This is a genomic window from Pectobacterium sp. HCp5_1 (assembly GCF_032905925.1).
GTDB lineage: Bacteria > Pseudomonadota > Gammaproteobacteria > Enterobacterales > Enterobacteriaceae > Pectobacterium > Pectobacterium brasiliense_A.
This window is the reverse complement of the sequence record NZ_JAUMIO010000017.1, coordinates 1-100573: the sequence shown is the minus strand read 5'-3', so window position 1 is coordinate 100573 and position 100573 is coordinate 1. Positions and strand designations below refer to the sequence as shown.

General features: G+C 52.9%; 101 protein-coding genes and 2 pseudogenes. 28 read left to right on the top strand and 75 right to left on the bottom strand.

The window, feature by feature from the left end:
- On the top strand, positions 1–197 hold a 197-nt coding region (locus tag Q3A88_RS13365), incomplete at its 5' end, for an IS1 family transposase (RefSeq protein ID WP_317178072.1).
- A gap of 6 nt (positions 198–203) precedes the next feature.
- Here the strand turns inward: Q3A88_RS13365 and Q3A88_RS13360 are convergent.
- The 9 genes from Q3A88_RS13360 to ibpA form a co-directional block, all read right to left on the bottom strand.
- Complete coding sequence (locus Q3A88_RS13360) at positions 204–455, bottom strand: hypothetical protein (RefSeq protein WP_317178071.1); 252 nt, start codon at positions 453–455, stop codon at positions 204–206.
- Positions 456–571: 116 nt separating this feature from the next.
- Entirely contained in the window at positions 572–838 is a 267-nt protein-coding gene (locus Q3A88_RS13355; RefSeq protein ID WP_317178070.1) for a hypothetical protein, read from the bottom strand.
- Entirely contained in the window at positions 822–1727 is a 906-nt protein-coding gene (locus Q3A88_RS13350) for a hypothetical protein (protein ID WP_317178069.1), read from the bottom strand. Before Q3A88_RS13350 ends, Q3A88_RS13355 begins: the two co-directional genes overlap by 17 nt.
- Before the next feature lie 123 nt (positions 1728–1850).
- Complete coding sequence (dcuR, locus tag Q3A88_RS13345) at positions 1851–2573, bottom strand: two-component system response regulator DcuR (RefSeq protein WP_010281107.1); 723 nt, start codon at positions 2571–2573, stop codon at positions 1851–1853.
- Positions 2566–4194, bottom strand: coding sequence for a sensor histidine kinase (locus Q3A88_RS13340; RefSeq protein ID WP_317178068.1), 1629 nt, complete (start codon positions 4192–4194; stop codon positions 2566–2568). The genes dcuR and Q3A88_RS13340 overlap by 8 nt, the downstream gene beginning before the upstream one ends.
- 189 nt (positions 4195–4383) lie before the next feature.
- Entirely contained in the window at positions 4384–5796 is a 1413-nt protein-coding gene (locus Q3A88_RS13335; RefSeq protein ID WP_014917093.1) for an anion permease, read from the bottom strand.
- 708 nt (positions 5797–6504) lie between these two features.
- Positions 6505–8163, bottom strand: a complete 1659-nt coding sequence (locus Q3A88_RS13330) for a putative transporter (protein WP_014917095.1) — start codon at positions 8161–8163, stop codon at positions 6505–6507.
- A gap of 158 nt (positions 8164–8321) precedes the next feature.
- A complete protein-coding gene (gene ibpB / locus Q3A88_RS13325) occupies positions 8322–8774 on the bottom strand; it encodes a small heat shock chaperone IbpB (RefSeq protein WP_110164068.1) in 453 nt (150 codons plus the stop codon).
- Between the two features lie 166 nt (positions 8775–8940).
- Positions 8941–9354, bottom strand: a complete 414-nt coding sequence (gene ibpA / locus Q3A88_RS13320; protein WP_014917097.1) for a small heat shock chaperone IbpA — start codon at positions 9352–9354, stop codon at positions 8941–8943.
- 267 nt (positions 9355–9621) lie between these two features.
- Here ibpA and Q3A88_RS13315 point away from each other — a divergent pair, with 267 nt between their 5' ends.
- On the top strand, positions 9622–9978 hold the full coding sequence (locus tag Q3A88_RS13315) for a YceK/YidQ family lipoprotein (RefSeq protein ID WP_014917098.1): 357 nt from the start codon (positions 9622–9624) through the stop codon (positions 9976–9978).
- Positions 9979–10013: 35 nt separating this feature from the next.
- Here the strand turns inward: Q3A88_RS13315 and Q3A88_RS13310 are convergent, their stop codons facing one another.
- The gene (locus Q3A88_RS13310) at positions 10014–11294 is read right to left on the bottom strand and encodes a DUF3748 domain-containing protein (protein WP_317178067.1); all 1281 of its coding nucleotides are present in this window, start codon (positions 11292–11294) and stop codon (positions 10014–10016) included.
- A gap of 236 nt (positions 11295–11530) precedes the next feature.
- Here Q3A88_RS13310 and bhsA (Q3A88_RS13305) point away from each other — a divergent pair, with 236 nt between their 5' ends.
- Positions 11531–11788: a multiple stress resistance protein BhsA gene (bhsA, locus tag Q3A88_RS13305; protein WP_010281124.1), complete on the top strand. Its 258-nt coding sequence runs from the start codon at positions 11531–11533 to the stop codon at positions 11786–11788.
- A gap of 183 nt (positions 11789–11971) precedes the next feature.
- On the opposite strand, the gene Q3A88_RS13300 is transcribed toward bhsA (Q3A88_RS13305), so the two are convergent.
- Genes Q3A88_RS13300 through Q3A88_RS13285 form a run of 4 tightly spaced genes read right to left on the bottom strand, consistent with a single transcriptional unit; the run spans position 11972 to position 15170 of the window.
- The gene (locus Q3A88_RS13300) at positions 11972–13384 is read right to left on the bottom strand and encodes a glycoside hydrolase family 1 protein (RefSeq protein ID WP_180774053.1); all 1413 of its coding nucleotides are present in this window, start codon (positions 13382–13384) and stop codon (positions 11972–11974) included.
- Between the two features lie 25 nt (positions 13385–13409).
- The gene (locus Q3A88_RS13295; protein WP_110164065.1) at positions 13410–14732 is read right to left on the bottom strand and encodes a PTS sugar transporter subunit IIC; all 1323 of its coding nucleotides are present in this window, start codon (positions 14730–14732) and stop codon (positions 13410–13412) included.
- On the bottom strand, positions 14729–15052 hold the full coding sequence (locus Q3A88_RS13290; RefSeq protein WP_039320155.1) for a PTS sugar transporter subunit IIB: 324 nt from the start codon (positions 15050–15052) through the stop codon (positions 14729–14731). The genes Q3A88_RS13295 and Q3A88_RS13290 overlap by 4 nt, the downstream gene beginning before the upstream one ends.
- Positions 14967–15170 (bottom strand): hypothetical protein, encoded by a 204-nt coding sequence (locus tag Q3A88_RS13285; RefSeq protein WP_039502470.1) that lies wholly within the window; start codon positions 15168–15170, stop codon positions 14967–14969. The genes Q3A88_RS13290 and Q3A88_RS13285 overlap by 86 nt, the downstream gene beginning before the upstream one ends.
- A 285-nt stretch (positions 15171–15455) precedes the next feature.
- On the opposite strand from Q3A88_RS13285, the gene Q3A88_RS13280 reads away from it, so the two are divergent.
- The 5 genes from Q3A88_RS13280 to bhsA (Q3A88_RS13260) all read left to right on the top strand — a co-directional run bounded on the left by Q3A88_RS13280 (position 15456) and on the right by bhsA (Q3A88_RS13260) (position 19712).
- Positions 15456–16478 (top strand): sulfonate ABC transporter substrate-binding protein, encoded by a 1023-nt coding sequence (locus Q3A88_RS13280; RefSeq protein ID WP_317178066.1) that lies wholly within the window; start codon positions 15456–15458, stop codon positions 16476–16478.
- A gap of 59 nt (positions 16479–16537) precedes the next feature.
- Positions 16538–17680 carry an FMNH2-dependent alkanesulfonate monooxygenase gene (gene ssuD / locus Q3A88_RS13275; RefSeq protein ID WP_039281463.1) on the top strand — a complete coding sequence of 381 codons (1143 nt, stop codon included), beginning with the start codon at positions 16538–16540 and terminating at the stop codon, positions 17678–17680.
- Between the two features lie 10 nt (positions 17681–17690).
- Entirely contained in the window at positions 17691–18485 is a 795-nt protein-coding gene (gene ssuC, locus Q3A88_RS13270; protein WP_039502474.1) for an aliphatic sulfonate ABC transporter permease SsuC, read from the top strand.
- A complete protein-coding gene (ssuB, locus tag Q3A88_RS13265) occupies positions 18482–19282 on the top strand; it encodes an aliphatic sulfonates ABC transporter ATP-binding protein (protein ID WP_039465564.1) in 801 nt (266 codons plus the stop codon). The genes ssuC and ssuB overlap by 4 nt, the downstream gene beginning before the upstream one ends.
- 172 nt (positions 19283–19454) lie before the next feature.
- The gene (gene bhsA, locus Q3A88_RS13260) at positions 19455–19712 is read left to right on the top strand and encodes a multiple stress resistance protein BhsA (RefSeq protein WP_010281146.1); all 258 of its coding nucleotides are present in this window, start codon (positions 19455–19457) and stop codon (positions 19710–19712) included.
- A 106-nt stretch (positions 19713–19818) separates the two neighbouring features.
- Here the strand turns inward: bhsA (Q3A88_RS13260) and Q3A88_RS13255 are convergent, their stop codons facing one another.
- From Q3A88_RS13255 to dgoR, 5 genes are all read right to left on the bottom strand, one after another.
- Positions 19819–21108, bottom strand: a complete 1290-nt coding sequence (locus Q3A88_RS13255; RefSeq protein ID WP_205559168.1) for an MFS transporter — start codon at positions 21106–21108, stop codon at positions 19819–19821.
- Between the two features lie 394 nt (positions 21109–21502).
- On the bottom strand, positions 21503–22651 hold the full coding sequence (gene dgoD / locus Q3A88_RS13250) for a galactonate dehydratase (protein ID WP_010281150.1): 1149 nt from the start codon (positions 22649–22651) through the stop codon (positions 21503–21505).
- Positions 22648–23265, bottom strand: a complete 618-nt coding sequence (locus tag Q3A88_RS13245) for a 2-dehydro-3-deoxy-6-phosphogalactonate aldolase (RefSeq protein ID WP_010281152.1) — start codon at positions 23263–23265, stop codon at positions 22648–22650. Before Q3A88_RS13245 ends, dgoD begins: the two co-directional genes overlap by 4 nt.
- The gene (locus Q3A88_RS13240) at positions 23249–24145 is read right to left on the bottom strand and encodes a 2-dehydro-3-deoxygalactonokinase (RefSeq protein WP_110164061.1); all 897 of its coding nucleotides are present in this window, start codon (positions 24143–24145) and stop codon (positions 23249–23251) included. The genes Q3A88_RS13245 and Q3A88_RS13240 overlap by 17 nt, the downstream gene beginning before the upstream one ends.
- Positions 24142–24840 (bottom strand): D-galactonate utilization transcriptional regulator DgoR, encoded by a 699-nt coding sequence (gene dgoR / locus Q3A88_RS13235; RefSeq protein WP_005976717.1) that lies wholly within the window; start codon positions 24838–24840, stop codon positions 24142–24144. Before dgoR ends, Q3A88_RS13240 begins: the two co-directional genes overlap by 4 nt.
- A gap of 321 nt (positions 24841–25161) precedes the next feature.
- On the opposite strand from dgoR, the gene Q3A88_RS13230 reads away from it, so the two are divergent.
- A complete protein-coding gene (locus Q3A88_RS13230) occupies positions 25162–25548 on the top strand; it encodes a type II toxin-antitoxin system RelE/ParE family toxin (RefSeq protein ID WP_110164060.1) in 387 nt (128 codons plus the stop codon).
- Positions 25535–25834 carry a helix-turn-helix domain-containing protein gene (locus Q3A88_RS13225; RefSeq protein WP_010281167.1) on the top strand — a complete coding sequence of 100 codons (300 nt, stop codon included), beginning with the start codon at positions 25535–25537 and terminating at the stop codon, positions 25832–25834. The genes Q3A88_RS13230 and Q3A88_RS13225 overlap by 14 nt, the downstream gene beginning before the upstream one ends.
- Positions 25835–25870: 36 nt before the next feature.
- Here Q3A88_RS13225 and Q3A88_RS13220 read toward each other — a convergent pair whose 3' ends face one another.
- The 7 genes from Q3A88_RS13220 to Q3A88_RS13190 form a co-directional block, all read right to left on the bottom strand.
- Positions 25871–27670, bottom strand: a complete 1800-nt coding sequence (locus Q3A88_RS13220; protein ID WP_317178065.1) for an ABC transporter ATP-binding protein — start codon at positions 27668–27670, stop codon at positions 25871–25873.
- 39 nt (positions 27671–27709) lie between these two features.
- Positions 27710–28618: an ABC transporter permease gene (locus Q3A88_RS13215; protein WP_010281171.1), complete on the bottom strand. Its 909-nt coding sequence runs from the start codon at positions 28616–28618 to the stop codon at positions 27710–27712.
- Positions 28615–29592 carry an ABC transporter permease gene (locus tag Q3A88_RS13210; RefSeq protein ID WP_010296900.1) on the bottom strand — a complete coding sequence of 326 codons (978 nt, stop codon included), beginning with the start codon at positions 29590–29592 and terminating at the stop codon, positions 28615–28617. The genes Q3A88_RS13215 and Q3A88_RS13210 overlap by 4 nt, the downstream gene beginning before the upstream one ends.
- Entirely contained in the window at positions 29592–30569 is a 978-nt protein-coding gene (locus Q3A88_RS13205; RefSeq protein WP_317178064.1) for a nucleoside hydrolase, read from the bottom strand. The genes Q3A88_RS13210 and Q3A88_RS13205 overlap by 1 nt, the downstream gene beginning before the upstream one ends.
- A 1-nt stretch (position 30570) precedes the next feature.
- Positions 30571–31524, bottom strand: coding sequence for a nucleoside hydrolase (locus tag Q3A88_RS13200; RefSeq protein ID WP_317178063.1), 954 nt, complete (start codon positions 31522–31524; stop codon positions 30571–30573).
- A gap of 103 nt (positions 31525–31627) precedes the next feature.
- Positions 31628–32512: a dihydrodipicolinate synthase family protein gene (locus Q3A88_RS13195; protein WP_317178062.1), complete on the bottom strand. Its 885-nt coding sequence runs from the start codon at positions 32510–32512 to the stop codon at positions 31628–31630.
- A 71-nt stretch (positions 32513–32583) separates the two neighbouring features.
- Complete coding sequence (locus Q3A88_RS13190; RefSeq protein ID WP_014917115.1) at positions 32584–34134, bottom strand: ABC transporter substrate-binding protein; 1551 nt, start codon at positions 34132–34134, stop codon at positions 32584–32586.
- Positions 34135–34276: 142 nt separating this feature from the next.
- On the opposite strand from Q3A88_RS13190, the gene Q3A88_RS13185 reads away from it, so the two are divergent.
- Positions 34277–35173, top strand: coding sequence for a LysR family transcriptional regulator (locus Q3A88_RS13185; protein WP_317178061.1), 897 nt, complete (start codon positions 34277–34279; stop codon positions 35171–35173).
- 145 nt (positions 35174–35318) lie between these two features.
- Here Q3A88_RS13185 and yidA read toward each other — a convergent pair whose 3' ends face one another.
- The 5 genes from yidA to Q3A88_RS13160 form a co-directional block, all read right to left on the bottom strand.
- The gene (yidA, locus tag Q3A88_RS13180) at positions 35319–36134 is read right to left on the bottom strand and encodes a sugar-phosphatase (RefSeq protein ID WP_317178060.1); all 816 of its coding nucleotides are present in this window, start codon (positions 36132–36134) and stop codon (positions 35319–35321) included.
- 280 nt (positions 36135–36414) lie between these two features.
- On the bottom strand, positions 36415–37857 hold the full coding sequence (locus Q3A88_RS13175; RefSeq protein ID WP_317178059.1) for a 6-phospho-beta-glucosidase: 1443 nt from the start codon (positions 37855–37857) through the stop codon (positions 36415–36417).
- Positions 37858–37890: 33 nt separating this feature from the next.
- Complete coding sequence (locus Q3A88_RS13170) at positions 37891–38232, bottom strand: PTS lactose/cellobiose transporter subunit IIA (protein WP_104213074.1); 342 nt, start codon at positions 38230–38232, stop codon at positions 37891–37893.
- Positions 38222–39535: a PTS cellobiose transporter subunit IIC gene (locus Q3A88_RS13165; protein ID WP_014917119.1), complete on the bottom strand. Its 1314-nt coding sequence runs from the start codon at positions 39533–39535 to the stop codon at positions 38222–38224. The genes Q3A88_RS13170 and Q3A88_RS13165 overlap by 11 nt, the downstream gene beginning before the upstream one ends.
- Before the next feature lie 16 nt (positions 39536–39551).
- Positions 39552–39857 carry a PTS sugar transporter subunit IIB gene (locus Q3A88_RS13160; RefSeq protein WP_039317538.1) on the bottom strand — a complete coding sequence of 102 codons (306 nt, stop codon included), beginning with the start codon at positions 39855–39857 and terminating at the stop codon, positions 39552–39554.
- A 211-nt stretch (positions 39858–40068) separates the two neighbouring features.
- On the opposite strand from Q3A88_RS13160, the gene Q3A88_RS13155 reads away from it, so the two are divergent.
- The 3 genes and pseudogenes from Q3A88_RS13155 to Q3A88_RS13145 all read left to right on the top strand — a co-directional run bounded on the left by Q3A88_RS13155 (position 40069) and on the right by Q3A88_RS13145 (position 42828).
- Positions 40069–41082: a LacI family DNA-binding transcriptional regulator gene (locus tag Q3A88_RS13155; RefSeq protein WP_039281401.1), complete on the top strand. Its 1014-nt coding sequence runs from the start codon at positions 40069–40071 to the stop codon at positions 41080–41082.
- Between the two features lie 54 nt (positions 41083–41136).
- Positions 41137–41352, top strand: a pseudogene (locus Q3A88_RS13150) (methyl-accepting chemotaxis protein); the annotation flags it as partial.
- A gap of 285 nt (positions 41353–41637) precedes the next feature.
- A complete protein-coding gene (locus tag Q3A88_RS13145; RefSeq protein WP_014917124.1) occupies positions 41638–42828 on the top strand; it encodes an MFS transporter in 1191 nt (396 codons plus the stop codon).
- 83 nt (positions 42829–42911) lie between these two features.
- Here Q3A88_RS13145 and gyrB read toward each other — a convergent pair whose 3' ends face one another.
- Genes gyrB through dnaA form a run of 4 tightly spaced genes read right to left on the bottom strand, consistent with a single transcriptional unit; the run spans position 42912 to position 48985 of the window.
- Positions 42912–45329, bottom strand: a complete 2418-nt coding sequence (gyrB, locus tag Q3A88_RS13140) for a DNA topoisomerase (ATP-hydrolyzing) subunit B (RefSeq protein WP_317178058.1) — start codon at positions 45327–45329, stop codon at positions 42912–42914.
- Between the two features lie 18 nt (positions 45330–45347).
- Positions 45348–46433: a DNA replication/repair protein RecF gene (gene recF, locus Q3A88_RS13135; protein WP_014917126.1), complete on the bottom strand. Its 1086-nt coding sequence runs from the start codon at positions 46431–46433 to the stop codon at positions 45348–45350.
- A 49-nt stretch (positions 46434–46482) separates the two neighbouring features.
- Positions 46483–47583: a DNA polymerase III subunit beta gene (gene dnaN / locus Q3A88_RS13130; RefSeq protein WP_110164051.1), complete on the bottom strand. Its 1101-nt coding sequence runs from the start codon at positions 47581–47583 to the stop codon at positions 46483–46485.
- Positions 47584–47587: 4 nt separating this feature from the next.
- Positions 47588–48985 (bottom strand): chromosomal replication initiator protein DnaA, encoded by a 1398-nt coding sequence (dnaA, locus tag Q3A88_RS13125; protein WP_010281224.1) that lies wholly within the window; start codon positions 48983–48985, stop codon positions 47588–47590.
- Between the two features lie 675 nt (positions 48986–49660).
- Between dnaA and rpmH the strand changes: the two genes are divergently transcribed.
- The 6 genes from rpmH to Q3A88_RS13095 all read left to right on the top strand — a co-directional run bounded on the left by rpmH (position 49661) and on the right by Q3A88_RS13095 (position 54385).
- Positions 49661–49801 carry a 50S ribosomal protein L34 gene (gene rpmH, locus Q3A88_RS13120; RefSeq protein ID WP_005976668.1) on the top strand — a complete coding sequence of 47 codons (141 nt, stop codon included), beginning with the start codon at positions 49661–49663 and terminating at the stop codon, positions 49799–49801.
- Positions 49802–49819: 18 nt separating this feature from the next.
- The gene (gene rnpA, locus Q3A88_RS13115) at positions 49820–50179 is read left to right on the top strand and encodes a ribonuclease P protein component (protein WP_010281235.1); all 360 of its coding nucleotides are present in this window, start codon (positions 49820–49822) and stop codon (positions 50177–50179) included.
- Entirely contained in the window at positions 50143–50400 is a 258-nt protein-coding gene (gene yidD, locus Q3A88_RS13110) for a membrane protein insertion efficiency factor YidD (protein ID WP_010281237.1), read from the top strand. The genes rnpA and yidD overlap by 37 nt, the downstream gene beginning before the upstream one ends.
- A 2-nt stretch (positions 50401–50402) precedes the next feature.
- Positions 50403–52037, top strand: coding sequence for a membrane protein insertase YidC (yidC, locus tag Q3A88_RS13105; RefSeq protein WP_317178057.1), 1635 nt, complete (start codon positions 50403–50405; stop codon positions 52035–52037).
- Between the two features lie 129 nt (positions 52038–52166).
- Positions 52167–53531, top strand: a complete 1365-nt coding sequence (gene mnmE, locus Q3A88_RS13100; RefSeq protein ID WP_277518829.1) for a tRNA uridine-5-carboxymethylaminomethyl(34) synthesis GTPase MnmE — start codon at positions 52167–52169, stop codon at positions 53529–53531.
- A gap of 650 nt (positions 53532–54181) precedes the next feature.
- Positions 54182–54385 carry an EexN family lipoprotein gene (locus tag Q3A88_RS13095; protein WP_051910617.1) on the top strand — a complete coding sequence of 68 codons (204 nt, stop codon included), beginning with the start codon at positions 54182–54184 and terminating at the stop codon, positions 54383–54385.
- Positions 54386–54553: 168 nt separating this feature from the next.
- Here Q3A88_RS13095 and Q3A88_RS13090 read toward each other — a convergent pair whose 3' ends face one another.
- The 3 genes and pseudogenes from Q3A88_RS13090 to Q3A88_RS13080 all read right to left on the bottom strand — a co-directional run bounded on the left by Q3A88_RS13090 (position 54554) and on the right by Q3A88_RS13080 (position 56263).
- Positions 54554–54820 carry a helix-turn-helix domain-containing protein gene (locus tag Q3A88_RS13090; protein ID WP_014917131.1) on the bottom strand — a complete coding sequence of 89 codons (267 nt, stop codon included), beginning with the start codon at positions 54818–54820 and terminating at the stop codon, positions 54554–54556.
- A gap of 196 nt (positions 54821–55016) precedes the next feature.
- Positions 55017–55232 (bottom strand): annotated as a pseudogene (locus Q3A88_RS13085) (alpha/beta hydrolase); the annotation flags it as partial.
- A 179-nt stretch (positions 55233–55411) separates the two neighbouring features.
- Positions 55412–56263 carry an SDR family oxidoreductase gene (locus Q3A88_RS13080; protein ID WP_317178056.1) on the bottom strand — a complete coding sequence of 284 codons (852 nt, stop codon included), beginning with the start codon at positions 56261–56263 and terminating at the stop codon, positions 55412–55414.
- 113 nt (positions 56264–56376) lie between these two features.
- Here Q3A88_RS13080 and Q3A88_RS13075 point away from each other — a divergent pair, with 113 nt between their 5' ends.
- A complete protein-coding gene (locus Q3A88_RS13075; protein WP_205537734.1) occupies positions 56377–56787 on the top strand; it encodes a winged helix-turn-helix transcriptional regulator in 411 nt (136 codons plus the stop codon).
- Positions 56788–56817: 30 nt separating this feature from the next.
- Here Q3A88_RS13075 and Q3A88_RS13070 read toward each other — a convergent pair whose 3' ends face one another.
- Positions 56818–57369, bottom strand: a complete 552-nt coding sequence (locus tag Q3A88_RS13070) for a TetR/AcrR family transcriptional regulator (protein ID WP_039551752.1) — start codon at positions 57367–57369, stop codon at positions 56818–56820.
- A 103-nt stretch (positions 57370–57472) separates the two neighbouring features.
- Here Q3A88_RS13070 and Q3A88_RS13065 point away from each other — a divergent pair, with 103 nt between their 5' ends.
- Positions 57473–58975, top strand: a complete 1503-nt coding sequence (locus tag Q3A88_RS13065; RefSeq protein ID WP_317178055.1) for an MFS transporter — start codon at positions 57473–57475, stop codon at positions 58973–58975.
- Between the two features lie 122 nt (positions 58976–59097).
- Here the strand turns inward: Q3A88_RS13065 and Q3A88_RS13060 are convergent, their stop codons facing one another.
- From Q3A88_RS13060 to Q3A88_RS13050, 3 genes are read right to left on the bottom strand one after another with little or no spacing between them, the layout of a single operon-like run.
- Positions 59098–59757 (bottom strand): DUF799 domain-containing protein, encoded by a 660-nt coding sequence (locus Q3A88_RS13060; RefSeq protein ID WP_014917137.1) that lies wholly within the window; start codon positions 59755–59757, stop codon positions 59098–59100.
- Positions 59754–60113, bottom strand: coding sequence for a DUF4810 domain-containing protein (locus Q3A88_RS13055; RefSeq protein ID WP_010281265.1), 360 nt, complete (start codon positions 60111–60113; stop codon positions 59754–59756). The genes Q3A88_RS13060 and Q3A88_RS13055 overlap by 4 nt, the downstream gene beginning before the upstream one ends.
- A gap of 18 nt (positions 60114–60131) precedes the next feature.
- On the bottom strand, positions 60132–60803 hold the full coding sequence (locus Q3A88_RS13050; RefSeq protein ID WP_014917138.1) for a CsgG/HfaB family protein: 672 nt from the start codon (positions 60801–60803) through the stop codon (positions 60132–60134).
- 441 nt (positions 60804–61244) lie between these two features.
- On the opposite strand from Q3A88_RS13050, the gene aegA reads away from it, so the two are divergent.
- The 3 genes from aegA to Q3A88_RS13035 all read left to right on the top strand — a co-directional run bounded on the left by aegA (position 61245) and on the right by Q3A88_RS13035 (position 64720).
- On the top strand, positions 61245–63269 hold the full coding sequence (gene aegA / locus Q3A88_RS13045) for a formate-dependent uric acid utilization protein AegA (RefSeq protein WP_233990914.1): 2025 nt from the start codon (positions 61245–61247) through the stop codon (positions 63267–63269).
- Complete coding sequence (locus Q3A88_RS13040; protein ID WP_014917140.1) at positions 63266–63787, top strand: 4Fe-4S dicluster domain-containing protein; 522 nt, start codon at positions 63266–63268, stop codon at positions 63785–63787. Before aegA ends, Q3A88_RS13040 begins: the two co-directional genes overlap by 4 nt.
- A 189-nt stretch (positions 63788–63976) precedes the next feature.
- Positions 63977–64720, top strand: a complete 744-nt coding sequence (locus Q3A88_RS13035; protein ID WP_010681426.1) for a 4'-phosphopantetheinyl transferase family protein — start codon at positions 63977–63979, stop codon at positions 64718–64720.
- Positions 64721–64775: 55 nt separating this feature from the next.
- Here the strand turns inward: Q3A88_RS13035 and Q3A88_RS13030 are convergent, their stop codons facing one another.
- Positions 64776–66113 (bottom strand): NCS2 family permease, encoded by a 1338-nt coding sequence (locus tag Q3A88_RS13030; RefSeq protein ID WP_317178054.1) that lies wholly within the window; start codon positions 66111–66113, stop codon positions 64776–64778.
- Positions 66114–66456: 343 nt separating this feature from the next.
- Here Q3A88_RS13030 and yieH point away from each other — a divergent pair, with 343 nt between their 5' ends.
- Positions 66457–67122: a 6-phosphogluconate phosphatase gene (yieH, locus tag Q3A88_RS13025; protein ID WP_010681428.1), complete on the top strand. Its 666-nt coding sequence runs from the start codon at positions 66457–66459 to the stop codon at positions 67120–67122.
- A gap of 10 nt (positions 67123–67132) precedes the next feature.
- Here the strand turns inward: yieH and Q3A88_RS13020 are convergent, their stop codons facing one another.
- The 5 genes from Q3A88_RS13020 to Q3A88_RS13000 form a co-directional block, all read right to left on the bottom strand.
- A complete protein-coding gene (locus tag Q3A88_RS13020) occupies positions 67133–67861 on the bottom strand; it encodes an amino acid ABC transporter permease (RefSeq protein ID WP_407725601.1) in 729 nt (242 codons plus the stop codon).
- A gap of 1 nt (position 67862) precedes the next feature.
- A complete protein-coding gene (locus Q3A88_RS13015; protein WP_193401371.1) occupies positions 67863–68606 on the bottom strand; it encodes an amino acid ABC transporter permease in 744 nt (247 codons plus the stop codon).
- A 98-nt stretch (positions 68607–68704) separates the two neighbouring features.
- Entirely contained in the window at positions 68705–69541 is an 837-nt protein-coding gene (locus Q3A88_RS13010; RefSeq protein ID WP_317178053.1) for an ABC transporter substrate-binding protein, read from the bottom strand.
- A gap of 879 nt (positions 69542–70420) precedes the next feature.
- A complete protein-coding gene (locus tag Q3A88_RS13005) occupies positions 70421–70540 on the bottom strand; it encodes a hypothetical protein (protein WP_373367551.1) in 120 nt (39 codons plus the stop codon).
- 13 nt (positions 70541–70553) lie between these two features.
- On the bottom strand, positions 70554–71732 hold the full coding sequence (locus tag Q3A88_RS13000; protein WP_040033409.1) for a benzoate/H(+) symporter BenE family transporter: 1179 nt from the start codon (positions 71730–71732) through the stop codon (positions 70554–70556).
- Between the two features lie 91 nt (positions 71733–71823).
- On the opposite strand from Q3A88_RS13000, the gene Q3A88_RS12995 reads away from it, so the two are divergent.
- Positions 71824–72390: a helix-turn-helix domain-containing protein gene (locus tag Q3A88_RS12995; protein WP_110164265.1), complete on the top strand. Its 567-nt coding sequence runs from the start codon at positions 71824–71826 to the stop codon at positions 72388–72390.
- A gap of 44 nt (positions 72391–72434) precedes the next feature.
- Here Q3A88_RS12995 and phoU read toward each other — a convergent pair whose 3' ends face one another.
- The 26 genes from phoU to glmU form a co-directional block, all read right to left on the bottom strand.
- Positions 72435–73166 carry a phosphate signaling complex protein PhoU gene (gene phoU, locus Q3A88_RS12990; protein ID WP_039275953.1) on the bottom strand — a complete coding sequence of 244 codons (732 nt, stop codon included), beginning with the start codon at positions 73164–73166 and terminating at the stop codon, positions 72435–72437.
- A gap of 12 nt (positions 73167–73178) precedes the next feature.
- Positions 73179–73952: a phosphate ABC transporter ATP-binding protein PstB gene (gene pstB, locus Q3A88_RS12985; RefSeq protein ID WP_317178052.1), complete on the bottom strand. Its 774-nt coding sequence runs from the start codon at positions 73950–73952 to the stop codon at positions 73179–73181.
- A gap of 86 nt (positions 73953–74038) precedes the next feature.
- Positions 74039–74926, bottom strand: a complete 888-nt coding sequence (gene pstA, locus Q3A88_RS12980) for a phosphate ABC transporter permease PstA (protein ID WP_039275952.1) — start codon at positions 74924–74926, stop codon at positions 74039–74041.
- Complete coding sequence (gene pstC, locus Q3A88_RS12975) at positions 74926–75885, bottom strand: phosphate ABC transporter permease PstC (RefSeq protein ID WP_010300064.1); 960 nt, start codon at positions 75883–75885, stop codon at positions 74926–74928. The genes pstA and pstC overlap by 1 nt, the downstream gene beginning before the upstream one ends.
- Positions 75886–76045: 160 nt before the next feature.
- Positions 76046–77086, bottom strand: coding sequence for a phosphate ABC transporter substrate-binding protein PstS (pstS, locus tag Q3A88_RS12970; protein WP_110164266.1), 1041 nt, complete (start codon positions 77084–77086; stop codon positions 76046–76048).
- A gap of 212 nt (positions 77087–77298) precedes the next feature.
- Entirely contained in the window at positions 77299–78726 is a 1428-nt protein-coding gene (locus Q3A88_RS12965) for a DUF4026 domain-containing protein (RefSeq protein WP_317178074.1), read from the bottom strand.
- 27 nt (positions 78727–78753) lie between these two features.
- A complete protein-coding gene (locus Q3A88_RS12960) occupies positions 78754–79980 on the bottom strand; it encodes a beta-ketoacyl-ACP synthase (protein ID WP_094370737.1) in 1227 nt (408 codons plus the stop codon).
- Positions 79980–80711 (bottom strand): 3-ketoacyl-ACP reductase FabG2, encoded by a 732-nt coding sequence (locus Q3A88_RS12955; protein ID WP_317178073.1) that lies wholly within the window; start codon positions 80709–80711, stop codon positions 79980–79982. The genes Q3A88_RS12960 and Q3A88_RS12955 overlap by 1 nt, the downstream gene beginning before the upstream one ends.
- Positions 80712–80749: 38 nt before the next feature.
- Positions 80750–81232, bottom strand: coding sequence for a hotdog family protein (locus Q3A88_RS12950; RefSeq protein WP_317178051.1), 483 nt, complete (start codon positions 81230–81232; stop codon positions 80750–80752).
- Positions 81225–82382, bottom strand: coding sequence for a beta-ketoacyl-[acyl-carrier-protein] synthase family protein (locus tag Q3A88_RS12945; RefSeq protein ID WP_317178050.1), 1158 nt, complete (start codon positions 82380–82382; stop codon positions 81225–81227). Before Q3A88_RS12945 ends, Q3A88_RS12950 begins: the two co-directional genes overlap by 8 nt.
- Position 82383: 1 nt before the next feature.
- Complete coding sequence (locus Q3A88_RS12940; RefSeq protein WP_010681446.1) at positions 82384–82959, bottom strand: DUF3261 domain-containing protein; 576 nt, start codon at positions 82957–82959, stop codon at positions 82384–82386.
- Positions 82956–85277, bottom strand: coding sequence for an MMPL family transporter (locus Q3A88_RS12935; protein WP_317178049.1), 2322 nt, complete (start codon positions 85275–85277; stop codon positions 82956–82958). The genes Q3A88_RS12940 and Q3A88_RS12935 overlap by 4 nt, the downstream gene beginning before the upstream one ends.
- Positions 85249–85854 carry a LolA family protein gene (locus tag Q3A88_RS12930; RefSeq protein WP_094370733.1) on the bottom strand — a complete coding sequence of 202 codons (606 nt, stop codon included), beginning with the start codon at positions 85852–85854 and terminating at the stop codon, positions 85249–85251. Before Q3A88_RS12930 ends, Q3A88_RS12935 begins: the two co-directional genes overlap by 29 nt.
- Positions 85851–86273, bottom strand: a complete 423-nt coding sequence (locus Q3A88_RS12925) for an acyl-CoA thioesterase (protein ID WP_010681449.1) — start codon at positions 86271–86273, stop codon at positions 85851–85853. The genes Q3A88_RS12930 and Q3A88_RS12925 overlap by 4 nt, the downstream gene beginning before the upstream one ends.
- A 2-nt stretch (positions 86274–86275) precedes the next feature.
- Positions 86276–87988 (bottom strand): glycosyltransferase family 2 protein, encoded by a 1713-nt coding sequence (locus Q3A88_RS12920; RefSeq protein ID WP_317178048.1) that lies wholly within the window; start codon positions 87986–87988, stop codon positions 86276–86278.
- Entirely contained in the window at positions 87979–88368 is a 390-nt protein-coding gene (locus Q3A88_RS12915) for a hydroxymyristoyl-ACP dehydratase (RefSeq protein WP_317178047.1), read from the bottom strand. Before Q3A88_RS12915 ends, Q3A88_RS12920 begins: the two co-directional genes overlap by 10 nt.
- Positions 88355–89710 carry an AMP-binding protein gene (locus tag Q3A88_RS12910; protein WP_317178046.1) on the bottom strand — a complete coding sequence of 452 codons (1356 nt, stop codon included), beginning with the start codon at positions 89708–89710 and terminating at the stop codon, positions 88355–88357. Before Q3A88_RS12910 ends, Q3A88_RS12915 begins: the two co-directional genes overlap by 14 nt.
- On the bottom strand, positions 89707–90267 hold the full coding sequence (locus Q3A88_RS12905) for a hypothetical protein (protein WP_010681453.1): 561 nt from the start codon (positions 90265–90267) through the stop codon (positions 89707–89709). The genes Q3A88_RS12910 and Q3A88_RS12905 overlap by 4 nt, the downstream gene beginning before the upstream one ends.
- 15 nt (positions 90268–90282) lie before the next feature.
- Positions 90283–90531 (bottom strand): acyl carrier protein, encoded by a 249-nt coding sequence (locus tag Q3A88_RS12900; RefSeq protein WP_010681454.1) that lies wholly within the window; start codon positions 90529–90531, stop codon positions 90283–90285.
- Positions 90532–90554: 23 nt separating this feature from the next.
- On the bottom strand, positions 90555–90821 hold the full coding sequence (locus Q3A88_RS12895; protein WP_010681455.1) for a phosphopantetheine-binding protein: 267 nt from the start codon (positions 90819–90821) through the stop codon (positions 90555–90557).
- A 19-nt stretch (positions 90822–90840) separates the two neighbouring features.
- Positions 90841–91629 (bottom strand): lysophospholipid acyltransferase family protein, encoded by a 789-nt coding sequence (locus Q3A88_RS12890; protein WP_205534263.1) that lies wholly within the window; start codon positions 91627–91629, stop codon positions 90841–90843.
- Positions 91622–92350, bottom strand: a complete 729-nt coding sequence (locus Q3A88_RS12885; RefSeq protein WP_180789455.1) for a beta-ketoacyl synthase chain length factor — start codon at positions 92348–92350, stop codon at positions 91622–91624. The genes Q3A88_RS12890 and Q3A88_RS12885 overlap by 8 nt, the downstream gene beginning before the upstream one ends.
- Positions 92351–92418: 68 nt before the next feature.
- Positions 92419–93486 (bottom strand): SAM-dependent methyltransferase, encoded by a 1068-nt coding sequence (locus Q3A88_RS12880; protein WP_039281287.1) that lies wholly within the window; start codon positions 93484–93486, stop codon positions 92419–92421.
- An 89-nt stretch (positions 93487–93575) separates the two neighbouring features.
- Positions 93576–93965 carry a hypothetical protein gene (locus Q3A88_RS12875; RefSeq protein ID WP_317178045.1) on the bottom strand — a complete coding sequence of 130 codons (390 nt, stop codon included), beginning with the start codon at positions 93963–93965 and terminating at the stop codon, positions 93576–93578.
- A 263-nt stretch (positions 93966–94228) separates the two neighbouring features.
- Positions 94229–96061 carry a glutamine--fructose-6-phosphate transaminase (isomerizing) gene (glmS, locus tag Q3A88_RS12870; RefSeq protein WP_317178044.1) on the bottom strand — a complete coding sequence of 611 codons (1833 nt, stop codon included), beginning with the start codon at positions 96059–96061 and terminating at the stop codon, positions 94229–94231.
- Positions 96062–96249: 188 nt separating this feature from the next.
- Positions 96250–97620: a bifunctional UDP-N-acetylglucosamine diphosphorylase/glucosamine-1-phosphate N-acetyltransferase GlmU gene (glmU, locus tag Q3A88_RS12865; RefSeq protein WP_233990920.1), complete on the bottom strand. Its 1371-nt coding sequence runs from the start codon at positions 97618–97620 to the stop codon at positions 96250–96252.
- Between the two features lie 324 nt (positions 97621–97944).
- On the opposite strand from glmU, the gene pelX reads away from it, so the two are divergent.
- Positions 97945–100179: a pectate disaccharide-lyase PelX gene (gene pelX / locus Q3A88_RS12860; protein WP_317178043.1), complete on the top strand. Its 2235-nt coding sequence runs from the start codon at positions 97945–97947 to the stop codon at positions 100177–100179.
- A 307-nt stretch (positions 100180–100486) separates the two neighbouring features.
- Here the strand turns inward: pelX and Q3A88_RS12855 are convergent.
- Positions 100487–100573: hypothetical protein (locus tag Q3A88_RS12855; protein ID WP_317177746.1), on the bottom strand; the 87-nt coding region annotated here is incomplete at its 5' end.

Below are 100573 nucleotides of genomic sequence, written 5' to 3'. Positions count from 1 at the left end.
TCAGTGCTTATGAGATGTTGCCGGATAAAAAGCACATAACTGGCAAGCTTTACACGCAGCGGATTGAACGTGAAAATCTGAATCTTCGCAACCGGTTAAAACGACTGAATCGTAAAACTATCGAGTACTCAAAATCAGTGGAAATGCATGACAAGATAATCGGCACATTCATCGAACGTGAACATTATCTGCAATGACCTGATCTACATATTGAATACGTGACCGACAAAGGCGTGACCTGTCCCCTTAGTTTCTGTCCAGATAAATACACCGTTCTCTAATGGGTTATTTTCTTTTTGGCATTCTTGGCTCTGATTAATCCATTCCCCTTTTGAGGGCGTGAGATAAATCGGGTCATCCCTGAAGTAATTTATTGGGTCAGGCTTAATATTTTCCCGTGGGTTACGCCACAGCCCTAACCCGCGGCCGTACTGCATAAATTTATCGTGTTCCACTAAACCAACTCCATTTGGTTTCATCGTCACTGAACTGTGATAGCACAAGGCGGGATCGCTCCCGCCTCATTTATCTCATTCCACATATGACATTCAGTTCCATTTGCTGATCACAACTATCTAACCTTCTTGAAAATGATCAGAATCAGAGTCATACACACAGGAAAACCAATTAAAGCAACCTCAAGGACATTATCTGTGGCCTTATAAATATTTTCTATAACGGCCTCATGATAATCGATAGTAACCACCTTACCCAGTGGCATGTCCCCTTTATTATCTAACGGAAAAATAGCAAGAAAGAGCCACAGATAATATACAAAGGTTACTAATGCTATTCCTCCCCAGCGCATAACCGTCTTACATTCACTTGTTAACATCATGCATCCCTTCTAATAATCCCCCGACAGTACCACCAGAATAAGGCGACACCTTGCCAACACCAGAAGCTATCTCAGCGGCAGCTCGAAAAGCTTTCATTCTTATTGTTGATTCATCTAGAGGGTTAAACCCATTAATATTGGGGTACTGTTTTCTAAACTCACTCGTCATATCAACAACAAGCATCGATGACTCAGCGTTTTTTCTTTCTAAATACCGCTGTAGCGATACCGGCACGGCAAAATCTTCTTCGTAATCAATTCGCATCTGAGAGTGAGTGGTATATCCTCCCTCAAATATCTGTGATCCCGCTATCTTCACGCCTTTTGTTGTATGGGTTGTACAGTTAACCCCTGTCACATCATATTGATCAATTGTGTGGCCATCTCGTTTGGTATCATCCCCCATGTCTGGCGTCTCTTTAGCTTTGCTTCCTGAATGCCACAGCCTTTCAAAGTACATTCTTGCAATCGTAGGATCTGCATCTGTAATGATGAATGCCTTCGCCTCCATCTTGTACAGCTCTTCTCGGTAATATGTTCTGGCATCTTCAAACCGCAAAAAGTTTAAGATGCCATCACCGACAGTCCCGCCAGCACCAGACCGTCTACCGAATCGACCATAAGTGAAAACAGAAGCACTATTACCCTCATGAACAGAGACAAAGGCGTGACCTGTCGCCTTAGTTTCTGTCCAGATAAACACACCGTTCTCTAATGGGTTATTTTCTTTCTTGCACTCTTGGATTTGATTAACCCATTCTCCTTTTGAGGGTGTGAGATAAATCGGGTCATCTCTGAAGTAATTTATTGGGTCAGGCTTAATATTTTCCCGTGGGTTACGCCACAGCCCTAACCCGCGGCCATACTGCATAAATTTATCGTGTTCCACTAAACCAACTCCATTTGGTTTCATCGTCACTGAATTGTGATAGCACAAGGCGGGATCGCTCCCGCCTTGTCTCTGTTTACCTTATTCAGCGCGATTTATTTACCGCTTTTTATTCACAGCCTTTTATTCACAGTATTGGCGCAGCGAGTCCTGTTTTTCCGGCAACAGGCGATACAAATAAACCGGTCGGCCGGTTGAGCCGTACAGGATATTGGTGGTCAGGATGCCAGTATCAGACAGATAGATCAGATACTTACGGCAGGAGACGCGGGAGATACCAATCGCATTCGCTAGCATCTCGGTAGAGAACTCGATGCCCTGATTACCTTCAATCCACTCGCAGACGGTACGCAGCGTCAGGCTGGTCAGTCCTTTCGGCAATTTCTTACGTTCGCTAACCGTGCTACTGCTGGTACGACGAATCAGGTTATCAATATCCGACTGCCCAACAAAATCGCGGTGTTTGAACAAGTTCGCCTCTTCGCGATAGGCGGTCAGCGCCTGTTCGAAACGCGAGAACTGGAAAGGCTTAATCAGATAGTCCACCACACCGTAATGCAGCGCTTTCTTGATGGTGTACACATCGCTGGCAGACGAGATGATGATGACGTCCGTCTTTTCGCTGAATTCACGGATAGTCGGCAGCAGGTCCAGTCCATTATCCTGCTGCATATAAATATCCAGCAATACCAAATCGATTTCCGAGTCAGGTTGCATCAGCAGGTTGCGCGCCTGCTGCAATGTGGGGACGGTCGCATAGCAGCTAAATCCAGAAACCTGGTTCAGATAAGATTTGTTAAGCTCTGCAACCATGGCATCGTCATCAACAATCAGTACATTAATCATGGTCAAACAGCCTTGCTTGATAAGGAATAGTAACGAAAAACTGGGTGTACACCTCAGGTTCTGATTCAAACTCGATAGTGCCGCCAATCTTCTCCAGACTCTGCTTGGTCAGGTACAGGCCGATACCGCGCCCGCTACCTTTGGTAGAGAATCCCTGTTCATAAATGCGCGCCTGACTCTCCGGCGAAATGCCGGGGCCGTCATCCCCCACGGTACAGTGAAGGCGGCCATTCTGATGATGGAAACTCACGCTGATTTCGCAGTTTTCCTGCCGATCAATCGCGTCCATCGCATTCTCGATCAGATTACCCAATACGGTAATCAATTCATTGGTGGCATCGACATCATCGGTATCTGGCAGCAGACTCTCCTCGCTGATGGAGAGCGTAATGCCAAGATCGCGCGCGCGGTTGATTTTACCCAACAGGAAGCCGGCAATCACTGGCGATTTCACTTTACGAATAATCGAACCAATTTCCGCCTGATAATTATTGGCGGTCTTCAGGATATAATCTTCCAACTGCGAGTAATATTTTAAGTGCAGCATCCCCAGGATAACGTGCAGCTTGTTCATAAACTCGTGCGACTGCGCACGCAGCGCATCCGCATAGTAGGACATCCCACTCAACCGTTGCAGCAGCTGGCTGATCTCCGTTTTATCACGGAATGTCGCAATCGCGCCGATAATGTCGCCCTTCACAAAAACCGGAACGGTGTTAGTCAGCAGCAGGTGGCCGTTAAAGTTAATCTCTTCATCACGCCGCGGCGTACCGCTCTCCAGCACTTGTTTCAGGTGCAGATGTTCAAGCCACTGGTCGCTGACGCGTTCAGCAGGCTTCGGAGCCGGCGTTTCACTGCCCTGCAGCTTATTCTGCCGGAAAAGCCGTCGCGCCTCATCATTGATGACCGTAATCCGGCCATGCTGATCGACCGCGATAACGCCTTCTTTGATGTGTTTGAGCATCGCGTTACGCTGTTCAAACAGGTTTGAGATCTCAAACGGCTCGAATCCCAGCATAATGCGCTTGAGCACCTTCACCAAAATCAGCGTGCCCAGCCAGCCGACCAGCGCCCCCGCCAATAGCGTCCAGGGAATCATCCAGCGGTTATCGCTGATCACCTTCTGCACGCTGGTTAAGGCAATCCCCAACGCGACAACGCCAACCTGCTTATGGTTGCTGTCGAAAACCGGTGTAAAGACCCGCAGCGCGGGATCGAGCGTTCCCCGGTTGATGGCGGTATTTTCCATACCCAACAGCGCCGGGTAGATATCCCGACCAGCAAAATGCTCACCGATTCTTTCCGGTTCAGGGTGGCTATGGCGCACCGTGTCCATATCTGTGACCGTGACAAAGAGCAGTTGATTGCGCAGTCGGATCGTCTCCGCAGCCGCCTGCACTTCCTCAGGCCGACCAATCCCTTTAAGTTCATCAATCACCACGGGAGAGGCGGCAAATGTGCGAGCAATGGCAAAGGCTTTTTCTCGCAGATGATCTTCTGAAAGCTGATTAATGCGAAAAAACAGCAAGGAATAGACCACCAGCAACACCGCACCAAGCACAACCGACACCATCAGAAACACCGATGTTCCCAGCTTTAGCGGTGCCTTTTTCTTGCCCATGTCACTCTCCGAAACCACCATCATCACACCGTTATCTTATACTGTTTCGTCGCGTTTCGCGTGCCGTGATGCATACGCCCCGTCACAAGGACAGGGCGTAGGCTTGAAGAAAGGAAATCAGGCTTAACGTTGCGGTACATTTTTTGTGTCAGGAATGTTTCGCATCTGGAAAGCCAGCAGTACCCGCGTTTACCAGAAACCGAGCATTTTCCACCACATTCCGCCAACACCCAGCCAGATAGGGATGATGACCAGACTGACCAGGAAACCGATCTTCCACCAGGTTCCCAGCGGCACGTAGCCAGTGCCGAACAAAATCGGTGCCGGACCACTGGAGTAGTGGGTCGTGGACATAAACAGGTTACTGAAGATACCGAATACCAGTACGGTCAGCATCGGCGGCGCACCGGCTGCCAGCGCGATAGAGACAAAAATCGCATACATGGCGCTGATGTGGGCAATCGCGCTCGCCATCAGGTAGTGGCTGTAGTAGTACACCAGCAGCAGCAGACCCAGCATCGGCAACCAGTGCATCCCACTCACCGCATTACCGGCCAATCCACCCAGCCAGGCAATCAGACCCATCTTGTTGAGCTGGCCAGCCAGCGTCATCAGTACGGCAAACCACACCACGGTGTGCCAGGCTTCTTTCTCGCTGACGACATCGTCCCAGGTCAGCGCACGGCTGAGCAACAGCACGCTCAGGCCCGCCAGCGCGGTCAGGGTTGCATCGATATTCAGCGTAGAACCCAGTACCCAGAAGGTCACCAGACCCAGGAACACACCCAGCACCACCCATTCGTCGCGGGTCATTTTGCCCATTTCACGCAGTCTTTCGACGGCGATTGCACGCATTTCTGAGGTTTTCTTCAGTTCAGGCGGATAGAAACGGTAGATCAGGTAAGGAATCAGCGCCAAAGACAGGAATCCCGGCAGCAGTGTCGCCAACGCCCAATCCGTCCAACTGATGTGAATACCAAACTGAGAAGCCAGCTTCGCCACCATCGGGTTACCCGCCATGGAGGTCATGAACATCGCGGAAGTCACGGCGTTACACTGGAAAATGGACTGCACCAGAAACGCACCAATACGACGCTGCGTGCCTTTTTCCGGCGTGGAGTCATAGGCTTCGGCAATTGACCGGAACAGCGGAGTGATGATCCCGCCGCAGCGTGCAGACGTGGAAGGCATGGCCGGAGCGAACATCAGGTCGGTAAACACCAGACCATACGCCAGACCGAGTGAGCTATTCCCCAGCTTGCTGATGAACAGCAGACCAATGCGTCGGCCAAAGCCAGTTTTGATAAAGCCGCGAGAGATAAAGAAGGCGCAGGCGATCATCCAAATGGTGGGATCGCTGAAGCCCGTCAGCACATCTTTAATGGGTAATAGCCCTAATATGGCGACCGAGGTCAGGCTGAACATCGCCATCGCGCCAAGCGGGTAAGGAGAAAGAATCAGACCGACAACGGTGGCAATGAAAATCGCCATCAGATGCCAGGCATCGGGTTTAACCCCGTCAGGAACCGGCAATAACCATAAGCCACCGGCAATACAAAGGATAACTAGAAGCTTTATCAACCTGCTGTTATTCGCAGACATAAGAACACCACTCTTCATTAAAACGGATTCTGTATTTCCCGTCATACTTCGAGCCGCATATACGTTGGCTTCCCTTACTCACCCCAGTCACTTACTGATGTAAGCTCCTGGGGATTCGTGCGGTTGCCGCCTTCCTGCGACTCGAATTATTTAGGGCATATCCCCGTCATTTTTGAGCTGCGAGCGTAGTGCACTCAAATTATTCAGGAGATATTCACGACGGATGTCCCGTGCGGAGGAGTGGGTATTTCGTTATTCTTCCTTCGTCACCCTGCTGAAAACAACGCAACAGGAATCATCTGCGGAAAAAAAAAGACGAGAAAACAAGGGTTCAGGGTGCTTCTCTCGTCTTATCAAATCAAGTGATTAATGAAGAGATAGTATTATAATGCGCCTATAAAATAGCGTAACTTTAGTTACTAAAGTGGTTCATTAATTTATTTAAGAAACCATCGTGGTTTTAATTTCCTGATAAAAAACCCTTAAAATTCAATAATAATTGACATTTAAAGAACATAAAATTAACGAAGTTAACGACAACGCAATGATAAAAAAACCTTATATCTAACAGTGGTAATATAATTCTTTTCCAGACAGTAAGTTATCCATTCCTTATTTATTCACTCAGGTATTCCTCTATTAAAAAATAAAGAAATAAATCGCCATTATTCGGCGAGAAAATATTATTTTTTATCCAGCTGATAACATTTAGAGGGTAAGAAAAAGTACGGCTAACAGCTGCGGCGACATAATGCGCAGAAACATCGCCAGCGGATAAACCGTCGCATAAGACAGCGCCGCCGCACCGCTGGTCGGGTGTAGCCCATTGGCAAACGCCAGCGCAGGCGGATCGGTCATGGAGCCCGCCAACATGCCGCACAGCGTCAGGTAGTTCATCTTACCCAACGTCCGCGCCAGTACGCCGACAAGCAGCAGCGGCACAATCGTAATCAACGCGCCATAGCCAATCCACCACACCCCATCGCCGTTCAATAACGTATCGACGAAGTCGCCGCCAGATTTCAGCCCTACGACCGATAAGAACAGCACAATGCCGAGTTCGCGCAGCGCCAGGTTTGCACTGGGCGGCATAAACCAGTGAAGTTTACCGATCCCGCCGATGCGCCCTAGCACCAGCGCCACCACCAGCGGACCGCCTGCCAGCCCGAGCCGTAGCGCGACGGGAAAGCCGGGAATCATTAGCGGTACCGAGCCCAGCAGTACACCCAGCCCAATACCGATAAAGACGGGCAGCATCTGCACCTGCTGGAGTTTTTGCTGCGCGTTTCCCACGATATCCGCGACGGCATCGATCGCCGCTTTTCGCCCGACCAGATTCAGAATATCGCCAAATTGCAGGCTGGCCTGATTGCTGGCAACCAGCTCGACGCCCGCACGGTTCAGGCGCGAAATCACAACATCGTAGTTTTGCTTCAGATTGAGTTCGCGAATCTTGCGTCCCAGCACCTTCTCATTCGTCACCACCACGCGCTCAACGTGCAGATCCGTGCCACGCGTTGAGAGCGATGCCTCCACTTCATTACCGATGACCAGACGCGCCTGCTCCAGATCGTTTTTCGCCCCAACCAGATGCAGATAATCGCCCAGTTGGATAAGCGTCTGCGGCGACGGCACCATCAGTTCATCACCGCGTTTCAGGCGGGAGCAGACGATGGTGTCGCGGTTCAGAATCGGCACAGCCTGAATTGCCAGCCCTTGCAGATTGCTATTCGTCACCGACACATTCATCGTGTGCAGTTGCTCGTGATGCAGACCGTTGCTGACTTCAAACTGCTTAGCCTCGTTCTCCACCGCGACACGGAACAGAACGCGCATCAGCCACATCACCAGCAAAATGCCGCAGATCCCCAGCGGATAGGCCATTGCGTAGCCCGTCCCCATCTGGTTCACCAATGCGGAACTCGACCCGAGATCGGTCAGAATCTGCTGACCCGCACCCAGCGACGGCGTGTTGGTCACCGCACCGGAGAAAATACCGAGGATAATCGGCAAAGGAATATTAAGCAGTTTGTGCAGCAGGACGGTCACCACGCAGCCGAGGAACACCGTCAGCAAAGCAAACGCATTGAGGCGCAGGCCAGATACCCGCAGAGAGGAAAAGAAACCCGGCCCGACCTGAATGCCAATGGTATAGACAAACAAGATCAGTCCGAACTCCTGAATGACGTGCAACATGTCATCATTCAGTTGAATCTGGTACTGATGGGCAACATGCCCGACGATGATCCCACCGAACAGGACCCCGCCAATCCCTAAACCGACGCCATAAATCCGCCAGTTGCCGATCCATAACCCCAGAACCGCGACCAGCGCCAGCATACTCACGGTAAGTGCGATATCACTCATACCCGTATCCTTTGCGGACGTTTTTATTGGGAAATACCACTGCTGCAAATTGTGATTCTGGCAGAATGCCGGGGAGGGAAACGTGGCGGGCAACACAAAACCGCGCCCGTAATGATACGAGCGCGGGAAATCATCAAACAAATAATGCGGATATCGCGTTATGAGGCATCTTCAGCAGGCTGCTGGTTCAATGCCGGACGGTCACTATTGATGGCGATACGCTGAGGCTGCAAGGCTTCCGGCACGTCACGTACCAGATCGATATGCAGCAGGCCATTTTCAAAGTGAGCCTCGGACACATGCAGATGCTCGGCCAGCGTAAAGCTCAGCGTGAAAGGCTTAAACACCAGCCCCTGATGCAGATATTCCACGGCTTTCTGGGACGGTGCCGGGCTGCCTTTCACGGTCAGGCGCGGGCCTTCTACTTCAATGTCCAGATCGCTCTGCCGGAACCCTGCCAGCGCGAGCGTGATGCGATAGTGGTTGTCGTCTTTCTTCTCGATATTATACGGAGGAAAATCAATCGGTTCCTGACCGCCCTGCATTGAGCTGGCTAATTTGTCAAAACCGATCCACTGACGCAGTAAAGGTGATAAATCGTAGTTACGCATAATATGACTCCTTCTAAGAAGCGAGATTAATGGTGCCCATACGGGCATACCCTATGCCAGCCACAGTTCTACAGCTGGCGTCGTCCCCATTCGGCAGACGAAGCATTCATTCACCGCACTGCCGTTTCAGGCAATGCGCGATTCGTGCAAATAACGTGATGTTGGTTTACTTGATTTCAATCCGACGCGGCTTCATCGCTTCCGGCACGATACGTTCAAGATCGACGTACAGCAGCCCGTTTTCCAGATTGGCACCTTTTACCTGAATATGTTCGGCCAGCTGGAATTTACGCTCGAAGTTGCGCTCGGCAATCCCCTGATACAGGTAGTTACGAGCCACCTGTTCACCGGCGTGGGCACCTTTTACAATCAATACGTTGTCGTGCGCGGTGATGTCCAGTTCCTGCTCCGCGAAGCCAGCTACGGCAATCGCAATGCGGTATTGGTTCTCGTCAACCAGTTCGACGTTGTAGGGAGGGTAGCCGCCGTTACTCTGGGTCTGCCCGGTTTCTAAGAGATTAAACAGGCGATCAAAACCAATAGCGGAACGGTACAGTGGGGAAAAATCGGGGTTACGCATAAAACAGCCTCCTAAACATGCAGCGAGGATTTATTTTTTACCTTCCCTAGGGACAGGCTCACAGCCGGGACAGATACCCTGACGGCGTATCGTTTTCTTCCGGCTTATTATCAATATGGTGACCCCCCTCAGACTTTCAAGAGGCAAAAAGGAAAAATCGCTGGGTTTCATGCAATATTCACTCACACTGCGAGCGTTATCACATACACTCAAGATAGGCAGGCTCTGGAACCCACTCTGGCAGCAGGTTCTTAATGGACAGATAATATGACCTTACTGAAAAGTGCGTTGTTCTCTTTCATCATCACCGGCAGCGGCGCTGTGGCAACCAGCGGTTGCTCCAGCGTGATGACGCATACCGGAGGCGATCAGGGATACTATTCCGGCACGCGCGCCGGTGTGGATATGCTGCGCGACGACGACACCAGTTGGGCGATGATGCCGCTGGTCGCTATCGACCTGCCGTTCTCGGCAGTAGCCGACACCCTACTGCTGCCCTACGACTACTATCGTGCAGGCAGCGATAAGAACAAACTGTCGACGCGCGAACGCATTTCACACAGCGAAGAGCAAAACCAGACCGCCAGCTCACAGCTCGCCACCATGCCTCATAATCAGCTTTGATAGCCCTGCATTCACCTTGAATCAGCGCGTGCAGGTTATGCCGTCGCCACAACAAAAAGCTGATTAAAGCCGTCAATTTCTCGCATATACGCAACGTGTTTCCCATCAGGGGAAAAGACCACGGCATCTGCACTCGGTGCGCTGTCTGTCCGCGCCGTTAACCGAACAAGCTCACCGCTTTTCGCCTCACACAGCATGATGCTGTTGTCAGACACAAACGCCAGAGAACGTCCATCCGGGTGCCAGTTAAAGGCCGACTGTACGCCGTGTTCCGTGCACGTTACCTGTCTTGGCTCACCGCCGTTCGGGGAAAGCGTCCACAGCTGCACCACGCCTGCCTCATCCCGCATCAGGAAAGCAATCTCACTGCCGTCGGGCGAGGCTCGCAGCCAGTGGCGCGGCTGGTTCACCAGACCAGGATAACGACGCGAGTGCGTAAACGTTAAACGCCGCTGCTGCACCCCCGCTGGCGGCGCAGGCATTGAGATTGCCGTCCCAGTCAGTGGCGCATCGCCCGCTTTGGCGTACTCTTCCAGCGCATCCGGCAAGTCGACGATAAAAATCTCAGGCACCGTTGCCCCGTCCGCCGCACGCGTATCACCGATAAACGCCAGCGCCCAGCGCTGCCGCGAACCATCCTGTCTGATATAGCCCGCCGCTCCTACCCAACCTTCTTCATAGGCGCGATTGATCTCATCGCTGCCGGGCTGCGGCTGCGGCGTCGTTCTGCTAACCAACACACAATAGTGGCTACCGTCATATTCACGCGGATGATGTTTTTCAACGGTGACGGCCTGTAGCGGCACGGCTACGCCCACATTGCGCAAGTTCAATGCCGGATCGCGCTCATGCAGCACATGGTCGTTATAGGTAAAGCTCAGGCGGCTGGCATCCGGGCTGAAGACATGGACATGCGTACCGCCGCGCAGCGCACCGGCCTGATAAGGCGGCGTAATGGAGAAAGCATCGAGCGTGATGGCCTCATCGCGCTGGCGATCCGCCACTATCGTTCCACGCCGATGGTGAAAATCATACTGCCACTCGCCATCTGGGTTTTCTGGCCCGTGGATAAAGACATAGCGCAGCGGTTCCTGCGGGCTACAGGTCACCACGCCCACGTGCGCCCCCGCCGTCGCCCGATAAATCACCTCGGTTTCCCGGCTTTTCAGGTGTATGCGCTCAATGGTCAGCCCTGTGAATGAAGATCCATAGGGTCTTATGTCATAAACCAGCCAATTCCCATCACATGACCAGCAATTAATATTGGTAAGTTGATGACTAGCAGCATTAAACGTTAGTTGAACCTCAACAGACAAGACATCACCCCACTTATTCAATATCAGTCAATTTTTTGTAAATAAATTTCAGTTTTATGTATAACTTATTGTTTTTAATTTAAAAAAAACAAACAACATCTATAAATGTCATTCAAAAAAATAGAAAGACTACCTCAATAACATCCGTTTTTTAATTTATTAGCATCGGCGTAACATTCTTCATATCGAAAGGGCAGCCCCCTTTCACCTATCAAATCAGAAAAGGATAAGACACCATGAAAAACGTAAAAACCATCGCCGCTGCTGTTGTTCTCGCTACCATGACTTTCGGTGCTTCTGCTGCTGAATACGTATCTCCTGCACAGGCCCAAAATCTGGAAAAAGCGGGCGTCGTTACCGCTACCGCTCAAGACCTCAGCTCACTACAGGCTCAGCTCGCGGCGAAAGCAGAAAAAGCAGGCGCTAAAGCTTATACCATCACGTCTGCGACCGGTAACGATCAGCTGCGTGGCTCTGCGGTAATCTTCAACTAATCGTTGTTTACCCTGAGTTTTTATCCCAGTTAGCCATCCTGTAAGCATCACGTATTACCCTCTTTCCGGCTTGCCTCCTCATCAGGGCAAGCCGGTTTTTTTATTTATGCGAAAGGGGTTCGTGGGAAAGCAAGAAGGGCGGTGAATGTGGTGTGGCAGAGTGCCACACCGACGTGGATAGACTTACAACGTTGAACCTTGAAAACCATTCTCGGCCGCTGTCGCCGCAAACCATTCTCCGCTTTTCTTCACCGTGCGTTTTTGCGTCGCCAAATCCAGCTGCACAAAGCCATAGCGATTTTTGTAGGCATTCGACCACGACCAGTTATCGATAAACGTCCACATATGGTAGCCGAGACAGTTGCTGCCTTCCGCGATGCCTTTGTGTACATACTTCAGGTGTTCGCGGACAAAATCGATGCGGTAATCATCCTGAATCTGGCCGTTGGCGTCGAAACGCTGTTCGTTCTCAACGCCCATACCGTTTTCCGAAATGAAGCAGCGCGGATTGCCGTAATTCACTCGCAGGTTGGTCAGAATGTCATAGATGCCCGGTTCGTAAATTTCCCAGCCGCGATAGGGATTCATTTTTCGCCCTGGCATTTCATAGCTGGAGAAGAACCACTCAGGCATAAACGGACTATCAGGGTTAACCAGACTGTCGCGGCACTGAATACGGCGCGGCTGGTAATAGTTAATCCCCAGCAGATCGACAATCCCATCGGCCAGCAGCGCACGATCGTCAGGCTGGCAATGCGGCAGTTGGCCGTATCGATGCAGCAGATCGACCAGTTCCTGCGGGTATTCGCCCCTCAATGCGGGATCGAGGAAGCTGCGGTTAAACATCAGATCGGCGATGTTGGCGGCTTTAACATCGGCCGGATGCTGGGAACGCGGGTAGGAAGGCGTCAGATTGAGGATAATGCCAATTTCCCCGCCCTGAGACTGCTCGCGATATGCCCTCACCGCCAGCGAATGCGCCAGCATCGTGTGGTATGCCACCGTCGCAGCACGCTTGAAATCCACCACGTTCGGGTAGTGGAAATCATACAGATACCCGCCTTCCACTGGCACCACCGGCTCATTAAACGTAAACCAGTGTTTTACCCTGTCGCCAAACAGGCGGAAGCAGGTCGCCGCATAGCCCGCATAGGCCACGACCACCGCCCGATTTTCCCAGCCGCCCAGCCGCTGCATCACCATCGGCATATCAAAATGGAACAGGTTGATAAACGGCGTGATGCCCTGCGCCAGCATTTCGTCAATGACCTGATTATAAAACGCGACTGCCTGCGGATTCGGTTCACCGACGCCATCGGGAATCAGCCGCGCCCACGAGATCGACGTTCGGAACGTGTTGTGATTCAGCGTCTTCAGCAGCGCGATATCTTCACGCCAGTGCTGATAAAACGTGGAAGTCTCTGCCGGCCCAACCTGCTGGTGAAAACGACCGGGCTGCGTGGCAAACCATTCGTCCCACACGGTGGCGCTTTTACCATAGTTGAGGCTTTCGCCTTCCGTTTGCGGTGCCGAACTGGCGCTACCCCACCAAAAATTCGCGGGAAAGCGAAAATCGTTCTGAAGATGATCGTGCATACGTTCCTCTCTGCTTCACTCGTGTTTATGCGCTGGCGCTGGCTTCGCCCGTGGCCTGCTGTTGTTTCTCCTGCTCCTGTTTAAGCAGCGTGCGCTCATAGACTTTCAGGAACGGGTAATACATCGCGGCCGACATCACCATGCAGAGCAGACACATGATCACCGGGCTGAACGCCCAGTTCGCCGCCCATGATGCCCCAATCGGCGCAGGCGTCGTCCACGGCGTCAGGGAAACGACCTGCGCTATCCAGCCGAGCTTCGTCGCCGTATAGGCAATGACGGCATTAACCATCGGCACGAAAATAAACGGCAGGAACAGCAGCGGATTCATGATGATCGGCGCACCAAATAGAATCGGTTCGTTGATGTTGAAGAAGCTCGGCACCACACCCATGCGCCCAATCGTACGCAGATGAACGGCTCGGCTACGCAGTAACAAAAAGGCCAGCGGCAACGTGGAACCGACCCCACCGATCAGCAGATAGTGATCCCAGAATCCCTGCAAATAAATATGCGGCAGCGGCGCACCGGCCGAAAGCGCAGCCTGATTCAGCGCCAGGTTGGTCATCCAGAACGGGTTCATAATCCCGGTGACGATCAGCGCGCCGTGAATCCCGGCAAACCACAGAATCTGGCAAATAAATACCGAAATCAGAATCGCAGGCAGCGAATCCGACGCCGAAATCAGCGGTGCCAGCAGGTGCATGATGGCTTCCGGGATAATCATGCCGGTCGCAGACTGGATGAATAGGTTAAACGGATGCAGCGTCGCGACGATGACCAGCACGGGAATAAGAATTTCAAACGAACGCGCCACGCCGGTCGGCACCTCTTTCGGCAGGCGAATCGTAATGTTGCGTTTCTTCAGCCAGGCATACACTTCACCCGCATAAATCGCGGTCAGAATCGCGGTAAAGATCCCTTCCCCAGAGAAGTACTGGGTGGAAATTTGCTTATCCTGATAAGGCGCAGCCACCAGCAAGAATGCCATCAGCGCCAGCAGACCAGTCATGATCGGATCCAGCTTGTAGTGCTTGCCAAGGCTGGCCCCAATCCCCACCGAGATAAAGAAGGTCATGACCCCCATACTGAGGTAGTACGGCAGCATCAGTTGTTCACGGTAGGCAACGGAGAAATCGAGCCACGCGCGGGCAAATCCCAGCGTAGTATCCGGCGCAAACGGCGGAAAGATGAACACCAGCATAAATGAACCGATGATCATAAAAGGTAGCGCGGCGATAAACCCATCACGAATCGCGATGATGTGGCGCTGTTGTCCCACCACACCCGCCAGCGGGGTAATTTTTTGCTCGATGATATTAACCATCGACTGATAGAGGCCACTCATAGCGGTTGTCCTGATTTTTCGATCAGTGAAAAAGCAAAATCCAGCACGTTGTCACCGCGCTGCATACCGTAATCCATCATGTCTATCGCTGCCACGGGCACGCCTTTTCCCTCGGCTTTCTCCTGAAAGGACGCCAGCATATATTTCACCTGTGGCCCCAGCAGCACAACGTCATATTTCCCGACCTGCTCATCAAATTCATGAGCGGCGTAGGCGGCAATCTCGACGTCCAGACTACGTGCGCTGGCCGCCTCCTTCATCTTTCTCATCAAAAGGCTGGTAGACATCCCAGCGGAACAACAAAGCATGATCCTTTTCATTTTCAATACCCCGTCGTACGTACGTTACGAATAAAAAAACGTCATCAATAAAAGCATCGTGAATAAACACGTCCATTGGAAACACCATCATGGAAACACAACGGAAACCGTTTTCCATGAAAAAAAACAATATATGAGAATAGGTTCACGAAATGATAGACATTGCGGGAAACAATGTGAGGCAGGTCATGGAAAACGTGTTTCAGACGTGAAGGACGGGTAAAACTCACTATTGCCGCGCTTATTACGCTAAGTGTGCTGATTTCAGGCATTTTCTACTTTTGACTATAAAAACGACAAATTGAGATTTAAAAAGCCCGTCCTCCCCCTGCTATGTTTATCACCTGATGTTGCATTTTCTCGCTGTATTTTAATTTTTAGTTATAAGGGAGGGGTCATAAGCATGTCATTGATGATGAAAAAATCGGTCACGGAAGGACGTGGAGAAAACGCGCTATTGTGGAGCAACCTGACAGCGCGGCTACGCCGGCTCCCCGCTATTCTGGCCGCCAGCGCCCTGCTGCTCGTATCCGCCGCCGATGCACAGGACAACGTGCCAACGCAGCTGCGCGTCGGCTATCAGAAAGGTTCGGTCAGTCTGGTGCTGGCAAAATCACACCAGTTGCTGGAAAAACAGTTCCCCAACACCAAAATCAGTTGGGTTGAATTCCCCGCCGGCCCGCAGATGCTGGAAGCGCTCAATGTGGGCAGCATCGATCTGGGTGGCACCGGTGATATCCCCCCTATTTTTGCGCAGGCCGCTGGTGCTGACCTGCTGTATGTCGGCGTGGAACCGCCGAAGCCCCAGGCCGAAGTGATTCTGGTGCGGGAAGACAGCCCGGTGAAGACCGTTGCTGACTTAAAAGGCCGCAAAGTCGCCTTCCAGAAAGGCTCCAGCGCGCACAATACGCTGTTGCGAGCACTGCAACGCGACGGGCTGAAATTCACCGATATCAAACTGACCTACCTGACCCCGGCTGACGCCCGCGCGGCCTTCCAGCAAGGCAACGTCGATGCCTGGGCAATCTGGGATCCCTACTATTCCGCCGCGCTGCTGGAAGGCGGCGTTCGCGTGCTGATCGACAGCAGCGGGCTGGAGAAAACCGGTTCCTTCTATCTGGCTGGCCGCCCTTACGCCGAGGCGCACGGCACCTTTATTCGTCAGGTACTGGACGTGCTAACCAAAGCGGATGCCTTAACAATCAGCGACCGGGCGCAAAGCGTCACGCTGCTGGCAAACGCGGTAGGGCTGCCGGAAAAAGTGATTGAAACGGCGCTCGACCACCGTCCACCGACTACCGTCGAACCGCTGGATGCCGCCACGATCAAGGCCCAGCAATCCACGGCCGACCTGTTTTATGAAAATCGTCTGGTGCCGGTGAAGGTCAATATCGCAGAGCGCGTCTGGCGTCCTCAGGCGAACTAATTTGCCTGTCACACCCCCTTTTGTTTACCCCAAACAAGACTGTTCAAGGAGTTCACACCATGAGTCTTAACGTATTCTGGTTTCTGCCCACCCACGGAGACGGTCGCTATCTTGGTAGCACCGAGGGCGCACGTCATGTTGACCACAGCTATCTGCAACAGGTGGCGCAAGCCGCCGAGCGGCAAGGATTTGGCGGTGTGCTGCTGCCGACAGGCCGCTCCTGCGAGGATTCCTGGCTGGTTGCGGCATCACTCATTCCGGTGACGCAGCGGCTGAAGTTTCTCGTTGCCCTGCGTCCCGGCGTGATTTCCCCCACCATCGCCGCACGTCAGGCCGCCACGCTGGACAGGCTGTCTAACGGACGCGCGCTGTTCAATCTGGTGACCGGCGGTGACCCGGAAGAATTAGCCGCCGAAGGGCTGTTCCTCAGCCACGAAGAGCGCTACGAAGCCTCGGCGGAATTCACCCACATCTGGCGCAGGCTGCTGGAAGGTGAAACCGTCGATTTCGCAGGGAAACACATTCAGGTTAAAGACGCCAAACTGCTTTACCCGCCCGTGCAGCAGCCGCGTCCGCCACTCTACTTTGGTGGCTCTTCCGAGGCGGCACAGAATCTGGCGGCAGAACAGGTCGATCTCTACCTGACGTGGGGCGAACCGCCTGAGCAGGTTAAAGAAAAGCTGGCGGAAGTCCGCGCCAAAGCGGCGGCGCAGGGGCGTGAGGTTCGCTTCGGTATTCGCCTGCACGTCATCGTGCGGGAAACCACCGAGGAAGCCTGGCAGGCCGCCGATCGGCTGATTTCCCATCTGGATGAAAAAACCATCGCCGATGCGCAGGCGGCGCTGGCGCGTTTCGATTCCGTCGGTCAGCAGCGCATGGCCGCCCTGCACGGTGGCAAAAAAGACAAGCTGGAGATCAGCCCGAATCTGTGGGCGGGCATTGGTCTGGTACGCGGCGGCGCGGGCACGGCGCTGGTTGGCGATGGCCCGACGGTGGCCGAGCGCATTCAGGAATACGCCGATCTTGGCATTGATACCTTTATTCTGTCCGGCTATCCGCATCTGGAAGAGGCATATCGAGTGGGTGAATTGCTGTTCCCGCACCTCGATCTGGCGCAGCAACCTACGCCGCTGCATACGGTGAACACTGCGGGAGAGCTGATTGCTAACCGCTATGTGCCGCGTAAAGTCTCGCAAAGCTGAGGAATCGATCATGGCAAGAACGCTCTCTTCACTGGCACAGCGCTTTGCACCTTTCCTGCTCCCCGTAACACTGCTGGTTGCGTGGCAGGTATCCGTCGAGTTCGGTTGGCTATCCAACCGGATTCTGCCTGCGCCCAGTTCGGTGATTACCGCAGGCTGGTCGCTCATCTCTAGCGGCGAACTGTGGCAGCATCTGGCGATCAGCGGCTGGCGCGCTCTGATCGGGTTTGCTATCGGCGGCAGCATCGGATTGGTGCTTGGCTTTATCACCGGGCTGTCACGCTGGGGCGAGCGTCTGCTGGACAGTTCCGTGCAGATGATCCGCAACGTTCCCCATCTGGCGCTGATCCCGCTAGTCATTCTATGGTTCGGCATTGATGAAGCGGCCAAGATCTTTCTGGTGGCGCTGGGCACGCTGTTCCCGGTTTATCTCAACACTTATCACGGCATTAAAAACATCGATCGCGGCCTGCTGGAAATGGCGCGCAGCTACGGGCTGTCCGGCCTGAGCCTGTTTTCTCAGGTGGTGCTGCCCGGCGCGCTGCCGTCCATCATGGTCGGCATTCGTTTTGCGCTGGGCTTTATGTGGCTGACGCTGATCGTCGCGGAAACTATCTCTGCCAACTCCGGCATCGGCTACCTCGCCATGAACGCCCGTGAGTTCCTGCAAACGGACGTGGTGGTGGTCGCCATCATTCTTTACGCGCTGCTCGGCAAGCTGGCCGATATCAGCGCTCAGGGGCTGGAGCGCATTTGGCTGCGCTGGAATCCGGCTTATCAAACTTCATCGGGGGACGCATCATGACCGCTTTTACCGATTCTGCAACGCACGCGCATTCACCGTCGCCGCTCACCAAGGGGACGCCGCTGGCGCTGGATGCTATCACCAAGCACTACGGCCACCGCACCGTACTGAATGATGTGCAACTGCGCATTCCGTCCGGGCAATTTGTTGCCATCGTCGGTCGCAGCGGCTGCGGTAAAAGCACCCTGCTGCGCCTGCTCGCGGGTTTGGAAGCGGCCAGCAGCGGCGAACTGCTAACCGGCACCGCGCCGCTCAGCAGCGCGAAAGACGACACACGACTGATGTTTCAGGAAGCACGGCTGCTACCGTGGAAAAAGGTGATCGATAATGTCGGGCTGGGACTGCGCGGCAATTGGCGTGAAAAAGCGCAGGAGGCGCTGGCCTCCGTCGGGCTGGCAGATCGCGCGAATGACTGGCCAGCGGCGCTGTCCGGTGGTCAGAAACAGCGCGTCGCGCTGGCACGCGCGCTCATTCACCATCCACGTTTGCTGCTGTTGGATGAACCGCTGGGGGCGCTGGATGCCTTGACCCGCATCGAGATGCAAAGCCTGATCGAGAATCTGTGGCTCCAACACGGGTTCACCGTACTGCTGGTGACGCACGATGTCTCCGAAGCTATTGCGCTGGCCGACCGGGTTATTCTGATCGAAGAAGGTCGCGTAGGACTGGACATCATGGTTGATTTGCCACGACCACGACGTCGTGGATCGGCAAAACTGGCGGAACTGGAAGCCCGCGTGCTGGAACGTGTGCTGGCACCCACCTCACCGCCGTTGCCTCAGCAGGCGGCAATATAGCCTTCATTCTGGCGATCGAGACTGCGCATCGTATCGCCAGATTTAACATCAAAAATATTGACAGATATTCTCAAAACACTCCGTTTTCCCTTCTGCCCGCATCGGCGTAATATCCTCTTCATCGAAAGGAAATGACCTTTCACTCCAAACAAGATTGAATAGGATACATCACATGAAAAACGTAAAACTCTTCGCCGCTGCTGCCGTACTGTCTGCCCTTTCTTTCGGTACTTTCGCTGCCGATCAGGTGTCTTCACAACAGGCGCAGAGCCTGGAAAAAGTGGGTGTCGTTAGTGCTACCGCCCGTAGCCTGGATTCACTGCAAGCACAGCTGGCTCAGAAAGCAGAAAAAGCGGGTGCCAGCGCCTTCACTATCACGTCTGCAACAGGTGACAACCAACTGCGCGGCGTCGCCGTTATCTACAAATAATGGCTGCTGATAAACAGTCAAAAAATTAAACGGACTTTCCTCAACCAAGAGGAAAGTCCGTTTTTTTATGGTTTTTCCAGAACCTATCGCACGCGAGTAACGAGCGTTAGCCTACACGCTTCACTTCACCCACCAGTAAGATGTAAGACAGTGCGCCGACCAGCGCCACGCCTGCAATATAGGTCAGTGCCGGAGCAAAACCGTAATCCTGTGCCAGATAGCCGATAATCAATGGCACTGTGATACCGCCCAGACCGCCGACAAAGTTGAATACCCCGCCAGTCAGGCCAATCAGACGAATAGGAGCCAGCGACGACACCAGCGACCAGGTGATGGAGGCAAAGCCATTACCAAAGAACGCCACAGCCATCAGGGTCATAATCCATACCGGATCGTTCGTGTAGTTCGCTCCCATGATGCAGGTTGAAATCAAGAGGCCACAGATAATCGGCGTTTTACGCGCCAGACCGATCGATTTTCCGCTACGCACCAGACGGTCCGCTACAAATCCAGACAGCAGCACACCAACGAACGCCGCTAGGAAAGGTACCGTCGTCATAAAACCAGCGGTCAGTGCGCTAATGTGTTTTTCTTGCGTCAGATAGTTTGGGAACCACGTCAGGAAGAACCACAGCGTAGAGGTCACAGCAAACTGCCCGATATATACGCCGACCAGCTTGCGGTTAAACACCAGTTTCCAGTCGGCTGCCGTTAATGGCGTACGTGCTTTTTTCTCAGTCGGGGCATCACCATCAACGATACCACCGCCTTCGGCAATGTAATCCAGCTCAGCCTGATTGATCCCTTTGCTTTTCTTCGGTGGCTGATAAACAAAGTGCCAGATAATTGCCCAGACAATGCCGACGCCGCCGGTGACAATGAACACCCAGTGCCAGCTCAGGATTTCCTGCAACCAGATAAGCAATGGCGTGAGGAATGCCAGACCAACAAACTGCCCTGACGTATAGAATCCAACGGCAGAAGCACGTTCTTGCTCAGGGAACCAGCTGGTCACCATGCGGTTATTCGTCGGAAACGCAGGCGCTTCAAACAGCCCAGTCACCGCACGCAAACCAATCAACGACGCCAGACCCGTGGCGAAACCTTGCAGCAACGTGGCAATCGACCACCCCATGATGGCGATAAAATAGGTGACCTTTGAACCGACGCGGTCAAGGAACCAGCCGCCGGGTATTTGGCATAACGTATAGGTCCAGGCAAACGCGGAAAAGATATAGCCCATTTGTGTTTTTGTAATGCCGAACTCTTCCTGAATATGTGCCGACGCCACAGCCAGGTTGGCGCGATCCACATAGCAGATGACGACCGTAATAAAAATCATCAGCAAGGTGAAATAACGCCGTTTTGTAGGACGGGTAGTTAATGTCATATCCATCTTATGTTCCTGTTATTTATTAAACGGGCTGCGATATTTATCGCCCGCTATTTTTGAACGTTCAACAACACCAGCAGTTGGTATACTTTATTTTTTCTAATGAAATAAATAATCGCGCACAGTCAATACATTCCTTTATTGATAATGGCGTTTTATTTTTAAAATCCCGGTGGTGGCGTACTCATGATAAATGGAAGATTAATTTCCCCGACGCTAATAAAATAAAACAGTAATCCCTCACGAAATAATGTATTTCGTGATAATCCATGATTGCTCTATTCCGTCGTGCCGGGGAAATGCGTTATGTATTACTGGTTATTCAACACCTAACCTATTGTTTTCGTTATACCCTAAAATAATTCGAGTTCAGGCAAGCCAACACGAATGACGGGTATTACCACTCGGCGACAGCACCATCAGGATAACGCCACACCGGGTTACGCCAGTCTGGCGCATTTTTACTACGTTCAATAACCAGCTCTTCATTAATTTCTACACCGAGGCCAGGCTTATTCAGCGGATAGAAATGGCCGTCGGTCATAGCAAAGTCTTCTTTATTGATAACATAATCCAACAGCTCGGCACCTTTATTATAATGGATGCCCATACTTTGCTCCTGCAATACGGCATTACGTGCCACAAAGTCGAGGTGCAAACAGGAAGCCAGTGCAATTGGGCCTAATGGACAGTGCGGTGCCAGCGCGACATCATAGGCTTCCGCCATGGCGGCAATTTTAAAGCACTCGGTAATACCACCTGCGTGAGACAGGTCAGGCTGAATAATGGCCAGTCCGCCGTCTGCCAGCACGCGTTTGAAATCAAAGCGTGAGAACATCCGCTCGCCCGCCGCAATCGGCAGGTGGGTTTGCGCCGCCAGACGAGGATAGTATTCCGCCTGTTCAGCCAGCACGGGTTCTTCAATAAACAGCGGACGGTACGGCTCCAGCTCTTTGATCAGGATTTTCGCCATCGGTGCATCCACACGACCGTGGAAATCCAGACCGAACTCGATGCTGTTGCCAAAGGCTTCGCGGATTTCCGCGACCACGGCCACCGCCGCATCCACTTTGCGCGAATTATCAATGATGCCCATCTCTTCACAGCCGTTCAGCTTGAAGGTATCGAAGCCAATGTCGGTCAGCTTCTTGATGCCTGCGATCACTTCGGAAGGACGATCGCCGCCCACCCAGCTGTACGCTTTTATCTTATCGCGCACCAGCCCACCCAGTAACTGATAAACCGGTACACCCAGCGCCTTGCCTTTAATGTCCCACAATGCCTGATCGATACCCGCGATGGCGCTCATCAGAATCGGGCCGCCGCGGTAGAAGCCCGCGCGGTAAAGCACCTGCCAGATGTCGTTGATGCGCGCCGGGTCTTGCCCGATCAGATAGTCAGACAGCTCGTGAACGGCGGCTTCAACGGTGCGTGCACGGCCTTCGATAACCGGCTCGCCCCAGCCGACAATGCCTTCATCGGTTTCAATCTTCAGGAACATCCAGCGTGGCGGCAGCCGGTACGTGGTGATTTTGGTAATTTTCATTGAACAGCGTCCTTATAGGCGTTAACAAATGCATGTGCTTTTTGCGCGGTGACGTCAACCGACTGACCGGCTCGATACAGATCGCTGCCTAACCCGGCACCGATGCAGCCCGCACTAAGGTAATCCTTCAGGTTTTCGGGCGTGACGCCACCGACGGCAAAGACGGGAACGTCTTTTGGCAATACCGCTTTCAGCGCCTTGATGTAGTCAGGTCCAAACGCGGATGATGGGAAAATTTTCAGCGATTGCGCACCCGCATCCAGCGCAGTGAAGGCCTCCGTCGCAGTAGCACAGCCAGGGCACACCATCATGCCGTAGCCCACCGCCCGGCGAATCACCTCGGGGGAAATGTTAGGCGTAACGACTAACTTGCTGCCAATTTCCTGTAATTTATCGACATAGTCGGCTTTCAGTACTGTGCCTGCGCCAATCAGGGCGCGATCGCCAAAATGCTCTACCGCCAGTTGAATACTTTCATACGGATTCGGCGAATTCAGCGGGATCTCTACCGCATCGAATCCGGCATCCAGCAGCGCCGCGACGTGTTCCAGCACCTCGTCCGGCGTGATACCGCGCAGAATCGCAATCAAGGGAAGATTAGTATTCCAGCTCATTAACAATGCTCCTTATTCCTGCCTGAAAAGCCCGATCGCCATCCAGCTGCTGCCAGCGCAATCCAGCTTGTTGTAATGCTTTTTCGTAGCGCGCGGTCAGCGCAGGGGAGCCGATGAGTGTGATGCTGTCTCCGGCTGCCATCTGATAGTGGCGCTGCATTTGTGAGACTTCGTTGCCAATCAGTAGCCCGGATAACCAGTCGCTCACGGCACTTTTCTCCAGACGCCCCAGCACATGCGCCGCGCGGGTTTCAAACAGGCAGCGGATGATATTGTCGTCGGCAAAGCCCAGTTCCAGCCCTTGCTGGAAAGCGGCAGAGGACGGCTGCTGCTCAGTCAGCCCCACGCCAATGAGCGACTGTGTCATCAGCAGGTGATGCAGTTCACCGGTCATCACCGTGCGGAAATCCAGCACGTTGCTGTCATCGGTTCGCACCCATTTCGAGTGGGTTCCCGGCATTAAATAAAGAGAGGAAGGACATTCGCTATATGCGCCAATCAACTGGGTTTCTTCACCGCGAATCACATTGCAGTTATCGTCCTGCGCAATACTCAACCCCGGCACGATCCAGGCGGCCAGCGGCTGGGCTTCTTCCACACGCGTCAGGCGATGGGCGACATCCGTCAGGCGAGTCGGGCATGACAGATACGGCACGGAAAGCCAGCCTGCATTGCTGCCAATCATGCCCGCCATCACGACAGGCACGTTGTGCTGCTGCCACGGCGCAACGATCTGCTGAAAAACCTGCTGCGGTGTCTGACCGTTCAAACGCGTGACGCCCGCTTCAGACTTCACGCTGTCGATACAGACGCCGTCCAGATACAGCCACGCCCGCAGGTTGGTCGAACCCCAGTCAATGGCGATATAGCTTTCACTCATGTAATGTCCTTTAACCGTTTGGTCGAGCTGGCGATCATGGTCAACGCCGCCCGCTCTGCTGCTTCAATATCCTGATGCCGAATGGCATCGTAGAGATCCTGATGCTCACGCAATGTCCGTGGCATGTTGTCTTCGTCCGGCATATAGGTGCGCTCAAACACCGCACGCTGCAAGGAACTGATCGCGACGCTCAACTGCTGTAGTACCGGGTTATGCACCGCCGCCAATACCGCCTCATGGAAGCGAATATCCGCTTCATTAAATGCGTCACGATTCTGATGATTGGAAATCATGTCGTTCAGCGCCGCTTCAATCACTGCCAGCTCGCTTGAGGTCGCCCGTTCGGCGGCCCAGCGGGCAATCGTCGGCTCCACCAGATTACGTACTTCGCTCATCGCGCTGATCAGCCGTGGGTCGTAATCGCTTGCCAGAACCCATTGCAGAACGTCGGTATCCAGGTAATTCCACTGGTTACGCGCGGCCACAAACGCGCCGCGATACCGTTTCACTTCCACCAGCCTTTTCGCCATCAACGCTCTGAACACTTCACGAATGATGTTGCGCGAGGTCTGAAATTCTTCACACAGCTCAGCTTCTGCGGGTAACGGCGTACCCGGAGCGTATTTCCCGCCAACGATCTGTTGGCCAATATCCAGAATGATGCGGTCGGTTTTGCTTAATTCTTGCTTATTCATCATCACCTCAACGAGACAAAACGGATTGATATCACTGCACTTACTTTACCCGCCATGCCGCCTGACGTCGTCGAACTGTTGCACAATAACCGCATTCTTCCCTCTTTTCTTGGCTTGATTGTAGTACCATTTATATATGCTGTACTACAATCTGGATCACAAAACGGACAATCAATACAATTTAGCAACATCACGCGTTACCAGATTTCAACATCCAGAGGGAATGGATCGAGCGAAAGTGGAAGGCGGCTCCATTATTCCTAACAAGGATTGCTTGCTAATATAGCCTGTGGGTTATAATGTATTTACGGCGTGTAGGACATGGAGGTTTACAGATTGGCATGGGAAATAGTCACACGGGCGCTATTCGATACGTGGTTTAATGAGCAAACTGAAACGGTGCAGGAAGAGGTTTTGGCACACCTCGCTATACTCGAAGAGGATGGCCCACAGCTAGGGCGACCACAGGTTGATCAGATTAAAGGCTCAAAATACAAAAATATGAAGGAGCTTCGAGTTCAGGTTGGCGGCCACCCATTCCGAACATTCTTCGCGTTTGACCAGACACGTAAAGCGATTGTTTTATGTGCGGGAGATAAGAAAGGCGAAGATGAAAAGTTGTTCTACGAACGTATGATTAAGATCGCAGACGCTGAGTTTGCATCGCATCTGATATCACCGGAGGTAAAAGAAGATGGCGACGCTTAAAGAAATGATGGCTAAACGTTCACCGGAGAGCCGCGCCCGCATTGAAGCGCGCACGGCTGAGATCCGTCAGGAAATCACTTTAGCGAAATTACGCGAAGAGCTGAACATGTCGCAGACTCAGCTTGCGTTAGCACTGGGCGTCAAGCAGCCATCTATTGTTAAGATGGAGAAGGTCGAAAATGACCCAAAACTGTCAACGCTGAAACGCTATGTCACTGCCCTAGGCGGCAAGCTTACGCTAGATGTGACCTTGCCTGATGGTAAGCGTATCGCGCTTACTTTGTAATTAAGTCGTTCTGGATTTTCAGTAAGCGCGATTCGTTCACTCCAAAACGAAATGCCCCTCTCCGACTTGCTTATAGCGACGTGCGGGAGGATGGAAATCAGGGGCGCGTACCGGACTGCGCAGTTCATCATTGGTGATATTGCGCACCGGGCGGGTGTCCGGATCCGGCACGGGCACCGCGGAAATCAGACGTCGGGTATAGTCATGCTGCGGATTGTCGAAGATCGCCGAACGTGGCCCGATCTCCACGATTTCACCGAGATACATCACCGCCACGCGGTGGCTAATACGCTCGACAACGGCCATATCGTGCGAGATAAACAGGAATGACAGCCCCAGCTTCTGCTGGAGATCCAGCATCAGGTTGATGACCTGCGCCTTGACGGACACATCCAGCGCCGACACTGATTCATCGGCAATAATCACTTTCGGCTCCAGCGCCAGCGCACGGGCAATACAGACGCGCTGCCGCTGCCCGCCGGAGAACTGATGCGGGAAACGCGAAGCCATATCGCCGGATAATCCCACCTGTTCCAGCAGTTCGCTCACTCGCGCATTTACATTCTGTCGGGTCGCCAGACCGTGCAGCAGCATCGGCTCGGCGATGGCTTCCCCTATCCGCATGCGCGGATTCAGGCTTTCATACGGATCCTGAAATACCATCTGAATCTGCCGCCGCGAATCCGTCAGCTCACGCTTATCCGCCGTCAGGATATTTTTTCCCAGCAGCTGAATGTCACCGCTGACGGCGTCGTTGAGACGAATAATCGACCGACCCGTGGTCGATTTACCGCAGCCCGATTCCCCGACCAGCGCGAGCGTTTCGCCCGGCCAGAGATCGAACGAGACATTCTCCACCGCGTGAACGCGCCCGGACAGCCGACGGAAAAACCCTGATCGGATATCAAATCGAGTAACCAGGTTTTTTACCGTCAGCACTGGTTCCTCTCCCGACACGGTGTTTACCGCCTCCGGCACTGGCTGGCGCTCGCCCGTTTTGAGATCGACCAGCGGAAAGCGCTGCGGCCACTCGCTGCCGGACATCGAGCCTAATTTCGGCACCGCAGACAGCAGCATACGAGTATAGGGCTGTTGCGGATGATGAAAGATCTCCCGCGTGACGGCGTTTTCCACCATTTCACCCTGATACATCACCAGCGTGCGGTCGGACACTTCCGCCACCACGCCCATGTCATGGGTAATAAACAGCACCGACATCCCTTCTTCTTCCTGAAGGGTTTTTATCAGCGTCAGAATTTGTGCCTGAATCGTAACGTCCAGCGCCGTCGTCGGTTCGTCGGCAATCAGCAGCTTCGGATGGCAGGCCAGCGCAATCGCAATCACCACGCGCTGGCGCATCCCGCCGGAGAAGCTCTGCGGATATTCGTTCAGCCGTGATTTAGCCGCCGGAATACGGACTTTTTCCAGCAGACGCACCGCTTCGGCACGCGCTTCCGCTTTCCCCATGCCGCGATGGCGTCGCAGCACTTCCGTAATCTGGTAGCCAATCGGCAAGACCGGATTCAGGCTGGTCATCGGCTCCTGGAAAATCATGCCGATGCGGTTCCCGCGCACGTCCTGCATCGCTTTATTAGGGAGCGACAGCAGCTCGGTGTCGCCGAAATGAATCTGACCCTCAACCCGGCTTTGGCCGGGTGGCAGTAAGCGCATGATGGATTTCGCCATCACGCTTTTCCCTGAACCGGATTCCCCCACCACGGCGACCGTTTCTTTCTCGCCAATCGTGAAGGACAAATCCCGCACCACGTTCATCCACTCCCCGTTCACCTGAAAGGCAGTGGTCAAATGCGAAACGGACATAATCGGCGCTGTCATGTGTGCGTTACCCCTTATTCCTATGGGCGTTCCCACAGATTAATTCCGCGGATTGAGGATGTCGCGCAGCGCATCCCCGACCAGATTGATCGCCACAATCAGCAGCAGCAGCGTCAGCCCCGGAAAGAAGCTGATCCAGTAGTCGCCCGACATCAGGTATTCAAAACCATTTGAGATCAGCAGCCCCAGCGACGGTTCCGTCACGGGCAGCCCGATCCCCAAAAACGAGAGCGTGGCTTCCAGCATGATGGCGTAGGCGATACGCATCGTCGCCACTACGATCAGCGGTGCCAGACAGTTCGGTAAAATATGGCGAAACAGGATACGGCGGTTGGACAACGCCATGCTGCGCGCCGCGTCCACGTAGCTGCGGCGACGTTCCACCAGTGCCGAACCGCGAATCGTGCGTGCGTAGTAAGCCCACTGCGTTACCACCAGCGCCATGATGATCTTGTCGACCCCTTGCCCCAGCACCGCCAGTAGGATCAGTGCAATCAGGATCGGCGGGAAGCTGAGCTGGATATCGACGATACGCATGATCGTGGCATCCGTTTTTCCACCGACGTAGGCGCTAATCAGCCCCAACGAGGCACCAATCAGCAACGCAAGCACCGCACTGGAGAAACCCACTATCAGGCTGATGCGGGTGCCATACAGAATGGCGCTGAACAGGTCGCGCCCTTGATCGTCCGTCCCCAGCCAATACGTCATGCCCGCCATGCTCTGCGCACCCGGCGCGAGTCGGCCATCCATGATGTCGAGCTGCATCAAATCGTAGGGATTCTGCGGTGACAGCAGCGGGGCAAACAGCGCCAGCAGCACGAAAATTGCCAGCATGATCAGCCCACACAGCGCCAGCCTATCGTTAATCAGCGCCATCACCACGCGCATCACCGGATGAGCGGTTTTTTGCACGGCAGCGGGCTGGTGTATCGTATTTCCCGTCATCCTTTGTCTCCTCCCAGCCGCACACGCGGATCGACCAGCACATACAGCAAATCGACCAGCAGGTTAATCACGCTGAACATCACGACGGTAATCATCAGATAAGCCAGGATAACCGGACGGTCGAGCACGGCGATCGAGTCGATAATCAACTTGCCCATGCCCGGCCAGGCATAAATGGTTTCCGTGACGACGGCAAACGCGATCAGCGATCCCAGCTCCAGCCCCAGCACGGTAATCAGTGGAATCAGCGTGTTGCGCAGCACATGAACCAGTACGATGCGGGTTTCCGACAGCCCTTTCGCACGAGCAAACTGCACATAGTCCTGTTGCAGACACTCCATCACGCCCGCGCGCATCAGGCGGATAACCAGCGAGATTTTAAACAGCGCAAGGTTAAACGCAGGTAAGAGAAGATGTTCGAGACCATCGCGGGTCAGAAAGCTGAATGGAATACCGAATAACTCATGCGTATCGCCCCGACCAGAGGACGGCAGCCAGCCCAGCTTCACGCTGAACAGCATGATCATCACCAGCCCAATCCAGAACGTGGGCAGGCTAAAGCCGAGGATGGAAAAAGTCATGATGGATTTGGACACCGCGCTGTCCGGCTTCAGGCCAGCGTAGATCCCCAGCGGAATACCGACAACCAGCGCCATCACGAACGCCACCATCGCCAGTTCGAGCGTGGCGGGCATGCGCTGAAAAATGAGCGTCAGCGCGGGTTGGTTAAAGATAAACGAGTTGCCCATGTCGCCCTGCAAGGCGTTCCAGACAAACAGCCCGTACTGTTCCCAGACGGGCTTATCCAGGCCAAAGGACTGAATCACCGCCAGCCGTTCCGCTGGCGTGGCCGTCGCACTCAATAGCATATCGACCGGATTACCGACCAGATAAACACCCACAAACACCAGCACCGACATCACAGCCAGCGTCAGCAGCGTTTGTCCGATTCGGCTCAGCAGGTAGGCGACCATCAGCGCTCCTCAGATCCATTGATTGCGTCAGCTTCAGAGCCATAGCAACGCAGGCGATCGGCAATCAGCCCGAGAAATCCTTGTTCGTCGATTTCCCGCATGACCAGCGCATTCGCTGGCTCACCCAGCTTGTTATAAAAATCGGCAAACACGTAACCCATGGTCTTACCGGAAATTTCCACCCCGACGCGAACGTGTTTTGACTTGAACAGCTCGGGCTTCAACAGCCACGCAATGACGGTCGCATCATGAATCGGTCCACCTTCACGACCAAAGCGCTCCACTTCGCTACGGTCAAACATGCGCAGCAACGCGGCCATCGCCTTACCCGGCGCACCACCGCTATGTGCGATAGCATCAACCTGTTCCGTCTGAATCAGCGCCTGAAAGGTCACATCCAGCGGCATGATGACAATGGGAACACCGGAAGAAAAAACGATTTCCGCCGCATGCGGATCGGCATAAACGTTGAAATCTGCCCACGGCACGCGATTCCCCATCGCGGTAAAGGCACAGCTCATGGACACAATCTGTTTGATGCCCCGAGCGACATCAGGATGGAAGCACAGCGCCAACGCCAGATTCGTCAGCGGGCCAAGTGAACAAATGGTGATCGGGTTATTATCGGCCGCCGCCTGACGCGTCATCCGCACCAGAAAATCAACGGCGTGTTCCTCTTCCGGCGACAGCGCGCTTTCTGGCACCCAGTCAGAGGAAAACTTGCCGATGTGCGCGTATTTACCGAAAACCTGATCGCGGATGAGCGGGCGCGAAGCACCCGCAAAAATCGGCACATCGGTTCTGCCCGTCACACCTACCACATTGCAGGCGTTCGGCAATGTCGCAGCAAGCGGTACATTACCTGCCACCACGGTAATCCCAAGTACATCCAGCTCGGGCGACGCCAATGCCAGCCAGATGGCTATCGCATCGTCGACGCCGGGATCGGTATCAATAATAATGCGTTCTCGAACCATGTCAGACACTCTCTCTGTAGCGGCTCAATAGGTCGGCAAACAGCTCGACAACCTGTTTAGCATCCACCCCCGTCACCACATCGACATTCGGCTGACGATCGGTTTTTCCGTACCAGTCGGCAACGGTCTGCCCCATGCACAGCTCGCTTTCCTGCTCAATGTAAACGCTGGCTTTTTCCGTCGTGAAGCAGTGCGGTGCCAGCACCCAGGCGATGACCAGCGGATCGTGTAGCGGGCCGCCGCGTGAGCCGTAGCGACGGATATCATTGCGATCCCAAAACGCCATCATTTCACCCAGCGGCGCGGAGATGCGTCCGGATAGCGCAATGAAACGCGCCACTAATTCCGGCGTTAAAATCACCTGATGCGTGACATCCAGCGGTAGCGCGACGATGGCAATCGACGAATCAAACACCACCTTGGCGGCCTGCGGATCGGCAATCATATTGAATTCAGACGTCAGGCTGCGGTTGCCCGCTTCGCGGTACGCGCCGCCCATCATCACGATGCGAGCAATTCCGTCGGCAATCTCGGGTGCCATACGCAGCGCCATCGCCACGTTGGTTAACGGCCCTAACGTACAGAGCGTAATCGGCGTGCCGTCGGCGATCGCCTGACGACATTGCTCAATGATAAAATTCACCGCATGTTTCGCGTCGGCCTGTTTTTGTGGCGCAGGCAGCACCGTCTGACCCAGTCCACTTTCACCGTGAAACTGGCCATGAATAGGGTCGCGCAGCAGCGGCCGATGACAGCCAGCGAAAACGGGGATATCCGTACGCTGACCCAGTTCAACAATTTGCAGCGCATTACGCACCGTCTTGTCCAGCGACTGGTTACCGCACACCGTGCAGATACCGCGAATATCCAACTCTGGTGCCACAAATGCACTTAATAACGCAATCGCGTCATCTATCCCCGGATCACAATCAATAATAATAGGTAAAGCGCTCATCCTTCGATGATTCCTTTTCTCTTTTTAATAGGTACTGCCGAACATCAAGGTGCAGAAAACCCCACACCTCTACAGCGTGAAAAATAACAAAATGTATTTTGCGTTAGAGGGAATCGACGGATGCTAAAACATCCGCGATCTCCTTACGCGCCTTTTCATCCAGCGGTTGCTGAGGCGGCAACGGATCGCCTACCGCAAATCCCTGCAATTGCAGCGCCGCTTTAATACAACCGGCAATGGAATAACGGGCAAAGATTTCATTGATGCGCCACAGCGGACGCTGAAGCTCCATTGCTTTGTTCCAGTCACCCGCGCGGGTGGCTTCATACAAAGCAATACTCTGTTTGGGAACGATACACGCCGGGCCAGCCATCCACCCCACGCCGCCAATCAGCATGACGCAGGCGGGAATATGGGCGGACGCGGAGAAGACATCCATTCGGCCACGGGTACGTTCGATGATGGAAAGCAAGCGCCCGGTATTGGTCGAGGCGTCTTTGATATAGCGGATGTTATTCACATGACTCAGGCGTTCAATGACGGGCAGACTCAAGTCGGAACGCTGGAACTGAGGATTGGTATAAAGCACCACCGGTTTGCCCTGTGCAGCTTCGGCAATGGCGCGAAAATACTGTTCGACGCCTTCGTCTTTCAGGGGGAAATAGGCTTCCAGCACCGCCAGAATGCCATCCGCACCCAGTTCGACGTAGCGTTTCGTTTGCTCAACGGCATCCTGAATGGTTGTTGACGCAACACCAGCGATAACCGGCACACGGCCCGCCGTCGTTTCGATCACCGTTTTAACGACATCCAGACGCTGAGCAGCAGAGAGATAGGCAAATTCACCGGTGCTGCCTAACGGCACGACGCCATGTACACCGCATTGAATCAGATGTTCAGTGAGCTGCGCCAGAACAGGCTTATCAACCTGACCATCGGGCCTGACGGGTGACACCAGATAGGGAAAAACACCGCTAAATGTATTCACTCCGCTCTCCTTGTTACAGATAGATAAGGGGTGAATACTCACCCCTTATTTGAATCATAAATGACAGGTGACTATTTCGCAGAACGGACGAAGTACGGCAGCGTGTAGGCATCGGAACGGCCCACGTAGGTATACTGCTTTTTCATCGCCCAGGTGTTGGACAGGAACATCACTGGAATCACGCCCAGATCGTTCATGCCAATGTTCATCGCCTCAGCCAGCAGCGCATCACGTTTGGTTTCATCCAGCGTGACACGTGCTTCGTTCAGCGTTTTATCAAAGACAGGATTGGAATAGCGACCACGATTACCCTGTCCTGCATTGGGGCCAAAGGTTTCTAACAATGGCCCCAATACTCCAGAAGCTTCCCCGGTTTCAATCGCGGCCCCGCCCATAATCAAACTGAATTCGAGACGAGACGCACGTGAGAAGTACACACTGCCGGGCATCGTAACAACCTCGGTTTTGATACCGGCACGGGTGAACATTTGGCCAATGGCCTGAGCAATTTTAGAATCATTAGGATAACGATCGTTCGACGCGTGGAAGGTCAGCGTGAAGCCGTCGGGGTAACCCGCCGCCGCCAGTTCCTGTTTGGCTTTCTCCGGATTATAAACCGGCGCAGGAATGGAAGCGGAATAGCCTGGGTACCCCTTCGGTACAAGCTGAGAGGCAACAACAGCCTGCCCCTCCATCACACGGTCGACGATTGCCTGACGATTAATAGCTAAAGACATCGCCTGGCGTACTTCTTTTTTTAGTAATGGGTTTTTACCATCAGGACCTTTGGCGAACGGTGATTCATCTCGCTGCTGGTCCATGTGAAGGTAAATAACACGATTCCCTGGTGTTGAAATCGTTTTTAACTGCGAATTTTTTTCAATATTACTGCTGTCGGCTGTTGGAACGTTTTCAATCATGTCCACATCACCGGATAATACTGCTGCTACACGTGCACTACTGTTTTTAAATACACGGACAGTAACGTTGTCCCACTCTGCTTTTCCTCCCCAGTAATCGTCATTACGACTAAGGACTACCCGGTCATCCGGCACCCAGGAAACAAATTTGAATGGCCCTGTACCAATCACATCTTTTCCTGAATTCAACGTTTCCGTTGGGACGTTCTCAAGTCGGGCAGGCAAAATGGAAACCCGACTTAAATTATTCAGCAGCAGCGGCGACGCCTCTTTTGTCTTAATCCGCACCGTTAATGGATTCACTTCTATTACTTCAGCAATGTCGCTGACGTAAGGTGCGTAAGAGCTGGGGCTGTTTTTCGATGCCAGCGCAACACGCTTAATGCTGGCAATCACATCTTTAGCCGTAAAATCACTGCCGTCGTGAAACTTAACGCCAGGACGCAATACAAACTCCCACGTCTTGTCGTCAATCACTTTCCAACTGGTTGCCAGGGCAGGTGCAATCTGCTGTTTTTCATCCTGTACAACCAAACCGTCAAAAATATTGCGCGCCATTGCGCTATTCGCCCCACTCACATAAAACTGCGGATCCATTGATGTGGTGGAGGAAGCCAAACCGATATTCAGGTCCGCGCTATAAACCAAAGGTGAAGATGAAAATAAAACGGTAAACAATAACGCCAGCGTTGATTTCTTCATTCACTAACCCTCTATTCCATGATTGATTACTAGTGAAGTGTATTAAATCTTATGATTGTGAGTCTATGCGCTAGATTGGATAATGAAAAATTGCATTTTGTGTTAAATTGATAACCAAATGTTATGTTTTAAGGTGACGAGCATGCGTATCAATCCCCGCCAGGTTGAAGCCTTTCATAAAGTCATCCTCACCGGAGGCATCACCGCGGCCGCCAACATGATGTACATCACCCAGCCTGCGGTCAGCCGACTGATTAAGGACTTTGAAGACGCACTGAATCTTAAGCTGTTCGATAGGGACGGGCGCGGCCTGATTCCACGCGCGGAGGCGATGAAGCTGTATCGCGAAGTCGAGCGTCTTTATCTGGGGTTGGATCACATCGGGATGATTGCGGATGAAATTCGCCACGCCAAGGGCAGCGTGCTGCGCATCGCCGCCGTTCAGGCGCTCTCGTTTCTTTGTTCAGATCAGGTTCTCCCTACCTTACTCAAGAAATACCCCGATCTTTCCCTGTTTTTAGACATCGAAAGCAGCAGCCATATTACGAGCGCCATTTCTGAAAATCAGTATGACGTCGGCTTTATTTTTGGCCAACCGGGCATCAAAGGGCTGGAAGCCGAACCACTGGCGGACGCCAGTGCTGTCGCGGTGTTAGCGATGGATCACCCTCTTGCCACGGCGGATGAAATTACGCTTGCCGATCTGGCCGGTACGCGCGCTATTCTGCCGGGAAGAACCACACCGCTGCGGGCGCAGCTCGATATCTCCTCCAGAAAAGAGCAGATCTATCTGCATAACCCCATCGAAACCTCAATGGCTAACTGCTGCGTGCTGGCTTCAAGAAACGTCGGCATCGGCGTGGTGGATTTTATTACCGCCCTGAACAGCCCTTCGCCGGTTATCGTTAAGCCTTTCAATCCTGATATAAAAATGGCGTATTGCGCGGTTTATCCCCCGCAAATTCCCCGCAGCCAGGTGGTAAATCACATCACTCAGGTTATGAAAGAAAAAATAGCGAGCAGTCTGGAATTAAAGTAATTCCCAGCCAAAGCCGTTATTTTTATTAATGTATTTATTGAATAATGACCGCTGGGGAATGGATTTATAAAAAATAAAAAACGGAGTTTCTATTTAAAATAGAAATAGCCATCATTGATGGCTATTCGGCGTTATATATTTCTAATCAGGCATTCAGCACAAATTTCTCAATCGCATAAGCGACGCCGTCTTCCATGTTGGTTTTGGTGACGAACTGGCTGGCTTCTTTCACTTCGTCGATGGCATTGCCCATCGCGACGCCGATGCCCGCATAGCGAATCATCGCCAGATCGTTCTGCTGGTCGCCCAGCGTCATGACGCTTTCGCGTGGAATGCCGAGGTGCTCCGCCAGCATCTTCACGCCTTCACCTTTGTTAACGCGCTTATCCAGAATTTCCAGATAGTATTCGGCGCTCTTCATGATGGTGTAGCGCTCAAAGGCTTCCGGTGGCAGTTGGCTGATGGCGCGATCCAATATCTCCGGCTCATCAATCATCATCACTTTCGGGAACGTCAGGCTGCGATCCATTTCCTCTACCGCACGATACTTCAACGGCATCCCGGTCAGGTGAGATTCATGAATGGTGTAAGGGCTGATGTCTTTATTGGCGGTATAGACGAAATTGAAGTCCAGCGCGTGGAAATGGACGCCCAGTTTGCAGGCCAGCGCTTCGAAATAGAGATAATCATCGAAGCTCAGCGCCGTTTGCGCCACACAGTCACCATTGACCGTACGCTGCACCAGCGCACCGTTATTGGTGATGCAGTAACAGCCTTCCTGCTGCAAATCCAGCTCCATCAGGTAGCGTTCGACACCGATGTAAGGGCGACCGGTAGCCAGCACCACCTGCACGCCTTTCTCTCTGGCAGCGGCTATCGCGGCTTTTACCACAGGTGAAATTTGATTTTGGGGCGTCAGCAACGTCCCGTCCATATCAATAGCGATCAGTTTTACAGACATAGTTTTTCCAGCATCAAGTTATCTGTTTTCATGCTAACGCGATTCAGCGATGAAGTCGTTAGTGAAATACAGCAGGGTGACAGGCGTATTACATATATACCCTAAATAATTCGAGTTTCAGGAAGGCGGCGAATGAGAGAATCCCGATGAGCTTACTCAAGTAAGTGATTCGGGTGACCGAATGGAGCCAACGCACATGCAACTTGAAGTATGACGGGTATAACGTAAAAAGCCGTGCGGTTAAGCACGGCTCTGTGACCAACGTTTCCTACAATCGCCGTTATAGTTCGGCACCGTTGCTGGAAATCACCTTCTTATACCAGTCAAAGCTCTTTTTCTTCGAGCGCTTGAAAGTACCGGTGCCATCATCGTGTTTATCCACGTAGATGAAACCGTAGCGTTTGCTGTACTGGCCGGTGGTGAACGACACACAGTCGATGCAGCCCCACGGGGTATAACCCATCAGCTCCACGCCGTCTTCCACAACCGCTTTCTTCATCTGATCGATATGCGCTTTGAGATATTCGATGCGGTACTCGTCGCTAATGCTGCCGTCGGCTTCCACCTTGTCTACCGCGCCAAAGCCGTTTTCGACGATGAACATCGGTTTCTGATAACGCTCGTAGAAGCTGTTCAGCGTATAGCGCAGACCAACCGGGTCAATCTGCCACCCCCACTCCGATGCCTTTACATGCGGGTTCTTCACGCCGCCGTCGAAGTCCGTAATTGAATCTTCTTTTTTCTGGCCTTTTGCCGCCAGTTGCACCGCGCTGCTCATGTAGTAGCTGAAGCCCAGATAGTCCGTGCAACCTTCGCGCAGCGTCTGTTCGTCTTCCGGCTGCATATCAATCTGATAGCCTTTGCGCGCCCACTCTTTCAGGATGTAAGACGGGTAGTAACCACGCAGTTGCACGTCGCCGAACAGGTGACGCTCACGCATCGCTTCCTGTGCAAACATCACGTCATCCGGGTGGCATGACCACGGATAGATCGGCACCAGCGCCAGCATGCAGCCAATTTTGAAGCTCGGGTTAATCTCATGACCCAGCTTCACCACTTTCGCACTGGCGACAAACTGGTGGTGCAGCGTTTGGTACATCGCCTGCTCTGGCTTGTCGTGATCGGTAAAAATCACGCCGGAACAGCAGTAGCCAAACAGCGGATACTGCCAGTTACGCTGGTTGTTAATCTCATTGAAGGTCATCCAGGATTTCACTTTGGACTGGTAACGCTTCATGACTACTTCGCTGTAGCGAACAAAGAAATCCACCACTTTACGGTTCAGCCAGCCACCGTATTGCTTAACCAGATGATGCGGCATTTCAAAGTGAGACAGCGTAATCACTGGCTCGATGTTGTATTTCAACAGCTCATCAAACAGGTCGTCATAGAATTGCAGGCCTGCTTCATTCGGCTCCAGCTCATCGCCATTGGGGAAAATACGCGTCCAGGCAATCGAGGTGCGGAAGCATTTGAAGCCCATTTCAGCGAACAGGGCAATATCCTGCTTATAGTGGGAGTAGAACTCCACCGCCTGATGGTTTGGATAACTGACACCAGGCTGTACGCCATCGGTAATCACACGGTCAACGCCGTGAGCACCGCCGGACAGGACATCACAAATGCTGACGCCTTTGCCGCCTTGATCCCAACCACCTTCAACTTGATGCGCCGCTACCGCGCCGCCCCACAGAAAGTCTTTCGGTAATTGTTGAACAGACATCTTGTTTCCTTCTTATTTCAGGTTTGCATATTATTAATTTATAAGCTGTTTCAGGGTGGAGATTTCCCGATGCAGTTGAATCAGTTCCTCCACCAGCTCACGGCATAGCATCGCGTTCATCAGGTGATCTTGCGCGTGAACCAGAATCAGGTTGACCGGGATTTTTCCGCTGCCTTCATCGGCACCAATCAGGGCCGTCTGGATTTGATGGGCTTTGCGCGCCGCTACAGAAGCCGTGTTCAGCAGTTCCTCAGCCCTGTCCCAGTCGTATTTTCTGGCGGCGCTCAGCGCTTCCATCGAGCTGGAACGCGCCTCTCCCGCATAGATAATCAGTTCCATTACTGTCGTTTCATCAAGAATGGTTTCATCGCGCATCACTCACGGCCTCCTCTGCTGTCCCCACTTCTTGTGCGACCAGCTGACGTTCATACATTTTGAAGAAGGGGTAATAGATTAAGGACGAAACAACAATCAGTACCCCCACCAGCACCACCGCACGCCAGTCCCACCCCGTAGACCAGGCTGCGCCAATCGGGCCCGGCGTTGTCCAAGGCGCAAGAGAAATGACGCGGTGCACCAAATCGGTTTTTAATGCGATATAAGCAAGGGTGGCGTTCACCAGCGGTGCGGTAATAAATGGGATGAACAGCAGCGGGTTCATCACGACGGGTGAACCAAAAATCACCGGTTCGTTGATGTTGAACATGCTTGGCACCACGGCCAGTTTGCCTATGGAGCGCAGGTGAGCAGAACGGCTACGCAAGTAGAGAAAGACCAGCCCCATGGTCGCTCCTGAGCCGCCCACCGTAATGAAGAACTGCCAGAAGGGCTCAATAAAGATTTTGGTGATCGGTGCGCCCGTGTTAAACGCTTCCTGATTTATTCCTAAGTTGGTCAGCCAGAACGCCTGCAAAATGCCAGTCACAATCACCGCACCGTGAATCCCGGCAAACCACAGCAGGTGGCAGAGCAGCACCGCAATCAGGATGGCGGGGAGCGAGTCAGATGCCGAGATAATCGGCGCGAAGACGGCCATAATCGCCTGCGGTAACAGCATGCCGAACTGGCTCTGCATAAACAGGCTAAGCGGGAAGAGCGTCAGGAAGATGGCAAGAATCGGGATCAGCAGATCGAAAGACTGGCGGATTTTCGGCGGCACCTGCTCCGGCAGGCGGATACCAATATTGCGCTTCTGCAAAAAATGCATCAGCTCCGTCGAATAGATCGCCACGATAATCGCGGTGAAAATCCCCTCGCCGCCCAGCGACCCGACCGGCAGGCTTTTGTCGATTTGCGGAGCTGCCACCACCATAAACGACATCAGCGCCAGACTGGCCGCCATAAAACCGTTCATTTTATAGCTCTGTGCCAGGTTATAAGCGATGGCGCTGGTGATATACACCGCCATAATGCCCATCGTCATGTTATAGGGCATCATGATTTGTTCGCCGTGGCGTTCCACCATCCCCAGCCACCACTGTGCAAAAGCCCATTCACTATTCGGGCTAAAAGGTGGATGAGCGAATAACATCATAAAAGAACCGACAATTAAAAACGGCATAGAGGCAATGAAGCCATCTTTAATTGCTACAACATGGCGCTGACTAGAGAGTTTTGCCGCAATTGGACTAATACGGTTTTCGATAACGCTGAATAATGACTCGCTTAATTTACTCATTATTCCTCCCGTTATACTAATTGATCATCGCCAGGGCATCATTGAGGACTTTTTCCCCATTCATCATGCCGTAATCGACCATATTAATGACCGCAATCGGCTTCGCTTTCTCGTCAGCTATCACCTTGAATTCAGGCAGTTTATACTTAATCTGCGGCCCCAGAAGGCAGCAATCATATTCATCAATTAGCTCATTAAACTCTTCAAAACCCACGGCTTTTATCTCAACAGCGATCGCATTTTTCTCGGCGACCTTTTCCATCCGCTGTACCAGCATGCTGGTAGACATTCCTGCTGCGCAACAGAGTAAAATCTTATTCATACTGCACCTCACCGTCCGTTTTTTTATTATTCAAGCAAGACACAAAATAATATGCAACCGGTTTCATATTGTTTTTACTATTTTTTGAAGGCGATCATAAATAGCGCAATCGGGGAATATTTTTATCCCTACACTTGTTATTGGTGATAAAAAAGGAGGATTTTTCCCTATAATGACGGCATCAGGCAGTACAGGAGAACGGGAAAGTACGATGGTAACCATGCTCGATGTAGCGAAAAAAGCCGGTGTATCCAAAGCCACCGTATCACGCGTGCTGACAGGGAATAATTACGTCAGTAAAACCACGCGGGATCGGGTATTCCAGGCGATTGAAGAGATTGGCTACCGGCCCAACCTGCTGGCGCGCCAGCTCGCCACGAGCAAATCGCAAATTATTGGTTTGGTTGTGACCAACACGCTGTACAGCGGCCCCTATTTCAGCGAATTGCTGTTCCAAACGGCAACCATGACGGAGAAATACGGGCGGCAGCTCATCATGGCGGATGGCAAGCACAGCGCGGAAGAAGAACGCGAAGCGATCCAGTTCCTGCTCGATTTACGCTGCGATGCCGTCATTATCTATCCGCGTTTTCTCTCTACGAATGAACTAGAAGAGATTATCGAACAGCACGATCAGCCGATCATGGTCGTGAACCGCACACTGCATCAGCACGGCGATAATGGCATCTGCGCCAATCACCAGCAGCACTGCCATGATGCCGTCAATTACCTGATTGCACAGGGCCACCGTGATATCGCCTTTGTCTGTGGATCGGCGAACTCCCCCACGGGTACAAGCCGACTGGCGGGCTACCGGCAGGCGCTGGAGGAAAACGGGGTTCCCTATAATGACGGGCTGGTTGCGCCAGGTGACTGGACCCATGACAGCGGCTATACGGCGGCACAAATCCTGCTTCAGCGATCTGCCACCTTCAGCGCACTCGTCGCCAGCAATGACGACATGGCGATTGGCGCGGCCAAAGCGCTACGCGAACACGGCCTCGCTATTCCGCAGGATGTCTCGCTGCTGGGGTTCGATGATTTACCGATGGCATCATGGTTCTACCCGCCCCTCACTACCGTGCATGTGCCCGTCGCCGAGATGATCAGCTATACCCTTGAGAAACTGCTGTGCCGACTGGAGGGTGAAACCATCGCGCCTACGCCAGCCTTCAAGGGCGAATTGATTATCCGCGATTCCGTCAGCAAAGGTCCTGCCGCCTAATCCTCGCTCACGCAGTGAGGCACCATGCCTCACTGTTCTGTCCGTTCACAGCGTGCCGTCACGTCAGTAAAAGATATCATGGACGAGATTGTCTCAGCATCGGATGAGCAATCGCGCGGAATCAGCCAGGTGACGCAGGCGGTTCACGAGATGGACGGCGTCACCCAGCAGAACGCCGCGCTGGTTCAGGAAGCCACAACAGCAGCCGCGTCACTGGAAGAGCAAGCCAGACAGCTTGCGCAAACGGTGCTGGTCTTTAAGCTCTCGTAATTACCCTTCTTCACCAACTCCCCCGCACGGGCCGGAAACGGCCTGTGCGTTATTCCCAGCGTGGACAGCAATCCTCGAACGAATCTGACCAAATCCCCCCCAAATACGATTTACTCGTCATGCCATTCTCTCCCTATTCTGCCGAAAAGGCGGGTATCAATATTCGCCATAGATGATATAAGTAATAGGCTAACCTTATGATCCATTTGCCAGGGAGTGACGCCCTGTTCCTGCGCCAGCTCTCACGATAATAAAATCTACAGACCTGTAAGCTGCAAAAACAACATGAAATTCATAAAACTACCACTACTGGCGCAAATCTCATCAGCGCATCTGGTGAGTCATTTCCATATGATGGTGCTGCCCGCGCTCATTCCGCTGCTGTCAGCCCAGCGTGATATCAGCTTTGTCGAGCTCGGGTTTGCGCTCAGCGTATTCAATATTGTCTCCGCCTGCGTGCAGACACCAATTGGTTTTATGGTGGATCGCATCGGCGCGCGCCGTACGTTAACCGCCGGAATCACGCTCGGGAGCCTCTGTTTTCTCTCGCTCGGTTTTTCAGGCAGCTACGTTTGGCTGGTCGCCGCGATGGGGCTCGCAGGGGTAGCGAACGCAGTTTACCATCCGGCGGATTACGCCTTGCTGTCGCGTGGGATTGATGAGAAACGCATGGGTCGCGCGTTCTCGGTGCATACGTTTTCCGGCTTTCTGGGCACGGCCATTGCGCCCGGTATTTTGCTGTCCGTTGCCGCCTTTTCCGGCATCAATAGCGCATTCATCGTTTCCGGCGTCCTCGGCTTGCTGACGATACCGCTGCTTCTGACCGATCGCGATGAGCCCATCCGGGTGAAACCTGCGGCAGCAACAGGCACCCAGCCGAGCAAATCGCGCGCACCCGTTTTCACGCTGCCGATTCTGGCGCTGCTCATTCTGTTCCTGCTGCTGAATTTAAGTACGGGTTCAATCCAGAACTTCTCGGTGACGGCGTTAGTCACGGGCTACGATTTGTCGCTGTCACAGGCTAACGTGGCGCTGACCGCATTCCTGTTCGCCAGCGCCTTTGGCGTATTGGCTGGCGGCTCATTGGCAGATAAAACTAAACGCCACGGGCTGGTGGCGACGGCGGCGTTGGCCGTCACCGCCGTGCTGGTCAGTATCGTTGCCATGTATTCTTTACCCACCGTTGTGCTCGTGCCGTTGTTGGCCGCCGCTGGTTTCCTCTCCGGCATGATCGCCCCTTCTCGGGATATGCTGGTGCGCGCCGCCTCTCCGCCGGGAGCGGAAGGACGAGTATTTGGGATTGTCTCCACCGGCTTCAACATTGGCGGTGCCGCAGGACCGGTTCTGTTCGGCTGGCTGCTGGATCACGGCCATCCTCACGCCATTTTCTGGTCTGCCGTCATCTTTATGCTGATCACGTCTTTCATCACCCTGCTACAGGAAATGCGCAGCGCTAAACGACGTGCGCTAGCCTGATAAAAGGACATAAAAAAGCCAGCTCCGCAGGGAGCTGGCTCAGGTTGCTGATAAACCGATCGAGCGGTCAGAATCTATCTAAATCAGATATCGATATTCATTGCTTTCAAGGCGTTCTCTTCGATAAACGCACGGCGCGGTTCAACCGCATCGCCCATCAGCGTTGTGAACAGCTCATCGGCAGCAATCGCATCTTTAACCGTCACACGTAGCATACGGCGGCTGGTCGGATCCATCGTGGTTTCCCACAGCTGATCCGGGTTCATTTCGCCCAGACCTTTATAACGCTGTATGGTCAGACCACGACGGGATTCTTTCACCAACCACTCCAGCGCCTGTTCAAAGCTGGCAACTGGCTGACGACGCTCACCACGTTCGATGTACGCATCTTCTTCAATCAGGCCACGCAGTTTTTCACCCAGCTGATTCAATTTGCGGTATTCGCTACCCGCCACGAAGCCTGCGCCCAGCGGATAATCGGTATCCACACCGTGCGTACGCACGCGCAGCGCGGGTTCAAATACGCCGCGTTCTTCATCATGGTGAATGACAAAGCTGTATGTACTGCCGTGAATCTCGTTTTCGTTCAGGCTGCTAACCAGCGATTCCGCCCACGCCTGTACTTTTTCACGCTCGCCTAAATCGGCTTCAGCCAACGTTGGTTGATAGATCAGGCGGTTCAAGAACGCACGCGGGAAGCGACGCTCCATGCGGCCAATCATCTTCTGTACGGCGTAATGTTCAGAAACCAGTTTCTCCAGCGGTTCACCCGCCAGCGCAGGAGCCTGTGCATTGGTGTGCAGCGTTGCGCCGTCTAGCGCCAGTGCGATCTGGTACTGGTCCATCGCTTCATCATCTTTGATGTACTGTTCCTGCTTGCCTTTTTTCACCTTGTACAGCGGCGGCTGAGCAATATATACGTGGCCACGCTCAACGATTTCAGGCAGTTGACGATAGAAGAAGGTCAACAACAGAGTACGGATGTGCGAACCATCGACGTCAGCATCGGTCATGATGATAATGCTGTGATAGCGCAGTTTATCTGGGTTATATTCGTCACGGCCAATGCCGCAGCCCAGCGCGGTGATCAGCGTCGCGACTTCCTGTGAGGAAAGCATCTTGTCAAAACGGGCTTTCTCAACGTTCAGGATTTTACCCTTCAGCGGCAGAATCGCCTGGTTCTTACGGTTACGCCCCTGCTTGGCAGAGCCGCCCGCTGAGTCCCCTTCCACCAGGTACAGTTCAGACAGCGCGGGGTCACGTTCCTGACAGTCCGCCAGTTTGCCCGGCAGGCCAGCCAGATCGAGCGCACCTTTACGACGCGTCATATCACGCGCTTTACGCGCCGCTTCACGGGCACGGGCGGCATCAATAATTTTACCGACCACTATTTTGGCGTCTGATGGGTTTTCCATCAGGTAATCCACCAGCTTCTCATTCATCAGCGATTCAACCGCCGTTTTCACTTCGGAAGAAACCAGTTTGTCTTTGGTCTGCGAGGAGAATTTCGGATCCGGCACTTTCACGGAAACGACGGCAATCAGCCCTTCACGCGCATCGTCACCGGTGGCGCTGACTTTAGCTTTCTTGCTGTAGCCTTCTTTATCCATGTAGGTATTCAGCGTACGGGTCATCGCAGCACGGAAACCGGCCAGGTGCGTACCACCGTCGCGCTGTGGAATGTTGTTGGTAAAGCAGTAAATGTTTTCCTGGAAACCATCGTTCCACTGCAATGCCACTTCCACGCCGATGTCATCTTTCACCGTCGAGAAATAAAACACGTTCGGGTGAATTGGCGTCTTGTTACGGTTCAGGTAATCAACAAACGCCTTGATGCCGCCGTCATAATGGTAATGATCGGCTTTATCTTTCTCACGCTCGTCAATCAAGCGGATGGAGACACCAGAGTTCAGGAACGACAGCTCGCGCAGACGCTTGGCCAGAATCTCATACTCGAATTCCACCACGTTGGTGAACGTCTCATGGCTCGGCCAGAAGCGCACCGTCGTACCGGTTCTGTTGGTTTCACCCGTAACAGCCAGCGGTGCCTGTGCCACACCGTGTTTATAGGTTTGCTCGTGAAGTTTCCCGTCGCGGTGGATAACCAGCGTCAGTTTTTCCGACAGGGCGTTAACCACGGAAACCCCTACGCCGTGCAGGCCGCCAGAAACTTTATACGAGTTATCATCGAACTTACCGCCCGCGTGCAGCACGGTCATGATGACTTCAGCTGCGGAGATACCTTCTTCTTCGTGAATGCCGGTCGGAATACCACGGCCATCATCCTGCACCGATACCGAGTTATCAGCATGGATGGTGATGATAATGTCTTTACAATAGCCAGCGAGTGCCTCGTCGATAGCGTTGTCCACAACCTCGAATACCATGTGATGCAGGCCGGTACCGTCGTCCGTATCGCCGATATACATACCTGGGCGTTTACGTACCGCATCCAGCCCTTTCAATACCTTGATACTTGAGGAGTCATAAGAATTCGACATCAACGTTTCTCGCTCATTTTAGTCCTGTGATTGAACCGTTATTTTACCCTGTTCTACGCGGAACATCTTGCCCTTTTCACCAACCATGTCCTCTATCTGTTCAGCGCTGACGGCACTAACAAAAACCTGTGCATGGGTGGCTTTTAACCGTTCAGCTAGCAAACGGCGGCGGGTACTATCCAGTTCGGAAGCAAAATCATCGATCAGATACAGACAGCGCAGTCCGTTCTGACGGGTGAGAAATTCACCCTGAGCCAGCCTCAGCGCACACATCAGCAGCTTGAGCTGACCACGGGACAGCATGTCCTCAACCGCCACACCGCTGGCGCGGATGCGGAAGTCGGCTTTATGCGGCCCCAGCGCCGTATAACCTAACATACGGTCGCGTTCGAACTGCCGTTCCAGCAGTTCTGCATACTCACTTTCTTTATCCCAGCCGCGCTGGAAAGAGAAACTGAGAGAAAATTCAGGCAAAAATTGCGTACAGGTCGTGGCGATATCATTGGCAATCGCCTCAGCGTATTGCGCACGCCATTCGCTGATACGTTCCGCCAGCGGCACCAGTTCCTGATCCCAGGCTCTAAGCTGCCCATAGTGGCTCACCTGACGCAGCGCCGCATTACGCTGGCGCAACAAACGCTTCATGTTGCTCCACGCTGCGAAAAAGCCGGGTTCATTATGGAAACAGCCCCAATCGAGAAAGGCGCGACGAAATTTCGGGCCGCCGTTGAGCAGGGTAAATCCTTCCGGGGTAATCAGCTGTATCGGTAGCAGTTGCGCCAGTTCCGCGACTTTATGGCCGTCGCTGCCGTCAATCCGTACCTTGCTGTCGCCCTGACGGTTTTTGCTTAACCCAACGGATCGCTCCGTTTCCGTACCATCAATACGACCATGCAGTACAAATTCTGGCTGATCGTGACGAATCACGCGCCCCGCCTGAATGCTACGAAACGCCCGCCCGTGCCCTAGCGTATAAATCGCTTCCAGCACGCTGGTTTTACCGCTGCCGTTGGCACCCACTAAAAAATTAAAGCCGGGAACCAGCGCCAGATCGGCCGCCTCGATGTTACGGAAATCTTTGATGAGAAGACGAGTAAGAGCCATGTTGCAGTTATCTTAATGATGAAAGGGCAAGTAAACTTGCCCGATAATTCTACAACCGCATTGGCATGACGACATAGGCCGCCGCCCGGCTGGCGCTATCTTCGATCTGCACGCTGGAAACGGAGTCGGTCAGCAGTAAACGCACCCCTTCGCACTTCAGCGCGTTCAGCACATCCAGCACGTAGCTAACGTTAAAGCCAATTTCCATCTCGGTGCCGTCGTACTGCACATCCAGAATCTCTTCCGCTTCTTCCTGCTCTGGGTTGTTAGCAGTAATTTTGAGCTGATTCTGAATCAGATGCAGACGCACACCGCGGAATTTTTCATTCGATAGAATCGCCGCACGGGAGAAGGCCTGCTTGAGCAGATCGCAACTGGCTTCCAGCGTTTTATCCGGGTTCTTCGGCAATACGCGGCGATAATCCGGGAAACGACCATCGACCAGCTTTGACGTGAAAATGAAGTCGCCGACATGCGCGCGAATATTGTTGCTGCCGATTTGCAGTTGCAGCAGCGTATCACCGCCATCCAGCAGACGCACCAACTCCATCACGCCTTTACGCGGCACAATCACCGAATGTGACGGTAAAGATTGCCCAACCGGCATAGAGCAAACCGCTAAACGGTGACCATCGGTCGCGACCGTGCGCAGCTCTTCGCCTTCGGTTTCAAACAACATACCGTTGAGGTAGTAACGGACATCCTGATGCGCCATCGAAAACTGCGTCGCTTCGATCAAACGCTTCATCGTCGCCTGCGGCAGCGAGAATTCAACCTCGCTCTGCCAGTCGTCCAGATTAGGGAAATCCGCTGCGGGCAGCGTGGACAGCGAGAAACGGCTGCGGCCAGAACGCACCAGCATACGATCGCCATCCAGCATAATCGTGATTTCCGCGCCTTCTGGCAGACCCCGGCAAATATCAAACAGTTTGCGAGCAGGGACGGTCGTAGCACCCGGCTCATGCGGCTGCGTCAGCGCAACCTTCGCCACCATTTCCATTTCCAGATCGGTACCGGTCAGCGACAAAGCGCCTTCCGTCACCTGAATCAGCAGGTTGCCCAGAATCGGTAAAGTCGGTCGGCCACCCAGCGGGCTGCTGACCTGTTGTAATGGCTTTAACAGACGTTCGCGTTCAACAATAAATTTCATAGTGTTATGACGATAGAGTTCTGATTAAATTGGAAAAATCTTCTTTGATGTCGTGGCTTTCTTCACGCAACTGCTCAATCTTGCGGCAGGCATGCAACACCGTCGTATGGTCACGCCCGCCAAAGGCATCGCCGATTTCCGGCAGGCTGTGATTCGTCAGTTCTTTCGCCAACGCCATCGCCATCTGGCGCGGACGCGCCACCGAGCGGGAACGACGTTTAGACAGCAGGTCGGCTACCTTGATTTTATAGTATTCCGCCACGGTCTTTTGAATATTGTCGATAGTAACCAGTTTTTCCTGCAACGCCAGCAGATCGCGCAGCGCCTCACGCACAAAATCAATGGTGATCGAGCGGCCGGTAAAATTGGCATTCGCGATAACGCGGTTCAGTGCGCCTTCCAGCTCACGCACGTTAGAACGCAGGCGTTTGGCAATAAAGAACGCCACTTCACCAGGCAGACGGATGTCGTTTTCATCCGCTTTCTTCATCAGAATCGCCACGCGGGTTTCCAGCTCTGGCGGTTCAATCGCAACCGTTAACCCCCAACCAAAGCGGGATTTCAGGCGATCTTCCACACCGTTAATCTCTTTCGGGTAGCGGTCAGACGTCAGGATGATTTGCTGGTTGCCTTCCAGCAACGCATTAAAGGTATGAAAGAACTCTTCCTGCGAGCGCTCTTTATTAGCAAAGAATTGGATATCATCGATCAGCAACGCATCAACAGAACGGTAGTAGCGTTTGAACTCTTCAATCGCATTGTTCTGCAACGCTTTAACCATATCCTGCACGAAACGCTCGGAGTGCATATAAACCACTTTCGCATTGGGTTTGCGGGCAATGATGCCATTCCCCACCGCGTGCAATAAGTGCGTTTTACCTAAGCCGGTGCCGCCATACAGAAACAGCGGGTTATACGCGCCGCCGGGGTTATCAGCCACCTGACGTGCCGCTGCACGGGCTAACTGGTTCGATTTACCCTCAACGAAGTTATCAAACGTATGCTTGGGGTTCACATTCGAACGGTAGGTATGCTCTGCCTGTACCGGCGAGTTATCCCAACTTGGTCGTACCGGAGCCGAACGTACCGGCTGTTGCCGCGCAACGCTGACAGGATTGTGGTGCGACTGCGCAGGCTGGCTTACTGCCTGCACCAACGGTTTGCTCCCCACTTCGAAACGCAGTAAAGGGGCATCCATCCCGCAGAAATCATTCAGCAGGACATTGATATTATTTAAGTATTTATCACGAACCCAATCCAGCACAAAGCGATTGGGGGCGTAGAGCGCCAGAGTGTTATCACTCAGCTCCGCCTGCAACGGGCGTATCCACATACTGAATTCTGTGGCAGGTAACTCATCCTGCAAACGGGCAAGACACTGCTGCCAAAGCGAAAGTGACACGGCGGACTCCACTCGAACAAGAACGATCAAAAAGAAAAGAATAAGACGTTATTTATGTGACTCATGATTTTTTGGCGCCTGCGTCATCCACGATTGTTTCATTCACAATACAGACAGCAGACACACCACGTAGCGCGGCGGTTTACTCCGACGATCCCGTCAAAAGGATCGCTAACGGAACCGCGGATCATAACCTAATCTTCCGAAGAGATCTTCCCCTTCTGCACAGTTTCGATCCTTTTTATCCACAGGCTATTCTTATCGCAACACCCCGCAACACGGCAGAGGGACGGCTAGCACACATTTTATCCGCCTGCGATGAAGCGCCCCCAAGCATACCCGCGGAGGCACGATCGTTACGGTGACATCGATCATGATCTTGTCGGACAGATCGTTGGAGGATCCTTGCGCTTTGCAGCAGAGTCCGTATAATTCCCTGCCCGCGCGTCTACGCCTTTTCTGTGCTCTGGCAGGCAGAAATTCCAAAAATAATCGGAATGGCTGGCGTGTTAAGTGTGATGTTAATTGACTCAGGACTGTACAATTATTACAATCCTGCCTCTTTCCGTTATATAGCTGTGATATGCGATTGAGGCGTCGGTCATTTTTTCACGCCGAACAGCCAAACGCGTTTACTGTGAAGTTATAATTTTCCAAGTTTAGGTAGAAATCGCCATGAAACGCACTTTCCAACCGTCCGTATTGAAGCGTAACCGTAGCCATGGTTTCCGTGCTCGTATGGCCACCAAAAATGGTCGTCAAGTTCTGGCCCGCCGTCGTGCGAAAGGCCGTACTCGTCTGTCTGTTTCTAAGTAATAAAAGCTAACCCACCGAGTGGTTAAGCTAGCATTTCCCAGGGAGTTACGTTTGTTAACTCCCAGTCATTTCACTTTCGTCTTCCAGCAACCGCAACGGGCTGGCACGCCGCACATCACCATTCTCGGCCGCCTGAACTCGCTGGGGCATCCCCGCATCGGTCTTACCGTCGCCAAAAAGCATGTAAAACGTGCTCATGAACGCAATCGGATTAAACGCCTGACGCGTGAAAGCTTTCGCCTGCACCAACATTCATTGCCTTCAATGGACTTTGTGGTACTCGTGAAAAAAGGGGTGTCTGAACTGGATAACCGTACTTTGACGGAAGCATTGGAAAAACTATGGCGTCGGCATTGTCGTTTGGCTCCCGACTCCTGATCGGGTTGATACGCGGTTATCAACTCGTTATCAGCCCGTTGCTCGGACCGCATTGTCGGTTCCGGCCAACGTGCTCGCAATACGGTATTGAAGCAATACGCAGGTTCGGCATGATAAAAGGCTGTTGGTTGACGCTTAAACGCGTATTAAAATGCCATCCTTTGAACCCTGGTGGTGATGATCCCGTACCGCCAAAAACCGACAATAACAGAGAACATTAACGATGGATTCGCAACGCAATCTTCTTCTCATCGCTCTGCTATTCGTAACCTTTATGCTTTGGCAGGCTTGGGAGACGGATAAAAATCCGCCAGCAACCACGCAGGCCATACAGCAGGCGACGAACGCAGTGACCGGTGATGCTACCAACCAGGGCGTACCCGCCAGCGGTCAAGGCAAACTGATCACGGTGAAAACCGATGTGCTATCGCTGACAATCAACACGCGTGGCGGTGACATCGAGCAAGCGCATCTGCTGGCTTACCCGGACACATTGGGTTCAGATAAACCTTTCCACCTGCTGGAAACCACATCAGAGTTTGTCTATCAGGCTCAGAGCGGTTTGACTGGCAAAAACGGCCCGGACAACCCGGCTAACGGCCCGCGTCCACTGTTTACCTCCACGCAAGATAGCTTCGAGCTGGCGGATGGTCAGAGCGAACTGCGCATCCCGATGACATACACTGCGGCTGACGGCGTAACCTACACCAAAACGTTCGTTCTGAAACGTGGCGACTATGCACTGAACGTTGACTATAGCGTCAACAACACCAGCGCTCAGCCTCTGGAACTCACGTTGTTCGGTCAGTTAAAGCAATCTATCGAATTACCTAAGCACCGCGATACCGGCAGCAGCAACTTTGCACTGCACACTTATCGTGGCGCGGCGTTCTCTTCCAGTGAAGACAAGTACAAAAAGTACAGCTTCAGCGACATGGACGAAAACCTGAACATCACCACCAACGGTGGCTGGGTAGCGATGCTGCAACAGTACTTCGCAACCGCGTGGATCCCAACGACGGCAGGCGCTAACACCTTCTATACCAGTAAGCTGGGGAACGGTCAGGCCGCTATTGGCTTCAAATCCGCTCCGGTTGTAGTTGCCGCAGGTAGCCAACAGGATCTGAAAACCACGCTGTGGGTCGGCCCGGAAATTCAGGACAAGATGGCTGCTGTCGCACCGCATCTGGATCTGACTGTCGATTACGGCTGGCTGTGGTTTATTTCTCAGCCGCTGTTTAAGCTGCTGAAATTCCTGCACAGCTTTATCGGCAACTGGGGCTTCTCCATCATTGCCATTACCTTTATCGTGCGCGGTATCATGTACCCGCTGACGAAAGCGCAATACACCTCTATGGCGAAAATGCGCTTGCTGCAGCCTAAACTGCAGGCGATGCGTGAACGTATTGGTGATGACAAACAGCGCATGAGTCAGGAAATGATGGCGCTGTACAAGTCAGAGAAAGTGAACCCGCTGGGCGGCTGCTTCCCGCTGCTGATTCAGATGCCAATCTTCCTGGCGCTGTATTACATGCTGATGGGCTCCGTTGAACTGCGCCACGCGCCGTTCGCGCTGTGGATTCATGACCTGTCTGCACAAGACCCGTACTACATTCTGCCGATCCTGATGGGCGTGACGATGTTCTTCATCCAGAAGATGTCACCAACCACCGTGACCGACCCAATGCAGCAGAAGATCATGACCTACATGCCGGTCATCTTTACGGTCTTCTTCCTGTGGTTCCCGTCAGGTCTGGTTATGTACTACATCGTCAGCAACCTGGTTACCATTCTCCAGCAGCAGTTGATCTACCGCGGTCTGGAAAAACGTGGCTTGCATAGCCGCGAGAAAAAATAATCCGGTTGATAGCTAACCGATAGAAAGCGTAAGGCGGTCATTGACCGCCTTATTTTTTTAATGGCTGTTTTATCAGCCAACGATACGTAAAATAGCCTGCCAGACAGGCATCAATGCAGAGAGAACATCATGAGTAATACCGACACCATCGTCGCCCAAGCCACGCCACCGGGACGCGGAGGCGTGGGTATTTTACGCATTTCAGGACAGGCGGCCGCAGACGTGGCGCATGCCGTTCTGGGTAAGCTTCCCAAGCCGCGCCACGCCGATTATCTGCCGTTCCGTGATGCCAACGGCACCACGCTCGATCAGGGCATTGCCCTCTGGTTTCCCGGCCCGAACTCCTTTACCGGCGAAGACGTATTAGAGCTTCAGGGTCACGGCGGTCCGGTTATTCTTGATTTGCTCCTGCAACGTATCCTGACACTGTCTAACGTGCGGATTGCGCGTCCTGGCGAATTCTCTGAACGTGCCTTCCTGAACGACAAACTCGATCTCGCGCAGGCGGAAGCCATCGCCGACTTGATTGACGCCAGTTCGGAACAGGCTGCTCGCTCAGCGCTAAACTCTCTGCAAGGCGTATTTTCCACCCGTATAAATCAGTTAGTGGAAGCACTCACTCACCTGCGAATCTACGTCGAAGCGGCCATCGACTTCCCGGATGAAGAGATCGACTTTCTCTCCGATGGCAAAATTGAAGCACAGTTAAATGGTGTGATGGCCGATCTGGATGCCGTCCGAGCCGAAGCACATCAGGGGAGTCTGCTGCGTGAAGGGATGAAGGTCGTGATCGCGGGTCGTCCTAATGCCGGTAAGTCCAGCTTACTCAATGCGTTAGCCGGTCGCGAAGCCGCCATTGTGACGGATATCGCCGGAACGACACGCGACGTATTACGTGAACATATCCATATCGACGGCATGCCGCTGCATATCATCGACACCGCCGGGTTACGCGATGCCAGCGATGAAGTCGAACGCATTGGTATTGAGCGCGCCTGGCAGGAAATCGAACAGGCCGATCGCGTGCTGTTCATGGTAGACGGTACCACCACGCAGGCGACCGAGCCTGAGCAAATCTGGCCGGAATTTATGGCGCGCCTGCCAAAAACGTTGCCGATTACCGTGGTACGCAACAAAGCCGACGTGACGGGCGAAATGCTTGGCATCGAAGAGGTGAATACTCACTCACTTATCCGACTGTCCGCCCGTACAGGTGAAGGCATCGATATGCTGCGCGACCACCTCAAGCAAAGCATGGGGTTCACCAGCAACACGGAAGGCGGTTTTCTGGCTCGACGTCGCCATCTGCAAGCGCTGGAACTGGCGGCACAGCATCTGATTCAGGGGAAAGAGCAGCTGGTGAGCGCCTACGCGGGCGAACTGCTGGCAGAAGAACTGCGGCTGGCGCAGCAGTCCCTGAGTGAAATCACCGGCGAGTTCACCTCCGACGACCTGCTAGGCCGTATTTTCTCGAGCTTTTGTATTGGGAAATAATGTGGGTTAATCCGGCTAAGTTCATGCTAAAAGATTATTAGTCAACCAACTGATTTATAATCAATTTTACATAAATTATGCCACACCATTTCATTTTCTATTCGCATCTTTTTTCTTCTTTTGGTTGTTTGTTTTTCCCTCTGTTCCCTGCACCAATAATCGTGGGGCACACGGGGGAAAAACACCATGAAAACTTCCATAGAGAAGCACCAGCCAAATTGGGAGAGAAATCGTTCCCTACGACTGATGTGGTAATCTCCCAGAAGCAACTTCAACAAAATCCATGCAACACGGAACCACACATGTCTGTAAGGGCTCATTCGTGATAGTCCTGTTCGGACGGTGAAAAGTGTCAAACCTGAGGCCACCAAGCGCATCTATCCCATTCTAGAAAAGTGAATGCGATGGCGATCTCTATGACGCGTTAAAACGCGCTTTTCTGTTCATTTGCGCCACGACCCAATGTAAACGATACCTCGGGGCTGTAACTGCCCTTTTGGACCACTATGAGCGAGTTATTATCTGAAAATATGTTTTGCTCAGAATCACGGCACTCCATACTAGTGGTCTCTGAAAACTTGGCTTGGATCAAGTTACGCCCTTTAAACTCTGTCAGATTGATAAAATCATCAACTGTAGGAGCATTTAATATGAAGTTAATTCCCATTTTGTTACTAACTCTCAGCCTCCCAGTCTTGGCAGAAGAGACAAAAGATATCGATTGGTATAAACAGCATGATAAGGAGCGTCGTGCTCTGATTGAGCAATGTAAGAAAGACCAGCAATTAAGAATTACTACTGAATGTAGAACGGCAATGGCAGTAGAAGCTGAAATTATCGCCCTCGGCAAATAATCAGATCACTGGGACCACAATACACATAGCCCGAAATGATTATGGCGCTTTACGATAAGGAAGCCTCCCCCATAAACACACAGTGAAATGTTTTATATGAACATTTCACTGTGTATCAAGAAGTGAAACCCACCCGATAGCCGTTCATATAAACATCGAGCGCAGCCATTACCATTCTTCCTTCCAGGATGATGCAACAGAGGCTTCGTTATTGGTGGTGTCCACATTCCTGGGCGTAACAGTAAGTTCTAAATTCAATGCCGACAGGATTTTAAAGAAGGTTTCCAGCTTAGTAGAATCAGGATGTTGCTCGAAACTGGATACCGTATCCTGGCGAATACCCACTTTACTGGCCACTTTCCCTTGTGAAAGCTTCTGCGTGATACGAACATCTTTCAGATAGCTGCTAAGCTGCTTGCTGTTGGTGATCTTCATCATCTTATCCTACCGGTTATAGGCGGTAGAATAAATATTACACGCTTTAGCCGGTAAAACAATAATTACACGCTACAGCCGTTAATTGTGTATTTACCTGCTAAAGCGTGTAAACAACAAACAGAACCGTAGGGGAAACACGGTGTATAGCGGGGTGAGATTGTTGGCGCTAACGCTTTCTCACCCTCGATGGTATTTACCGCAGGCTTGTTTTGAAAAATTGCTCAAACTTATCAAACGGTATTTTTCCTACCTGATTGTCGTACAGGTCCACATGATTGGCGCCCGGTATCACTACCAGTTCTTTACGCTTGCTGCAGACTAATTTGTAGGCATCTTCAGCAAAATAGCGCGAATGAGCCTGTTCACCGGTAACGACCAATGTCGGGATAGTAATTTCGCTCGCATAGGTACCACTTTTCGCATCTTTCCAACGCTGTTCGCTGAGGTATTGCAAGTACGCCAGCGTGATAAAAGCGTTTGCGCATATAAACCGCTTGATTGCTCTTTCACTGCACCAAAAGGCCCACTCACAGCGATGGCGGCCCAGAATGATCTCTGAGCCGATTTTTAAGCGTTACTTTTTAAGTGTTATTTCAACGTCGCTTTCACGACGGCTGACAACGGCGTCGTTGGGCGACCGATCAGGCGGCTCAGTTGCTTACCGTCATCAAACAGACCACCTTTGGATGCACCAGTGTCCGAATCCGCAATAATCTGCGCGAAACCTTCAGGTAGGCCGGCTGAAACCAGCGCGGCGGCAAACTCCGCTTCGGACAGATTTTGATAACCGATACTTTTGCCAGACTGTTTGCTGACTTCCGCCGCCAGCTCTGCCAGCGTGTAAGGCTCGTCGCCAGCCAGTTCGTAAACCTTACCAGCCTGCCCTTCCTGCGTCAGCACCGCGACCGCAGCGGCAGCAAAGTCTTCACGGGTTGCAGACGTAATTTTGCCTTCACCCGCGCTACCGATAAACACACCGTGTTCCAGCGCCGCAGGGATGCTGGCCGCATAGTTTTCGGTATACCAGCCGTTGCGCAGCAGGACATGCGGTAAACCAGAATCCTTCAGCAACGTCTCCGTTTGACGGTGCTCTTCCGCCAGTGCCAGAGGGGACTTATCCGCGTGCAACAGGCTGGTGTACGCCACCAGCTTCACACCGGCTTTCACCGCCGCATCAATGACATTGCGGTGTTGTGCCGCACGCTGACCCACTTCGCTTGAAGAGATCAGCAGCACCTTATCCACACCTTGCAGCGCGGAAGCCAGCGCTTCTGGCTGATTGTAATCTGCGGCTTTCACCTGCACGCCTTTTGCAGACAGATCGGCAACTTTATTGACATCACGCACCAGCGCCACGATGTCGCTCGCCGGAACCTTCTCTAACAGTTGTGCGATAACCAAACGGCCCAGTTGGCCGGATGCACCAGTAATAGCAATCATCTTGATCTCCTTTTATTGACTGTCTTTATTAACCGTCTTTTATTAACAGACACTGGCTGGCATAATATCGGCAAAGCTAACTTTAAGTAAGTACATACATAAAGGTAAGTATAGTGAGTCAACCCAAAACACCCATCGATTTATTGCCCCCCATTCTGCCAACCGGCAATGTCTTCGCGGAGAAATGCCCATCTCGCCAGATACTTAACCACGTAACCAGCCGCTGGGGCGTACTGATTCTGATCGCATTACTTGATGATACGCATCGCTTCAGTCAACTGCGTCGACGGATTGGCGGCGTGAGCGAGCGCATGCTGGCGCAGACTCTGCAATGGTTGGAAAGTGATGGTTTTGTCCTGCGAACGGCCTATCCGGTTGTCCCGCCACATGTTGAGTATAGCCTCACCCCATTAGGCAAAGAGGTAGGTGTGCGGGTAAAAGAGCTGGCAATATGGGTCGAAGGGAATCTGGGCAAGATTATGGCGACGCAGCAGTCAGATGACCAATCATCCACCAAACCATAATCAATGCGCCTTCTGAAAAGAGGTTCTGACTCAGGAAGCAGTGCGCTCGGGTAGCAGGCGGGAAATATCAGAGAAAATGGCTTTCCAGGTCTCGTCATCGACCGCCATAAAGCCAAAATAGCGCAGCAGGAATGCCCCTTCGGATGCCAGAAACGCCAGCCGAGCATCTCGCCCTTCCTGCGAATTCAGGTCAAGCCCAGCCAACTGGCTGTCATACCACGCCTGCGATCTAGCAAGGTGCTCAGGCGTATTCAACAACGAGGCCATCATGCCCGCCGCTCGATCGCCTTCTGCGGCATCCGTCCGATAAGTGATATCAACGTGCGCACGCACTCTGGCTTCCCGACTATCATCCGTACCGATGCACACGGCAGCCATCTCATCAAACTCATCTTCCCAGCGCTGATACATCGCGTGAATCAGCTCGTCTTTCGTCCCGAAACTCGACTGAATACCGCCTTTTGTCACGCCCGCAGCTTTAGCGACCGCATCGATAGTCAGCGCAGCCGTTCCCTGCGTGCGGACGATCTGCTCCGCCGCATCCAACACGCACGCACGATTAATGCTCTTATGACGCCCCATGTCTTCCTCAATTTAAAATACGTTTGTATTTAAAAAGCAATTCTATATCATCAGAACGCTATCCAACAGATGAAAAAGAGAAGTTCAAGGTAGAGATCCTGCTATGCAATCACCAAAGAAGTGGCTGACCCTGGCCATTGTTTCCAGCGCCCTGTTCCTGATTGTTATCGACATGACGGTACTGTACACCGCACTCCCGACACTGACTCACGACCTGCACGCAACTGCATCGGAAAAGCTGTGGATCGTTAATATCTATGCGCTGGTTGCCTCCGGTTTACTGCTGGGGATGGGCACGTTGGGCGATAAGCTGGGTCATAAACCTCTATTTATTTCCGGACTGATGGTCTTTGGTGCGGCGTCACTGTTTGCCGCCTATTCGCCCACACCCAGTATGCTTATCGCTGCCCGCGCGCTACTCGCGGTCGGTGCCGCAATGATGATGCCCGCCACACTGTCGATTATTCGTCTGACATTTACTGATGAACGGGAACGTGCACTGGCGATCGGTATCTGGGCTGCGGTGGCATCCGGTGGCGCGGCGTTTGGCCCCGTGATGGGCGGGATACTGCTTGAGTACTTCTGGTGGGGATCGGTTTTCCTCATTAACGTACCGGTCGTTTTGCTTGCGCTCATCATGGGAATTACCGTGATTCCACACCGGCCGGGCAACGCCTCCCACCGCTGGGATTTTATTGGTTCCCTATTGATTATGGTGGGTTTGATTGGTGTAACCTATGCCATAAAAGAACTGGGCAAGCGGGTTCCATCTTATGAGGATGCGCTAATCGCTCTGCTCATCGGCGTGGCTTTCATTACCCTGTTCGTTCGGCGTCAGCGTAACAGCAAGCATCCTCTGGTCGATTTCTCTCTCTTCCGCCTGCCACCTTTCAGCGCGGCCGTGGCCGCCGCTATCGTAGCCGCAGCCGCCTTGATCGGCATGGAGCTGGCTTTCACCCAGCGCTTGCAGCTCGTCGTCGGACTGTCTCCGTTACAGGCGGGGTTGTTCATTTTACCGCTGTCATTGGCGTCCTTTATCTCTGGCCCGTTAACCGGAAAGATACTGCCGCGCGTGAATAGCGGGACAATGCTAGCCGCTGGCCTGTTGATTTCGGGGCTGGGAATGGGAAGCTATCTGCTGCTGCACAATGCGCCCACAATTATACAAATCATCAGCCTAACCGTTATTGGCGCAGGCGTGGGCTCCACCATGACGGCCGCATCGAGCACCATCATGCAGGTTGCGCCAGCGTCAAAAGCAGGTATGGCGGCGTCAATCGAAGAGGTGTCCTATGAATTAGGGGGCGCTACGGGCGTGACGCTGATGGGCAGTTTGCTATCTTTCGCTTATTCCGCAACGTTTATGCTGCCCGCTGGGTTTGCTGCACCGGACACCGCGTATGACAGTCTGGATGAAGCGTTAATTTTTGCCGAACCCTTACCGGAAAATATGCGGCAGATGCTTACCACACAGGCCCATTCTGCCTTTGATTCAGGTTTTTCCATTGTGCTGGCCGCAGCCACGCTGATCCTGCTGCTGACCGCGGCCTTCGTCTGGACAACCCGCAATAGTAAACAGCATCGTCATCAGGCCGCTGATGTATAGCACCGCCAACTCATCGGTTCAGACAATAAAAAACGCCGTTCAATCACGAACGGCGTTGATGATGTAGCGACGTCTTACACTATAAGAACGTACAGCAAGGTAACGATGTACTACCAAGAAACTTAGTAAGTTTCTTTACCGTATTGCAGTGAACGAGGTCCGTACAGCATACCGCGTGAATGACCCGCTGCCAGCAGGCGCGTGCTGGTCACGCCAGCAACATCGTGGCCTTTGTCGGAGATCGTGTCCGCGATTTGATTCACCGCAGCCTGCACCAGAATACCGATGATGCCGCCGTTAGAATTTGACTGCTGTTCGTTGCTGGACGCCGTTGCGCTTCCGCTCCACAACAGTTTTCCGGTACGCAGATCCACCAGACGCGCATCCGCAGAAACGCGGGTTTCGCTATTAATCACGATGTATGACGTGCCGTACTCTTTTACGTCCAAATACAGCGCAGCATCAGCACCAAAGATTTGATGCAGCTTCGCCGTGCTCAGCGCATGAATATCCGCCGCGGTCGACAGACCATTCTGTTTGAACGTTTCGTCCACTACAGCGACAGGCAAGACGTAATAACCCGACTCCGCCAGCGGATAGGTGACCTGAGAAAGCAGGCTATAGCTCGCTTTCACATCTGGGGAATGGTTAACCGGCGGCAATACCAGAATGGACTTAGGCTTGCTCTGCTTAAATGCCGTGTAGTCATAAGGCACGGGTTTAGCACAGCCGGTCAGTACCAGCGCAAAAACCAGACCACATAATCCTAAGAAACGATTCATTTAATGCTCCCTTTATTTTTACTCAACAGGAAGTCCATAAAAGGTGCTGATTCAGGGAATTTCGCTTTTTCAGTTTCAAACTGTTGGCGAGCTTCGCTATCACGGCCAGTGTTGGCGTACAGCAACCCAAGTTGAGCATAGAGTCCCGGCGGGACGGGTTTATTGGCGGCTTTCGCTTTTTCGATCGATTCATTCAAAGCAAGAATCTGCTGCTCTGGACCGACTTTATCCTGTTGATAATAATCATAAAGTGCAGGCTGGTATTTATCCCAGCTGTAAATCGTTTTTGGCTGGGACGCACAGCCTGCTAATACTGTCGCTGCCAGTAGCAGGACAATTTTCTTATGAGATAACATGGTTATATTCCTATTCCCTTAGTTCGCTGGGCGCCAGGCACCGCTTTCAATTCCTGCAACCAGATTATTGACGGCTTCACGAATCGCCAAATCCAGCACTTTACCGTTCAGCGTCGAGTCATAGCTGGCCGTGCCGCCAAAACCGATAATTTCACGGTTGGACAAGGTGTACTCACCCGCACCCTGTACGGAATACACCACTTCAGACGTTTGCACGTTCACGATGTTCAACGTGGTTTTTGCGTAAGCAACCTGTGTTTTACCGCGACCCAGGATGCCCCACAGCTGATGGTCACCCACTTCTTTGCGACCAAACTCGGTCACATCGCCAGTAACAACATAGGTAGCGCCTTTCAGCGTCTGCGTTTGCCCTTTAATACCCGCTTCTGCTTTCAGCTCTTCCATATTGGTGCGATCCAACACGTTAAAGCGGCCACTCTGCTGAAGATGGCTAACAAGAATGGTCTTGGATTGATTACCTAAGCGGTCAACACCATCAGAAAAAATACCGTTCATATAGTTAGAGCGGTTTTCAAATTTTCCGACGGAAATCGGGCTGCGAACGCCCTGATAAGGCGTACTGTAAGAAGTCACTTTTTGTGCTTCTACGGTACGGGAAGACTCTGTGGCACATCCGCTCAATAGCGCAGCTGACATGAATACAGAACAAAGAACGACTTTTTTATTCATAACACTATCCCTTAGTGACAATCCATTAACCGGAGCAACGCTCTGTTATTGATTCATAATGAAAATGCCGTAAACGCGTTATTTAGCTGCAACATTGTTTGATGCAACACTGTTTTGCTGCATGCAAATAGCGCCCAACATTATGAGGGGCGTAAGGAAAAGTAACGAGTTATTTCATGAGGAAATTAACAAAAATAATGAAAACCAGAATTTTTACCCGAGATAAACCACTGTAAACCAGACAAAAAACAAGGTTATATGCAACCAGACTATTACTTTCGCATAACATTACAACTTACTGAAACGATTCAATAATTTTATTAGTAACACGTGTGAGATTTAACATTAACCGACTTTTTACCTGCTCTATATCAAAGTCAGGGGGTTATCCAACTATTAGGATAAAGGCCACGATCGAGGGATCCAGAGTGGGAAAAGGTAATGAACCGATTTGTTATTGCCAGTACTCAAGACTGTATGGGGTGCCATGCATGCGAAATCGCCTGTGTCATTTCACACAATGACGAGCGCTATCCAGATAGCGCAGCGGTGTTTCAGCCCAGAATAAAAGCATTCAATACGCCAACGCTGCGGGCTGCCGTGACCTGCCGCCATTGTGAAGATGCCCCCTGCGCCAGCGTGTGCCCAACACAGGCCTTGATCAGAAAAGACAATAGCATTCAGCTCGTTCAGGAAAAGTGCATCGGCTGCAAAAGCTGTGTACTGGCTTGCCCGTTCGGCGCGATGTCCATGGTAACAAGCCCTGTAGACAACAGCGCCATCGCCCACAAATGCGATCTCTGCGCCGATCGTCCAGAAGGGCAAGCGTGCGTAGAAGCCTGTCCAACTCAGGCCTTACAGCTCGTCAGCGAGCAAACGTTAGCAGCTCGTCGTCAGGAGAAACAGCAGGCGATGGCGCTGCGTTCCTCCGCTCACTGGCAGCGTGAAACGCCCGTGCTGAAAACGCTGACAACCCATCCGCTCAGCAAAAGAAAAAACTGGCCGCGCCGGGATGCCGAGAAAAAGCCGCTGACCCAGAGAACCTCCACGTTTGATGAAATCTATCATGGCTTCTCCGTGCAGCAGACGGAAGATCAGGCCGATCGCTGCCTTTCTTGCGGTAAACGCGCGATCTGTGAATGGACCTGCCCGCTGCATAACAATATTCCCGAACTGCTGAGTCTGGCCAAACAGGGGCGCATTCTTGAAGCCGTAGAGCTGTCGCACCAAACCAGCAGCCTGCCGGAAATCTGTGGCCGAGTGTGCCCGCAGGATCGGCTATGCGAAGGAGCCTGTACGCTGGGCAAGGAGTACGGGGCGATTACCATCGGTAACGTTGAACGCTACATTACCGACACTGCGATAGAAATGGGCTGGTCACCCGATATGACGCATGTTGTTCCCAGCGGCAAACGCGCGGCGATCGTCGGTGCTGGCCCAGCAGGGCTAGCCTGTGCCGATGTGCTAGCCCGCAACGGTGTGCAGGCCGTGGTGTTCGATCGTCACCCGGAAATTGGGGGGCTACTCACGTTCGGGATTCCGTCATTCAAGCTGGATAAAGACGTCCTTATCCATCGTCGTGAAATGTTCAGCGCTATGGGAATCGAGTTCCGGCTGAATACCGAAGTGGGGAAAGACATTTCTCTGGCTCAGCTGCTGGACGACTATGACACCGTGTTCCTCGGTGTAGGCACCTACCGCTCCATGAAGGCCAACATTGATAATGAAGAGGCTCCCGGCGTCTTCGATGCGCTACCGTTTCTGATCGCCAATACCAAACACGTCATGGGGCTACCGGAATTAGAGGATGAACCTTATATCTCGATGGCGGGCAAACGCGTCGTGGTACTCGGCGGTGGGGATACCGCGATGGACTGCCTGCGTACATCCGTTCGGCAAGGTGCGGTATCCGTAACCTGCGCGTATCGCCGCGATGAAGCCAACATGCCCGGCTCGAAAAAAGAGGTGAAAAACTCCCGCGAAGAAGGCGTAGAGTTCCTGTTTAACGTCCAGCCGCAAAAAATCTGCCTCAATGAACAGGGCGACGTGTGCGGCATTAGTCTGATTCGCACCGAACTGGGCGAACCTGACGCCAGCGGCCGTCGTCGCCCGCGCCCGATTCCCGGTTCAGAATTCGTGCAGCCCGCGGAAGCCGTGATAACGGCATTTGGCTTTCAGTCACACAGCATGCCGTGGCTGGAAGACGCCGACATCGGTCTGGATAACTGGGGATACATCACCGCCCCGCTTGATAGTCAGATACCTTGCCAGACCAACCACCCACGTATTTTTGCCGGTGGCGATGCCGTACGCGGTGCCGATCTGGTCGTTACCGCGATTGCCGACGGGCGCAAAGCCGCATTGGGCATGATTGCGACGATGGGGCTGACCGCCATCACGGGAGCCATTCCCGCACACCCGCAGCGCCCTGAAATGAACGCAACCTGCGAGGAGATCCGCTCATGAATCAATTTGTTATCGCCGAAGCAGAAAAATGTATCGGCTGCCGGACCTGTGAGATCGCCTGCGCGGTAGCCCATAGCGGGGGTCAAAGCGCACAGCTGCGGCCTTCTCACTTCTTTCCCCGCCTGAAGGTCGTTAAAAGCGCCAGCGTCAGCGTTCCCGTTCTTTGCCGTCAGTGTGAGAATGCCCCCTGTGCCAGCGTATGCCCGAATGACGCGCTGGTGCGCGATCGGGATAGCATCCAGGTTATTCAGTCCCGCTGCATCGGCTGCAAAAGCTGCGTCGTCGCCTGTCCTTTCGGGGCCATCAATGTGGTGACAAAAGCGTCGAATGGCGAGGGGGAAGCGCACCTCACGCAAAGCGAGGTTCACAAATGTGATTTATGCGTGGATGTCGCCCAGAGCCCTTCCTGCGTCAGCGTGTGTCCGACATCGGCGCTGCGATTAGTGACAGCGGATGAGTTGCGCAAGCAGACGCTGGAAAAACAGCGGCGTTCCGCACTAGGATGGCCGAGCCATTAAAACAGACTGGCAGGTGGCGAACAGGGAAGAATCGCCACAAAACATACGATGCAGAAAATTCGGTGTGCCTAATTAATAATTATCGCCGATTTATCCATCGATTTTTCTTTAGATCACATATTAGTCTGATAATATGCATTGGTAATGCCTGATAGGTTCCCATCTTTTATCACGATCACGGAGTGAACAATGACCTGCCATTTTGTCAGGTGGACAAGCACGGAAGCGCTTCCTGACTTACAAAGACTGCCCGATAGGCTCATCTCATCAACACAAGGTTTTTCAGCCAAACGCCGCGAGCGTTATCTGAAGAGTCGAGTGCTGCTGGCTGAGATGATGTTCTATTTTTTCGGCTATCCGCTGTTGCCCACGCTACTCGTGTCCCCTGAAGGACGCCCTTACTTTGCCGATCCCAATATGCCCAATTTCAGCATCGGTTATGCAGGCAATACTATCGCCATTCTCCTGAGCGAAGAAGGCAGCGTTGGTATGGATATCGAAATCGTTCATGTCAGGCCAACAAATCAGGTCGTCCCACAGATGCAGGCGCAGACACAGGCCGAACAGGCGTGGATCGACGCGCAGCGCGATCCGCTGGAAGCAGCAACGCAGCTGTGCACCATCCGCCAGTCATTGATGAAGATCCCTGGCGTGAACAGCCACCCTCCCAATAATCTGAAACTCCACCCCGCCTCTGGCAGGCTGCGTTCAACCTGCACCCCCGCCGTAGAAGTGATGAGCGATGTTGATGATTACCTTGCCTGGGCCTGTGCCCATATCCCCACACTTAACCGATTGATCATGTGGAAATACACGTCGGCAACGGGCATGAGAAAGTCGGGGGAAATTCTACAGCAGCAGCGCCAGTCTGTACGCTATATGAAATTAACCAGCCATACGATAGAAAAAGCCACCTCTACCGCCTCACAGTAGCCAGCCGCCTTGTCGCAGGCTGAGGCTCCGGGAAAGCCCCGGAGCCACGAACACATTAATGCCCGTCGATAAACACGATTTTCAGCAGGAACAGCAGCGCAACCACGACCACGCAAGGGCTGATTTCACGCCAGCGGCCCGTCGCCAGCTTCATCACACAGTAAGAAATGAAGCCCAGCGCGATCCCTTCAGTAATAGAGAAGCTGAACGGCATCATCACCGCGGTAATAAAGGCCGGAACGGCTTCCGTCAAGTCATCCCACTTCACGCGCGCCAGGCTGGACGTCATCAATACGCCCACATAAATCAGTGCGCCAGCAGCCGCATAGGCAGGCACCATCCCCGCCAACGGCGACAGGAAGATCACCAGCAGGAACAGCAGACCCACAACTACGGCCGTCAGGCCGGTACGTCCGCCCACGGACACGCCAGAAGAGCTTTCAATATATGCGGTAACGGAGGATGTCCCGATAAATGAACCAGCCACAGAGCTAACGCTATCGACATACAGCGCCTGCTTCATGCGTGGGAATTTACCGCGCGCATCAACCAGACCGGCTTTATCCGTCACACCAATCAGCGTACCGGAGGAGTCAAACAGGTTAACCAACATGAAGGAGAAAATAATGCCAGACATCCCGAGGTTCAGCGCCCCGGCCAGATCAACCTGACCCACTACCGACATGACGCTCGGCGGCATGGAGAACACGCCAGAATACGTCACATCGCCCAGCAGCAGGCCAATCGAGGTGGTCACAACGATGGAGATCAGTACCGCGGCGTGAATATTACGTGAAGCCAGCGCCACAATAATGAAAAAGCCCAGAGCGCCCAACAGCACGCTGTGTGACGTCAGATTACCAATCGTCACCAGTGTTTCAGGGTTAGGAACGATAATACCGGCGTTTTTCAGGCCCATCATGGCAATGAACAACCCGATACCGCTGGCAATACCCAAACGCAGGCTAAGCGGGATATTGGCGATCATCCAATAGCGAATCTGGAAGATAGTCAGCAGCAGGAAACCGATTGCGCCCCAGAAAATAGCACCCATCGCAACCTGCCATGGCAGATCCATCGCACCGACGACGACAAAAGCGAAAAACGCATTCAGCCCCATTGCTGGAGCCAGCGCCACAGGCAGGTTAGCCAGCAGCCCCATCAAAATGCTGCCGAATGCCGCAATCAGACAGGTGGTCACAAAGACCGCTTTGGTATCCATCCCCGCCACACCCAGAATCTGCGGGTTAACAAAAACGATGTAAACCATCGTCAAAAACGTCGTGAAACCGGCAATCGTTTCCGTACGTGCTGTCGTGCCGTGTTGTTTAAGTTTAAACACGCGCTCCAGCAGGCCTTGCTCGGTAGCAAGACCGGGTTGTGATTTATTCATGAGTAACAATCCAAAGAAGGGAATAACTGTCGTCGGGTATCCTATAACAAAATGCGGCGTTTTTACGTTGATCCCACGTTTTTTTTCATCGAATAAGAAGAACCTATTAACGTCATCGTTTTCTCTCGGTTAAATCCCCCCAATTTTACGCAAGATAGCAGTGAAAATGGCTTTATAGGTCGCAATATCGGGTCAATTGGTTAAAGTAAGGAACGTCTTCTCATTCTGATCGTTTAAGAACCGAGATACCGGGGCGACCACGGTGCGAGGTGTCCCTACGGGAACCTCATCACCGTGTTTCCCCTAAAGCTATACTTAAATACTTCATCGATAAGGATTGGTCATGCCCCGTATTGAATGCGTCTTCTTCGACTGTGATGGCACGCTGGTTGATAGCGAAGTGCTGTGTTGCCAGGCTTATGTGAATATCTTCATCCCGTATGGGGTGAACTTATCGCTGGAGGAGGTGATAAAAACCTACAAGGGCGTGAAGCTGTACGAGATTATTGCCCGCATCAGCCAGCAGCATGGCTTAACCGTGTCGGTAGACGATGCGGAGCGCCATTTCCGGCAAGAGGTGAAACGTCTGTTCGATGAATTCCTGCAACCTATCGAGGGTGCACGTGAGTTAGTGCAGTCGATTACTGTCCCGATGGCCGTGGTGTCCAATGGTCCGGTCAGCAAGATGCAGCATTCGCTCGGCCTGACGCATATGCTCGATCTGTTTGGCGACCATCTCTACAGCGGCTACGATCTGAAAAAATGGAAGCCCGATCCAGCAGTGCTGTATCACGCCGCCGAGCAGTTACAGCTTCCCATCGAGCACTGCATTCTGGTTGAAGATTCCGCCGCTGGCGTACAGGCTGGCATCGCTGCGGGCATTCCAGTGTTCTATTACTGCGCCGATCCCCATAATCAGCCGATTCATCACCCTCTGGTCACGATGTTTGACGATATGCGCGAACTACCGCAAATCTGGCGCGAAAAAGGCTGGAATATCACGGCGTAGTAGCCGCCACTCAAGCTGGCTTATTCCGCCACCATAGCAGACGACGCTTCGGCTGCTTTTCCTGCTGGCTAAAACGGGAATTAACCCCGTTCGCCAGCAGCTCCAGCGACAGACAAAACACAAAGTAGACCAGCGCGACAAACAGGAAAACTTCCATCGGGTAGACCATGCTACGGTTATTGACCTGCGTAGCGAGAAACGTCAGTTCGCCGACGCCGACAATGTAGGCCAGTGAGGTGTCTTTAATCAGGGAAATCCACTGATTAATGAAGGAAGGCACCATCATCCGCAGCGCCTGCGGCAGGACAATCTGCCACAACACCTGCCAGCGGCTTAATCCCAGCGAGAGTCCGGCCTGCCACTGACCGCGCCCAATAGCGACAATGCCCGCCTTCACGCCATGCGCGAGATACGCCGAGGCGATCAGCGCCAGCGCACACACCACGGTCGTAATTTCAGGGATATCGACGCCAAAAACGATCGGCAGCAGGAAGTAGGTCCAGAAAATCAGCATGATGACGGGAATCGCACGGAAGAACCCCAGCACCATCGCCAACAGCGCACTCCACCCTCCCCGGGACATCGCCAGCGCCACGCCCAAAATCGTACCCAAGATGGCAGAGGCTACGCCAGCCAGCAGGCTCATCACCAGCGTCAGCGCCGCGCCACCCAGCGGGCCATCTGGGAACGTACCCCACATCAAATAGTCGATGTTATCGGTGATAACGGTAAAATCCATCTTAGTGTCTCTCCGCCAGACTACGCTGCTGACGCCACATGCCCCAGCCTTCCATCACCGCAATAATCACGATGTACAACACCGTCGCCACGCCAAATGCCTGAAACGTGCGCAAGGTTTCCGTCTCCACCTGACGCGACGCGTAGGACAATTCAGCGACGCCAATCGCCATCGTCAACGACGAGTTCTTAACGATATTCATGTATTGACCAAGCAGCGGCGGCAGGGCGATTTTTAGCGCCTGTGGCAACACCACATAACGCATGGATTGCCAGCCGGTTAATCCCAGAGCATGCGCCGCGTACTTCTGCCCGCGCGCTACGCCGCGAACACCGGAGCGGATTTCCTCCGCAATAAACGCACTGGAGTAGAGCGTCAGCCCTGCTAAACCCGCCAGAAACTCAAAAGAAGGCCACGCTAACGTCGTGCCCAATAGGGAAAGAGCATGCGGGGTATTCAGCCATTGCATCATCGCTGAGGGAAAAAGCTGCCCTGCCCCGAAATACCAGAAAAACAGCTGCACCAACAACGGCGTATTACGAAATAGCGAACTATAGGCCACCACAACGCCGCTCAGCAGCCGAATCTGACTGTCTCTGGCCGCCGCCAACAGAAAGCCCAGCACCGTAGACAGAACGATCGTACTCAGGGAAATACCCAGCGTGATCAGGAAACCGTGCCACAGCCAGATGAGGTATTGAGGAGCCAACAGCCACGATTCAAGCGATTGCAGCGCCGTATCCATGCGTTTTATCTCTCTTTGTCATTATTACGAAGTACAAATAGAAATGCCCTCTGCATTGTATTGCAGAGGGCTGGGATCGTAGCACCAGACGTCGGCTATCAGGATTTAGGTTGTTGACCCAACGGGGCAAAGGTGAAATCGCCGCGCGGCTGGGATGACTTCGTGCTCGGCCCAAACCAGCGATCGTAAATCGTCTTCGCTTCACCCTGTTTTTCCAGATTAATCAGCGTGTCGTTAATTTTCGCCGTCAGACGTTCTTCGCCCTTCGGAATCCCAACACCCTGATACTCTTTGGTAATGCTGAACGGAGAAATTTCAAACTCAGCCTTCTGTGCATCAGGCACGTTAGCCAGCAGGCCGACCAGTTTGGCATCGTCCTGCGTGATGGCCTGAACGTTGCCGTTACGCAGCGCGGCGAAGGCCAGCGGCGTATCGTCGTAGGAAATCACTTTGGCCGTCGGATAATGCTCACGCAGGGTAATTTCCTGCACGGTGCCTTTATCCGCGCCAATACGCAGCGTTTTGATGTCTTCCGGCGTTTTCAGCACGCCTTTACGAGCGATGAATTTTTGCCCGGTTGCGAAGTAAGGAATACTAAAGTTAACCTGCTTGGCACGCTCATCGGTAATGGTGAAGTTCGCGGCGATCAGATCGACTTTCTGCGAACTTAACAGGGGAATACGGTTCGCTGGGTTCGTCGCGCGCAGCTCCACCTTTACGCCCAGCGCTTTACCAATCGCCTCGGCGATATCTACGTCATAACCCACCAGCTTTTTGCTCTGCGGATCGACATAGCCAAACGGCGGATTGCTGTCGAAGACGGCAATTTTCACCACGCCTGCCTTCTGAATATCATCTAATTTATCGGCCTGTGCAGCACCAGAAATGGAAGCCAACCCGGCCAATAACGTCACTGTCAAAATCTGCTTTTTCATTCCCTGCCCCTTAATTATTGCTGTATTAACAGCAGGCTATCAGCAGGGCGAAAACGCGGGAAATAACATAAATAGCTATAATATAACCTTATGTTACTTCGCTATTCTGGCAGATTATCCTGATTCAGGTACGGCTAGGTAGATTGATGGAAAGCGGCAAGCAATCTCCTGTTCAGACTTTTTCGAAAGAGATAACGGCAGCAAGGTACAGTATTACTATGGTTTAAGTGTAAGGAGCGGAAGCAGTATTTGATTGTTTTGCATCCACTCAACTGAATGTTCGCATCGGTACGCAATAATTCTTTTTATCGTGGCAAAATCATCCAGCAGGTTTCGATTAATAATGGGTTCGTGATGAGCAATACGGTTTCGCAGTTTCCTCACTGTTTCTAAATCGTTATAGAGATTCTGACGCAGTTGTGCGGCACTCAGACCCTGTGCGACTGCATGAGGGAAAGCGGTTAGTATGTGATTGTTCCATAAGCGGGTATCAAATCTTCCGGTCAGCATTTTTTGCCAGAAAACAAACTTTAGTTCAGGGATAACTTTTCCCGTCGTTGGCTGATTTCGCCGCCCACTAATCAGGTCATCTTTTGGTTTATAGCCATGAATAGGGATCGGTAGGCTTCTCTCAAAACCAATGGACCAAGGCCACCTATCCCCGTATACCGTTTATGCTGTTTGACGACATCGTCAATGGTCCTTACACTGATCTCACTAGCCACGGGACTTGTTAGCAGTAATGCTTCCCCCCGAGGACAACAGAAGCAGATATACGACAAAGGCTCGCCATATGGTGAGCCTTTGTCGTTCTTATGCTAGTCCGAATGAGCTAGCCTATGCACTTATTTACCATAAGCCTGTAAAGCGCTGTCAAGGTTATCCGCACCGCCGGTTCTGGATGACAACCCTGTACCCATCATGATCCCGAAAAGTCACACCATCTTTATCCCAGTAAGGGTTGAACGAGCTGACTCTGACAAACCCAGCCTCATCCATTCTTGAACATGCTCTAACTATTTTCCCTTACTGACAGAATAAACCAGGTCATCATCCCCCCAATTAGCCCCCAGAATGCCGCACCAATGCCCCACAGCGTCAGCCCAGAGGCGGTGATCAGGAAAGTAACGACCGCAGCATCGCGCTGCTTTTCATCCAGCAACGCGCGATACAGGCTGCCTGAAATCGTGCTGAGCAGTGCCAAACCGGCGATAGCGTGAATCAGCGGCTGCGGCAACGCCGTGAAAAGCTGACCGATTGATCCGCCAAAAACGCCCGCCAGCAGATAAAAGCCACCGGCAGCGACGGCGGCAAGGTAGCGTTTCTTCGGATCGGGATGCACATCCGATCCCATGCAGATCGCGGCGGTAATCGCGGCGATACACACGGAAAAACCACCGAACGGCGTCAAAACCAGCGCAATTAATGCCGTAACGGTAATCAGCGGTGAGATAGGAACCTGATACCCCGCCGCTTTCAGCGTGGCAACACCCGGTGCGTTCTGCGATGCCATGGTGACAATGAAAAACGGAATGCCAACGCCGAGCAGAGACGCCCACGAAAAATGCGGTGTAATGAATTCCGGTACAGCGAACACCAGCGGCGAATCAGAAACCGCAATTTGCCCACGAAATAGGGCCAGCAGCAGGCCAGCAAGCAGCGTCAGCACAATGGCAAAGCGCGGCAGCAGCCGACGGCTGAGCAAATAGGTTACGCACATCGCAAAAGCCAGCCAGAAATCCTGTTGCAGGGAAAGAAAGGCATCCGCGCCAAAACGCAGCAAAATCCCCGCCAGCATCGCGGCAGAAATGGCCTGTGGAATCACATTCATCAGGCGGGCAAAGAGGCCCGTGATTCCACAGATAAAGATAAGCGCGGAAGCAAACAGGAACACGCCGATTGCTTCATTGAGCGACGTACCCGGCAGGCTGGTAACCAGCAGCGCCGCCCCCGGCGTTGACCAGGCCGCCAGTATCGGCGCACGGTAGTATAGCGACAGGCTAATCGACGCCAGCCCTTGAGCAATCCCCAGCATGCTTAACCAGCCGCCGATCTGCACCGCGCTGGCACCCGCCGCTTCCGCTGCCTGAAAAATGATGGCGGCTGAACTGGTGTAGCCCACCAGCACCGCAACAAAACCAGCGATAAGAGTCGAAAAGGTGACATCTTTTAGCGCAAATGACGCAGGCATGGTATACCTTCACTCTTGTCGTGCGCTATAACGCACAGAAAGCGTTAACATAACAGCGTGCGCTATAACGTACAAGCAGGAGCCAATACTGATGTCTGATGAGCTAACCCGCCGTATTGGCAATACGTTGAAAACATTGAGACAAGAGAAAGGCTGGAGCCTCACACGTGCAGCAGAAGAGACGGGTGTGAGCAAAGCAATGCTCGGCCAGATCGAGCGCGGGGAATCCAGCCCGACGGTCGCCACGCTGTGGAAAATTGCGACCGGCATGAATGTGGCGTTTTCCACCTTTATTGAACCGACGCTCGCAGATGAAGACGTGACCTATCGCTCAGGGGCAGGTTCGGCATTCAGGGAAAATGAGGCGGGAATGCACGTGGTTCCCCTCTTCCCCTTCGACGAAAAACTGCGTTTTGATATGTTGGTTATTGAGCTGGCGGCGGGTGCCAGCAGCACCTCATCGGCGCATGAAAACGGGGTGATCGAGCATATTATTGTGCTGGGGGGACAACTGGAGATGACCGTTGATGGGCAGACGCATTTACTGTCCGCCGGGGATGCTCTACGCTTTGCCGCCGACAGAGAACACCGCTACCACAACCCTGCCGATACCACGGCGCGCTTCCACGATTTGATTCACTATCCTGACAAAAAATAACGCCCTGCAAGCAGGGCGTTATCACGATAAGCGTAAGAACGGGCTTACTCTTCCGCTTTTTTATCTTTCTGCGCCAGCAGTTTTTCCAGCGCATCGCCGCCCAGATGGCGGAAATCCTGACCTTTGACGAAATAGAAGATAAATTCACAGATATTCTGGCAACGGTCACCGATACGCTCGATAGAACGGGCACAGAACAATGCGGTCAGTACGCTTGGGATGGTGCGAGGATCTTCCATCATGTGGGTCATCAGTTGACGCACAATCCCTTCGTACTCTTTATCCACTTTTTTGTCTTCGCGATAAATACGAATCGCTTCATCCAGATCCATGCGGGCAAATGCATCCAGCACGTCATGCAGCATCTGCACGGTGTGGCGCCCTAATGACTCCAGACTCACCAGCAGCGGCTGATGCTGATGGGAGAACTTCTCCAGCGCGGTGCGGCAGATTTTATCCGCCACGTCACCGATACGTTCCAGTTCGGAAATGGTTTTGATGATCGCCATCACCAGACGCAGATCGCTGGCGGTAGGCTGGCGCTTAGCAATAATGCGCACGCAGGCCTCATCAATCGCCACTTCCATCAGGTTAACTTTGGCATCGCCTTCAATAACCTGCTGAGCCAGCTCCGCATCCTGATTATGCATCGCGGTAATCGCGTCACTCAGCTGTTGCTCCACCAGCCCGCCCATGGTCAGGACCTGCGTGCGGATGTGTTCCAGTTCGGCGTTAAACTGACCGGAAATGTGTTTGTTCAGATTCAGATTATCCATGATGCTTCCTAATCAACCGTAACGGCCGGTGATGTAATCTTCAGTCTGTTTCTGCCGTGGAGCAGTAAACAGGGTATCAGTATCGCTGAACTCAATCAGCTCACCCAAATACATAAACGCCGTATGATCTGAACAACGCGCCGCCTGCTGCATGTTGTGCGTCACGATGACCACGGTGTAGTCTTTTTTCAGCTCGGAGATCAGCTCTTCAATACGGCCGGTAGAAATCGGGTCGAGCGCAGAGCACGGTTCATCCAGCAGTAGGACATCCGGGCGAATCGCGATACCGCGCGCAATACACAAACGCTGCTGTTGACCACCGGACAGGCTATAGCCGCTCTGGTGCAGTTTATCTTTCGTCTCTTGCCACAGCGCGGCTTTGGTCAGCGCCCACTGGACACGCTCATCCATCTCAGCACGAGACAGCTTTTCAAACAGGCGCACACCAAACGCGATGTTGTCGTAAATGGACATCGGGAACGGCGTCGGTTTCTGGAACACCATGCCGACTTTGGCGCGCAGCAGCGCGATATCTTGCTTATCCGTCAGAATGTTATTGCCATCCAACAGGATGTCGCCTTCGGCGCGCTGCTCAGGGTAGAGCTGATACATTTTGTTCAGCGTACGCAGCAACGTGGATTTACCACAGCCGGACGGGCCGATAAACGCGGTAACCTGATTCGCGGCAATATCCAGCGTAATGTTTTTCAACGCGTGGAATTTTCCGTAATAGAAATTCAGATCGCGTACCTGGATTTTGTTGGATGTCTCAGTAGCCATACTCATCAAGACTTCTCTCTTTTTCCTGGCGCTGCCTGGCAGCACCTTGAATTTATTTAATGTTTCTCAGAAAACGACTATTTCTTAGCGAATTAGTGCTTCTTGGCAGAGAAAATAACGCGCGCCAGAATATTCAACAGCAGCACACACATCGTAATCAGCAGTACACCCGCCCAGGCCAACTGTTGCCACTCCACAAACGGGCTCATGGCAAACTTAAATATGGTGACCGGCAGGTTAGCAATCGGATGCATCATATCCGTGCTCCAGAACTGATTCGATAGCGACGTAAACAGCAGCGGTGCGGTTTCCCCGGCGATACGCGCAATAGCCAGCAATACCCCGGTGATGATGCCGGATACCGATGCCTTCAGCGTAATCGCAGAAATCATTTTCCATTTCGGCGTACCCAGCGCATAAGCCGCTTCACGCAGGCTATCCGGTACCAGTTTAAGCATGTTCTCGGTGGTACGAATCACAATCGGCACCTGCAACAGCGCCAGCGCAATCACGCCCGCCCAGCCGGAGAAGTGCTGCATTTTTGCCACCACCAGCGTGTAGACAAACAGCCCCACCACAATCGATGGTGCAGACAGCAGAATGTCATTGATGAAACGAATCACTTCGGCAATCCAGGATTTACGACCGTATTCCGCCAGATAGATGCCCGCCATAATCCCCAGCGGTGTCCCCAGCAGCGTTGCCCACAGAATCAGCAATCCGCTCCCGACGATGGCATTCGCCAACCCGCCCCCCGCCGTATTAGGCGGCGGCGTCATTTCGGTAAATAACGCCAGAGACATGCCATCCACGCCTCGGGTCACGGTCGAAAACAGAATCCAGACCAGCCAGAACAGGCCAAACACCATCGTGGACATGGATAAGAACAGCGCAATGCGGTTTTTCTGGCGACGCCAGGCCTGCATTTTACGCCGCGAACGCTCCAGAGCAGCGTCTTGCTCTATGCCTAATGTAGCCATTAGCGCGCCCCCTCATTTTTAGCCAGACGCATCACCATCAGCTTTGAACATGCCAGAACAATAAAGGTAATCACAAACAGAATCAGCCCCAGCTCCATCAGCGCCGCCGTGTGCAGGCCGGATTCCGCTTCGGCGAATTCGTTCGCCAGCGCAGAGGTAATACTGTTGCCAGGCATATACAGCGACGCGCTGTCGAGCTGGTAAGTGTTACCGATGATAAAGGTCACCGCCATGGTTTCCCCCAGCGCGCGCCCCAGTCCCAACATCACCCCGCCGATCACGCCGTTTTTGGTGTAAGGCAGCACAATGCGCCAGATCACTTCCCACGTCGTACAGCCGATGCCGTAGGCGGACTCTTTCATCATCACTGGCGTTTGCTCAAACACGTCACGCATCACCGCCGCAATGTACGGGATAATCATGATGGCCAGAATGACGCCGGCCGCCAGAATCCCGATCCCGAACGCCGGGCCGGAGAACAGCGAGCCAACAATAGGAATACCGGACAGGACATTGCCTACCGGCTGTTGGAAGTATTTGGCAAACAGCGGAGCGAAAATGAACAGCCCCCACATGCCGTAAACAATACTCGGTATGGCCGCCAGCAATTCAATCGCCACGCCAAGCGGACGTTTCAACCAGGCTGGTGCCAGTTCTGTCAAAAATAGCGCAATCCCGAAGCTAATCGGAATCGCAATAATCAGTGCAATCAGTGAGGTAACGATGGTGCCGTAAATCGGAACCAATGCACCAAACTGCTCTGCGGGCGCATCCCATTCTTTCGTCCACAAGAAGGCAAAACCGAACTTCTCGATGCTAGGCCAGGACGCCACAATCAGGGAAACAATGATGCCACCCAATAGCAGTAGCGTGACCAGCGCCGCCAGTTTTACCAGCGTGCTGAAGAGGATATCGCCATACTTTCCCGGGGCTTTGATAGTTGGCTTGTACTCCGCCATACGTCTCTCTTCTCGTTTTAACTACATGAAAGAAACTCACAAAGGCAGAGAAGTACGATCGCTTCTCCGCCCCGATACAACTTGTCATTCAGTTCGCATTTCCAGAGTCAGACATCGTTGCCAGACGCTGAATAACAACGCGATGGGTACAACAACGCGATTAGTACAGTGCTTTACCGTTGCTGTCTTTTACCTGCGTTTTCCAGGCAGCACGGATTTGCTCAACCACTTCATTCGGGAGGGTAGCGTAATCCAGCGCTGTAGCCTGCTCGCCGCCTTTCTTGAACGCCCAGTCGAAGAATTTCAACACTTCAGCGCCCTGCTCAGGTTTATCCTGCTTGGTGTGAACCAGAATGAAGGTGGTTGACGTGATTGGCCACGCATCCGCGCCCTTCTGGTTGGTCAGATCCTGAGCGAAAGACTTGCTCCAGTCGATCTCTTTAGCCGCGTTGCTGAAGCTGGCGCCAGTCGGGCTAACCGCTTTGCCATCGGCAGAAATCAGTTTGGTGTAAGCCAGGTTGTTTTGCTTGGCATACGCGTATTCTACGTAACCGATAGAACCAGGCAGACGCTGTACGAACGCTGCGATACCATCGTTACCTTTACCGCCCAGACCGGTTGGCCAGTTCACGGTAGAACCTGCGCCAATCTTCTCTTTCCACTCTGGGTTCACTTTTGCCAGGTAGCTGGTGAACACGAAAGACGTACCCGAACCGTCAGCACGACGAACCACAGCAATGTCCTGATCCGGCAGTTTGGCATTCGGGTTCAGTTTGGTGATTGCCGGGTCATTCCATTTTTTGATGTTGCCCAGGTAGATATCACCCAGCGTTTTACCATCCAGCGTCAGTTCGCCAGATTTGATGCCAGGAACGTTCACTGCCAGCACCACGCCACCGATAACGGTTGGGAACTGGAATAAACCATCCTGTGCTAATTTGTCGTCAGCCAGAGGGGCATCTGAAGCACCGAAATCAACTGTTTTAGCGATAATCTGTTTTACACCACCAGAAGAACCGATGCCTTGATAGTTAACTTTATTACCGGTTTCTTTTTGATAGGAGTCAGCCCATTTGGCATAAACAGGCGCAGGGAATGTCGCACCGGCACCGGTGAGGTTAGCAGCAGCTAAAGCAGAAAATGCCGTCAGAGAAAAGGTTGCCGCAACAACACTGGCAAGAGTGGTACGCATCAGTTTCATAATCCCTCCTGTGGGATACTCAAACGTGTCGACGTAACGTCGTTATCAATCAGAGTTATCAAATCAGAGTGTAGTTTGCAGGAGGAAAAATAGGACAGTTTGGTGACAGTAAAATGTACGCAATATGACAGTTTTATGACAACGACACAGGGTGCAGGAAAACTCAGGCATCACCAGCCAGAACAGGCGTTCTGACTGGTGCAGGAGATCGGTCAGTGAGTCTGGCTATGGCTTAGTAATTTATAAATCGTATCAGGCTTATAGCTATCACCCTGATAATAAATCGCCCAGTCGGTTACCCGCGAGATATCAACGGAATACACACCACCTTCCTGCATATCCTCAACGTAGAACGGATGATTGATTAATGTTCCCGTCACTACAGTGTCGTCGATTTTTTCGGGTATAAACCACATGTGCTCGCGCTCTTCTCCCTCTTCGCCATGAGGAATGCCAAACTTCACCATAAAGCGCCATTCACTTTCGACAGGTTTAGGTGCTTTTTTTAGTAGCTTAGCTAAAAAACCCGGTTTAGCCGGTTCGTCACTCACGTGGTAGTTTTTAAACATGTTGACGAAATAACGCCAGCGCAGCTGTGCCTTACGTGACATTTCTGCCGTTTCCGCATTCGTGCGCCAGAACATGATGGCATTCTGCTCATCAAATCCTTTGAAGAACGTTTGCAGTACCGGATTTTCTTCGTTGGTACGAAACAGCATACAGGAAGGCTCCTGATGCACGTCATCCCGATCGGCGCGATCGCCCAGAAACACGCCTTCCGGCGTCCCTTCCAGATCGTAGCGCATGTCTTCAAGAGGCCGCAGTTGGTCAATCGGCGTGGATTGATTCACATGCCGCAGCCCTTCTTCAAACGGCAACGCCACCAGATATTCATAGCCGCTGTCCGTTTGCCCGCACAGAATCGGTTCATTAAAGGTAATTTGCTGATTTTGAATGGCATTATTGACAAAACTTCTGAATAAATCCGGGATGCCATAATACGAACTGAGCGTCTCGGGAATAACTAATTCAGCCTCTGTCAGGCCGCATCGCGCCAGACCATGCGAGTGAAACCAGAATGTCGTTGGCGGATCGTTCTCGGTGTCGTACACGGCATGAATGGTATACAGCGATTCAATTTCCGGCAGGACATCATCTTCCAACTGAAAATTCAGCCATTCACGGGTAAACACGTTACCAGCAGCGGAAATATCGATGCCCAGAAGAAAATCCGGTACCACAGCACTTAATAAACGAAGCTGATGAACGTAGTCTTCCAGCGGATTTGGCCCAAAAATACACTCAACCATCACTTCCTGCGTCGCCGCATTAGCCTGCGCCAGCAGCTCGGGCGAAATCGGGTCGGTTGAATGTATCGGCGTGATGCTATTTTCGGGATCGCGCTCCGATACCTCAAGATAAAAGGTCAGCTCGCGATCGTGATGACGACAGGTATAAAAGAATCCGCCCTGTCCCTGCTCGGTATAGCTTACTTCGCCATCGGTGAAAAATGACTGCGCCTCTAGCATGCTTTCCAGCAGCGGATAGTTCATCTCTCGTGAGGAAAAGGCCACCATCGTTGAAGGTACTTTTTCCCCCTTCCCTTCCGCGATATCCAGGTATTGTTGTTTGTTATTCATCATGAACCCGTTAACGTTCTCAATCCATTATTGCCAACGACGGAAAATCAGCGACGTATTGATGCCGCCAAAGGCGAAGTTATTAGACTGGATATAATCCGTCTCAATATGGCGTGGCTCCCCCATGATGTAATCCAGCTCACCACAGTCTTCTGCAGGTTGCCGTAAATTAAGCGTTGGTGCAAACCAACCTTCACGCATCATTTCAATACTCATCCACGCTTCAAGCGCACCACAGGCACCCAGCGTATGGCCGAAATAGCTTTTTAGCGACGAAATCGGTGTGGATTTACCGAACACGGCAGCGGTAGCCTGACTCTCCGCGACATCGCCCCGATCGGTTGCGGTACCGTGTGCGCTGATATACCCCACATCGCCAGGTTGCAAACCCGCACAGCGCAACGATCCTTCAATACAAATCTGCATGGTTTCACGCTGAGGTTGCGTAATATGTGCCGCATCACAGTTGGTGTAAAACCCAACCAGTTCGGCATAAATCGTCGCCCCACGCGCAACGGCATGCTCAAGTTCTTCAAGCACTAACGTACCCGCACCTTCGCCAATAACCAGACCGTCACGGCTGGTGTCAAAAGGCGACGGCGTCGTTTCCGGCGCATCGTTGCGTTGGCTGGTGGCAAACAGCGTATCAAACACGGCGGCTTCTGACGGGCACAGCTCTTCCGCACCGCCCGCCACCATGACCGTCTGATAACCATGACGAATCGCTTCCCAGGCGTAACCAATCGCCTGACTCCCCGACGTACAGGCGCTGGACGTTGGAATCACACGGCCGCGCAGGCCAAAAAACAGGCCAGCATTCACCGCGGTGGTATGCGGCATCATCTGCACATAGGTCGTACCGGTAATATTATTGGTGTGCTTTTCGGTCAGCATGGTGGCGAATTCGCTCACCGGCCCTGTGCTGCCCGTTGAGGAGCCGTAAGCAATGCCGGTTTCTCCGTTAGTCAGCACCGGATGACCAATCAATCCCGCCTGTTCCAGCGCCAGCTCGGTTGCTCGGGTTGCCATCAGAGACACGCGCCCCATCGAGCGGATGCGTTTACGCGTGTAGTGTTCTGGCAAACTGAAATTATCAATCGGCGAGCCCAACTGCGTATTCAGGCCATCATAAACCTGCCATTCGGGCATCTTACGTATCGCATTACGACCCGCACGCAACCCGTCAGAGACACTTTCCCAAGATTCACCAAACGCGGTGACGCCGCCCATTCCTGTTACCACGACACGACGCATCACAGCATCCCTCCATTAATAGAAATGACCTGACGCGTGACATAACTCGCGATATCGGACATAAGATAACTCGCCAGCCCGGCGACCTCTTCCGCCTGCCCCATGCGCTTCATGGGAATCATCTTCATGGCTTCTTCAACGGCTACCGGCTCCATTTGAATCATGCCGGTATCAATCAAACCGGGAGCGATGCAGTTAACGGTGATTTTTCGCTTCGCCAGTTCAATAGCCAGCGCTTTCGTTGCGCCGATAATGCCCGCTTTCGCGGCGCTGTAGTTGACCTGCCCCCGATTCCCCATGATCCCGGAAACCGAAGACAGCGTGATAATGCGTCCGCCTTTACGCAGGCCGATCATTGGCATCACGCAGGGATGAATCACGTTATAGAAGCTATCGAGATTGGTGTGAATGACGCTATCCCACGCCTGTTCGTCGAGGGCAGGAAAAGCGCCGTCACAAGTGATACCCGCATTACTGACCACGCCATAATAGGCACCGTTCGCCTCAATATCCTGTTCGATCACGGTACGACACGTTTCCCGATCGGCGATATCGAAACTGACGATACGGCCGGAACCGTTTTGTGACGTAATCTGGCGTAAGGTTTCCTGCGCCCCGTTTTCATCACGGTGATAATGCACCACCACGGTGAAACCATCCGCCGCCAGACGCAGCGCAATGGCTCGACCAATCCCCTTGCTGGCACCGGTCACTAACACGGAACGCGCCATGCTTGTTTTTCCGTCTGTCATAGTCGTTCTTCCGGTTGTCATAGTCGCTTTCCCTGTTCTAAAAGTGCTGTTAACTCATGTTCGTCAGGCTGATAGGTGTTCAACCGGCCAGAGGCATACGTCTCCCCGGCTATCGCGATCTCACCCTCAAAGCTACCGATTTTATCGTCACGCATCAGCAGCGTAGCGGTCACATCAAGCAGGGAGCCGACAGGAAAATTATCCTGCTTGCAGCGATAACCCCGCCCGCCCAGCAGCATGCCGGGACGCGGCTTCTCTTGCAGCCCGCTGATTTGGCGCCCGTGCCAGCCAGACCAGACCCCGATTGTTTGAGCAATAATTTCGATACCAAACCAGGCTGGCAGATGCCCCTGAGCATTCAGAAACGGTGCCAAAATACTCTCGCGGCTGACCACGACACGACAGTGTGCGTGTTCATCATCAACATGGATCACCTCATCCACCAGCACCATTGGGGCTGAATGGGGCAGATAAGCTGCCGCAGCCAGATACTCACTCATGATTCATCCCCAGAATCAGACACGTATTGTTGCCGCCAAACGCAAAAGAGTTAGACAGAATGACCGGTTTGCTCAGCGGAGCAGGCGCACTGAGCAAACCGCATGATGGCAGTGGGGCATCGGGGTGACTGCATGAGAAATCCTGCGCGGGCAAAGGGAGATCCCGCGTGAGAAGCAGCCAACAGATCGCGGCTTCACTGATCCCCGCTGCTCCCAACGTATGGCCGGTAAGATGCTTCGTTGAACTACAAGGCACGCGATCGCCAAAAACGGCGTGAACCACGCTGGCCTCAATCTGGTCATTCAGGCGCGTGGCAGTACCGTGTAAATTGATATAACCCACGTCCTCAGGCTGCAATCCCGCTTGCGACAACGCCATATTTATCGCGCGAATCGCCCCTTCACCTTCCGGGTGCGGTGCCGACATATGGTGAGCATCGGACGACTCCCCGACGCCCAATATCGCTACGCGATCGGGTTGCCGCCCAATCAGCATAAGCGCCACACCTTCACCGATGGTGATCCCGTTACGTTCTTCACTAAACGGCTGACAGCGCGTTGAAGAGAGCGATTCAAGGCTATCGAAGCCATTTAGCGGCATACGGCTCAGCGTATCCGCGCCGCCGACGATAGCGACATCCACCAGCCCGGCATTAATCAATCGCTTACCGCTGATCAGCGCTCTGGCGCTGGAAGAGCAGGCGGTTGATATCGTGTAAGCAGGTCCATTTAACGCCAGATAAGCGGCCAGAAACCGGGAAGGATCGCCAAGTTCCTGCTGCGCATAGTGATAAGTGGGAAGATTTTCGCTGACATACCGATCGGCTTCATCCAATCCTGAGGTACTGGTGCCCAGAATCACCGCTACCCGCTCGGGGCCAAACTGCGCGATAGCCGCGTCAACCTGAGGCCGAATTTGTTCCAGAGCGGCCAGCAAGAGCTGGTTATTACGGCTGTTATGCGCCGCCAACTCCACCGGAATAACCGGTAATTCCGCATCCACATTCCCTGTCCAACAGGGCTTGTCATGCAGCAGCCATCCGGTATCAGGGCGCATGCCCGGCGCATGACCGCTGGCAAGGTTGCCGGCAATCTCATCCAGATTATTGCCCAGCGCATTCAGCGCCCCGACGGCGTTAATGTAAATCATGCTAGCTATCCAGATGTTGAATCACGATGTGATAACCAAAGACGAATTGCTGAACGCTCATCGGCACGCGCTGGTTATTCCGCGTCATATAGCGAATTTCCGTAATCAGCGTGCCGCGATCGTCACGCAGCTGTCTCTTGTCATCGCTATCTTTCAGCGTCCAACCGGCTGGCAGTTGCGTCTGCCACACGGCAATCGGCCAGTGGCTCAGCATAATATCCGCCAGTACCTGACTGGCTGGTGGCAACTGTGGCAAGACGATGGACTGTTCCGTATGAACACCCTGCGCATCATAGGTGACCTTAAACAGACGAATACCGATAGAGGAAAGCCCAACCAGTGAAAGCTGCTTATCATCGGCACTCAACATCACCAGCAGCGATTGCTGCTTACCGTCAAAGGTTCCTGTCAGCAGTTGCTGCTCGTTGACCGACGGCGTAATAGCGGGGGCGGGTAGCGTGACTTTCACACCCGGTTTGAGCCACGCCTGTGGGCGACTATCATCATGCTGTTTGCTGGCACAGCTGCTGAGCAACAGCACGCCAATAAGCAGAAGCCCACGTCGCAATAATGTCATTTTCGTTTCCCTTTTGAATCAGGCAACGCCAGAGGCGCCAGCAAGAAGGCAATAAAAATACCGCTACAAAGCACAATCCCGAAGCTGCTAATGGCCTGAGTGCTGCTGAAAACCAGCATACCCAGCGTCAGCAGGGCGACGCACATTGCCAGCGTCACCGCCAGCAGCGAAGTCATCGGCGTACCGCGTGGGTTGCTGAAAAACAGCGTGTAATTGATGCCAATCCCCAGCACCAGAACCAGCGCCAGCAATGAGAACAGGTTCAGCGAATGACCGCTCAACGCCAGCACCGCCAGTCCGCCGCCCAGCGACAGCACCGACGGCACCACATTGATGACGCCACGACGCAGCCCAAGACGGATCACGTAGCTCAGCGCAATCACAACCAGCGCAGCCGCCAGCAACCATCCCAACATGGCGCGATAGAAACCGAACAGGGCATCGAATGTCCCTTTTCTGTCGATCCACTCCACGCCCGGCAGCGTTTTAGCCATCTGTCCCAGCGCAGCGCTATCGCTCACGCCGCTGACCGGAACCAAAACACCGCTTTTCCCATTGGGTAATGTCAACCACAGCAGTCGCCACCCTTCACTGATCGGGCTATCGAGCCAGCGCTCCGGCGTGACCAGCATCGGTCGCAGGTCCGGCATAGCCACATCAACGCCCGTATCTTTAAGTCGTTCGATAACCGCAGGCGCGGCCGATGCAATGAGCTGACTATCGCGCTGTTGCTGAGCCAGAGAAGAAAGCGGCAGTAACCGGTACTGCTTTAGCCATGCTTGTTGCTGCGCGTCACGCAGTTTAGGCGCGAGTTGTTCCAGACGCTGCAGTGTCTCTTCTGCATTGTCGCCGTAGACCACGAACCAGGTTTGATCGGCGCTCTGTCCCGTTAATGCCGTCAACTGCCGCTCTTGTTGCATCAAATCCTGCGGCAATGCCTGTAGCTGGGAGATATCATCATTGACCTCCAGCCGCAGCAGCCCCACGACAGAAAGCACCAGCAGCGCCAGTGGGATCCCCAAACGTACGACACGCTGACGTCGCCATGCGGCCAGCCAGCGCCCCATCAGCACCATCGCGGGAACAGGCCTGACAGGCAGTCCCTTAACCAGAAAAGGATACCAGCACACCACGGTCAGACAGGAGGCTGTTAGTCCGGTTGCGGCGAACACCGCCAGTTGCTGCAGGCCGGGGAACGGAGCCAGCGCCATGATCAGGTAGGCCACCACCGCCGTACCCAGCGCGAGCAAAAGCGCAGGCAGCACTTTTTTCAGGCTTTCCAGCGCCGAGACATGGCCGCCGTGCACCATCCGCTCGGTCAAATAATAGAGCGTATAATCCGCTGAAATCCCGACGATGCTGATGCTCATCACCAGCGTCATCAAATGCAGTTCACCGAACAGCAGCAGGGTAAAAACCGTGCCTGCCAGCGCACCGATGCCCACCGATAATCCACATAGCAACAGCGGACGCGGTGAACGAAACACAAAGAAGATCAGCAGCAGAACGCCCGCCACGGTGGCGACGCCGAGAGTAGAGACATCCTGTCTGGCCTGTTGGCTGGCGTAGTTGCTGAACAGTACCGTCCCGCGAGTGAGCACCTCGGCATCAGGGAATGCAGCCTTGAGATCGCGCTCAAGGACACCGAGTTTATCAACCAACTGCTGGTTACGCGCCATGTCAAACGAGCCAGCGCTAAGCTCACCGTGCAGGAAATACCAGGTGCGGCCTTGCGTATCTTTTGCCGTTAACCAGCCTTGAGACAGCCCCAACTGGCTGGCATTTTGCTGCAACGCCAGTTGCGATCCACGCACCAGCATCAAAGGGTCGTGATTTAACTCCTTGCCGCTCACGCCGGCAAACGCGGAATAAAGCTGTGCCAGCACCCAGTCGGCCTGCACCGCGCCGCCATTCTCCAACCGCGCACGCGTGACGGGATCGACCAGACCATTGCGATGTTCAAAAACGAATTTCCCCCACCGCTGCTGCTGTTCGGCATCAATCGGGCCATTAACCTGCTGTAGATCGGGAAGCGCACGCAGGTGTTTCAGCCACCAGTCCGCTACTTCGGGTTCCGCCTGCACACCCGGCGTCACCAACCACACCATCTGCCGATCGAGCCGCTGCATAAAGCCTTGCTGTAGCTCAGGGGGAAGTGCGCCCATCGACTGCTTGGGCAACAGTGCCAATACGCTACTGTTGATCTGCGCCTTCGGTAGCAGCAGCGCAAGCGCGACGATCAGCGCGACACAACAGCCAATCCAAACCCACGCCGCGCGACGAATGCCATCAGAAAACGAAACGCTGTTGCTCATCATCGCTCAACATCCGGGGTTCGATCCGCTGGTTGCTCAGCGTAATTCGGGTCATGTCGCCTTGGCGGTCATCCAGTGCAATGCCGTCAAGAAACTCACCACCGTTCAGCGTAATCGTGTTGAACAGTTTATCTAACGGCGACGTTTTGGGCGTCAGCACCAGTCTCCATTGCTGCTTGCCGAGATCGGTAAAATCGATGGAAAAATTCTGCTCTAATACGTGGCGATCGGCCTGAAACAAAGCGCGTAACAAGTGGTTAAACTGAAACATCTGCGGATTGCTTTCCGCCGTAACGATCTGCGGCGCTTGCCCGTTCATCACCTGAACCATACGCGTTTCATCCAACACCATCGTCAGCGGAAACGGCGTGGCCTGATGCCACCACAGCCCTTTGTCCTGCGCGATCAGCAGTTGCCCGCCGGATTTCAGCGGTTTTGCCATGCCTTTTATTTCACGCAGTTGGGTGAAATCAGCCCGCACAACAGGCTGGCTACTGAACCGCTGTTGTAAATCATCCAGCGTAACGGCCTGCGCCACACCGCTCAACAGCACAAAAACCGCGACAATCAGTCGTATCATGGCGTCACTCCAAGGCGCTCAAACAAAATGGGGGGAGAAACAAAACTCAGCTCGCGGCATCCTTCCTGTACCGCGACCTGAATCGTATAGCCGGTCGTAGCACGTTGGCCGCTTTCAGCATCGAAAATCTGGTAGGCGATGCGCAAACGATTCTCGACTTCCTCGATAGTGGCGCGAATGCGTATACGCTGCTCGTAAGTCAGCGCCGCACGGTACTTCACCCGCGTATCGACCACTGGCCACACGTAGCCAGAGGCCTGCATTTCGCGATAGCCATAGTTAAATTTGCTCAGCAGCGCCTCACGCGCCACTTCGAAAAAACGAAAATAGTTACCATGCCACACCACGCCCATCGGGTCGCAGTCATGGAAAGACACCGTTAGTTCAACTTCATGGCTTAAGCGAGAATCGTTTAGCACCCTTACTCCTTTTTCCCAGCAGCCTGGCCGTCATCATCAGGCAGGCTCCAGAAATCAAAAAAATTAAACCAGTCGAGCGGGGATTTCAGCGCATAGTGCGCCAGCCGTTCGGCATAGCGATCGACGACCTGCTGTAAGGCCTGCTGTCGGGTTGGACGCGGCAACGCAATGCTATCGGCAAAGGGTTCGCAGTAGACGCGCAGCTTTTTCTGCTCGCGAATGACAAACATCAGCAATACAGGGCAACGCAGCGCCGCCGCCAGAATAAAAGGCCCTTGAGGAAAAGGCGCTTCTTTTCCCAAAAACGGGCTCCACACCACGCGTCGCACACCGCCGCGCTGACGATTAACCGCAGTGCGATCGCCAACAATCGCCACCCATTCACCGGCATCCAGCTTTTCTTGCAGCATGATGGCGGTATCCGGCCCGATGTCGCTGACGGGAATAAGGTTCACACCGGCCTGCGGGGCAATCTCTTCCAGCACCTGCTTAAAACGCTGGGAGTTTTCAGTAAACACCAGCGCGTTTATCACCAGCCCGCTCACCTTCTGCGCCAGCGCCCGGCACACCTCGATATCACCGAGGTGTGAAGCCAGAATCAGCTGCCCTTTTTGTCTGCTGTGTTCAATGGTTTCGCGCGCGCCGGGGGCAAAATCAATATCGCAGCCCCAGTGTAGATCTCCACGCCAGCTGGCGATTTTATCCAGCATCGCCTGACCAAAACGGAGGAAATGGTGATAGCTGTTGAGCGGTTTAGGCAGCGGGATATCGTGCTGACACGCATAATCCCCGACTTGCCGCAGCCATGACTGAGACGCCTGACGCGCGGTACGGCCGGTCAGCCAGTAAAACGCAATCACAGGCCAGAGAAACAGCGTAAATACCCCGCGACCTAACCGCTGATAGACCGCCAGCATGAACCGCATACCGAGCAGGCCCTTGCGTTCAGACACGCCAGCCCAGTGTTGCTGACGTTGCCGCATGAGCAGTACGGGAATACGCGGAAGCATGCCGAAAAACAGGCGGGTATGCATCCAGGAAATCCGCAGGTTATCGTGCAGCGCATCGAAATGAGACAGGCCGTTTTCTGGATACGTCACCGCCGTTTCAATAAAGCGGCTGGGCGTTCCCGCCCAATACAGACGCACCATAATTTCCGTATCGAAATCCATACGGTGACCGAGAGACTTTCGGGAGAGAAGCGAGACCGTGGCGGCAACCGGATAGACACGGAAACCGCACATGCTGTCCTTGATGGAGAGGGATAGCGTTTCAATCCAGACCCAAACATGGGTGACATAGCGCCCGTAAAGACGTGATTTCGGCACGGAGGCATCGTAACGCGGTCGCCCGGAAATCAGACAATGCGGGTACGTTTTTGCCTCATCCAGTAGAAGCGGTGCATCCTCAATCTGATGCTGCCCGTCGGCATCAACCTGTAAAGCATGGCTAAATCCAGCCTGCGCTGCGGCTTCGATGCCACGAATTACCGCCGCACCTTTGCCGCTGTTGTGCGCCAACCGAATCAGCATCACACCGTCATTTTCCGCGGCCAACTGAGCGAGAATGTGTTGCGTTGCCGCATCGCTTCCATCATCAACAATAAAAACGGGCAGCGCTAGCGGTGCCAAACGCGCCAGCACCGATGCCATCATGGCACCGTGGTTATAACAAGGGATCACCACGCAGGGCGAGAATGCGCCATTTACTGACATGAGCTAGCTTCCATCATCGGCGTGAGCTTTATTTTCCCGCTGCTGGCCGTGCGCTCGGTGTCTCCATCCAGAATGGTGTAGCTAAAGGTCAGCTGTTGCTTTCCGGCATTCCATGTCAGCACCAGACGCAGCGTTTTTCCGGGCAAAATCGGCTGCTGGAACTTTATGTTCTCAATGGACAAGAACGTCCATCCTTGTGCCAGCACCGTCGTTGCGTAATGCATGACCCAATCCAGCTGTGCCACGCCAGGCAACAGCGGCTGACCCGTAAAGTGGCCCTTGAACCAGAACAGTTCAGGATCAGCCTGTAGCATCAATTCAACCTGAGACGTTTCATCCGTCTTTTTTACATCGTGCCGGACAAGCTCAACGGGCAACATGAAACAATTCCTGTATCTGCGGCCAGGCACGTTTACTCTGGCTATTGTGGGGAATAACGTCGACGATGCGCCAGAAACGTGGCATCGCTAACGGCTCCAGCCATTTTTGCAATTCATGCCGCCATTGGCGTTTCAAATTCGGTAAGTCATCGACCTTATAGGGAGTATTCAACACCAGCACCACGCCAATACCGCTCCGCTCTGGACGCGTCACCTGAAGCGCAACCGCATCAGCAATGTCGGGCAGATCGAGTAAACGCCGTTCTATCTCGCTTAGCGAGATGCGCTTATCTTCGATCTTCACTACACGGTCGTGTCGGCCACATAGCTGAAAATGACCCACGTCATCAAACGCTAGTCGATCATCCAGCTTGTGCCCCAAAGCATGTGGGATCAGCGTCGACTGCGCCCACCAGCTATCTTGTTCATCGCGCCGCAGTGACACGCCGGGGAACAGCTGCCACGGCACGGTATCCGTCTCACGCGAGCGCCATGCTAAAACGCCCGTTTCTGTACTGCCGTATATCTCATTGATCGGCTGCCTAAACCACGCCGCTGCCGCCTCGGCATGCAGCCAGGGCAAGGTTCCCCCCGCAGAGACGATTAACGAACACAAGGGAGCGGGGAGCGCACGATCGATGCGGCGTAAGAATGCCGGGCTACTGATAAACACGTAACGCCGCTGGCGATGTTGTGAAGTAAGCTGTTCGGTATAAAGCAGCTGGCGGCTGTCAAAGCGCAGCCCCAGCGCCATCGGCAGCCAGATGCGAAACGTCAGGCCATACAAGTGCTGGTGGGTAACGGAAGCGATCACATCGCAGCCTTGCAAACGTGTACCCCAGCGATCCGCCAGCCAACGCGACTCTTCATCCAGACAGCGTACCGGTTTAACAATCTGACGAGGCTTGCCAGTGGAACCTGACGTGAATAACACAACGCAGGCATCATCCGGTATGGGGGGCAACACGGCATCCGCGACACTCTCCGTCTCCGCCGTAAGGGCAAACACCGGACAATCCAGATGCAGGGACACATCAGTCAACACCCCATCAAACTCATCCGCCTGTTCTTCTAATACGGATTGGCGACAGTGGCCGGGGATGATCGGGGTTTTTCCCGCATGCAGAGCAGCCAGAAGCCCGATAGTGAAGCGGTAGCTGTCTTCAAAACACAGCGCCCAGCGCGTCTCATGCCGTAGACTTAGTTGCTGACAAAGCGCGATCACCTGCGCTTTCAACGACCCCAGCGTGAACGTACTGGCACCATTACTGGCAACAATGCGCTGAGGGGAATCATTTTCCACCAGCCAGTCCTTGACGGCGCGGACAGTCAACCCGTTCATACGCGCTTCCTCAGACGCTGGCGTATCAACCACTCTCCCCCCATCAACAACCCCATAAGCACATAGCTGATCACGCCGTTCCATAACGTCCACCAATGAAGATTGCCGACAAGACAGGTCAGCACGGCGATACTGCCGTTAAAAATAAAGAACCAACACCAGACTTTCGTCACGCGACGCGTATAGGAAATAGCCTGAGCAGGGAGTTCCGGTTCCCGAAGGCGGGCAAGGCGCTCAACAAGCGGCATGCCGCTATAGAGCGAGCCACCAAACAGCATCAACATGACGCTATTTACCGCAACGGGATACCACAGCAGCCAACCGCCATCGCGCAGTAATAAACTGGCAACGGAAAGCGCAACCCCAGCCGCAGCCAGCCATAGCGCCGTTCCTTTAAATGCATTGTTTGCATCACGCAACGTAGCGAAACGAAGAACAAACATCAGCGCCAATACCGCGAGTAGCCAGCGATGCTCAGGGTGTGTGATGCTAAACCAGGCCAGAAAAGGCCAGGCGAGCGTCATTAAGATGTTCAGACTACTTATCAGCACACGCATCACTTGGCGAACTCATCAACCTTCACGGAGCAGGCTTTCTACCGCATCAACCACGTCCTGCACGGTACGCACAGATTTAAAAATTTCCGGTGATATTTTTCGCCCGATGCGTTTTTGCAGGTGAACCACCATATCCACCGCATCAATGCTATCTAGCTCAAGATCTTCATAGAGGCGGGATTCAGGTTTGATATCATCAGCATCCAGTTCAAACAGCTTGACCAGTAAGCCTGTAATTTCCTGATAAATTTCGTTTTTATCCATCATCAACTCATTTTATTTTACTATCAGGCACTCACGGCGCGCTGAGTGTTGATAAAAGCTGCAAGGGTTGCAACGGAAAAGAAGTGTTGGCGTACCTCTTCACTTTCCGCAGAAAGCACGACGCCATAACGGTTTTTTACCGCTAATCCCAGCTCAAGCGCATCGATAGAATCCAGACCCAGGCCTTCGCCAAAAAGCGGGGCGTCCGTTTCTATTTCATCAACACTGATATCTTCAAGATTAAGAGAGTCGATAATCATCTCTTTGATTTCAACAAACAGATTTTCCATACGTATTTCCAAATGGTGATCAGCTTTCTGGTGTTAAAGATTGCTGCAAAAGGCGATTCAAACGGCGAGCCGCCAAGGATCGCGCCTCTTCAGGCGCCATAAAAGTGTCGTTATTGATGCGTTCGCGTACGCTCACCGTGAAACACGGTTTTTCAGGCGGAATGTGATACCAGCGACTTTGTTTTCCCAATGTTTTTTGGCTACAGCGAATATGCACGACCCGCAAATCACAGCCGCAACGCACCGCAATATTTGCGGCACCGCGTTGCAGAACAAGGGGTTCGCCATAACGCGTACGTGTGCCTTCAGGAAAAATAATGATCGCATCACCGTTATCAAGCCGTCGCTGACAGTCCGGCAATAGCGCATCAGACTGGCTGTTAAGCAGGTAATCCGCCGCACGAATGACGCCGCGGAAAAACAGGTTTTTCTGTAAGTCAGCCTTAACCAGACAGTCGGCATCTGGCATGACGGATGCCAGCAACACATAGTCAATTAACGTCGGGTGATTGGCGACAATCAAACAGCTACGATCGCGCTGTAAGGTTTCGATGCCGTCAATGCGGTAATCCAGCACCCCTAATTTGCGGGCACTGCATAAGAAAAAGCGGAAGCTGGCGGAAATGCTGCGGCGAGCCAGCTGGCGGCGGCGAGTGGTATCACGCTGAATCAGCAACACATTGAACCACACCAGAGAAAGCAGTAAGCCGCCAACGCCAAACATGGCAAAACACGCACCGGTCATCATTAATCGCCACAAACGATTCAGACGAGTCGAAGGACGAAGCACCAGCGATGACTCAGACATCCCTTCTCTCCCACGTCCAGTCAACGCGTTCACCTGGTAGGGAAAAATTCGGCTTCTCAGCAAGAAAAGCCTGCAAGAACAACAGACTTTGTGGTGAATCGCTGCTGTGAGATTTCGCCTGAGGCCGCGATTCACACACCATGTCATCACCATCCCCTAACAATAGGGCGACGGCGTAGGGGTAACGAGGCATCTCTGCCGAAACATGTGGGTGGTAGAAATCAGGGATCGCGCCATCAAAATCAACCAATAGAATATTGCGGTATCCCGCGGTCTGTAATGCCTTAGCTTCGATAAGGCCTTGCTGGAAAGAGTCCATTCCTGCGGCAATCGACGTAGAAACCAGCGGGGCTTTCGCCGTAATAGTCAGGCTGCCCACTGCCGCGTTGTGTACCGACATCGCAAAGTCAGTAGGAGAAATATTCTCATTTTCTGACAGCGCCTTCAGGATACTCAGGTTGCGTTCCAGCTCGCCGTGGCGTGAGGTGAAAACAATCGCATCCACCGACTGGCGACGCAGTAGCGCTAACCCACTATCGACCGCCAAACGGCTACCTTGATTGAGGCGACGAGCCATCATCATGGGTAAATGTCGACATTTATCCAAAGGTTGCTCGGCGTTGATGGCAGCGGACACCCTCGACCAATTCAGCCAATCGTCCGCGCTGCTGAGGCCCGGCGCGCTGGCCTGCCAATCAATGATTGAAAATGCTAATCTCATACTGCTTTCTTCCAGTCCGACCTATTTCGGCTTTATCGCTGCAATTTCCCGTTTACGTCCGCTATTTATTATCGCTTTTTACAGATCAGCAGCGTGTGACCAACGCCAATATTGTCGATTTGATTTTCAACGATAAACCCGGCCTGATCTAATAAGGGTAAAAATCGTTTGGCCGCATAGAAACGGCTGGTCCCATTAGCAAGACAGGTAAAGTAGAGCGAAGAAGCATTCAGGCTAAAAGCGCCCGCCTCCCAGCGCTGACGATCCCAAAAAATCTCCAAAATACAGACTCTGGCATCCGGCTTCATCACGCCGGCTATTTTACGCAGGATAGCCACTATCTGTTCTTCACTAAAACAGTCGAGGAATTGGCTCATCCACCATATATCCGCTTCACCCGGCAACGGGCAATCGGAGAGCATATCGACAGCACAGCCCTTAATACGATCAGATTTCCCTGCTTTTGCAATATTTTCTGTCGCCAGCGCAATTTGCTCCGGCAAATCCAAAATCGTCATGTTCACATCACGATCGTAGTCATAGCAGCGCATCGCCCATTTACCGGTATTCCCGCCAACATCGTAGAGATGTTTCGGCTTTAGCTGGAAGACATGCGGCAAGGCAGCATCAAATGCGGCATCGGAATAGAAATGATCGAATGCAAACCAACTCGACTTTGCCTGCGGCGGCAGTTGGCTTAACGCTGGATATATTGTTGGCCACTCACCAAAGACTTTTAATCCAGAAGGTTCATTTTTTGACAACGCCTCATCAAGGTAAAACATCCCCTGATAACAAACATCCTGAGTAAAATCCATGTTGACGCGCGTCATGCGGTCATGGAGCAGATAATGACCAATTTTAGCCAGCGCGTAGGTTTCCTCTTTCTGGATAATAATGCGGCCACTCAGCCCGACATCCAGCAGCAGTTCAACGGCGTAGCGATTTAATGAGGTGATAGCAACAATGTCATCGAGATTTGCGCCCTGATGACCTCGCTTATCCAGAAAATCTAAAATGCCGTGGTTACGCAGATTGATAGCGGCCTGAAACAGCATGGGGGCAAACGCAATTCGTTGCGCTTCGGTAATAGCATCCAGCGCGCTGACATTATCTTTGTCATATCCGTAATACACTGACTTTTCCCTTGAGGTCGGACAAAAACGATCAGAAAGAACAACGAAAAATAGAGTCGGATAGCAATGAAGATATCCGACTATTAAAATTATTTAATCTGTTGACTGGCGAGTTTTAACTGAATTTCACGATCCAGGCTTTTTACCCACTTATTATAATTTCGGTGAATATTCCCACCTCCCGCCAACAAATTCTCACTCCCAACATAGCTGATGGAATAACTGGTTTGCGAATAGGTAATGCGAACATTTGCCACATGGCTACGCTGAACGAGGCGACCATCAATCGCACCAGCATAAGCCTGATTCATCGCCCACCTACGTTTTTGACCAGCTTCAATAATGGCATTCTTTACCTGTTCCGTTGTATGTTGCCCAGCGATGGACTGTGTCACATTCTCTACCGGAACCGTACGCTCAGCACAGCCACCCAATATAAGAACAGAGACTAAAGCGGCAAAAATAATCTGTTTTTTCATAAAATCCCTATCAAACAAAAACATCACTGCCCAAAAACACGTTGCTGATGCAAGGTGTAAAATTAATGCACCATTAAAACTATTTTACACAAAATAAAGATAACTTGACAAAAGAAACATGATTTAGAGATTCAGGTTTTTATCAAATAGTTCGCTGGACTGTGAAGCAGAACAATAATCACAATTAAAAAATGGATATAAAAAATCCGCCTTATGCTTTGCGACATAAGGCGGACAGTAATAACCCATAAAATACCGGAGAGTTACTCTACCGTAACGGATTTCGCCAGGTTACGTGGCTGATCGACATCGGTGCCTTTAATCAGCGCGACGTGATAAGACAGCAGCTGCAACGGCACCGTATAGAAGATTGGCGCAATCACTTCTTCGATATGCGGCAGTGGAATAATCTTCATATTCTCGCTGCTAGTGAAACCAGCATCTTCGTCAGCGAAGACATACAGCTCGCCGCCGCGTGCCCGCACTTCTTCGATGTTGGACTTCAATTTTTCCAACAGTTCGTTGTTCGGTGCCACGACGACAACTGGCATATCCGCATCGATCAGCGCCAGCGGGCCATGCTTCAACTCACCTGCTGCATAGGCTTCCGCATGGATGTAAGAGATCTCTTTCAGCTTCAACGCACCTTCCATCGCGATCGGATACTGATCGCCACGGCCGAGGAACAGCGCATGGTGCTTGTCAGAGAAACCTTCCGCCAGAGATTCGATGAGCTTGTCCTGAGACAGCATCTGCTCAATACGCGCTGGCAGCGCCTGCAAACCATGAACGATGTCATGCTCAATCTGCGCATCCATACCGCGCAGGCGGCCAACACGCGCCACCAGCATCAGCAGAACGGTAAGCTGAGTGGTGAAGGCTTTGGTCGAGGCCACGCCAATCTCTACGCCCGCTTTGGTCATCAGCGCCAGATCGGATTCACGCACCAGCGAGGAACCCGCAACGTTACAGATGGCCAGCGATCCCAGATAGCCCAGCTCTTTGGACAAACGCAGTGCTGCCAGCGTATCCGCCGTTTCACCGGATTGAGACAGGGTAATCATCAGGCTGTTCTTACGCACGGCAGGCTTGCGATAGCGAAATTCGGAAGCAATCTCCACGTCGCACGGAATACCAGCCAGTGATTCAAACCAGTAACGGGAAACCATACCGGAGTTGTAGGACGTACCGCAGGCAATGATCTGAACGTGTTCAACCTTCGCCAGCAGCTCATCCGCTTTCGGGCCTAATTCAGACAGATTGATCTCGCCGTGGCTGAAACGCCCTTCAAGGGTGTTCTTGATCGCCATCGGCTGTTCGTAGATCTCTTTCTGCATGTAGTGACGATACGCGCCTTTGTCACCGGCATCGTAATTCACTTTTGATTCAATTTCTTCGCGTGCGGCAAGCTGCCCGGATTTATCAAACACGCGCACATCACGACGGGTAATTTCCGCGATGTCGCCTTCTTCCAGGAACATGAAACGGCGAGTCACTGGCAGCAGCGCCAGCTGATCGGAGGCGATGAAGTTTTCACCAACACCACGGCCAATCACCAGCGGACTACCAGAACGTGCGGCAACCAATACACTTGGGTCGCGGTTATCCAACACCACCATGCCATACGCGCCGCGCAGCTGTGGGATCACGCGCTTAACCACGTCAACCAGCGTTTCGCCATTCTGCTGCTGTTCGAAATGAACCAGATGGGCAACCACTTCCGTATCGGTTTCGGAGACAAAACGATAGCCGCGGCCGATCAGCAGTTCGCGCAGCGGCTCGTGGTTTTCGATAATGCCGTTATGAACGATAGTGATATGTTCAGAAACATGCGGGTGTGCGTTCTCTTCAGAAGGTTCGCCGTGCGTTGCCCAACGGGTGTGGGCGATGCCGGTACCGCCGTGCAGTTCATGCTCTTCGGCTGCCTGAGACAGCACCTGCACTTTCCCCAAACGGCGCAAACGGGCGACATTTCCTTCACTATCAACAACCGCCAGACCCGCAGAGTCATAGCCGCGGTACTCAAGACGGCGTAAACCTTCCAACAAAATTTCAGCAACATCACGTTGCGCAACTGCGCCTACAATTCCACACATCGATGGTATTCCTATAAAAGTGACATATTGTGTCACCAGGGATGTCTTAGACCTGATTGTTCCGGTTTTTCCGGGTTCCCCGAGCCTTGTAGAGAGTTGGGGATTATTATGTTTTGTTCTGTGCTCTGGGAGACTAAAACACAGGACAAAACAACCTCCGCCATAAGCGGAGGTATATTACTCAACGACTATTTCTTTTTCACCGGACGTTGCCAGCCGGAAATATGCCGCTGTTTCACGCGACCGACCACCAGCTCATTCTCCGCCACATCGTGTGTGACAGTCGTTCCCGCCCCGATAGTCGCACCGCTGGCTACGCTAACGGGCGCCACCAGTTGACTATCCGAGCCGACAAATACATCGTCACCAATAATCGTTTTGTGTTTATTTGCGCCGTCATAATTACAGGTGATCGTTCCCGCGCCAATATTAACACCGGAACCGATATCCGCATCACCCAAATAGCTAAGGTGACCCGCTTTTGATCCTTTACCTAAACGCGCTTTTTTCAGTTCGACAAAGTTGCCGACATGCGCGCCCTCAGCCAGTTCCGAGCCTGGACGCAGGCGGGCAAATGGGCCAACGGTACACTCTGCTTCGAGTACGGCATCTTCCAACACGGAATAAGGGCTGATCTCACAGTCATCGCCAATGATGCAGTTTTTGATCACGCAGCCAGCACCGATTTTCACCCGGTTGCCTAGCTTAACATTGCCTTCCACGACAACATTGACATCAATCACCACATCGCGACCATGAGCCAGCTCGCCACGCAGATCAAATCGTGCCGGATCGAGCAGCATCACACCGGCCAGCAGCAGCTTATCTGCCTGTTCACGCTGATAAACGCGTTCCAGCGCCGACAGTTGCAGACGGTTATTGACGCCTTCAACCTCACTCAGTCGCTCGGGATGGACCGCTTCAACACGCTGACCTTCTTCCGCTGCCATCGCAATAATATCGGTGATGTAAAACTCGCCCTGCGCGTTGTTGTTATTCAACTGGCTTAACCAACGCTTCAGATCTTTTCCGTTCGCAATAAGAATGCCGGTATTGATCTCGCTAATCTGGCGCTGTTCTTCGCTGGCATCTTTGTGCTCGACGATCCCGACTACGGCACCGTTTTCACGCACAATTCGCCCATAGCCCGTCGGATCGTCCAGCTTCACCGTCAACAGGCCGATACCGCCCTGCGGCTTAGCCTCACGTAAACGCCCCAGCGTTTGTGATGAAATCAGCGGCACATCGCCATACAACATCAGGATATCTTCATCATCAGCAAAATGGGGCGCGGCTTGCTGCATCGCATGCCCGGTTCCCAGCTGTTCCGCCTGCAATACCCAGTTCAACACCGGATCGGCCAATTCACGTTTTAGCAAATCGCCGCCGTGGCCATAGACCAGATGAACGTGCTGTGCGCCTGTCGTCATGGCAGCGTCAATAACGTGCTGAACCATCGGCTTACCCGCCAGTTTATGCAGCACCTTGGGAAGGTCTGAATACATACGGGTTCCTTTACCCGCAGCAAGGATCACCACACTCATCGCACTATTTGACATAAGTATCCTGACAGTACGGAGCCACCGCTCCGCAAGAATAAAATGACCAGCCTGTTACGGCATGAATAACTAGAGTTTACCGAAACTACTGCGTAACGCGGATACTTTTTGGTGAGTTTTTTCTGAAAATCTCGCTCAAAACGACGAATGTTCACGAGAAGAAGATACAAGCACCATACTCTCAACCTAAACAGAAATGACACAGGGTTTCATAAAAAACAGACTTTGTTTTTAAGTATTTCCATTTGTGACACACACAAAAGAAACAGCGTTTCATTTATAGCAATATACGCGGGCGAATAATTCAATAACGAAGGAGATACAATGAAACGTTGTTCTTCACCAAAATGTGATTCATTACGGAAACACCGTTCTTCACGCCTCGCAGCCGTCGCGTTGACGAATGCATTACTCTTTAGCTTTAGTACACACGCCGCGACAGAATCAACCCCTGTCTGGCACGGCATCGCCTTTGGTCAATCAACAGACGTAAACTTCTCATCCAATGTCCTGCCGGAAAAGATTGGTGTTAACGACGTCACCATTAATGGCAAGAAATTAGCACCGGGGGATAACGCTGATTTGTCCGCCCCTATCACGATCGAAAGTCGTGGCGGAAAGATTGCCAACACCCATGACGGACTGACGTTCTTCTATACGCAGCTGCCTGCAAATGTGAATTTTACGCTTCAGTCTGACATTACCGTGGAACAGTTTGGGCCAGAAAACGGTGCCAAGCCGGCGGCTCAGGAAGGGGCGGGGATTCTGGTGCGCGATATTATCGGCGTGCCGCGTCAGGAACCGCTGAAAGAAGGGTATGAGGAGTTCCCTGCGGCATCCAACATGGTGATGAACGCCATCATGACGCAGGATAAGAAGTCTCATACCGAAATTAAGCTGCAGGCTATTTTGCGTAATGGCGTCACACAGCCGTGGGGCAATGCCGGTGCGAAAATTACCAAGACCAGCTACCAGGAAAATGTGAATCTGGAGCAAACGCCGACGTTCCGTCTGAAGCTGGAACGTACCAATGACGGCTTTATTACCTCTTATGCACCGAAAGGCACGGATAACTGGGTATCAAAAGAAGTCAAAGACGCGGACGTCGTCACCAAGCTGGATAAAGACCACTACTACGTCGGTTTCTTTGCCTCCCGTAACGCCAAAATCACCGTTAGCAATACACAGTTGACCACCACGCCGGCGCAAACCAAAGCGTCACCGGAGTTCAAGGCTAAGGCCTATGATCCTTTGCTCCAGGTAATGTCATCGCCTAAAACCACCAGCGAACACTATGTGGTTCAGGCCAGAGCCAACTACGCTGGCACGATCGCAGTGTCGCAAAACGGTCAGCCTCTGGGTGAAGCGAAGCAGGTAAAAGCGGGAGAAACCTTATCTCTGCCAGCGAAAATTGCCGGTAATGGCGCTGAGTTCAAGATTGCCTACCAGCCTGCGGAAGGCGATGATAAAGCAGTAAAAGAGAGCGCATTCAAGGTTGAAAGAGTGGCCTATGCAGACGCTAAAAATCTGTATGTTTCGCCACAGGGTGCAGCCAGCAATGACGGCAGTAAAAATGCACCGATCGATTTAGCCAGCGCCGTCGCCGCTCTGCCAGCTGGTGGCACAATCTGGCTCAACGATGGTGATTACAGCGCAACTGAAATCCCTGTCAGCGCCAGCGGCCAGCAAAAAACCGTCAAGAACCTGTTTGCTGTCGGTAATAAAGCCGTGATTCATGGATTACAGCTGAAAGCGAGCCATTGGCATGTTAAAGGGATTGAAATCACAGAGAAACCGTTCCGTATCGAGGGGAGCTACAACACCATCGAACGCGTTCTGGCGCACCACGCTGACGATACCGGTATTCAGGTGACTTCGACAGCCGATGTGGGTAGACCGCTGTGGGCCAGCCACAACCTGATTCTGAATTCAGAATCTCACAGCAATCAGGACTCAGGCAAAATTAACGCCGACGGTTTCGCGGTGAAAATGCGTGTGGGTGAAGGCAACGTGATTCGCGGCGCGTTCTCGCACAATAACGTCGATGACGGCTTCGATCTGTTTAACAAAATCGAAGACGGCGCAAACGGCGTTGTGGTGATCGAGGATTCAATTGCCATGAACAACACCAGTAACGGCTTCAAAATGGGTGGTGAAGGCCAGCCAGTGGCGCATCAGGTTAAAAACAGCATTGCTGTGGGCAACAAACTTGATGGTTTCACTGACAACTTCAACCCTGGTGCCTTGATCGTTGAAAACAACATCGCGTTAGATAACGAACGCTTTAACTTCATTTTCCGCCCAAGCCCTTACTCTGGTCCGGAAAAACAAGGCGTCTTCAAGAACAACGTTTCGCTGAAAACCAAAGCGGGTAAATATGATGATGCGGTTGTCGGCAATATCGATAACACCAACTACTTCATCAAAGGCGACCGTTCGGTTAACGCGCAAGGTAAGGAAATCACCGTAAATAATTTCGTGTCAGTAGCCATTCCTGAGACGTTTACGCGTGATGCCAAAGGCAATCTGGTACTTGGCGACTTCCTGAAGAAAAAATAAGGGCTTCAAGTATCCCAATTAAGGTGGTGGGAAACCCATTTACCGAACGGAAACGGTAGTAACGGAATAGAAGAGTAAAGCGTTTGCGCCATGGACAAAAGCGTCAGGAACGCTTTTGAACGTCGCTTGCGACGGCCCTGCAAGGGTGAATCTCAGGGATGAGATTCATATTGCGCAAGCCGAGCGTACATGGACGTATTCACAGCGTCTTTACGATCTATCCGTTACTATCGCTCGACGCACTTTGTCATACCAAAAATGCCTGCGAAAGCAGTAATGCCAGTCAGTTAAGCGACTGACTGGCAGTTTATCTACGGGCCTTACTGTATTTTTGGGGCCTTTCTTTTACTATTCGTGGGAAGGCCCTTTCCCTTCTTATCGGTAATTTCACCAG

Excerpts from the sequence above, each read along its gene's own strand:
- Q3A88_RS13080 (WP_317178056.1), bottom strand. The coding sequence starts at position 56,263 with ATGATTGCTATTACTGGTGCATCCGGCCAACTGGGCCGTTTGGTTATC.
- Q3A88_RS12960 (WP_094370737.1), bottom strand. The coding sequence starts at position 79,980 with ATGCGTCGTGTCGTGGTAACAGGAATGGGCGGCGTCACCGCGTTTGGT.
- Q3A88_RS13225 (WP_010281167.1), top strand. The coding sequence starts at position 25,535 with ATGGCGACGCTTAAAGAAATGATGGCTAAACGTTCACCGGAGAGCCGC.
- Q3A88_RS13095 (WP_051910617.1), top strand. The coding sequence starts at position 54,182 with ATGAAGTTAATTCCCATTTTGTTACTAACTCTCAGCCTCCCAGTCTTG.
- pstB (WP_317178052.1), bottom strand. The coding sequence starts at position 73,952 with ATGAGTATGGCTACTGAGACATCCAACAAAATCCAGGTACGCGATCTG.
- Q3A88_RS13200 (WP_317178063.1), bottom strand. The coding sequence starts at position 31,524 with ATGAGCGCTTTACCTATTATTATTGATTGTGATCCGGGGATAGATGAC.
- Q3A88_RS12930 (WP_094370733.1), bottom strand. The coding sequence starts at position 85,854 with ATGATACGACTGATTGTCGCGGTTTTTGTGCTGTTGAGCGGTGTGGCG.
- glmS (WP_317178044.1), bottom strand. The coding sequence starts at position 96,061 with ATGTGTGGAATTGTAGGCGCAGTTGCGCAACGTGATGTTGCTGAAATT.
- Q3A88_RS12915 (WP_317178047.1), bottom strand. The coding sequence starts at position 88,368 with ATGTTGCCCGTTGAGCTTGTCCGGCACGATGTAAAAAAGACGGATGAA.
- yieH (WP_010681428.1), top strand. The coding sequence starts at position 66,457 with ATGCCCCGTATTGAATGCGTCTTCTTCGACTGTGATGGCACGCTGGTT.
- Q3A88_RS13280 (WP_317178066.1), top strand. The coding sequence starts at position 15,456 with ATGTCATTGATGATGAAAAAATCGGTCACGGAAGGACGTGGAGAAAAC.
- ssuD (WP_039281463.1), top strand. The coding sequence starts at position 16,538 with ATGAGTCTTAACGTATTCTGGTTTCTGCCCACCCACGGAGACGGTCGC.
- dgoR (WP_005976717.1), bottom strand. The coding sequence starts at position 24,840 with ATGAATAAGCAAGAATTAAGCAAAACCGACCGCATCATTCTGGATATT.
- dnaN (WP_110164051.1), bottom strand. The coding sequence starts at position 47,583 with ATGAAATTTATTGTTGAACGCGAACGTCTGTTAAAGCCATTACAACAG.
- bhsA (WP_010281146.1), top strand. The coding sequence starts at position 19,455 with ATGAAAAACGTAAAACTCTTCGCCGCTGCTGCCGTACTGTCTGCCCTT.
- Q3A88_RS13030 (WP_317178054.1), bottom strand. The coding sequence starts at position 66,113 with ATGAATAAATCACAACCCGGTCTTGCTACCGAGCAAGGCCTGCTGGAG.
- Q3A88_RS12885 (WP_180789455.1), bottom strand. The coding sequence starts at position 92,350 with ATGAGATTAGCATTTTCAATCATTGATTGGCAGGCCAGCGCGCCGGGC.
- ssuB (WP_039465564.1), top strand. The coding sequence starts at position 18,482 with ATGACCGCTTTTACCGATTCTGCAACGCACGCGCATTCACCGTCGCCG.
- Q3A88_RS13205 (WP_317178064.1), bottom strand. The coding sequence starts at position 30,569 with ATGGTTCGAGAACGCATTATTATTGATACCGATCCCGGCGTCGACGAT.
- Q3A88_RS12875 (WP_317178045.1), bottom strand. The coding sequence starts at position 93,965 with ATGAAAAAACAGATTATTTTTGCCGCTTTAGTCTCTGTTCTTATATTG.
- Q3A88_RS13050 (WP_014917138.1), bottom strand. The coding sequence starts at position 60,803 with ATGAATAAAAAAGTCGTTCTTTGTTCTGTATTCATGTCAGCTGCGCTA.
- rpmH (WP_005976668.1), top strand. The coding sequence starts at position 49,661 with ATGAAACGCACTTTCCAACCGTCCGTATTGAAGCGTAACCGTAGCCAT.
- Q3A88_RS13145 (WP_014917124.1), top strand. The coding sequence starts at position 41,638 with ATGAAATTCATAAAACTACCACTACTGGCGCAAATCTCATCAGCGCAT.
- Q3A88_RS13290 (WP_039320155.1), bottom strand. The coding sequence starts at position 15,052 with ATGAAAAGGATCATGCTTTGTTGTTCCGCTGGGATGTCTACCAGCCTT.
- Q3A88_RS12935 (WP_317178049.1), bottom strand. The coding sequence starts at position 85,277 with ATGATGAGCAACAGCGTTTCGTTTTCTGATGGCATTCGTCGCGCGGCG.
- gyrB (WP_317178058.1), bottom strand. The coding sequence starts at position 45,329 with ATGTCGAATTCTTATGACTCCTCAAGTATCAAGGTATTGAAAGGGCTG.
- Q3A88_RS13240 (WP_110164061.1), bottom strand. The coding sequence starts at position 24,145 with ATGAGTGAAAGCTATATCGCCATTGACTGGGGTTCGACCAACCTGCGG.
- Q3A88_RS13230 (WP_110164060.1), top strand. The coding sequence starts at position 25,162 with ATGGAGGTTTACAGATTGGCATGGGAAATAGTCACACGGGCGCTATTC.
- Q3A88_RS13220 (WP_317178065.1), bottom strand. The coding sequence starts at position 27,670 with ATGACAGCGCCGATTATGTCCGTTTCGCATTTGACCACTGCCTTTCAG.
- Q3A88_RS12955 (WP_317178073.1), bottom strand. The coding sequence starts at position 80,711 with ATGGCGCGTTCCGTGTTAGTGACCGGTGCCAGCAAGGGGATTGGTCGA.
- pstS (WP_110164266.1), bottom strand. The coding sequence starts at position 77,086 with ATGAAACTGATGCGTACCACTCTTGCCAGTGTTGTTGCGGCAACCTTT.
- Q3A88_RS13340 (WP_317178068.1), bottom strand. The coding sequence starts at position 4,194 with ATGGGCAAGAAAAAGGCACCGCTAAAGCTGGGAACATCGGTGTTTCTG.
- dcuR (WP_010281107.1), bottom strand. The coding sequence starts at position 2,573 with ATGATTAATGTACTGATTGTTGATGACGATGCCATGGTTGCAGAGCTT.
- ibpA (WP_014917097.1), bottom strand. The coding sequence starts at position 9,354 with ATGCGTAACCCCGATTTTTCCCCACTGTACCGTTCCGCTATTGGTTTT.
- Q3A88_RS13165 (WP_014917119.1), bottom strand. The coding sequence starts at position 39,535 with ATGAGTAAATTAAGCGAGTCATTATTCAGCGTTATCGAAAACCGTATT.
- Q3A88_RS13175 (WP_317178059.1), bottom strand. The coding sequence starts at position 37,857 with ATGTCTGTTCAACAATTACCGAAAGACTTTCTGTGGGGCGGCGCGGTA.
- bhsA (WP_010281124.1), top strand. The coding sequence starts at position 11,531 with ATGAAAAACGTAAAAACCATCGCCGCTGCTGTTGTTCTCGCTACCATG.
- Q3A88_RS13245 (WP_010281152.1), bottom strand. The coding sequence starts at position 23,265 with ATGAGCTGGAATACTAATCTTCCCTTGATTGCGATTCTGCGCGGTATC.
- yidD (WP_010281237.1), top strand. The coding sequence starts at position 50,143 with ATGGCGTCGGCATTGTCGTTTGGCTCCCGACTCCTGATCGGGTTGATA.
- ssuC (WP_039502474.1), top strand. The coding sequence starts at position 17,691 with ATGGCAAGAACGCTCTCTTCACTGGCACAGCGCTTTGCACCTTTCCTG.
- Q3A88_RS13055 (WP_010281265.1), bottom strand. The coding sequence starts at position 60,113 with ATGTTATCTCATAAGAAAATTGTCCTGCTACTGGCAGCGACAGTATTA.
- Q3A88_RS13335 (WP_014917093.1), bottom strand. The coding sequence starts at position 5,796 with ATGTCTGCGAATAACAGCAGGTTGATAAAGCTTCTAGTTATCCTTTGT.
- Q3A88_RS13040 (WP_014917140.1), top strand. The coding sequence starts at position 63,266 with ATGAATCAATTTGTTATCGCCGAAGCAGAAAAATGTATCGGCTGCCGG.
- Q3A88_RS13015 (WP_193401371.1), bottom strand. The coding sequence starts at position 68,606 with ATGGATACGGCGCTGCAATCGCTTGAATCGTGGCTGTTGGCTCCTCAA.
- Q3A88_RS13315 (WP_014917098.1), top strand. The coding sequence starts at position 9,622 with ATGACCTTACTGAAAAGTGCGTTGTTCTCTTTCATCATCACCGGCAGC.
- Q3A88_RS13010 (WP_317178053.1), bottom strand. The coding sequence starts at position 69,541 with ATGAAAAAGCAGATTTTGACAGTGACGTTATTGGCCGGGTTGGCTTCC.
- pstA (WP_039275952.1), bottom strand. The coding sequence starts at position 74,926 with ATGGCTACATTAGGCATAGAGCAAGACGCTGCTCTGGAGCGTTCGCGG.
- Q3A88_RS12950 (WP_317178051.1), bottom strand. The coding sequence starts at position 81,232 with ATGAGTGAGTATCTGGCTGCGGCAGCTTATCTGCCCCATTCAGCCCCA.
- Q3A88_RS12900 (WP_010681454.1), bottom strand. The coding sequence starts at position 90,531 with ATGGATAAAAACGAAATTTATCAGGAAATTACAGGCTTACTGGTCAAG.
- ibpB (WP_110164068.1), bottom strand. The coding sequence starts at position 8,774 with ATGCGTAACTACGATTTATCACCTTTACTGCGTCAGTGGATCGGTTTT.
- Q3A88_RS13255 (WP_205559168.1), bottom strand. The coding sequence starts at position 21,108 with ATGGATATGACATTAACTACCCGTCCTACAAAACGGCGTTATTTCACC.
- Q3A88_RS13190 (WP_014917115.1), bottom strand. The coding sequence starts at position 34,134 with ATGAAGAAATCAACGCTGGCGTTATTGTTTACCGTTTTATTTTCATCT.
- Q3A88_RS12995 (WP_110164265.1), top strand. The coding sequence starts at position 71,824 with ATGTCTGATGAGCTAACCCGCCGTATTGGCAATACGTTGAAAACATTG.
- Q3A88_RS13035 (WP_010681426.1), top strand. The coding sequence starts at position 63,977 with ATGACCTGCCATTTTGTCAGGTGGACAAGCACGGAAGCGCTTCCTGAC.
- yidA (WP_317178060.1), bottom strand. The coding sequence starts at position 36,134 with ATGTCTGTAAAACTGATCGCTATTGATATGGACGGGACGTTGCTGACG.
- Q3A88_RS12940 (WP_010681446.1), bottom strand. The coding sequence starts at position 82,959 with ATGACATTATTGCGACGTGGGCTTCTGCTTATTGGCGTGCTGTTGCTC.
- Q3A88_RS12890 (WP_205534263.1), bottom strand. The coding sequence starts at position 91,629 with ATGTCTGAGTCATCGCTGGTGCTTCGTCCTTCGACTCGTCTGAATCGT.
- yidC (WP_317178057.1), top strand. The coding sequence starts at position 50,403 with ATGGATTCGCAACGCAATCTTCTTCTCATCGCTCTGCTATTCGTAACC.
- phoU (WP_039275953.1), bottom strand. The coding sequence starts at position 73,166 with ATGGATAATCTGAATCTGAACAAACACATTTCCGGTCAGTTTAACGCC.
- Q3A88_RS13020 (WP_407725601.1), bottom strand. The coding sequence starts at position 67,861 with ATGGATTTTACCGTTATCACCGATAACATCGACTATTTGATGTGGGGT.
- Q3A88_RS13065 (WP_317178055.1), top strand. The coding sequence starts at position 57,473 with ATGCAATCACCAAAGAAGTGGCTGACCCTGGCCATTGTTTCCAGCGCC.
- Q3A88_RS13090 (WP_014917131.1), bottom strand. The coding sequence starts at position 54,820 with ATGAAGATCACCAACAGCAAGCAGCTTAGCAGCTATCTGAAAGATGTT.
- pstC (WP_010300064.1), bottom strand. The coding sequence starts at position 75,885 with ATGGCGGAGTACAAGCCAACTATCAAAGCCCCGGGAAAGTATGGCGAT.
- glmU (WP_233990920.1), bottom strand. The coding sequence starts at position 97,620 with ATGTCAAATAGTGCGATGAGTGTGGTGATCCTTGCTGCGGGTAAAGGA.
- Q3A88_RS13210 (WP_010296900.1), bottom strand. The coding sequence starts at position 29,592 with ATGGTCGCCTACCTGCTGAGCCGAATCGGACAAACGCTGCTGACGCTG.
- Q3A88_RS13285 (WP_039502470.1), bottom strand. The coding sequence starts at position 15,170 with ATGGAAAACGGTTTCCGTTGTGTTTCCATGATGGTGTTTCCAATGGAC.
- Q3A88_RS13155 (WP_039281401.1), top strand. The coding sequence starts at position 40,069 with ATGGTAACCATGCTCGATGTAGCGAAAAAAGCCGGTGTATCCAAAGCC.
- aegA (WP_233990914.1), top strand. The coding sequence starts at position 61,245 with ATGAACCGATTTGTTATTGCCAGTACTCAAGACTGTATGGGGTGCCAT.
- Q3A88_RS13330 (WP_014917095.1), bottom strand. The coding sequence starts at position 8,163 with ATGAGTGATATCGCACTTACCGTGAGTATGCTGGCGCTGGTCGCGGTT.
- Q3A88_RS12895 (WP_010681455.1), bottom strand. The coding sequence starts at position 90,821 with ATGGAAAATCTGTTTGTTGAAATCAAAGAGATGATTATCGACTCTCTT.
- Q3A88_RS13060 (WP_014917137.1), bottom strand. The coding sequence starts at position 59,757 with ATGAATCGTTTCTTAGGATTATGTGGTCTGGTTTTTGCGCTGGTACTG.
- recF (WP_014917126.1), bottom strand. The coding sequence starts at position 46,433 with ATGGCTCTTACTCGTCTTCTCATCAAAGATTTCCGTAACATCGAGGCG.
- Q3A88_RS12920 (WP_317178048.1), bottom strand. The coding sequence starts at position 87,988 with ATGTCAGTAAATGGCGCATTCTCGCCCTGCGTGGTGATCCCTTGTTAT.
- Q3A88_RS13070 (WP_039551752.1), bottom strand. The coding sequence starts at position 57,369 with ATGGGGCGTCATAAGAGCATTAATCGTGCGTGCGTGTTGGATGCGGCG.
- Q3A88_RS13355 (WP_317178070.1), bottom strand. The coding sequence starts at position 838 with ATGATGTTAACAAGTGAATGTAAGACGGTTATGCGCTGGGGAGGAATA.
- Q3A88_RS13005 (WP_373367551.1), bottom strand. The coding sequence starts at position 70,540 with ATGGATGAGGCTGGGTTTGTCAGAGTCAGCTCGTTCAACCCTTACTGG.
- Q3A88_RS12945 (WP_317178050.1), bottom strand. The coding sequence starts at position 82,382 with ATGATTTACATTAACGCCGTCGGGGCGCTGAATGCGCTGGGCAATAAT.
- Q3A88_RS12910 (WP_317178046.1), bottom strand. The coding sequence starts at position 89,710 with ATGAACGGGTTGACTGTCCGCGCCGTCAAGGACTGGCTGGTGGAAAAT.
- Q3A88_RS13160 (WP_039317538.1), bottom strand. The coding sequence starts at position 39,857 with ATGAATAAGATTTTACTCTGTTGCGCAGCAGGAATGTCTACCAGCATG.
- Q3A88_RS13000 (WP_040033409.1), bottom strand. The coding sequence starts at position 71,732 with ATGCCTGCGTCATTTGCGCTAAAAGATGTCACCTTTTCGACTCTTATC.
- mnmE (WP_277518829.1), top strand. The coding sequence starts at position 52,167 with ATGAGTAATACCGACACCATCGTCGCCCAAGCCACGCCACCGGGACGC.
- Q3A88_RS13215 (WP_010281171.1), bottom strand. The coding sequence starts at position 28,618 with ATGACGGGAAATACGATACACCAGCCCGCTGCCGTGCAAAAAACCGCT.
- dgoD (WP_010281150.1), bottom strand. The coding sequence starts at position 22,651 with ATGAAAATTACCAAAATCACCACGTACCGGCTGCCGCCACGCTGGATG.
- Q3A88_RS12965 (WP_317178074.1), bottom strand. The coding sequence starts at position 78,726 with ATGAATAACAAACAACAATACCTGGATATCGCGGAAGGGAAGGGGGAA.
- pelX (WP_317178043.1), top strand. The coding sequence starts at position 97,945 with ATGAAACGTTGTTCTTCACCAAAATGTGATTCATTACGGAAACACCGT.
- Q3A88_RS13295 (WP_110164065.1), bottom strand. The coding sequence starts at position 14,732 with ATGAGTGGCCTCTATCAGTCGATGGTTAATATCATCGAGCAAAAAATT.
- Q3A88_RS13185 (WP_317178061.1), top strand. The coding sequence starts at position 34,277 with ATGCGTATCAATCCCCGCCAGGTTGAAGCCTTTCATAAAGTCATCCTC.
- Q3A88_RS13170 (WP_104213074.1), bottom strand. The coding sequence starts at position 38,232 with ATGCGCGATGAAACCATTCTTGATGAAACGACAGTAATGGAACTGATT.
- Q3A88_RS13300 (WP_180774053.1), bottom strand. The coding sequence starts at position 13,384 with ATGCACGATCATCTTCAGAACGATTTTCGCTTTCCCGCGAATTTTTGG.
- Q3A88_RS12905 (WP_010681453.1), bottom strand. The coding sequence starts at position 90,267 with ATGCGTGTGCTGATAAGTAGTCTGAACATCTTAATGACGCTCGCCTGG.